Here is a 114,216-nt window from a genome sequence, read left to right on the forward strand (position 1 = left end):
AAACTCCTCAGCGCCGATGGTACTGTGTCTCAAGACCCGGGAGAGTAGGTCATTGCCGGGCCTGCCAAGGACAAACGCCTCTTTACATCTTTTGACAACCACACCGCGGTGTCTTGTGAAAACAAGCGCCGCGGTTTGTGTTTGTCTTCCCTCTTGCCGGTGTGGCCTGCCACACCGGCCCTGAGTGACGCGGGGTGGAGCAGCCCGGTAGCTCGTCAGGCTCATAACCTGAAGGTCACAGGTTCAAATCCTGTCCCCGCAACCAAACACAACAGCCCTCGCCTGGTAACCCCAGCGAGGGCTTCGTCGTATCCGGACCCTGTGAGAAGGCAGAAGAAACCCTCATTCCTCCCGAAACGCCCGCACCGCGTGATCGACCACCGGCTTGGTGAGATAGGACAAAACCGTCCGAGACCCCGTCCGGATCAACCCCTCAACTGGCATCCCTGGGACAAGCCGCAGCGCAATCGCATGCGGCAGGCAATTGGTATTGCAGCTGCTAGAACCAAGATATCAGCCGCGTGCCTTGGCAGAAATGCTGCAGAGTTCTAAAACCGTCATTCCTACTAGCAATCACAAGGGCCAGCGGCATGACTACTGACGGAAATGTTCTCCGTGACTATCTGCGATTGGCGCCTGTCATTCCAGTCGTGACCATTGATGATGCGCGGAACAGCATTGATCTGGCGCAGGCACTGGTGCGTGCGGGGCTGCCCGTGATCGAGGTCACACTCAGGACCCCAGCTGCTCTTGATGCGATTAGTGCGATTGCGAAGGCTGTGCCCGAAGCCGTGGTCGCTGCCGGGACAGTGCTGACGCGCAGCCAAATTCAGGAGGTGAACGACGCGGGAGCAAAGTTTATTGTCACGCCCGGAACATCTCTGAAACTCGCGGAAGCCCTAAGTGAGTCTGCCATCCCCGTTATGCCTGGCTGCGCTACGGTTTCCGAGGCAATGACCCTCGCTGAGCTGGGCTTCAAGTACTTGAAGTTTTTTCCAGCGGCCGTTTCCGGCGGCCCGGCATGGCTGAAATCCGTCTATGGGCCTCTGCCTGATCTGCGCTTCTGTCCGACAGGTGGGATCGATCGAGCAAGTGCAGCTTCTTACCTGTCGCTTCCCAATGTGGTCTGCGTCGGCGGCACCTGGGTGACTCCCTCTGATGCGATCAGGGATGGCGACTTCGCCAGGATCGAGAGGCTCGCAAAGGATGCAGCTTCCTTGCGGAGCTAAACCTGAACCATTCTGCGGCCCCTCCGTTGTGTTCTTGCTTTGGCGTTGAATGGGCAGGAGGTTCGCATGGTCGACTACAAGAAATTGCTGGATGCTTTCGTCGGTACTCTCGGTCGCGCCGATGGGCAGCAGGGCCGACAAAGTTCCCCTGATGCCTTGGACGCGAGAGCGCAACAGGGCGGCTTGGGGCAGCAACTCGAGAAAAGTGTTACGCAGCTTGCCGGTCAGTCTCCCGAGCAGCTTCTGCAGAAGGCGAAGGATCTGGCCACCCAGCACCCCGGTGTGGCTCAGGCCGCCCTCGTCGGCCTTGCAGGCCTTCTGTTCGGTCGGCGCAAGAAGGGAAAGCTCACGGGAAATCTTGTCAAGCTCGGGGGCTTGGCGTTGATCGGTGGTTTGGCATATCGCGCTTATCAGAAGCAGCAAGTCGGTGGAGTTGCCGCGGCCCAGAATGCAGGACAGGGCGCAGCCGAGTTGAGCGCGTCAGATGGCGGCGCTATCGAGCAAGCTGTGCTCAGCCTCCCGGAAGCCTCGCGCTTCCATCCCGTTTCACAGACCGAGGATGATGCGTTGCTCTTCTTGCGCACGATGGTGGCTGCGGCCGCGTCGGACGGCAGGATCGACGAGGCCGAGCGTTCGCGTATTGTCAAAGGCCTCACTGAAGCCGGAATCGACCCCCAGGCAAGCGGATGGCTCGAGCGGGAAATGGCTTCGCCCGCCGACGTCGAGGAGCTGGCCGCCAATGTGAACGATCCTGAGAAGGCGGCTCAGGTTTACGCCGCGGCGCGCATCGCAATCGATCCTGATACGATTCAGGAGCGGGAATTCCTGAATCAGTTAGCTGAGGCGCTCGATCTCGATCAAGCAACGCGGACACAGATCGACGAAACGGCAGGCGGCTTGCTCTGAGCTCAGAAGGGTCCGCGCCCGAGCGGTTTGATGCTCTGGTACTGCACAAGCGTATGCCGACCGCCCCTTTCAGGATAGCGCTTGGCAAGTACGAAACCCAGAGCAGGGGAGTACAGGTCCGTATGCTCGGAGGTCGTCTTGCCTTCCGCATTCATGTACCGGTGGTGAACCGCGAGCACCTCATAGGAGCAGGACCCGATCCCGATCTCTTCCATGCCCATCACCGTAAGTTCGAGGGATACCAGCGCGCCTACCTTGCTCGGAGTAGCCGGTGCATAGGTTACTGCACGGCGGGCCTTCAACGTGAGTGGGAAGACGGTTCTGACATCCGAAACGGGAATGGAGATACTTTGCGTGGTGTCGTCAAAGCGACTGATCGGCAACAGGCCCTTGTAATAGATGACGTCCTGCTTCTTCCCGCTGGGATAGTGGTTCGTTACATGAATGAAGTGATCCGAAGCTGGACGCACGTTTGCCTTTGTGCCTTGACGCTCCAGTATAAAACCTTGCTTGGCCGTTTGGGCATTCGGACATGGATCGGCAAGAGCCGATATCGGGATGCTGAGAGCGGATGCGAGAACGAAGGCTTTGAGCATGATCGGCCAACTGGATTCTTGAACGTTGCAGCGACGATAGCCCGATCTCTTGTCTATAACAATGTTTCAATTTAATTTGTATGATTTATGCGAAAGTCGGCTTGCTTCCATGGCGATTTGGCATTCGATTACTTTCGAAAGATTCCACGAAGAGCGCATCCATCTCGCAAGGTCGGTTGGACGCGCCTTCTGACCTGCACCACATAAGGCGTCAGAGCGCCTGAACATTCAAAAAGGATCCAAGCATGGCTGACAGGCCCCACCGCCGCACCCCCGATCAGCTTCGCTCCCGCCTTTGGTTCGACAACCCGGATAACCCCGGCATGACTGCGCTTTATCTCGAGCGCTATCTGAACTTCGGTCTGACCGGCAAGGAGCTGCAGGGTAAGAAGCCGATTATCGGCATTGCTCAGACAGGATCCGATCTCTCGCCATGCAACAGGCATCACCTTGAGCTGGCTAAGCGCGTGCGGGATGGCATCACGGCGGCAGGCGGCGTCGCCTTCGAGTTTCCGTGCCATCCGATTCAGGAAACAGGTAAGCGCCCGACGGCATGCCTTGACCGCAACCTTGCCTACCTCTCCCTGGTGGAAGTTCTCTATGGCTATCCGCTCGACGGTGTCGTGCTGCTCACCGGCTGTGACAAGACCATGCCCGCTTGCCTAATGGCGGCGGCGACCGTGAACATTCCCGCGATCTCGTTGAATGTCGGCCCCATGCTCAACGGCTGGCACCATGGTGAGCGCACCGGTTCGGGCACTATCGTGTGGAAGGCGCGCGAGCGCCACGCGGCGGGCGATATCGACTATCAGCAGTTCATGGATATTGTCGGCTCCTCCGCTCCCTCCGTGGGCCATTGCAACACCATGGGTACGGCTTCCACCATGAATGCGCTGGCAGAAGCTCTCGGCATGTCACTGCCGGGATCCGCTGCCATTCCCGCGCCGTATCGCGAACGCGGACAGATGGCTTACGAGACGGGCAAGCGCATCGTGGACATGGTGTGGGAGGATTTGAAACCGTCCGACATCATGACGCGCGAGGCATTCGAGAATGTGATCGTTGCGAACGCTGCCATAGGCGGCTCGACCAACGCGCCGATCCACATCAATGCCATTGCAAAGCATATTGGCGTTCCGCTCAGCAACGACGATTGGGAGCGCATCGGCTTCGAGATCCCCCTCCTCGTGAACGTGCAGCCGGCGGGTGAATATCTCGGCGAGGAATACTTCAGAGCAGGTGGCCTGCCTGCAGTGATTGCCGAGCTCATCGGGGCCGGCAAGATTCACGAGGATGCAATTACCTGTACGGGTACGACCATCGGCGAGAACTGCAAGGGCAAGCATACCTGGGATCACGATGTCATCCGCTCCTATGACAATCCGCTGAAGGAGAAGGCGGGCTTCCTGAATCTCAAGGGATCCCTGTTCGATTCCGCGATCATGAAGACGAGCGTGATCAGTCAGGAATTCCAGGAGCGGTATCTCAATAACCCGAACGACCCTAACGCATTCGAAGGGCGCGTCGTGGTGTTCGATGGACCGGAGGATTATCATCACCGCCTCGACGATCCGTCGCTCAACATCGACGAGCATACGATCCTCATTATGCGTGGTGCAGGCCCCATAGGATATCCCGGCGCGGCGGAAGTGGTGAACATGCAGCCCCCAGGCGCGCTCATCAAGCGCGGCGTCCTCTCGCTGCCCTGCATCGGTGACGGGCGTCAGTCCGGCACGTCCGGCACACCGTCCATCCTCAACGCCTCGCCCGAGGCGGCGGCGGGCGGCGGCCTGGCGCTGCTCCAGACAGGCGACCGTGTTCGCATCGATCTCAACAAGCGCACAGCCGACATTCTCGTTTCGAGCGAAGAGCTGGAGAAACGCCGTGCCGATCTCGAAGCGCGTGGCGGCTATGCCTATCCGGCGAGCCAGACGCCGTGGCAGGAGATCCAGCGCTCGATGGTCGATCAGTTGTCCGAAGGCATGACGCTGAAGCCGGCGGTGAAATACCAGAAGGTCGCGCAGACCTACGGGGTGCCACGGGATAACCATTGATGATGACATGACGGATCGGCTGAGAGGCAAAACCGCCCTCGTCACGGCGGCAGGCCAGGGAATTGGACGTGCCATCGCGCAGGCATTTCTGCGCGAAGGAGCACAGGTTTGGGCTACGGACATCGACGAGGCGAAACTTGAAGAACTTGAGGGGGCAACGCAGCGCAAGCTCGATGTCCGCTCAAGTGCTGCCATCGAAGCGCTGGTGAATGAGGCCGGAGCGTTCGACGTACTCGTGAACGCAGTCGGCTTCGTGCATCACGGCACCGTACTCGAATGCTCCGACGAGGACTGGGATCTCTCGTTCGATCTCAACGTGAAATCCATGCACCGCACCATCAAGGCTGTTGTGCCGGGCATGCTCGATATCGGCGGCGGATCGATCATCAACATTTCGTCCGGCGCTTCCTCCGTGCGCGGTCTTCCGAACCGCTATGCTTACGGCGCGTCGAAAGCCGCGGTCATCGGCCTTACCAAGGCAGTGGCCATCGACTTCATCAAGCAGGGTATCCGTGCCAACGCCATCTGCCCAGGCACTGTGCAATCGCCATCGCTCGATGAGCGCATCGGTGCCTTGGCCGCAAGCTCCGGCCAAAGCGTCGAGGCGGTGCGGCAGGCCTTCATCGAGCGGCAACCCATGGGGCGGCTGGGAACGCCGGAGGAGGTGGCGACGCTAGCCGTCTACCTTGCCTCCGATGAGTCGAGCTACACGACAGGCCACATCCACATGGTGGACGGCGGCTTCGCGCTTTAAGCCTTCGTATAAGGCGTCTCCGCTACAGGCGTCAGCGGGCCCTTGCCGTTGAACCATGCAATGAGGTTGTCGGCGACGAGCTGGCCCATGGCGTTGCGCGTATGAACAGAGCCAGAGGCGATGTGGGGCAGAAGCACCACATGCTCCATATCGATCAACTCCTGCGGAACGCGGGGCTCATCGTCATAAACGTCGAGGCCTGCGGTGAGGATGGTGCCGGATTTCAGCGCGTCGATCAGCGCCTGCTCGTCGACCACGCTGCCCCGCGCCACGTTGATGAGAACGCCGGTGGGGCCAAGGGCCTTCAGCACATCCGCATTGATGAGGTGCTTCGTGCCGGCGCCGCCCGGCGTGATGACGATCAGCACGTCACATGCCTCGGCCATGCCGACGAGTGTCGGATGATAGGTGTACGCAACATCCTCCTGCCGCGTGCGTCCATGGTAGGAGATGCTTACGCCGAAGCCTTCGAGGCGTTTCGCGATGGCTTTGCCGATGCGCCCCAGACCGACGATGCCGATCTTGCGCTCGCGTAAGGTCGGCGAGAGAGGGAAGGGGGCTTTCAGCCACTTCCCTTCGCGCAGATAGCGGTCCGCCTGCGGGATCTTGCGCAAGGTGGACAGCAGAAGGCCGAGAGTGAGGTCCGCGACCTCATCGTTGAGCACATCGGGCGTGTTGGTGACGATCACCCCACGCTTGGCGGCCTCCGCCACATCCACATTGTCGTAGCCCACGCCGAAGCTCGAAACGATTTCGAGATTGGGCAGGGACTCGAACAGGCTTGCATCCATGCGGCCGAACAGGGTGCTGGTCGCGACACCGCGAATGCGTGGGCCGACCTCGCGCAGAAAGCTTTCCCGATCCGGATGCTCCCAAAGCCGGTGCAGATTCGAGGCCTTCTCAAGAGCATCGACGACGACAGGCATCATCGGGGCGGTCATGAGGATGTCGGCTTTGCTCATGGTGCTTTCTTCTCTCGTCATCAGATAGGTGTGCAGCGCGATGCGGGGCCTCGGTGAAAAGCTGCATCCACTGCTTTGGCCTGTTGCTGCAGGGCTCTCTTCACATCCTGGGGCAGATCAAGCCAATGACAACCGCGCATCGCAGCCTCCAACCCGTAGAGGGCGTTGAGAGTGACGCGGCGGGGCTGCATGAACTTGAGACGGCGATAGGCCTCTACGGAGCCGATCGCCTCAAGATCCGAGATGGTGCGAATGCCAGCCTCCTCGAGCCAGCCCTGGGTGACAGGGCCTACTCCCGGCAGACTGCTGATCGGCTCGTCGCTCATTGGAAAGGGCTTGGCTCCTGCTGTCTCGTCAGGTCACGATAGAGCAAGTTCGAGCCGGATGCGATGGAGCGCGTGGTGTGAAGCCTAAAGAACTCTGGATGACATTTAGGCGGTTGCCGCGAGCTCAGGCTCTTCGTTGCCCAGATCCTCCAGATCGTCCTCGGCCTCGAAGCCGGTCTGATCGGCGCCGGTGATTCCGGCGAGGTTCTTGGCGGCCTTGCGCAGCAGCTTGCGGAGGCGTTTGCGGTCCTTGTTGTCGAAGCCTGCGAGAAGCTCGGCTTCCACCTCGTCCCAGATGGCATCGATGGCGGCGGCCTTGCGCTTGCCTTCCTTGGTGAGCTTCACGCGAACGACGCGCGCGTCACCCGGCTCCGTGTGGCGCTCGACGAGCTTGAGGGAGGAAAGGCGCGACACTGTCTTGGAGGCTGTGGGCGGGCGCACGCGCAGAATGGCAGCAAGATCGCCCATGGTCATGGGGCCGGAGCTGGCGAGGGCCTGGAGAACCTGCTCCTGCCCCGCGAAGAGGCCGAGCTCGGAGAGCTTGTCGCCTGTGCGGCTGCGGTGGAGGCGCGATGCCTGGACGAGGGCCCAGCCGACGCTTTTGACGCCCGGATGAATGATGTCCTTGTCCATGCGAGATTCCTCTGGTGCTCGTCGTTATATCACCATGAGCAGGAACTCATGACGTTTCGATGACCGATCCGTCTTCCATCAACAGATCTCGCATCATACCTCCCGGGGAAGCGCGCTTTCGTGCCAATGCCGCAGCAGAAAGCGGGTCAGGAGGCTCAAGAAAAGAAATAGTGCTACACCCGTCAGCGCCAAGAGAACGAGGGCCGCGAAAAGGCGGGGGATGTTGAGTCGGTACTGGCTTTCGATGATGCGATAGGCCAATCCCGACCCGGCTCCCGCGGAACCTGCCGCCATTTCGGCCACGACGGCGCCGATGAGAGAGAGCCCGCCTGCGATCCGCAACCCCGCGAGGAAAGCGGGCAGGGCTGCCGGGCGGCGCAGATGCCAGAAGGCCTTCAGGCGGGAGCGAAGGCGGGCCCTCCAATCCTGCCGCGCTGACGCGCCGTAGAGCTGGAACAGCTCCAGCAGGTTCCTGTCCACGGATTGCAGTCCCAGCATCGTGTTCGACAGGATCGGAAAGAAGGCGACGAGCCAAGCGCAGGCCAGCACCGCAACGTCCTGCGGCATGTAGATCAGCAGCAGGGGTGCAATCGCGATCACGGGCGTCACCTGCAGCACGACGGCGAAGGGATAGAGCGAATACTCGACGATGCGCGAAAGGCTCAGCGCCATTGCCAGGGCAACGCCGCCGATCACGGCAAGGACGAGTGCGGCAAGCGTGGTCTCCAGTGTCGTCATGAGAGACGACGAAAGGAGAGGCCAATCGTCTTTCATCGTCGCTGCGATGAGGCTGGGCGCGGGAAGGATATAGGGAGGCACGGCGGCCATGCGCACGTAAAGCTCCCAGAACGCGATCGCTGCGACAAAAACCGTGAGCGGCAGAACGAGCTTCAGCGGATTGCGCGTCATGCCATGCCCCCATCCGCAAGATTGCGCGTGAGGATCTGCGATACCTGCCGGCATAGTTCCGCATAGGGCATGCTCGTCCGGAAATCGCTGCCGCGTTCCTGCACGGGAACTCCCGCAATCTCGGCGATGACGCGGCCCGGGCGCGGCGTCAGAACCGCGATGCGGTTCGAGAGATAGGCGCTCTCGTAAACCGAATGCGTCACGAACACGACGGTGCAGTTCAGCTCGGATTGCAACGTGAGCAAATCGTCGTTCAGCTTGAAGCGCGTGATTTCATCGAGCGCCGCGAAGGGCTCGTCCATCAGAAGAAGGCGCGGTTTCACGCTGAGCGCGCGAGCGATGGACACGCGCATCTTCATGCCGCCGGACAATTCGCGCGGATAGGCTTTGGCGAAATCCTTCAGCCCGACAAGCGCGAGGCTCTCCGCGATGCGCTCTCTCGCCTCCCACCGCGAAACGCCGCGCAGGCGCAGGGGCAGCCACACGTTATCCGCCACATCGGCCCAGGGCATGAGGGTCGGTTCCTGAAACACGAAGCCGATTTCGCTGCGATGATCCGCTTCATTGCAGCCGGGCCAGGAAACGCTCCCCGATGTGGGTTCGGTCAGGCCTGCGATCAGCCGCAGCACCGTCGATTTCCCGCAGCCCGACGGACCGAGGAGGGAAATGAAATCGCCCTCGCGCACATGAAGATCGAAATGCCCAAGGGCCGCCACGCCGTTGGCAAAAACCTTGCTCACATGATCGAGCGAAACGAGCGTGGATGCGGTCATACGATGTTCGGTCTGGATGGGAGCGGGTCTTACTTCTTCAGCTCAAGCCCGACGCCCTTGTTCACGAACCGGAGCGTGTAAGCCTTCGTGTAATCGAGGTCGGCCTTGAAGAGACCGGCTTTGACCATCTTGTCGAAGAAATCCTTCATGCGTTCATCCGACATGGCGCCGATGCCGTGCTTCTGCGCGTCGCCCGAATCGGCGATGCCGTGTTCCTTCATCTTCGCCACGGCGTAGCTGAGGATCTCGTCGGTCATCTCAGGGTTGTCGCGCTTGATGAGCGCGTTGCCCTTCGCATTGTCGCGGTAAAGATAATTGTACCAGCCGATGGTTGAGGCGTCGACGAAGCGCTGCACGAGGTCGGCATCCTTCTCCGCCACGTCGCGCCGTGTCTCCACCGTGGTCGAGTAGGTGCTGAAGCCGTGATCGGCGAGCAGGAAAACGTTGGGTTTGAATCCGGCGGTCTTTTCGATCACCAGCGGGTCGGATGTGACGTAGCCCTGCTGCACGGACCTGCTGTTGGCGATGAAGGGCGCGGGGCTGAAACCGTAGGGCTTCACCTGTTCGTCCCTGAAGCCGAACTCCGCCTTCATCCATTGGAAGAAGGTGGCCGAGCCATCCTTCGAGAGCAGGATGTCGTTCGATTTCTTGAGATCGTCGAAGGTGTCGAGTCCGTTGCCCGGATGGCTCATGAGAACCTGCGGGTCTTTCTGGAAATGGGCCGCGACGACGAGGGTCGGAATGTTCTTCTCCACGGCGGAGAAGGCCTGAATCAGGCTGCCGCCCATGTAGAAGTCGAGTTTGCCGACGCTCATGAGCATGCGGTTGTTGGCGCGCGGGCCGCCCGGAACGATGGTGACCTTCAGGCCGTATTTCTCGTACGTGCCGTCGGCGAGCGCCTGATAATAGCCACCGTGCTCGGCTTGGGCGAGCCAGTTGGTGCCGAAAGTGGCTTCGCGCAAGGCCGGTTGTGCCACGGCCGAGCCGGCCAGAAACATCAGCAGCCCTGCTGCCCAAGCATTCCGCTTCATCGCATTCGCCCTTGCCTCGACACAGCCGATCCGTGCGCATTCAGGGCCCGGTTCTGCGCGGTTCCGACGCGCTTGGCAAGGCCGCTTGCGGTGGGCCAATCCCTGCAAGGGAAATCGGAAAAGAGCGGGCATGAATGTCAAAGAGCAAGCGGAAGTGTCCTCGCGAGCTGTAGCTCCGAGGGTGATGGGACGAGGGAGGGCGCGAGGAGGCGTCCGGCTCGGGTGTCTAGTGTGTGAAGAACCCGACGGCTCCTCGCGCACGGTTTGTTTAGGCGTACACCGCATCTTGCAGCGATGGGCCTCCCATCCAGGCGCTGCGTCAGCACCTGCATAGGACCGCTCCGGCTCCCATCATTCACGACGCCTCGCGAGCGCGCCCCTCCTGGAGCCGGATGCCCACAGCTATAGCTCAGGTTAGGACCAAAGTCAAGAACAAAGTAAGAACATTGCATCCGCTGCTGTGCTTGGGTAAGGCACGGGTTCCCTCCCCCTTGCGGGGAGGGGCAGGGGTGGGGGTCGATTGACCGGGTGAGCGGATGACCCAGCGAGACACAGGAAGACCTCTCCCGGGTGGGAGAGGTCGGAGCGCAGCTCCGGGTGAGGGACTGCCTTCTCCGGACAGGGGGGGGCCCTCACCCCTGCCCCTCTCCCACCCGGGAGAGGGGATCTGCTGTAGGATTGTCGGGCGTTCTGGATGAAGCGCAGCGTTCCGACTTTGCGACCTTTGACCCTCGCCCCCTCACGCTCGGCCTCATCCTGAGGAGGCCTGAAGGGCCGTCTCGAAGGAGGATCCAGAGTGCACTGGACCCTCCTTCGAGACGCAGCTGCGCTGCTCCTCAGGATGAGGACAGAGGGCGTAAAGACGTGGATGATGCGGACAAGCCCGGCTATGACAAGGTAGGGCTGCCAGGCTTCCTGGATCAGCAAAGCGTTCCGACTATCCGACCCCCACCCTCGATCCCTCCCCGCAAGGGGGAGGGAAGCGCGCCTCACTCGTCAAGCGATCCGGGATTCCCCTGGGAGGCGCGATCTCACTCCACGGACCAGGGATAGGTCCAGGTTTCGGTCAGCGCCCGGTTGCCGGCCTTCAGGAAGGCGCGCAGGTCCGTCGACTGGCCCGGCTCCAGCTTCACGTCGATCGCGGCACGGAAGCCCTTGATGTGCTCGTTCGGCATGACGAAGGTGTGAGTGATCTGCCCGGTGGAAGTAGTGGGCACCAGCTGCACCTGATCCGCCACGCTCATGTAATAGGCGAGGTCTCCGCCTGCGAAGTCGATGATGAAGCGGCGATGGGTGCGGTCGCTCGGGCTGTTCGAGCCGCTGGCGCGGGGCGGGGTCTGGAAGGTGTTGACCGCCTTGCCGCCCGGATGCATGGCGCCGATGGCGCCCGCTGCACGCAGGCGATAGGAGAAGCTCACCTCCTGGCCCGGCTCGTAGGGTTTCGCTGGCTGCCAATAGGCCACAATGTTGTCGTGGGTCTCGTCCTGGGTCGGGATCTCCGCAAGCTCCACCCAGCCCTCGCCCCATTCGCCCACCGGCTCCACCCAATAGCCCGGGCGCTGGTGGTAATAGGCCTCGAGGTCCTGGTAGTTCTCGAACACCCGGTCGCGCTGCATCAGTCCGAAGCCGCGCGGGTTGTTGTCGGAGAAGGACGAGATTTTCTTCACGCTCGGATTGCGCAGCGGGCGCCAGATCCATTCGCCCGCGCCCGATTGCATGAGCAGCCCGTCCGAATCGTGGATCTCGAGCCGGTAATCGTCAGTGGGCTTCCGGTCGTTCTCGCCTTCGAAGAACATGGAGGTGAGGGGAGCAAGCCCCACATTCTCAAGCCGCTGGCGCGGGAAGAGCGTTGCCGTCACGTCGAGGGTGGTCTCCTTCGACGGGTAGACCTCGAACCGGTAGGCCCCGGTCACGGAGGGGCTGTCGAGAAGCGCATAGATCGTGGCCCGGTCGCTGTCGGGCTTGGGCATATCGATCCAGAATTCGCGGAAATGCGGAAACTCTTCCTTCTCCCCGCCCTCCACGTTGATCGCAAGGCCGCGCGCCGAGAGGCCGTATTTCTGGTCGCGCCCCAGGAAGCGGAAATAGCTCGCGCCGAGGAATGCGATCAGCTCGTCGAGCACTTTGGGATTGTTGAGCGGGTAATGAAGGCGGAAGCCCGCAAAGCCCAGGTTCACAGGGAGCGGTCGCTCGATCTTGTTGCGTCCGTAGTCGAACAGCTCGCGCTGATAGGGCACCGGGGTCGGCACGCCGTCGCGGATGACGTTGACGGTGACGGGGCGCTGGTAAAGGAAGCCGAGATGGAAAAGCTGCATCCGGAACGGGCCGTTCCCGGCGGCGAGCAGGGCCTTGTCGGGGCGGAAGCGGATGTCGCGGTAATCGTCGAAGCTCAACCGGTTGAGCGGTTCGGGCAGCTGGGCAACATTCCCCTCGAACGGGGCGCCCGACAATTCCCGCGCCCGGCGCACCACATCCTCGAATCGGAACGGGTTCGGAGCCGGCGCGCCGTTCTGCTGAGCTTGCGCGAGAGCCTCCCCGCCCCAGGTGGAGAAAGCGGTCGCGGCGAGCAGGCTTTGCAGGAGGGCACGGCGGGAGAGGTGCGTCATGGCAGGGAGAGGTTCTTTCCTGAGTGCAAGGGGAGGCAGGCTTCGGGAGCTGCCACAATAGGATATGGGTGAGCTTGGGCCGCTTAATAGGGCCTGAATAGAAGCCTCGCCATTCCCTACCCAAAACGAGGGTTAAAAAATTTCGTGCAAGGCCCGAAAAGGTCTTGTGATCCCGGGTGAATGTGATTATCTCCCGCTTGCCCAATTTCGCACGTGCCTGTGGTCGTGTGTCGGTTGGTGGGCATCCGGACAAGAGGCCGGACAGCCGCCCGAGAGCATCCTAGCTCTCGACTACCCCTAACCGGCAGCCGGAGGCGAAAACCGGCGCACCCCGTTCTCAACGGGGGACGCGACTTAAAGCAACGACGAACGGGCTTTTTTGGTCTCGTTGGCCCTCCAAAGGTCGACACCGAAGAGGCTTGTTTATCATTGCCAGGCGTGCGGACGGGAATTCCCCATCCAATCCACGGCAGCATCGTCGGGTGAAGAGCCCATCTGCGCTTGTCGTGTCTCCATCGCACGAAGCGGGATGCATCTTCTCTCGCTGACGCCGGGCGGCAGCTTGTCTGACCGTCCAAACTTCAATCCGGAGGCTGGACAAGACCTCCATTGAACCTGTGGTGGGGAGAGCGCCATGACTGAGCGCATTCGTGAATTCCTGCGTAACCGACGTGAGGACGGCCCGTGCGTCGTCGTCGACCTCGATGTCGTGCGCGACAATTACTCCAAGTTTGCCCGTGCGCTCCCTGACACGCGCGTGTTCTACGCCGTGAAGGCGAACCCCGACCCGATGGTGCTCAAGCTCCTGGCCGAGCTTGGCTCGTGCTTCGACACGGCCTCCGTGGTCGAGATCCAGCTCGCGCTGGATGCCGGCGCAACGCCCGACCGCATCTCCTTCGGCAACACGATCAAGAAGGAGCGCGACATCGCTCGCGCCCTCGAGATGGGTGTGCGTCTCTATGCGGTCGATTGCGAAGCCGAGGTGGAGAAGATCGCCCGCGCTGCCGAGACGGCTGGCGTTGCTGCCTCTGAGGTGAAGGTGTTCTGCCGCATCCTGTGCGACGGCGCCGGCGCCGAGTGGCCGCTCTCCCGCAAGTTCGGCTGCGTGCCGGAGATGGCTGTCGACGTGCTCGAGCACGGCGTTCGCCTCGGCCTGGAAGCCTACGGCGTGTCGTTCCACGTGGGTTCGCAGCAGGGCAACACGGAAGCCTGGGATCAGGCTCTCGGCTCCGCTTCCGCGATCTTCCGCGAGTGCGCGGACCGCGGCATCCACCTGTCGATGGTCAACCTCGGCGGCGGCTTCCCGACGAAGTACCTGAAGACGGTTCCTCAGGTGGAAGCTTACGGCGAGTCGATCTTCCGTGCGCTGTCGAAGCATTTCGGCAACCGCATCCCGGAGACGATCATCGAGCCGGGCCGCGGCATGGTCGGCAACGCGGGCATCATCGAGGCCGAGGTCGTTCTCGTCTCGAAGAAGAGCCGCGATGAGGACGAGGTGCGCTGGGTCTATCTCGACATCGGCAAGTTCGGCGGTCTCGCCGAGACGATGGACGAGTCGATCCGCTATCCGATCCGCAGCGAGCGCGACGACGACCGCAAGGTTCCGTGCGTGCTGGCTGGCCCGACCTGCGACTCCGCCGACGTTCTCTACGAGAAGGAGCCCTACATGCTCCCCGTCTCGCTGGAGATCGGCGACAAGGTGCTGATCGAGGGCACGGGCGCCTACACGACCACCTACTCGGCGGTCGCGTTCAACGGCTTCCCGCCGCTCAAGTCCTACGTGATCTGATCACGTCCCGCCTGCCTCGTTGAATGAGGCAGGCACCAACTCCACCACAGTTGTCCCGGACGGCCGATGAGCGACGATGCTCATCGGTGCGAGGGCTGTCGCTCACCCCACGAGTTTTGGGAGGCCACGGCCATGATCACGATTCGCGAAGAATCCTTCCACGATGTCGAAGCGCGCGAGACGCTGCTCGACACATGCTTCGGGCCTGCCCGGTTCCAGAAGACCTGCGAGCGCCTGCGCGAGGGCCGCAAGGCTGCGGACGGTCTGTCGCTCACTATCGAGCAGAATGGCGAGCTCGTCGGAACCGTGCGCCTGTGGCACGTCTCCGCCGGTCCGAACCGCGCAGCCTTGATGCTCGGCCCGCTCGCCATCGATCCCGCGCTGCAGAGCCTCGGCCTCGGCGGCAAGCTCATGCGCGAGTCGCTGAAGCGCGCGGCCGATCTCGGTCACAAGGCGGTGCTGCTGGTCGGCGATGCGCCGTATTACGAGCGCTTCGGCTTCTCCACCCAGAAGACCGGTTCGCTCTGGCTGCCCGGTCCCTACGAGCGCAACCGCTTCCTCGCGCTCGAAATGGAAGAGGGTTATCTCGATGGTGCGCGCGGTCTCGTATCCGCAACGGGCGCCTTCGAGGACAAGCCCGATCTCACCGCGCTCGTCGCTGCGGCGGCGCAGGGACGGCTGCCCGGCATGCGTCCGGCCGCATAACGCCAAACACCGATCCGGGAGCCGTCAAACGGCTCTCGGGTTGGGCAGCACGAATGTGACGCCTGCCGCCGCAACCAGATAAGCGGCAAAGCCGAGCGCGATCGCGCCAAGGCTTATTCCCGCATCGAACAGCAAACCGATGGCGCCCGGCGTTGCGGCCGAGGCCACCACCATGATCGCTCCGGCCAGAGCGCGTATTTTCCCCAGATGCCGCGTGCCGAACAGCTCCGCCAGCACGGACGCGATGATGACGTTGGTGGCACCCGCGGAGAGACCGATCAGCCCGAAGAAAACGGGCGCCAGAAACGGCCCGTCGAAGCCCGCGAGCATGACGGACGCAACGGTCAGCCCGAGCAGATAGAAATGACTCAGCCGCACCGCGCCGAACCTGTCGACGAGGCTGCCTGTGAGCATCGCAACCGTCACGGAAACGAGAGCGAAGACGGTGATGCTGGTCGCCAGCAGTTCCAGAGGCCAGCCCTGGATGTCGGCAATGAGACGCTGGTGAAAGAAGTAGGCCGTCACGATGGCCGGGTATCCGATCATGGTCGGAACGAGGGCGAGGAAACGCCAGTCGCGCAAGGTCTCGCTCCAACGCGGCCCCGCCTCCGGTTGGCTGGCGTCGTGCGCCGCCCCGTCCGGATCGGGATCCTTCGCAGGCAGGAGAAGGCTCAAGCCCCAGCCGAGGCCCAGGCAGACGAGAATGAAAAGCGCAGCGCTTCGCCATGCTCCCGTCCATCCGAGCATCGCAATGAGCGCGATGACAGTTCCAGGCAGAATGGCTTCGCCGGCTGGAAAGCCGAGGGCGGAAATCCCGGTGGCGCGGCCGCGGATTCCCGCTGGAAGCCTGGCCGTGCTCATGACGCCCGCATGGCTCGACATGCCCTGGCCGAAGAGGCGCAGGGCAAAGAGGCTCAAGCCCAGCATGAGAACGTTCGGCGCAAGCGAAAGACTGAGAGCGGCGAGCGCCAAGCCTGCAAGAGCGATGGTGGCATAGAGGCGGATGTCGATGCGGTCGATGACGCCGCCGACCCAGATCATCAGCAGGCCCGAGCACAGGGTGGCGGTGGAATAGATGAGCCCGAAGGCGCCGTTCGTGAGGCCGAAGGTTTCCCGGATATCCGGCCCCGAGAGCGAGATGAAGAAGGTCTGCCCAAAGGAGGACAGGAAGGTGAGGGCAAAGCCGAGGCCGATCACGCGCCCATGACGCATGAGAAGTTCATGGAATTTCATCGGTCGCAAATCAGGGGTCGAAGGGTTGAAATGGCATCATGAGACTTTGTTCTCCAATGTCGAGGCTTAAACCGCCGGGAGGACTTTCTCTCGCCCCGGATGCTCGCCATCGGCGGCGTATGTGCTTTTGCGCGTGTGTAGGAGATCGCAGGCATTGACCCCGGGGGCTCCTCAATCCTAGATGCGCCCGGAATTGTCCAACCCGGAGACATCTCTGCCAATTGCAGGCTTCCACGAAGGAGAAACATCGATGACCACTTGGCCCATTCATGGCCGCATCACCGGCCCGATCGTCATGATCGGCTTCGGCTCGATTGGCAAAGGCATGCTGCCCCTGATCGAGCGGCATTTCGAATTCGACAAGAACCGCTTCACGGTCATCGATCCGGTCGACACCGACCGCTCCATGCTCGACGTGCGTGGCATCGACCTCGTCACCGAGGCCCTGACGCCCGAGAACTACCGCGAGATTCTCACCCCGCTTCTGACGGAAGGCGGCGGCCAGGGCTTCTGCGTGAACGTGTCGGTGGATACGTCCTCCCGCGCCATCATGGAGCTCTGCCGCGAACTCGGCGCGCTCTATATCGATACCGTGGCTGAGCCGTGGCTCGGCTTCTACTTCGACAAGAACGCCGATCCGGCTGCGCGCACCAACTACATGCTGCGCGAGAACATCCTCGATGCGCGCCGCCAGGCGCCCGGCGGCCCCACTGCCGTGAACTGCTGCGGCGCAAATCCCGGCATGGTGTCCTGGCTCGTGAAGCAGGCGCTGCTCAACGTGGCCAAGGATATCGGCCTCGATGTCGCGGTGCCGAAGACCCGCGAGGAATGGGCGCAGCTCATGCAGCGTGTTGGCGTGAAGGGCATTCACATCGCCGAGCGCGACACGCAGCGCGCCGAAAATCCGAAGCCCATGGGCGTGTTCGTGAACACTTGGTCCGTGGAAGGCTTCGTGTCCGAAGGCCTGCAGCCGTCGGAACTCGGCTGGGGTACGCACGAAAAATGGATGCCTGAGAACGCCCGCACGCACGACAAGGGCTGCGGCGCCGCGATCTATCTGCTCCAGCCCGGCGCCAACACGCGCGTTCGCTCCTGGTGCCCCACGCCCGGCCCGCAATACGGCTTCCTGGTCACGCACAACGAGGCGATCTCGATCGCGGATTACTTCACCGTGCGCGACGGCGACAAGGTCGCCTATCGTCCGACCTGCCACTACGCTTATCATCCGGCGAACGACGCCGTGCTGTCGATGCACGAGATGTTCGGCGCCGCCGGCAAGTTCCAGGGCAAGCAGCACATCCTCACCGAGGACGAGATCGTCGACGGCAAGGACGAGCTCGGCGTGCTGCTCTACGGCCATGCCAAGAACGCTTATTGGTACGGCTCGCAGCTCTCCATCGAGGAGACCCGCAAGCTGGCGCCTTATCAGAACGCCACCGGCCTTCAGGTGACCTCAGCCGTTCTCGCCGGCATGGTGTGGGCGCTGGAGAACCCGAATGCGGGCATCGTGGAAGCCGACGACATCGACTTCCAGCGCTGCCTCGAAGTGCAGATGCCCTATCTCGGTCCGGTGAAGGGCTACTACACGGATTGGACGCCGCTGGACGACCGTCCCGGCTTCTTCCCGGAGGATATCGACACCTCCGATCCGTGGCAGTTCCGGAACATTCTGGTGCGCTGACGCTCTACACATGGCCGGCCTCACAGCCGGCCATGTTCGTTGTATGTTTTGAGACAGCGTGAGGGAGTGATCGACATGCCTCATTTCGAGGAATTCTACGCCGACAAGCTGCGCGGCGGTCTCGGCGTCGTCGATGCGGAGACGGTTCTCGATCTGCGCGGCGCTTCCCGCGAGCAGGCGTCGGTTTCGCTGCAGGACATGCTTGAACGCAGCCGCTTCGCGCAGGCGAAATCGGTCGCCGTGCGTCTCGATCCGCCGCCGGAAGGCGGAGGAGAAACGCTCTTTCAGCCTGTCGGCAAGGCGCTGCTGGAAGCCAAGAAGCGCGGCTGGATCGACCGGCTGCAGACATTGCCCGCGAATGACGGCTTAGGCTTCTACGTGGTGCTCGCCGGAAAGCCGGAGCGCGAGGCTTAGGCCTGAACGACGGATCGTGCGCGAGGCCGCCGTCTCCGGAAGCTGCGCACGAACCCCGCGAGCAGCAGGATACCGCCCCACACGGCAATGAAGCCGATGGCGGTGGAGAGAATGCCTTCTTCCGTCACCGGCACAGCCGGCTCGAAATCGCGATAAGCTGCTTCCATCACGTCCCTGTCACCATCGCGAACCATGAGGGCGATGCGTGAAAAGGGACCTGACTGAAGCATTGCCTCCCGGTGGGCTTGCAGATGGCTGAGCCGCTCTACGTTGCCCTGCATCGCGACGCCCTGCCGGCTCACGAGATCGTCGGGATTTGAGCGCAGCCGCGCGATGGCGCTGCCCTGCGTTTCGCCATTGGCCTGGGCGTCCGCATCGAAGCGGGCAATCACGCGCTGCAATTCGTCGATCGCGCCGCCGAGGCGCTGGCGGTATTGCTGCGAATATTCCGGCCCCTGCGATGCGACGATGCCGCCGAAGAGCCCAAGCCCGAAAGCAACGATGCGAACGATCCGTGGCACGTTCCGACCTCCTTAACGGTCAAGCACCGCGCGGATATCTGGTTCCGTAACTTCATCCAGGGTTTTCGGAACCTTGAGCGCCCGGGTCTTCTGTCCAGGTTCCATGACCAGGATGACCGTCTCGATTCCGGGGCAGCCTGGATCGTTGCAGGCGATCTCGTTCACCGCGAAAGCCGTATCGGGCGAGGCCTGGAGCGCCGCACGCACCATGTCCTTCACCCGCTCGATAGCCTCCCGGTCGGGCTTGGGCAGGCCGAACGTGCCTCTCAGGAAAGCGCCGAACAGGGCCACGGGCGATCTCATGCGGGCAAGGTCAGGATGCCGCCCTGACCGTCCTCGCAGCCGAAGGCGAGGCGCTTACCGCCCTTGTCCCACGCCATGGCCGTGACGCCGCTGCCTTTGACGGCAGGGCGAACGAGAAGCTCCGAGGCGTCGTTGAGGCGGATCATCAGGATGCATCCGTCCTCATAGGCCACCGCCAGCACGGAGGTGTTGGGATGGAACGCCACGCGGCTCACCTTGGCGGGCCGCACGCCGCATTCGCGCGGTGCTTTGCCCATGGGGCCCTCCTTCGATTCGAAGGGCCAGATGATGGCCGCTTCCGCGCCGGAGGTGGCAAGCCATTTGCCGTCATGCGACCACGAGAACGAGCGGGTCTTCGACGGATAGCCGCTCATGCGCATGTGGCCCTTGTCGGGGATCAGGCGCCAGCCGTGGAGCGCGTTCTCCTGCATGGAGGTGACCACGAAGCGCGCATCCGGCGACCAGGTCACGTCGATATGCGAGCCCTTCCAGTCGAGCGCTTCCGGCTTGGCCTCCACGTTCGGAAACCACAGGGTCGCGCCGTTGTAATGCGAGATCGCGAGGCGATAGCCCTTGGGCGCGAAGGCCAAGCCCCGCGCGGTGGAGGGGACTTCCAGGGTTTTCTCGCGGCCCTTGTCGTCGCGCGCGAACACGCGCTTGCCGGCGGCATAGGCGAAGGCCCCGGAAGCGTTGAGCGCCAGGGCGTCGATCCAGGCCCCCTTGGCCTCGGCCAAGGTCTTCGTGGAGCCATCCGGGCCGGTGACAGCCACGCGGCCGTCATCGCCGCCGGTCACGAACCGCTCGCCGTCGCTCGCTCCGACCAGGATGCCTGCGTCGGGATGGGCGTCCACGCGATGGGTCTCGCCGTCCTTCACCAGCACCACGCCGCCGTCGCTCGAGCTGAAGGCGGCGGTGCCCTTCATCCAGCCGATGGCGGTGACATGCGCGCCCGCAGCAACGGGCGTCACGTTCTGGGTCAAGGATGGAGCAGTTCCAGCACTCATTGAAGCAATCCCTTCAGGTGGCCTTCCCATAACATGATTGCAGGGAGGCAAGGCAAGGCAAGGCGCGGTCGAGGACCCCAGCCACGAGGCTACGCCTTTTGCGCCATGGCCGCAGTCAGATGACGGGCGCATGATGAATTTTTGAGGATTAGGAGCCCCGGCATGAAAATTTTGAGCATGATTGCTTTCGCGATGACGGCGCTCGGCTCGATGGGGGCGTGCACTCAGTCCGCGCATGGAGTTCCCGAACAGGAGGACAGGAAGCTTCCAACGCGAGGACTGTCCGGTTGAGGGAACCGGACAGCACGAATGTCGTCATGGAGAAGCGCCGGCGGATGAAGGCGCGTCACGCAGCGCAGGCGAGAAAGCCCTCGCGGATTGCCTTCTCGTTCAGGTCCCGTCCGATGAAGACCACCTTGGAGGTGTGCTTCTCGCCCGGCTTCCACTCGCCCTGCACGTCGCCGTCGAGGATCATGTGCACCCCTTGGAACACGAAGCGCTTCGGCTCGTTCGGGAATGCGACGATGCCCTTGCAGCGCAGGATGTTCGGGCCTTCGACCTGAGTGAGGTTGGAAATCCACGGCATGAACTTCTCCGGGTCCACCTCGCCGTCGATCTTCACGGAAATGGACTGCATCTCCTCGTCGTGATGATGGTGATGGCCCTCTTCCAGGAAGCTGGGTTCGATCTCGATGATGCGGTCGAGATCGAAGGCCTTGCGGTCGAGCACCTCGTTCAGCGGCACCGCTGCGTTCTGCGTGCGATGAATCGTGGCGTAGGGATTGATGGCGCGGATGCGCGCCTCGACCTCGCCGAGCTCCTGCTCGTTCACGAGATCGATCTTGTTGAGAATGATCACGTCGGCGAAGGCGATCTGGTTCTTGGCCTCGGGCGCATCCTTCAGGCGGTCGGAGAGCCACTTGGCGTCGGCCACCGTCACCACGGCGTCGAGGCGCGCGGTGTCGGATACGTCCTGGTCCATGAAGAAGGTCTGGGCGACGGGCGCGGGGTCCGCAAGGCCCGTGGTCTCGACGATGATCGCGTCGAACTTGCCCTTGCGCTTCATCAGGCCGTCGAGAATACGGATCAGGTCGCCGCGCACGGTGCAGCAGATGCACCCGTTGTTCATCTCGAACACTTCCTCGTCGGCGCCGACGACAAGCTCGTTGTCGATGCCGATCTCGCCGAACTCGTTGACGATCACGGCGTATTTCTTGCCGTGCGGTTCGGTGAGGATGCGATTGAGGAGAGTGGTCTTGCCGGCGCCGAGATAGCCTGTGAGGACGGTAACGGGGATCTTGTCGGTCATCGGATGGTCCGCAACTTTCATCCTCCCCTTGAGAGGGAGGATCGGCCGAGAGGCCGAGGTGGGGTGGAAACACCAGCTCGGGTGAGGTCGCGCTGCCACCCCACCCCGAAGCACTTAAGCGCTTCGACCCTCCCCCTCAGGGGGAGGGTAGGAAACGGTCAGCTCGACATGGCCGCGCTGAAGGCCCTTATATTGTGTCTCATCATGTCAATGTAAGTCCCAGCGGGGCCGTTGGGCTCGGAAAGGGCGTCCGAATAGACCTTCTCGCCGACCTTGGCCCCGGTCTCCTTGGCGATGCGCTCCATGAGGCGGGCGTCGGACACGTTCTCCACGAAGACGGCGGAGACCTTCTCGCGTTTGATCTGCTGGATGATCCGGGCCACGTCCTTGGCGGAGGCTTCCGATTCCGTGGAGACGCCCTGCGGGGCGACGAAGTCGATGCCATAAGCATCCTCGAAATAGCGGAAGGCGTCGTGGGAGGTGATGATCCTGCGGCGCTCGGCGGGGATATTGGCCACGAGCCCCTTCATTTCGGCTTCCAGGGCGTCGAGCTTGGCAAGATATGAGGCGGCATTGGCCTCGTAAGTTGCCTTGCCCTCGGCATCCGCCGCGATCAGCGCGTCGCGGATATTGGCCACGTAGATTTTCGCATTGCCGACACTTTGCCAGGCATGCGGATCGACGCCGCCATGGCCGTGATCGTGGCCATGGCCGTGCGCTTCCTCCTTCAAGGTTTTGATGCCCTTGGAGGCTTCGATTTTGGCGGCCTTGGTGTTGGAGGATTTCACGAGACGGTCGATCCAGCCCTCGAACTTCAAGCCATTGGTGAAGACGATCCTGGCTTCCGTCAGGCGGCGGGCATCGGCGGGTGTGGGGGCATAGACATGCGCATCGCCGTTCGGGCCGACGAGGGTGGTCACCTCGATGCGGTCTCCGCCCACATTGCGCACGAGATCGCCGAGGATCGAGAAGGTCGCCACGACCTTGAGCCTCTCGGGGGTCTGGGCCGCGGCCGGCAGGAGCGTCCCCGCGAGCGTAAGCGAGCCCGCAAGCAGAGAGAGCGCGGTTCTTCTCGTCAGCATGATAAGTTCCTTTTTTCAGGCTTCCAGATGCTTGCCCGGCCATGCAAGCCAGAGCACGCCGCCTTCGCGGCCGATCAGCAGGGACGCCACATAGACGGCGCCCGCCGAGAGAATGATCGCGGGACCTGCGGGCAGCTCCACATGGAACGAGAGCAGAAGGCCCGCGATGCCGGAGACGATGCCGATGAGAACGGAGACGATCATCATCATCGTGATGTCGCTGGTCCAGAAGCGCGCGGCGGTGGCGGGCAGCATCATCATGCCCACGGCCAGAAGCGTGCCGAGCGCATGGAAGCCGCCGACGAGGTTCATCACCACGAGGCCGAGGAAGATGAGATGCGTCGGCGTGCCCGCATGGCTGACGGAACGCAGGAAGATCGGGTCCACGCATTCGAGAACGAGCGGCCGGTAGAGCACGGCGAGCGCGAGCACCGTCAGCGTCGAGATGGAGGCGAGCAGCAGCAGCGTGTTGTCGTCGAGGGCCAGCACCGTGCCGAAGAGAACGTGCAGCAGATCGACGTTCGAGCCGCGCAAGGAGACGATGGTGACGCCCAGCGCGAGCGACAGCAGGTAGAAGGCAGCGAGCGATGCATCCTCCTTCAACTGCGTGAAACGCGAGACGAGGCCCGCCGCCATCGCGACGATGACGCCCGCCGCCAATCCGCCGAACGTCATGGCGGGCAGCGACAGGCCTGCGAGCAGGTAGCCCACCGCAGCGCCAGGGAGAATGGCATGCGCCATCGCGTCGCCGGTCAGGCTCATGCGGCGCAGCATCAGGAACACGCCGACGGGACCTCCGCCGAGCGCGATCGCAATCACGCCCACCAGCGCGCGCTGCATGAACTCGAATTCTGAGAAAGGCGTGTAGAGGATGTCGAGCACAGGACGTGTCTTTATGCGGCGCCGCGCTGGCAGACATGCGCATGCGGATCATACGCCTCCACCATGCGACGGGCCTTGAGGAGATTGTCGGGCTTGAGCACATCGGGCGTTTCGCCCCAGGCCACGGGCTCACGGGCGATGAGCAGCGTTTTCGGAAACACGCGCTTCACCATGTCGAGATCGTGCAGCACCGCTACGACGGTGCGGGACTCGTCGTGCCAGCGGCGCACGAGGTCGAGCAGGTCGGCGGTGGTCTTGGCGTCGATGGCGGTGAAGGGCTCGTCGAGCAGGATCACCGGCGCGTTCTGCAGGAGCAGACGCGCGAAGAGCGCGCGCTGCATCTGTCCGCCGGACAGGGTCGAGATGGGGCGGCGTTCGAAGCCGATGAGGCCCACGGCCGAGAGCGCCTCCTCGATCTTCGTGCGGTCCTTCGCCGAGATGCCGCCGAAGAGTCCGGAGCGGGACCAGAGGCCCATGGAAACCAGATCGTAGACCGACAGGGGGAAGGACCGATCAATTTCTGCGGCCTGCGGCAGATAGGCGATCTCGGAGGACGGGCCATCGAGACGAATGCGGCCTTCCAGCGGCTTGAGCGTGCCGACGATCCCCTTGAGCAGGGTCGACTTGCCCGCCCCGTTGGGGCCGACCACGGCGATGAGGCTGCCTGAGGGGATCTCACCCTGGAGGTGATGCACGGCGGGCCTGCGGCCATAGCCGAGGGTCACTTCATCGAAATGGATCGCGGTGGAGGATGTGGCCATGACTTACCCCATGACTCCGAAGACCATCAGCCACAGGGCGGCGAGCAGCACCCCAGAACCGGCCAGGCGCTGCCAGATCGAAAGGCGGAGCAGCGAGAAGGCGGGGGCAGCGGCCAGGACTCGGGGAGCATGAGACCTTGGCTCATGGGCATGGTGCCCATGGTCATGGTGCTCGTGCCCATGATGATGGTGGTGACCGTGGTGGCCGTGGCTGTGCGACATGCCTCACACATAGACCGGAACAGCGACCATTTCCAGGGGCGTATAGTATTTTATACGCCCCTGTTAATATCATAGTTTACAAAGGAAATCCTAGAACGCCGGGTGGTACTGGTAGAGCCAGGTTTCGCTCAACACCTCGTTCTCGTTGCGCAGGTAGCAGCGCATCTCCACCGGCTCGGTGCCGGTGACCGTCAGGTCGAACTGGGTCCGCCAATGGCCGGACACGTTGTTGGGCACGGCCTCGGTGAGGATGTTCGAGAATTCGCCGCGGGAGGCGGAGAGGACGGGCTTGGGGATCACGCCGCTCGGCAGCCTGGTGAGGGGTTCGCCGATGAACTCCACCATGAACTTGCGCACGCCCTTGGGACGGATCGTACCGGCTTGGCCGCCATTGCCGAACCGGGTGGCGACGACGCGGGCGAGCGGGGTCGGGTAGGGCTCTTCCGCCGACCAATACATGCGGTAGCGGAGATTTATAGCCTGCCCAGCGCGGGCGGGCTCGGCGGGCACCCACATGGCCACGATGTTATCGTGGATCTCGTCGTCGGTCGGGATTTCCACCAATTGGATCGCGCCCTTGCCCCAGGTGCCCTGGGGTTCAATCCAGAGCGAGGGGCGGCGGTCGTAATAGACGCCGTCGAGATAGTGGTCGAAGTTCCGGTCTCGCTGGAGCAGGCCGAACCCGCGCGGGTTCTCGTCCGTGAAGGCGGAGGTGATGATGCGCGGCGGATTGTTGAGCGGACGCCAGATGCGCTCGCCGGTGCCTGTCCACATGGCAAGACCGTCGGAATCATGGATCTCGGGACGCCAGTCGACCGCGGTGGTCTTCGCCTTCTCGGAGTACCAGTACATGGAGGTGAGGGGCGCCAGCCCCAGGCGCTGGATGTCGCTGCGGAGATAAAGCGCGCTGTCGATGTCCATGATTACGGCGGCGGCGCGCTTCATCACGAACTTGTAGGCTCCCGCCACGCTCGGCCCGTCGAGGAGCGCATAGACGGTGACCGTATCGGAGCCCGGCTGCGGCGTCTCGAAATAGACATGGGTGAAGTCCGGGAATTCCTCGTTCCTCCCATGCACGGCGACGTCGACGGCAAGGCCGCGTGCCGAGAGGCCGTACTGATAGAGCTCCCCGATGGCGCGGAAATAGGAGGCGCCGAGGAAGGCCACCCAGTCGTTCTTCTTCCAGTCGAGCCTGCCGCTGCGGGGCTCCTGGAACCGGAAACCGGCAAAGCCCGTGTTGTCGGGAAGCTTCCGGGCCGGTGAATCCGCCGGCATGTCGAAATACTCGGTGTCGTAGATGATCTCGCGGGCCTGGCCGTTTTCCACAACATGCATGCGCACAGGCTTCTGGAAGAAGCGGCCCATGTGGAAGAACGTGACCGGGAACTCGCCGGGGCCATTGGCCCAGAGCGCCAGATCGGTCTTGAACCGGATCTTGCCGTGGGCGTCGTAATCGATCTGGTTGAGGATTTCCGGCGAGGGGCTCGGCGGGGCCGTATAGGCCGAGCGCGCCATGGTTTCCGCCTGCTTCTTCAGTTCGTCGAACGAAAACGGGGCCGTTGCTCCCATCTTCAGGCCTTGCTGCGCCAAGGCCTCGCTTGAAAACCCTAGGGCTGCCAGGGTAGCCGTGGCGGTTGCGGTTTGAAGGAACTGACGGCGATTGAGCATGGGCAACAGGAATGTGATCTGTGGAAGGACTGACCCCTACCGACCAAGGTGGCAGGATTAAGTCCCTCTTAGCCTCTTGAGAAAAGTTCGTCAGCAGCCAAAACTAGGGCCACACACAGGCACTGCAACAATAGTGCCGAAATTAAGGGAGTACGTCTATGCATCGATCCATCATGCGCCGCCTCATGGGCGCCGCTACCGCTCTCGCCCTCGCAGGCGCGAGCGTTCCGGCCCAGGCACAGGACTTCATCAACGTCCTGACCGGCGGCACATCCGGCGTCTACTATCCGCTGGGCGTGGCTCTCTCCAAGGTGTTCACGGAAAAGGTCCAGGGCTCCCGCCCCTCGGTCCAGGCCACCAAGGCCTCCGTCGAAAACCTCACCCTGCTGCAGCAGGGCAAGGGCGAGATCGGCTTCACCCTCGGCGACAGCCTGGCCATGGGCTGGGCCGGCGACGAAGAGGCCGGCTTCAAGTCGAAGCTCGACAAGCTGCGCGGCGTGACCGCCATCTACCCCAACTACATCCAGATCGTGGCCACCAAGGAATCCGGCATCAAGTCGCTGGCTGACCTGAAGGGCAAGCGTCTCTCCGTTGGCGCGCCGAAATCCGGTACCGAGCTCAACGCCCGCGCGATCCTGCAGGGCGCAGGCCTGTCCTACAAGGATCTCGGCAAGGTCGAGTATCTGCCCTTCGGCGAGTCCGTCGAGCTCATGAAGAACCGCCAGCTCGATGCCACCCTGCAATCGGCCGGCCTCGGCGTGTCCTCGATCCGCGACCTCGCCACCTCCGTTCCGATCGTCGTGGTGGAGATCCCCACCGATATCGTGACCAAGGTCGGCACGCCCTACATCGCGGCCACGATCCCGGCCGGCACCTATGAGGGCCAGACCGCTCCCGTCCCGACGGCTGCCGTGGTGAACTATCTCGTCACCCATTCCGGCGTGAAGGACGAGACCGTCTATCAGATGACGAAGGCGATCTACGAGAGCCTGCCCGATCTCGCGGCTGCGCATGCCGCCGCGAAGGACATCAAGCTCGAAAGCGCTCTTTCCGGCATGCCGGTGCCGATGCACCCGGGTGCGCAGCGCTATTTCGACGAGAAGGGCGTAAAGAAGGGTTCCTAAACCCTGCTGTTTTTGAGTAATGAAGCCGGAGCAGGTTTGCCTGCTCCGGCTTTTGCATGACTAGAAGAACAATTTTACGGGAAGAGGGCCTCAGATGAGCCACGGCATGAATGCGTCCGAGATCTCAACGCTCGAGCAGCCGTCTACGCCAACCAATCCGGAGCACGGCCTGCCGGAGAATTTCGGCCAGGGGATTCTCGGCAACCTCCTGTTCTGGATTGCTGTATCCTTCTCGACCTTCCAGATTATCACCGCCTTCGGCATTCCTCTCGACCGTCCGATCGTCGGGAATATCTCTGCAATTTATCTGATCGGCGCTGCGCTCGTGGTCTGGGCCGGGTGGCTCGTTTTCCAGCGACTCAAGGGCCGCAGCATTATCAATGGCGCGCTTGCGCTCGCCTCTCTCGCTGTGACATATGCGCTGATCGTGAAGTTTCCCGGCAGCCTGCCAAGCCAGGTGGTGCGCGCGCTGCACGTGGGCTTTCTCTGCCTCGTCGCTGGCGCGATGCTGGCAAATCACAAGGCGGGCAGCACCGCCACGCGGGCACTCGGCTGGATCATCGGCCTCTTCGGCTTCGGCATCGGCCTTTATCACTGGGCGCTTTACGAGGAACTCGTGATCCGCGCCGGTGAGGTGACCCAGGCCGATCTCGTAGTCGGCATCTCGGCTATCGCAATCCTGTTTTATCTGGTGTGGCGCGTGATGGGGCCCGCGCTCCCCATCGTCGCCGGCATCTTTCTCGCCTATTGCCTGTTCGGCAATTACCTGCCCGCTCCCTTCGACCATCGCGGATACTCGCTCGAGCAGGTGATCGAGCACATGTCCTTCGGCACCGAAGGACTCTACGCCACGCCCACCCTCGTCTCCGCCACCTATATCTTCCTCTTCATCCTGTTCGGCGCCTTCCTTGAGCGCGCAGGCATGATCCAGCTCTTCACCGATGTGGCGATGGGGCTGTTCGGCAGTGCCAAGGGAGGACCGGCGAAGGTGTCGGTGTTCTCCTCCGCCCTCATGGGCACGATCTCGGGCTCGGGCGTTGCGAACGTCGTCTCTACGGGCCAGTTCACGATCCCGCTGATGAAGCGCTTCGGATACAAGCCGGAATTCGCAGGCGGCGTCGAGGCGACCGCTTCCATGGGCGGCCAGATCATGCCGCCGGTCATGGGTGCGGTCGCCTTCATCATGGCCGAGACCATCGACGTGCCTTACGTCGAGATCGTGAAGGCTGCGATCATTCCGGCCATTCTCTACTACGCGTCTGCTTTCCTCGCCGTTCATCTCGAAGCAGGCCGTGCAGGCCTGCTCGGGATCGCGAAATCGGAATTGCCGAGTGCGGCGCGGGCGCTGAAGGACAAGTGGTATCTGATCCTGCCGCTCGCGGTTCTCGTCTATCTGCTGTTCTCCGGTTACACGCCGCTCTTTGCAGGCTCCATCGGCTTGGCGCTGACCGTTGTGCTGATCCTTGGAAGCGCTCTTGCCTTTGGCCTCGTGAATGAGACGGTTCGCCTCGTGTTCTGGGTTGGGCTGGGCCTTCTTGCCGCGGCATTCCTGTGGCTCGGCGTCACGCTCGTCCTCGTTCTCGTCGGGATTCTCGTGCTCCTGAACCTGTTCACGCGCGGCGGGCCTGAGACGCTGGAAGCCTGCCGCGATGCGCTCGCCGACGGTGCGCGCCAGGCGCTGCCCGTGGGTCTTGCCTGTGCGGTTGTCGGCATCGTGATCGGCACGATGACGCTCACCGGCATCGGCACGATCTTCGGCAACTGGGTGGTGTCCATCGGGCGCGACTCGCTCATCCTGTCGCTGGTGCTCACCATGGTCGTGAGCCTCATCCTGGGCATGGGCATCCCGACGATCCCGAATTACATCATCACCTCGTCGCTTGCCGCGCCTGCGCTGCTGACCCTGGGCGTGCCGCTCATCGTCTCGCACATGTTCGTGTTCTATTTTGGCATCATGGCGGATCTCACGCCCCCGGTGGCGCTTGCTGCGTTCGCGGCTGCTCCCATTGCTAAGGCGTCCGGTTTCAAAATCGGGTTTCAAGCGCTGCGCATCGCGTTGCCTGGTTTCGTGATCCCCTACATGGCGGTCTACGATCCGGCCCTCATGATGCAGCCGGTGCCGGGCCTGACTGGCGCGGCCTACTGGGCAGACGTCGCCTACATGGTGGTGAAAGCCGGCCTTGCGGTTCTGCTCTGGGGTGCGGCCTCCGTCGGGTATCTCAGCACGAAGATGCCCGTGTGGGAGCGCCTCGCGGCAGCCGTGGCTGCAGCCTTCCTGGTGCTTGCACTTCCGCTCACCGATCAGATCGGCTTCGTCCTCGCCGTGCTGGTGATCGGCGCTCATATCTGGCGCTCGCGCCGGGGGACGCCGGCGGCGGCAGTCCGGCCTTGATCTGCCTCGTCGCAGGCAAGGTCGTCGCGCCTCTCATGGCAGGCGCGATGACCCTGGCCTGGACGCACTCGGTCGAGAAGATCGCGTGGGAGGAGGATTGGCGCGCAACGCCCGCGGGTCTCGAAATCGTCGAGGCGCGGGTGAAGGGATCGGGCGCAGGCATGGAGCCGCCGCCCGACGCGCGGCTCGTCAACGGTGCCTGGGCCTGGAAACCGAAGCTGCCACCTCAGGCGGAGATCGTCATGCGACGCTCAGGGGCGACCGCGGATTGGCGGGTGTGCATAACAGGCGCGTGCCGTCCCATGGAGGCCTATGTGCCGCCGGACGCCGATCCGATCGTCATGAAGGTGTGCGAGGGCCGGTGAACTTATTCGGCCAGGGGCTCGACGGCGATGCAGCGGCGCCAGAGGTTCACGAGGAAGTAGCCGGCCAGAAGGCTGAACAGGCCCATGAGCACGAAGCCCACGATGTTGCCCAGTTCGAACAGGCCCGCGATGGCCCAGCCGGCGGAAATGGCCACGCCGAAGAGTTCCGCGCCCACCAGAATCATGATGCTGATCACAGTAATGACGTTGCGCCAGTTGGTGCTTTTCGCCTGAGCCACGGGTTCGTACTCCTTAATCTGCCGAAGGGACTACCCTAAACGCCCCCTCCGGTGCAAGTTTCCCCTCGCCATTCATTCTGTCGCGTCTGTTCAAAGATCATGCCCGAGACCCCCGTCTTCTCGACTGCCGCCGTCGCGGCCCCCCATATGGCCGCCGCCGAGACCGGCCAGACGATCCTGGCCGCAGGCGGCAATGCCGTGGAGGCCATGGTCGCCATGGCGGCCACCATCGCCGTGGTCTATCCGCACATGAACGGCATCGGCGGCGACGGATTCTGGCTGGTGCGGGAGCCCAAGGGCCGGGTCCACGCCCTCGATGCCTCAGGCCCCTCCGGGGCGCTTGCCACCATCAAGCGCTATCGAAGCAAGGGATATGACAGCATTCCGCCGCGCGGCCCCGATGCGGCGCTGACCGTGGCCGGGGCGGTAAGCGGCTGGGGCCTTGCGCTGGAACTCGCCAAGGCGCTCGGCGGGCAATTGCCCCGCGACATGCTTCTCACCGATGCCATCTGTCTCGCCCGCGAGGGCTACAGGATCGGCGCGGCCGAGGGGCGCAACAAGATGCTGGAGGAAGAGGCTCTCTTCACCGCCCCCGGTTTTGCCGAAACTTTCCTGAAGGACGGCAAGCTGCCGCCCGCAGGCGAGACGCGGCGGGTTCCAAAGCTCGCGGATACGCTAGAGCAATTGGCGCATGCGGGCTTCGCCGATTTCTACCGGGGCGATGTGGGGCGCGAGATCGCAGCGGACCTGGAGCGGATCGGCAGTCCCATCACCCGCAAGGACATCGAGACCTATCAGGCGCGCGTGGTAAAGCCGCTCTCCGTGGAGCTGAAGCACTCCACCGTCTACAACATGCCGCCGCCGAGCCAGGGAATCGCCGCGCTGCTGATGCTCGGCCTGTTCCATCGCCTCGATGTGAAGCACGGCGAAACTCCGGAGCATCACCATGGCTTGATCGAAGCGGGCAAGCGCGCCTTCGCGCTCCGCGACAAGGCCATTGCCGATCCGCGCGACGCGACGCTCGACCCGGCCTCGTTCCTCACGCCTGCGGTGTTCGAGAAGGAAGCGGCGATGATCGCGATGCGCCGCGCGGCACCCTATCCGCCGCCATCGGCGGATGGCGACACGATATGGATGGGCTGCATCGACAAGGATGGATTGGCGGTGTCCTACATCCAGTCCGTCTATTGGGCCTTCGGCTCCGGCTGCGTGCTGCCGGCCACCGGCATCCATTGGCACAACAGAGGCTTGGGCTTCTCGCTCGATCCCAGCAACCCGAGAGCCCTCGAGCCGGGCAAGAAGCCGTTCCACACGCTCAATCCGGGCCTCGCGGTGTTCAACGACGGGCGCGTGCTCTCATACGGCACCATGGGCGGCGAGCCGCAGCCGCAGATCCTGGGGCAGATCTTCACGCGCTATGCGGATTTCGGCATGAGCCTTGCCGATAGCGTGGATGCGCCGCGCTGGATCTTCGGCAAGAGCTGGAATGCACCATCCGCAACGTTGAAAGTGGAGGATCGCTTCGACCCCAGCCTGCTGCGCGCGCTCGCGAGTTGCGGTCATCCGGTCGAAGAACTTGGCAAGCCTTATGCGGATGCCACGGGCCATGCAGGCATGCTGGTGAAGCACCCGCGCAACGGCCGCGTCGAAGCCGTGCACGATCCGCGCTCGGATGGCGGTTCGCTGGGGCTTTAGCTCACGCCCATGTAGCGTCCAGGCCGGTGATTGGTGGCGAGGATCAGGTTGAGCACGGCGGTGCCGACGAGCGAGAGCGCCACCTTCGACGGCTCGATGACGAAGAGCGACGACAGCAGGATCACCGCATCGATGGCGAGCTGCAGGTAGCCTGCGCGGATTCCATAGCGCTCCTGCGCGTAGAGCGCGAGGATGTTCACGCCGCCGAGGCTGGTGCGGTGGCGGAACAGCACGAGCAGGCCAACCCCCATCAGCACGCCGCCCATGATCGCTGCGTAGACGGGGTTGAGGCTGTCGATGCCGATCCAGCCCGGCGTGAGCTGCGAGAGGTAGGACACCAGGAGCACGGCGAGGAAGGTGCGCAAGGTGAGCTTCCAGCCCATGCGCAGAATGGACAGCGCATAGAAGGGCAGGTTGATCGCGAAGAACAGAGGCCCGAACTCGAATTGGGTCGCATATTGCAGCAGGAGCGCCAGCCCCGCCGTGCCCCCGGTCAGCAGCGTCGCCTTCGTGTAGAGCGCCACGCCAAGAGCCACCATCAGGGTGCCGGTGAGCCCTGCCGAAATGTCTTCGTAGAGACGATGTGCGCTCGCCGATGATGTGGTGGACACGCCCTTGCCCTCTGCCTGATGGGCGGAGCTATAGCGAGCAGCTTCCGCAGTCACAACGCATGGAGATGAAGGGCTGCGCGATGAGCTTTGCGCATGACGCAACCCTTGGAGGCCCTAAAGGCCCTGGCTCCAGAGGCCGATGAGCAGGCTTGCGCCCAGAACCAGCACGAAGGCCGCGGCAAGAAGTTCGAGGCCCGCGATGGCGATCGCGCCTATCGCGCCGCGTCCGCCCGCGAGCCGCAAGGCCAGCGTCTTGGCGAAGACCGCCACGGCTGCGATGGCGCTGGTGGTCAACGCCGTGCCGAGCGCCATGGCAAAGGTGGCCGCGATGCCCGCTGCGAACAGTCCTTGAGCCAGGGAGAAGACGAGCACGATGAGCGCCCCCGCGCAGGGGCGGATGCCGGCGGCAATCGCCACGCCCGCCATGTCCCGCCAGCGGGTGAGGCGATTGACCTCCTCGGGCGGCGGCAGATGCACGTGGTCGCAGCTTGCCTCGGGCACCGTGCTCAAGGGGTTCTTCGCGAGCGCCAGCACGCCCAGCACCTTGCCGCTCTTGCGCCAAGTGATCGCGAGACCCAGCAGCGCGACGGCGATGAAGCTCACGAGCTCCACGTTCATGGCGATCTTGTTCATGGTGGAGGCGGTGGCCCGCAGCACGAGGTTGACCGTGCCGACGATAAGAATGGCGACGAGAGCCTGCACGAGCGCGGCGGCGAAGCTCAGGATGAAGCCTTTGCGCAGGGCCTTCTCGTCGGCCAGCAGATAAGCCGAGATCACGCCCTTGCCGTGCCCCGGGCCTGCAGCGTGAAAGACGCCATAGGCAAAGCCGACGAAAAGCAGAGAACCCCAGGCTGCGCCGCTCTCCTTCAGGGCGCGCACGCTCGCCTGAAGGCTGGCATAGAAGCCGGACTGAATGGAAAGAAGCCATGCGCCGAAATCGCCGGACGGCGCGGCCTCGCGGATGCCCATGCCGAAGGGCGAGCGAGGGGCGGGCGCATTGACCGGACCGATCCACAAAGCGAGCAGGCTCATGGCCGCCGCCATCAGCGCGACCGCCAGCACCATCAGGCCAAGCCTCTGCCAGAACCGAGCCTGACCGGAAACAGGAGGGGCAAGGGGAGCGGAGGTCACGGACATGCGATGATCGCCCTGTTTGAATATTCCATGGTGAAGTTCACGCCGGGTGACGCCTGGATGGCGCCTTCATCCTGCAGGATCTGCTGCATGGTCGCATCGAGCGGCTTGGCCTTGGCGACGTTCGTCACGCAGCCCTGCGGCGCATTGGCCAGGGTTACGGCAGCTTTGTCCACGAGGCTGAAATACACAAAAAAAGTGTTGTCATCGATCTCGATGGCCATGGGGCCGGTGACCGGCGCGGGGGCCTTCAGAGGCAGAAGGAACGACATGGCGACCTGCTTGCCGTCCATGACCATCCGCGCCTCGCGAGGATTATCGAAGGCCTGCGGTTTTCCCGACACTTTCAGGGTGGTGAAATACTCGAATTCCTCGAGACCGGCGGCATTCTCGTTCGCCAGTTCCTGAAGCTCCTCGGGCGTCAACTGGCCGTCGTTGTTCCTGTCCAGCCCTTGGGTGACATAGGCCGTGTAGGCCTCGTCGAAGGTCCAGTGATGGCGGATGCCCGTCACCTTGCCGTCCGAGAAGGCGACCTCCGCCCTGGCGGTGATCCACACATGAGGGTGGGCGAGGGCAGGCACGCTGACCCCTGCTAACAGGAAGGTGAGGCAGAGAATGAGACCCAGACGGACGTTCATGCGTTGACTTCTAAAGCGACGCTTCCAGGGATTCTGGAGGCTGAAACCCGACCTAGACGGTTTATGGTTAATGGAGGCGAAACGAAGGCCGAGGGCAAGACCGCTTGATTGACGTGAACGGACAATTATGTCAGCATTACTGACATAAATCATAACAACAAGAACCGGAAAACCGGCGGGCGGGGCTGGAGGGCTCCAAGGAGGAACGGCATGGCCGAAGGTCATGTGGCGCTTCGTAGCGTTACGCTGGACGACAAGTACGATCTCACCAAGGATCACGTTTTCATTACCGGCACGCAGGCTGTGATCCGCATGCTGCTCATGCAGCGCGAGCGGGACCGGCTGGCGGGCCTCAACACGGCCGGCTTCGTCTCCGGCTATCGCGGCTCGCCCATCGGCGGCCTGGACCAGAATCTCTGGCGGGCCCGGAAGTGGCTCGAGCAATCCAACATCGTTTTCCAGCCCGGCCTAAACGAGGAGCTGGCGGCCACCGCCGTCTGGGGCTCCCAGCAGGCCGAGATTCGCGGCGACGGCAAGTATGACGGCGTGTTCGGCCTCTGGTACGGCAAGGGGCCGGGCGTCGACCGCTCCGGCGACGTGTTCCGCCACGCCAACATGGCGGGATCCTCGAAGCATGGCGGCGTGCTCGCGCTCATGGGCGACGACCACACGGCGGAATCCTCCACCGTGGCGCACCAGTCGGAATTTCACTTCGTCGACGTGATGATCCCGATCCTGAACCCCGCGGGCGTTCAGGAAATTCTCGATTACGGGCAATACGGCTACGCCATGAGCCGCTTCTGCGGCACCTGGGTGGCGTTCAAGTGCGTGAAGGACAACATCGAGTCCACCTCTTCCGTCGACGGCTCCCTCGACCGCGTGAAGATCGTCATGCCCGACGATTTCGTCATGCCGCCGGGCGGCCTCAACATCCGCAACCGCGACGGCGTGCTCGATCAGGAAGCGCGCCTTCAGGACTTCAAGCGCGACGCCATGCTGGCATTCGTGCGCGCCAACAACCTCAACCGCATCGTTCTCTCCGGCGGACGCAATCCGAAGATCGGCATCATCACGGTCGGCAAGTCCTATCTCGACGTGCGCCAAGCCATGGACGAGCTCGGCATCGACGAGGTGAAGGCGAATGACATGGGCCTTCGCCTCTATAAGGTCGCATGCCCCTGGCCGCTCTCGCAGCGCGAGCTTCTGGAATTCGCGCAGGGCCTCGACAAGGTCATCGTGGTCGAGGAGAAGCGCTCCCTCATCGAGGTGCAGCTGCGCGAGGAGCTTTACGGCACCGCCAACCAGCCGCTCTGCATCGGCAAGAAGGACGAGGCAGGCAACTGGCTCTTCCCCGTGAAGGGCGCGCTCGATCCCAACGACATCGCCATCGTGCTCGGCGAGCGGCTGCTCGCCTACCACAACAACGACGATCTGCGCGGCCGCGTGGCGCGGCTCCGTCATGCGCAGGAAGTGCTGAAGATCACGGGCGATGTGGCGACCCGCGTGCCGCATTTCTGCTCCGGCTGCCCGCATAACTCGTCCACCAAGGTGCCGGAAGGCATGCGCGCCTATGCGGGCATCGGCTGCCACTACATGGTGCAGTGGATGGACCGCTCCACGGACGGCTTCACGCAGATGGGCGGCGAGGGCGCGAACTGGATCGGCGAGTCGCCGTTCTCCAATCGCGGCCACGTGTTTCAGAATCTCGGCGACGGCACCTACAACCATTCCGGCATCCTGGCGCTTCGCTGGTCGGTGGATACCAAGACCAACGTCACCTACAAGATCCTCTTCAACGACGCCGTTGCCATGACCGGCGGCCAGCCGCACGAGGGCAAGCTCACGGTCGACATGATCGCGCGGCAGGTCCGCGAGGAGGGTGTGGAGCGCATCGCCCTCGTCACCGACGAGCCGCACAAATACCCGAAGTCGATCCGCTGGCCGGAGCGCATGACGATTCATCACCGCGATGAATTGGACGCGGTGCAGCGCGAGCTGGCGCAGATCCCCGGCGTCACGGTGATGATCTACGATCAGACCTGCGCCTCCGAAAAGCGCCGCCGCCGCAAGCGCGGCGAGTTCCCGGATCCGGACAAGCGCGTCATCATCAACGATCTCGTCTGCGAGGCCTGCGGCGATTGCTCCGTGCAGTCGAACTGCGTCGCCGTTCAGCCGGTGCAGACCGAGTTCGGCCGCAAGCGCCAGATCGACCAGTCGAACTGCAACAAGGATTTCTCCTGCGTGAAGGGCTTCTGCCCGTCCTTCGTCACGGTGCATGGCGCCAAGGTGAAGAAGGCGGTGCCGGAGACGGCCTCCACGGACGGCATGACGTTCAAGCCGCTGCCCGATCCGGCGATCCCCGCCATCGACCGCACTTTCAATGTGATCGTGACGGGCGTGGGCGGCACGGGCGTCGTCACCATCGGCGCGATCCTCGGCATGGCGGCCCATCTCGAAGGCAAGGGCATGGGCATGATCGACATGGCCGGCCTCGCGCAGAAGGGCGGTGCGGTCTACAGCCATGTGCGCCTCGCCAACCGTCAGGAAGACATCCACGCCATCCGCGTGAGCGCGGAATCCGCGCATCTCGTGCTCGGCTGCGACCTCGTGGTGACGGGCACCAAGAAGGTGCTGGCTTCCGTGAAGAAGGGCCAGACCGCGCTCGTGGTGAACACGGCGGAGGTCATGCCCGGCGAGTTCACGCGCAATGCCGATTTCTCCCTGCCCACGGAGCGCCTCAAGCGGGCGATCAAGGGTGCTGCTGGCGAGGAAAGCGCCGCCTTCGTCGATGCAACGGCGATCGCGACCGCGCTTCTCGGCAATTCGATCGCGGCCAACATGTTCATGTTGGGCTATGCCTATCAGGCCGGGCAAGTGCCGCTCTCGGGCGCTGCCATCGAGAAGGCCATCGAGCTCAACGGCGAAGCGGTGAAGATGAACCTCTCCGCTTTCGCCTGGGGTCGTCGCGCGGCGGCGGAGCCTGAGCTGGTCGCCCGCATGATGAGCGAGCTGAAGGCGCCGAACGACGAGCTGAAGATCTCCGAGACCCTGGACGAGGTGATCGAACGTCGCGTGCAGTTCCTGACCGCTTACCAGAACAAGCGCTACGGCAAGCGTTACCGCACGCAGGTCGAGCGCGTGCGCGAAGCGGAGGCCAAGGCCGTTCCCGGCTCGACCGCGCTCACCGATGCGGTGGCGCGCTCGCTCTTCAAGCTCATGGCCTACAAGGACGAGTACGAGGTCGCCCGTCTTTACACGGATGGACATTTCGAGCGTCAGGTCGCCTCCGCTTTCGAGGGTGAGAATCTGCGCTACGAGTTCCACCTCGCGCCGCCGATGCTCGCCAAGAAGGATCCCGTCACCGGCGTGCCGAAGAAGATGAGCTTCGGCCCGTGGATGATGAAAGCCTTTCGCGTGCTGGCGAAGTTCAAGGGCTTGCGCGGCACTCCGCTCGACGTGTTCGGCTACACGCATGAGCGCCGCACGGAGCGCGAGCTCATCCGCGAGTTCGAGGGGCGCATCGGCGAGATCGTGGCAAAGCTCAATGCGGACAATCATGCGATTGCGGTTGGCCTCGCCAATATCCCGCAGAAGATCCGCGGCTTCGGGCACATCAAGGAGCGCAACCTGAAAACGGCGAAGGCGGAGGAGGCGGACCTGCTTGCCAAGTTCCGCGCCGAGCCGCAGCAGCCTCTGCCGATTGCGGCCGAATAAGCCGCTTTCTCCCCATTCGTGGAACATCATGCATTCACCCGGCTTGACCATCGAGCCGGGTGAACTGCTTTTGGAGGGCCGTCATGAGCTTGTCTGAGACCCGCGGGCGCTTTCGCTGGGCGGGCTACCTTCTCGGGTTCTCTCTCGGCGGCTTCTTCGACGGGATACTGCTGCACCAGATCCTCCAATGGCACCACCTTCTCAGCGCCTTCGGGGCCGACGACGTGCGGTTCCAGGTGGTCGCCGACGGCTACTTTCACGCTCTGATGTATGCGATCGCCGCAATCGGGCTCTGGATGCTCGTGCGGTCACAAGGTTCGCCCCGCCTGCTTATCGCCTGTCTCCTGATCGGGTTCGGTTCGTGGCATGTGGTCGACGGCGTCCTGTCCCATTGGGTTCTCGGCATCCACCGCATTCGCATGGACAGCGAGAATCCTCTGTTCTGGGATATTCTCTGGTTCGGAGTTTTCGGCCTCGCACCGCTCGCTGCGGGATGGTTGATGAGGCAAGCGGCGAGGCGCGATGGAAAGGTTCGATCCGCTGCGGCGCGAGTGCTGGCGGCGCTGCTGACAATCGGTGCAGGACTCCAGGCCCTGTCGCCTCAGGGCAGCGAGTTCACCACGATCCTTTTCGCGCCCGGAACGGGACAGGAAGCCGTGGTCAGGGCCATTGCCGCGGTGGACGGGGAGCTCTTATGGATCGATCGGACGGGAGAACTCGTGGTGGTTCGCTTGAGCGATCAGGTGTCGGGCCTCCGCCTGTTTCGGGACGGAGCGATTCTCGTGAGCGGCGCGGGCCTGCCGCCCGGCTGCTTCAACTATGTGCGCGTGTGATCATTGCAGGCGGTCATCCCGGACAGACTGATGCTGTCCGGGATGGTTGCTGATGCCGTTCAGGCCTGGCTCACGTCCACGAAGCTCTGGGCCACCTTCGCGACGTTTTCCTCGTTGAGGCCCGCCACGCACATGCGGCCCGATCCTACGAGATAGACGCCGTCGCGCTCGCGCATGGCATCGACCTGCTGCGCGGTGAGGCCCGTATAGCTGAACATGCCGCGCTGGTTGGTGAGGAAGCCCACATCGACTTCGTTCGACAGGCTGCGGATGCGCTCGGCGAGCAGCTTGCGCACGGAATCCATGCGGGTGCGCATCTCGTCGACCTCGCGGGTCCATTGTGCGCGCAGGTCTTCGTTGCCGAGCACGGTCGCGACGAGAAGGCCGCCGGTCATCGGCGGGCTCGAATAGCTGCGGCGCACGGCGAGCTTCAACTGGCCGAGCACCCGCTCGGCCTCGTCCGCATCGCGGCACACGATGCTCAGACCTCCGACGCGTTCGCCGTAGAGCGAGAAGTTCTTGGAGAAGGAATTCGCCACGAGACAGCTCGCGCGCTCCGCATAGCGGCGCACGAACGCGGCATCGGCCTCCAGGCTCTCGCCGAAGCCCTGATAGGCCATGTCGAACACGGCGATGTGGCCCTTGGCGATCATCACGTCCGTCAACGCGGCCTGCTGCTTCTCGTCGAGATCGACGCCGGTCGGGTTGTGACAGACAGGCTGAAGAATGATGATGGAGCCGCTTTCCGCAGCCTCGATCGCCTTCACCATGCCGTCGAAATTCACGGAGCGGTTCTTGGCGTCCCAGTAGGGATAGGTAGCCGTCTTGAAGCCGGCGCGCTGGAACAGGCCGTGATGGTTCTCCCAGGTCGGATCGCTGACGAGAACCGCGCGGCCGGGGGTGTGCTTGGCCAGAAAATCGGCTGCGATGCCCACCGCGCCCGTTCCGCCGATGGTCTGGATCGTGGCGATGCGCTTGGCTTCGCGAGCCGGATGCCTGTCGCCGAAGACCAGCTTCTGCACGCCTTCGCGATAGCCGGGATGACCGTCCATGGGCAGATACGGACGCTCCGCGAAGCCGATGCGCTCGTAAGCCGCGCGCACGGAACCGAGAACCGGGATGCGTCCCTTCTCGTCCGTATAGACGCCGATGCTGAGATTGACCTTCTGGTCACGCGGATCGGCCTTGAAGCTGTCGTTGAGGGACAGGATCGGATCGCCTGCGAAGGCCTCGACTTGTCCGAACAGGGATTGCGTCATTCTGATCTCCAGCGTGTCAGGTCATTTGCCGCGAGAGACCTACCCCCGGGCAGGTTCCTCGGCAAGAACGTTCAGGCGTCGAGCTGCCAATCGATGGGCTCCAGTCCCTTTTCGACGAGCCAGGCATTGGCGCGGCTGAAGGGGCGGGTGCCCTTGAAGTCGTTGAGGCGATTGAGCGGGGACGGGTGCCCAGCCTCGATCACGAGATGCTTCGTCTGGTCCACCAGCGCCGCACGCTTTCGCGCAGGCCCGCCCCAGAGCAGGAAGACGACGGCGGGCTGATGCGCGGAGATCACGGCGATGGCCTGATCCACCAGGTCCGACCAGCCGAACTTCATATGCGCGCCGGATTTTCCCGCCTCGACCGTGAGCGCAGTGTTGATGAGGAGCACGCCCTGCTTCGCCCATTTCGTGAGGTCGCCGGATTTCGGCATCGGCGCGTCGAGATCCGCCGCCATCTCGGCAAGGATCGTACGCAGGGAGGCGGGCAGGCGGCGCGCGCCGCGATAGGAAAAGGCAAGGCCGTGGGAATCGCCCGGGGTCGGATAGGGGTCCTGGCCGAGGACGACCACCTTGACCCTGTCGAGGGGCGTCAGGGTGATGCTCGTGAACACCGCCTCCGGCGGAGGCAGCACATGGCCGCCTGCTGCCACCACCGCATCCACTTTTTCGGCCACCCGGTCGGCGCTGCCGTCCTGGAAGAAGGGGAGCTTGGTCCAGCCGGAGGCATTCTTCTCTTTGCGGAAATCCGCCAGTGCTTTCGTGATGGGGCCGGTCATGAAAAGTGTGCTTGGTAAGGTGATCGCTATTGGGTTTATTGCTCTCGCGAGAGCAGTTTCCGAGATAAATCTATTGTCACGAAGACGCCTGCCAACGCCCCAAGAGTGATGAAGCTATAAATCACGATTGCAGCAAACAAAAAGAAATCTAGTTCAAACGAGAGTACAAAATTTATCGGCAGAATTATCAGAGATAAAAATATAGATATAACGGGAAGCGTTATAAATCCTATGGATAAGCCAATTATCGCTCCAGCAGCGATCATGATTGGCGCCATTGTGATGCAGATTATTGTTCTCCTAAATATCGATGCTCTGCATTTGATGATGGTATCTGCTCTACTGCTCATATGTTTTGCATGCTCGGTCATACTTTAGCTTAGTCTTCAAATAAGTATAACATTATAATGTATTATCGAGAACGGCTTGTGTGACTAAACCTGCCGTCAAAAAGTATCAGCCGGTGCCTCTGGGCTGGGCTGTGTGGACATCGACAGGATGTTACTTCTGTGACACGTTTCTGCCTTAAGACTCCCAGCCAGTGCAATTGGGCGCCGCCCGATATGAGGACCTTTGACGATGTTGACCAGCCGACCCTCCGCTGCCTTGCGCGCCGGTTTTCTTGGATTGTCCTTGCTTCTGTCCGGCACGGCGCTGGCGCAGGAGGCCGTGACCATCCGTTTCGTCCAGACCAACGACATCGACCGCATGTCGCCTGAGAAGGGCCGCGGCGGATTCGCCAAGCTCGCGACCGTCGTCAAGGAGGAGAAGGCGAAGGGCAATGCCTTCTTCGTCCATGCGGGCGACACCATCTCGCCTTCGCTTCTGTCGGGCTTCGACAAGGGCGCGCATGTCATCGACATCCTGAACCGCATGGGCGTCGATGCCATGACGCCGGGCAACCATGAGTTCGATCTCGGCGACGCGGTGTTCCGCGCCCGCATGGCCGATGCCAAGTTCGACGTGCTCACCTCCAACATCGTCGACGGCGACGGCGCTCCCGCCAACACCAAGCCCGAGAAGATCGTGGACGTGCAGGGAGTGAAGGTCGCCTTCTTCGGCCTCACCACGGAGGAGACGCCGATTGCGTCGAGCCCCGGCACCATCAAGTTCTCCTCCACCATCGACACGGCCCGCGCCAAGGCGAAGGACCTGCGCGCGAAGGGCGCCGACATCGTGGTGGCGGTTGCGCATACGCCGCTCGAAGTGGACATGATCATCGCCCGCTCCGCAGGCGTGGATCTGATCATCGGCGGCCACGACGAGCACCTGCTCGCCTTCTACGACGGCAAGGTGGCGCTCACCGAATCCGAGTCGCAGGCCAATTACGTGGTCGTCACGGAACTCTCCGTGACGAAGGCGACCAAGGACGGCAAGACCACGGTGAGCTGGTCGCCGAACTTCCGCATCGTCGACACCGCCTCCGTGAAGCCCGATCCCGACATCGAGGCGGTCGTGAAAGGCTATGAGGACAAGCTCTCCAAGGAGCTCGACGTCGAGATCGGCGTAACGGAAACGCCCCTCGACAGCCGTCGCGCCACCGTGCGCGGAGGCGAGGCCGCCATGGGCAATCTCGTGGCCGATGCCCTGAGGGCGGCGGTCGGCGCCGATGTGGCCGTGACCAATGGCGGCGGCCTGCGCGCCGACAAGGAATATCCGGCAGGCACCAAGCTCACCCGCCGTCACTTCCAGGCCGAAATGCCCTTCGGCAACACCACCGTCCTCATGGAGATCACCGGGGCCAAGCTGAAGGCCGGACTCGAGAATGGCGTGAGCCAGGTGCGCGAGCTCGGCGGCCGCTTCCCGCAGGTCTCCGGGCTCACCTTCGAGGTGGACATGAAGGAGCCCCCGGGCAGCCGGGTCAAGTCTCTGAAGGTCAATGGCCAGGACCTCGATCCCGCCAAGACCTACAAGCTCGCCACCAATGACTTCATGGCGCGCGGCGGCGACGGCTACGGCGCGTTCGCAGGCAACAAGAACCTGATCGATCCGTCAGCCAGCCAGCTCATGGCGAGCCAGGTGATCGACTACGTGACCAAGGCCGGAAAGGTCGCGCCGAAAGTCGAGGGACGCATCGTGATGCGCTGATCTTTTTCATCAGCTCCATACGCGCCGGGGCTCTCGGAGCTCCGGCGTTTCTTTTCATAGGGTAAGGGTTATATACCCCTCCATCTTGCCCCCGCGCTGTGCCATGTTTGCCGCCCTAGGGCGAATCGCAGCACCAACACGACCTGTTTCATTGCAGTTTTCACCTCGACCAGAACATTCACGTCTGTCTAACAAGCGCCGCCGCCAGCGGCTGGCGCGGGGCCGCCTGACCCTGATCATGGGCCTTTTCGGCGTGCTCTTCATCCTCATCACTTTCGGCTATATCGCCTGGGAGCAGCGCAATCGTCTGATCGAGCGCAATCAGCAGGAAATCGCCAGCAACGCCTATTTTCTGGCGGATCACACGGCCCGCCTTTTCAATGTGACAGACCTGATCCTCAAACAGGTTGCGGCTTCGCTCACGACCAGGAACTGGGATGAGATCGAGGCCTCCAGGGAGCAATGGCAAGACCTCGCCAGGATCAAGCAGTCCCTGCCTTATTTCGACAATCTCTGGCTCAACGATCCCACCGGCCGGCTGCGGCTGACGACGTCGGCATTCCCGACACCTCCTTCGAACGTGGCGGACAGGGATGCTTTCAAGGCTCAGGTGAGAGAGGATCGGGGGCTCTTCATCGGAGAGCCGATCGTCGGGCGGGTCACGAACGCGCCGACCTTCATGATCAGCCGCCGCCTCAATGGCCCGAACAACGCTTTCGACGGCATCGTCTCGGCCACGGTGTCCCTGTCTTATTTCGAAAGCTATTGGGGCAAGCTCCGTCTGCCGAAGGGCACCCGGGTCTCGCTGGTGCGCGCTGCGGACGGCAAGCTCATCGCGCAGCTCCCCCCGCCCGTTGCGGGCGTGTCCTTCATTCCCATCGACAAGGCCGCCTTCGATGCGGCGATCGCGACGAATGCCCTGACCGGCATCTATGCTTTCCAGAGCAACGGGCAGGAACGGGACGCGGCTTACTACCGGGTCGGCGACAGGCCGATCTACATCAATATAAGCATCCCTCACGATGCCTATTGGGGCCCTTGGACCGTTCAGATGAGGCTCTACGGGGCTTTCGCCCTGATTGCCCTTCTGGCCCTGACCGCTCTCACATCCCTCGCGGCTCAGCAGTTCCGGGAGCAGGCGGCCAACGAGGCTTTCCTGCAAAAGGAGGTTGCGCTGCGCACCAGCGAGCTCCAGGCGGAAACGGCAGCGCTCGAGGTGCTCAACCGAACGGGCAGGGCGCTTGCGGCAGAGCTCGACGTGGATCGCCTCATCGAGAATGTTGTGGAGGCCGCCGTGCTTCTCACCGGCGCGCAGGCAGGGGCCTATTTCTCGAACCGGGGCGACGCCTCGGACGGCGAGCAGCGCGCGGAAGATTACGGTCTCTACACCTCCGGCGGCTCGCGCACGGCGTTTGCGAAGCTTCCCAGCGACAGGATCTGCAAAGCCGTTTTCGAGCAGGGCAGGGCGGTCCGATTCAACGATATCGCCGAGGACCCCGATTTCGGAGCTTCATCCGACGATGCGCATGCCCATGACCGCGCCAGGGCGCGCAGCGTCATGGCGATTCCGGTTTCCTCGCGCAACGGGCAGATCCAGGGCCTGCTTCTTTTCGCCCATGAGCGCGCAGGCGCGTTCACGGAGCGTGCCGAGCGCCTTGTCACGGGCCTCGCCACGCAGGCAGCCGTCGCTCTCGAGAACGGACGCCTCTACAGCGAAGCGCAGCACGAAATCGAAGAGCGCAAGCAGGCCCAGAACCAGCAATCCTTCCTCATCCGCGAACTGCATCACCGGGTGAAGAACACGCTCGCCACCGTGCAGGCGGTGGTCGGCGCCACGGCGCGTTCCACTTCCAGCATCGATGAGTTCTACAAGGCCTTCGTGGGGCGCATCGTCTCGCTCGCCAACACGCATTCGCTGCTGACCGAAGCCTTGTGGCAGACGGCGCCCTTGCGTGAGATCCTGGAAAAGGAACTCAAGCCCTATAACGATGCGCGCGGGGAGCGGATCACCCTCGAGGGGCCTGCGGTCGAGCTGCCCTCCGAGATCGCGGTTCCCATCGGCATGGCCGTTCATGAGCTGACGACGAATGCCGCCAAATACGGCGCTCTGTCCGTGCGCAACGGCAAGGTTGCCGTGATCTGGAGCGTTCACGGCGAGGGCGATGAGAAAAGGCTCCTCATGACCTGGGAAGAGCGCGGCGGTCCGGCGGTCTCGCAGCCGGAGCGGCAAGGCTTCGGCTCCCGTCTCCTGCACCGCGTCCTGACCACGCAGCTCAATGCCAAGGTTCAGGTCGATTACGATCCGGCCGGCCTGCACGTCGCCATCGACGCACCGCTCAAGCCCACAGCCAACTTGAGCCCGCCGATCTGACGGCCGGGCTTGACCCACGTCAAAGTGAAGCAGGAACACATTGGCGTAACGAACGAAAAGCCACTATTTAGAGCGCGATCAATAAGTGGGCTCCGTGCGGGAGCCTGCTGCCAAGGAAATCCTATCGATGAATGAACGTGTGAGCGTGATCGAGACGAGCCCAGGCGTACGCCCGGTGGACCACCCACCGGCAAGGTCCGGGCGGATCGGCGTGCTTCTGATGAACCTCGGAACGCCGGAGGGCACCTCCTACTGGCCCATGCGCCGGTACCTCAAGGAGTTCCTGTCCGACCGGCGCGTGATCGAGACACCGCGCCTGCTCTGGTGGCCGATCCTCAACCTGATCATTCTCACCAAGCGCCCGGGGCCCAAGGGCCGCGACTACGCGACGATCTGGAATAACGAGCGGGACGAGGGCCCGCTGAAGACCATCACCCGCAATCAGGCGGAGAAGGTGACGGCGCACCTGAAGAGCATCGCAGGTGACAAGATTACCGTCGATTGGGCCATGCGCTACGGCAAGCCGGAGGTGCGCGAGCGCATCCAGGCGCTGCTGGATCAGGGCTGCGACCGCATTCTGCTCGTCCCGCTCTATCCGCAATATGCCGCTGCCACGTCGGCGACGGCCTGCGATCAGGCGTTCCGGGCGCTCATGGACATGCGGTGGCAGCCGACCGTGCGCGTTTCGCCGCCCTATCATGACGATCCGGTCTATATCGAATCCGTCGTGGCTTCGATGAAGCAGGAACTCGCCAAGCTCACCTTCGAGCCGGAAGTGATCCTCGTTTCCTTCCACGGCGTGCCGAAGGAATACCTCCTGAAAGGCGATCCCTATCATTGCCAGTGCGTGAAGACATGGCGCCTGATGCGCGAGGCTTTCGGCTGGCCGGCGGACAAGTTCCGCATGAGCTTCCAGTCGCGTTTCGGCACGGCGGAATGGCTCCAGCCCTATACGGACAAGACCGTCGAGGCCCTGGCGAAAAGCGGCGTGAAGCGCATGGCCATCGTGGCCCCCGGCTTCTCGGCGGATTGCCTCGAAACCCTTGAAGAGCTCGACGGCGAGAACCGCGAGATCTTCATGCACAACGGCGGCGAGCAATTCGCCTATCTGCCCTGCCTCAACGACAGCGACGAGGGCATGCGCGTGATCAACCACATCGTGGAGCGCGAGCTCCAGGGGTGGATTTAAGTTCCGGGTAGATGAACGGAGGCCGCCGCTCTAGGCGGCCTCTTCGCTTTCGGGTAGCTTAGCCTCACGCAACTCCGTTGCCTGGGGAAATAAATGCAGTTTGGTGGTTTTGGCGGTTTCGACATCTTCGTGATCGTTCTCGTGCTCGTGGTCGTGGTGACGATCGCGATGGGTGTGAGAACGGTGCCTCAGGGTTATGCCTATACGGTTGAGCGTTTCGGGCGCTATTCGCGCACGCTGATGCCGGGCCTCGGCCTCATCGTTCCTTACATCGAGCAGATCGGAAAGCGCGTGAATGTCATGGAGCAGGTGCTCGACATTCCGAGCCAGGAAGCCTTCACCCGAGACAATGCGGGCGTCACCATCGATGCGGCGGCGTTCTATCAGGTACTCGACCCGGCCCGCGCCTCCTACGAGGTGTCGGATTTGAGTCAGGCGCTTCTGGTCCTGACCATGACCAACATCCGCACGGTCGTCGGCTCCATGGACCTCGACCAGCTTCTCTCCCATCGCGACGAGATCAACGAGCGCCTGCTGCGGGTCATGGATGCGGCGGCTTCGCCCTGGGGCGCGAAGGTCACCCGCGTCGAGATCAAGGACATCCTCCCGCCGCAGGATCTTGCCGGCGCCATGGCACGTCAGATGAAGGCGGAGCGCGAGAAGCGCGCCGCCGTGCTCGAAGCCGAAGGCATGCGGCAGGCGGAGATCCTGCGCGCCGAAGGCGAGAAGCAGTCGCAGATCCTCTCCGCGGAAGGCCGCAAGGAAGCCGCCTTCCGTGATGCCGAAGCGCGCGAGCGCCTCGCGGAAGCCGAGGCGAAGGCGACATCCATGGTGAGCGATGCGATCACCCGCGGCGATCTCGCCGCCGCCAACTTCATCGTGGCCGAGAAATACATCGATGCCATCCGCTCCCTCGCAACGGCGCCGAACCAGAAAGTGGTGATCGTGCCGATCGAGGCGGCAGGTCTCGCCGGAACGCTCGGCGGCATCGCGGAGCTCACGAAGTCCGTCTTCGGCGGCGACGGTGCTTCTGCTGCCAAGTCTCCGCGCAGCATCCCCGCCGTGACGAAAGGAACAGAGCGCTCATGATCCGCGATGCCTTCGTCAGCCTTGGAGCCTGGAGCTGGATCATCCTCGGCCTTGTGCTGATCGGCATCGAGCTGATGGCGCCGGGCATCTTCTTCCTCTGGCTGGGACTGGCCGCCATTGCGACGGGCCTGCTCGATGCCGCACTCGATCTCTCCTGGCAGGCAGCCTTCATCATCTTCGCGCTGCTCTCCGTGGCGGCCGTGGTCTTGGGAAGGTTCGTCACGCGCTCGAAGGATCAATCCGAAGCGCCCGCCTCGCATCTGAACCAGCGCGGGCAGGCGCTCGTCGGACAGGTGTTCACGCTCGATACGCCCATCAAGGACGGGGAAGGCCGAATCCGGGTCGGCGACAGCTCATGGCGCGTCACGGGCGCCGACCGGTTCAAAGGTGCGAAGGTGCGTATCGTGCGCGTCGAGGGCTCAACCCTGGTGGTGGACGATCCTTGACGGTGAGAGGCAGTAAAGCATGACCTTGAGACTCTACGCGCACCCCTTCTCATCCTATTGCCAGAAGGTTCTGATCGCGCTTTACGAAAATGCTCTTCCGTTCGAATACAGGACGCTTGGCGAAGAGGCCGCGAATGCCGAGTTGGCTTCCCTGTGGCCGATCAAGAAATTTCCGGTTCTGGTCGATGGTGAGCGGACCGTCCTCGAGGCTAGCATCATCATCGAGCATCTCGGGCCTTACCATCCCGGACCTGTAAGACTTGTTCCGGAGGATCCGCGCGGAGCCCTCGATGTGCGGATGATGGACCGCTTCTTCGACAATTACGTCATGACGCCGATGCAGAAGATCGTATCCGACCGCATCCGCTCGGAATTGGTGCGCGACTCCCATGGTGTCGATGAGGCGAGGCGTATGCTTGATACGGCTTATGCATGGCTTGATTATGCAATGGCCGGTCGCGAATGGGCGGCGGGTAATGCTTTCAGCATGGCCGATTGCGCGGCTGCTCCGTCGCTGTTCTACGCGGATTGGGCGCACCCGATCAGTGCGGAGCATGCCAATGTGCATGCTTATCGAAAGCGCTTGCTAGCTCGCCCGTCATTCGCAAGAGCGGTGGACGAGGCGCGGCCTTACCGGCAATTCTTCCCGCTCGGTGCCCCTGACCGCGACTGAGAAACGAAACTTAAGCAGCGCCCGCGCGCAGCAGGTCGAGATAGTGAACGAGACCGACGGGCTTGTTGTTCTCCGCCACGATCAGGGCCGTGATCCGCGCGGTCTCCTCGATTTCGAGCGCGGTTGCCACCAGCGCATCGGGGGCGATCGTGCGTGGCGTGCGCGTCATGATGTCGGTCACCGGCAGGCTGCCGAGATCGGGGCGCAGGTTGCGCCGCAGGTCGCCGTCGGTGACGATGCCGGCCAGCGTGCCATCCGCATTCACTACGATCACCGAGCCGAAGCCCTTGCGGCCGATCTCCTCGATCGCCTCGTCCATGCGCGCATCGATGCCGACGATCGGCAGGCGCTCGTCCTTGTGCATGATGTCGCGCACGAGCTTGAGGCGCGCGCCGAGCTTTCCGCCCGGATGGAAGACGCGGAAGTTCTCCGCCGTGAATCCGCGCTTCTCGAGCAGCGCGATGGCCAGCGCATCGCCCAAAGCGAGCTGAATCGTCGTGGAGGTGGTGGGGGCGAGCCCGTTGGGGCAGGCCTCCTTGGCCTTCGGCAATGTCAGGCAGATGTCGGCGGCGTGTCCCAGGGTTGAGTCCGCATTCGAGGTGAAAGCGATCAAGGGAACCCGGAAGCGGCGGGAATAACCGATGATGTCCGCAAGCTCCGCCGTCTCGCCCGACCATGACAGCGCGATGATCACGTCCTCGGGCTGGACCATGCCGAGATCGCCGTGGCTTGCTTCCGCCGGATGCACGTAGTGGGCGGGGGTGCCGGTCGAGGCCATGGTGGCGACGATCTTGCGGCCGATGTGGCCCGACTTGCCCATGCCGGTGACGATGACGCGCCCCTTGGAGGCGGCAATCGTCTCGACCGCGGCCGTGAAGAGGGGCCCGAGCCCGTTGCCGATGGCATTCATGAGAATGGTCAGGCCCTCGCGCTCGGTTTCGAGCGTGCGCAGGGCTGAGGCGACGGCCTGATCGGGCGAAGCGGATTGTGTCTGTGCAAGTGCCATGGCCGCCCCTTTAGCATATCGGAGCGGCCACGCGGAACCCTGGAGCCCCGGTTACTTTTGGCGCAGGAAGGCTTCCAGCTCCTGGCGGAAGGCCGGGCCGAGGTCCTCGCGCTCCAAGGCATAGGCGACGTTCGCCATGAGGAAGCCGATCTTGGAGCCCGTATCGTAGGTGCGGCCCTGATATCTCATGCCGAAGAAGGGCTGGTCCTTCATCAGACGGATCATGGAGTCGGTCAGCTGTATCTCGTTGCCCGCGCCGCGCTCCTGGTTCGAGAGCAGGTCGAAGACCTGGGGCTGCAGGATGTAGCGGCCGGAGATGATGTAGTTCGAGGGCGCGGTGCCCTTCGGCGGCTTCTCCACCATGCCGGTGATCTCGAAGGTCTGGCCGAATTCCTGACCCACCGAGACGATGCCGTACTGGTGCGTCTGGTCCTCGGGCACCTCCTCCACGGCAATGATGTTGCCGCCGTGCTTCTCGTAGGCCGCGATCATCTGCTCCATGGAGCCGCGGCTGAGCATGTCGGGGAGAATGACCGCGAAGGGCTCATCGCCCACGAGCTCGCGGGCGCACCACACCGCATGACCGAGGCCGAGCGGCTCCTGCTGGCGGGTGAAGCTCGTCTGTCCGGCCTGTGGCTGGTCCTTGGCGAGAAGCTCCAGTTCCTTGGTCTTGCCGCGCGCCTCGAGCGTCTTGTTGAGCTCGTAGGCGATGTCGAAATGGTCCTCGATCACGGCCTTGCCCCGGCCCGTGACGAAGATGAAATGCTCGATGCCGGCGGCCCGGGCCTCATCCACCACATGCTGCACCACGGGCCGGTCCACCACGCACAGCATCTCCTTCGGCACGGCCTTGGTGGCGGGAAGGAAACGGGTGCCGAGGCCGGCAACGGGAAGGACTGCTTTGCGAATGCGCTTCATGGATTAAGCCGTGTTTGAGCAGGAAGAGAGGGGGACAATCTAAGGCAGGACAGGGAAAAGAAAACCGTTCACTGTCAAGCTTGAGCCCCCTATAACGCCGGACGCCCTGCCTTGTTGCACCCGTGTTGCATCTTCCTTGAGGGCCGGGACCTGAATTGAAGCTGAAGCGTTTTGGTTAAGCTGCCGGACGGGCAGGCTAAGGAGCATCGAAGATGGCGGTACTGGTCACGGGCGGCGCGGGTTACATCGGCAGCCACATGGTGCTCGAGCTTCTCGATGCGGGCGAGCAGGTGGTGATCCTCGATAACCTTTCCACCGGTTTCCGCTGGGCCGTCCCCGAGGCCGCTGCCCTCGTCGTGGGCGACGTCGGCGACCAGGACCTCGTGTCCAAGGTCATCGAGGAACACGGCGTCGACAGCATCCTGCACTTCGCGGCCCGGATCGTGGTGCCTGAATCGGTCACCGATCCCCTCGGCTATTATTTCAACAACACGGTGAAGACCCGCGCCCTCATCGAGACCGCCGTGCGGGCCGGCATCAAGAACTTCGTCTTCTCCTCCACCGCCGCCGTCTACGGCAATGCGGACATGCCGCTCTTGTCCGAGGACATGCCCTTGTCCCCGATCAATCCCTACGGGCGCAGCAAGCTCATGAGCGAGTGGATGCTCCAGGATGCCCATGTCGCCCATGGCCTGCGCTACGCGATCCTGCGCTATTTCAATGTGGCGGGGGCGGACCCGAAGGGCCGCTCGGGCCAGTCGACGCCCCAGGCCACCCACCTCATCAAGGTGGCGGCCCAGGCGGCCCTCGGCCAGCGGCCTTATCTCGACGTATTCGGCACGGATTACGAAACCTCCGACGGCACCTGCGTGCGCGACTACATTCAGGTCAATGACCTCGCCCGCGCCCACCTCGTCGCTCTGAGGTCCCTGCGCGAGGGCGGCGACTGCGCCGTCATGAATTGCGGGTACGGCCATGGCGCCTCGGTTCTGGAGGTCGTGGACGTGGTGAAGAAGGTTTCCGGCGTCGATTTCGAGGTACGCCTCAGCCCGCGCCGCCCGGGCGATCCGGCCCAGCTCGTGGCCAAGGTCGACCGCATCCGCAGCCTTGGATGGCAACCGCAGCATGACAATTTGATGGAGATCGTTGATCAGGCCCTGCGATGGGAGCGGACCCTGATGGGGCGGATCGCCGCATAACCCCTACCTATAAGGCTAGGTGTCAACCGGCTGTTAACTCTCTTAGTGTCGCAATGGCAGGGTTGTTTCTGCCCTGTTTCCGTGAGCGACATTCATGCACCTGCCGCTTTCTCCGGTGCGCCGCTTCTGTGGTGCTCTCATCCTCGGTCTGAGCTTCGCCGCCTTCGGCGTTGAAGGCTGGACGCGCCCGGCCCAGGCCCAGGAGGTCTCGGAAGCAGGCTTCCAGCGCTTCGTGCAGGGCCTCTGGCCCCTGGCCAAGGCGCGCGGCGTCTCCCGCGCCACCTTCGAGGATGCCTTCCGCGGCGTTCAGCCCGATCCGAAGATCATCGCGCTCACCAAGAAGCAGTCCGAATTCGTCCGCCCCATCTGGGACTACATCAACGGTGCAATCTCCGCTCAGCGCCTGCAGCGCGGCCGGGAGATGAGCGCCGAGTGGTCCAAGACCCTCACGGCCATCGAAAAGACCTATGGCGTACCGCGCTCGGTGGTGCTCGGCGTCTGGGGCATGGAAACCAATTTCGGCAGCTTCACTGGATCGATCTATGCGGTGAGGGCGCTCGCCACCCTGGCCTATACGGGATATCGCGGCGACTTCTTCAAAGACGAGCTGCTGACCGCGCTTCAGATCCTGGAGCAGGGTCATGTGAGGCGCAACAAGATGCTGGGCTCCTGGGCGGGCGCCATGGGCCAGACCCAGTTCATGCCTTCGAGCTTCGTGAAATACGCCGTCGACGGCAACCGGGATGGGGTGCGGGACATCTGGTCATCGGTGCCGGACGCCATGGCCTCCACGGCCAATTACCTGCGCCAGCATGGATGGGAGCCTGGGCTTCCCTGGGGCTTCGAGGTCAAGCTGCCGCAGGGCTTCGACTTCGGCTATCTGAGCGGCACCTTTCCTCAATGGCAGTACGTGGGCGTGCGTCGCGTCGACGGCAAGGCGATGCCACAGGCGGGTCAGGCCACCCTGTTCCTCCCGGCGGGAGCGAACGGCCCGGCCTTCCTGGTCACCAAGAACTACGACGTGATCAAGGCCTATAACTCCTCGGATGCCTATGCCATGGGCGTGGCCCATCTCGGCGATCGGGTGATGGGCGGGCTGCCGATCCAGGGCGCATGGCCCAAGGACCAGCCGATGATGGCCAAGGATGAGCGGCAGGAATTGCAGCAGCGTCTGGCGCGGCTCGGATTCTATGAGGGTGAGACGGACGGCAAGTTCGGCTCCAAGACCCGTGAGGCCGTGCGGAACTTCCAGCTCCGCCGTGGCTTGATACCCGACGGCTATGCCGATTACGCGGTGTTGCGCGAATTGCGTACAAACCGCTGACAGGTCCGGGTAAGGCTCTATAACATGGGTGGCCCGGAACCCTCGATGGAACCGCCCATGTCTGTGCCGATCATGCCTGTGCTGACGATTCTTCGCCTTCTCGCCCTCGCCCTGCTGCTCGCGTTCGGCAGCGGCGCTCCGGCCGTTGCGCAATATTACTATCCTCAACAGCCGCAGCGAGGCGCTCAGCCCAACCCACGGGCCTATCCGCCCGGTTACTACCCTGGAAAGCTCGTGCAGCCGGCCCAGCCGCAGCAGGGCTTCAGCCTGCGCCGGTTCTTCGGCGCACCCGAGGAACCGCCGCCGCCTGCCCGCAAGCCGGTCGCCAAGCCGCGCAAGGCCCCTGCCGCGCCTGCGCCCGTCGCGCGCTCCGAAAAGCCCAAGGTGAACCCGAACACGCACATCGTCGTCTTCGGCGATTCGCTTGCCGAATTCGCGCGCCAGGGACTCGATGCGGTCTATGCCGAGGATCAGGATGTCGCCGTCGTGAGCAAGATCAGGAACGGCAGCAACGTCGTACGCAGCGATCCGGCGGAATGGCCGAACTTCATCAAATCGACTCTCGATTCCGGCCAGAAGGCGACCGTCGCCGTTGTCATGCTGGGCCTGAGCGACCGCCAGTCTCTGCAGGATGGCGAGGACCGGGTAGAGCTCCGCTCCGATCGCTGGAAGGAGCTCTATACCCAGAGGATCGACGGCATCCTGAATACCTTCAAGGAACGCGGCATACCCGTTGTCTGGATCAGCCTGCCGCCCATGAAGAGCAGCCGGTTGTCCGAGGACCTCCTCGACATGAACAGCGTCTACCAGGAGAGCGTGCTGCGCAATGGCGGCGCCTATGTGGACATCTTCCCCGGCTTCGTCGACGACGAGAACCGCTACACCTCCTTCGGCCCCGACGTGGACGGCGAGCCTGCACGGCTGCGCGCCGAGGACGGCGTGTCCTTCACCAAGGCGGGTGCGCGCAAGATCGCGCATTTCGCGGATGTCGAGATCAAGAAGATCCTCGAAGCGGGGCGCACCGGTACTCCGGTGGCAGCAGTTCCGGCCGATGGACAGCCCGTCGATATCGAGGCGGCCATTCCCGCTCCCCCCGATCCGGCCGTTCCGGTTGCGCTTCCGGCCAAGCCGCTGGTCGGTCCCGTTCTGCCGTTGACACGCCAGGACGTGACGCCCGGCGGCACACTGGTGTCCAGCCCGCCGAAACTCACCGGCGACCATGCCTATACCGTGCAGCGTGCCCTGCGAACCGGCATCGCGCCAGGCGCGCGCCCCGGACGGGCGGACGATTTCCGCTGGCCGCGCAGCTGAAGGACATCGCAAAACGAAAAAGGCGGCCTGATCTGGTGATCGGCCGCCCTTTTCGTTGGTTCGCGCTGGAGGTTTACACCGGCAGCGTGCTTTCGCCCATGAGATACGTGTCGATGGCGCGCGCGGCCTGGCGGCCTTCGCGGATCGCCCACACCACGAGAGACTGGCCGCGGCGCATGTCGCCCGCCACGAAGACCTTGTCGTTGGAGGTCCTGTAGCTCTTGTCGTCGGCCACCACGTTGCCGCGCCGGTCCATGTCGACGCCGGACTGCTCCAGCAGGCCTTCCTTCACCGAGCCTGCGAAGCCGATGGCGATGAAGACGAGATCGGCTTTCAGCACGAATTCGCTGCCCGGAATCGGCTGGCGCTTCTCGTCGACGCGCGCGCATTGCACGCCGGTCGCTTGGCCCTTCTTGCCGACGATGCCAAGTGTTGCCGCCTGGAACTCGCGCTCCGCGCCTTCCGCCTGTGAGGACGAGGTGCGCATCTTCGTCGGCCAATAGGGCCATACGGTCAGCTTGTCCTCACGCTCGGGCGGCTTGGGACGGATGTCGAGCTGCGTGACGGAGAGCGCGCCCTGGCGGAACGCGGTGCCGACGCAGTCTGACGCCGTATCGCCGCCGCCAATGACGACTACGTGCTTGCCGCCCGCGAGGATCGGCTCCATCGTCACCTCTTCGCCGCCGACACGCTGGTTCGACTGGGTGAGATAGGGCATCGCGTAATGCACGCCCTTCAGATCCTGGCCAGGCAGGTTGGGGTTGCGCGGATCTTCCGCGCCGCCTGCGAAGAGCACGGCATCGTACTCGTTGTGGAGCGAGGCGAAGCTGCGGTCCACGCCGATATTGACGCCGCAATGGAAGGTGACGCCTTCGGCTTCCATCTGCTTCACGCGGCGGTCGATGTGGTACTTCTCCATCTTGAAGTCCGGAATGCCGTAGCGCAGCAATCCGCCGGGCTTCGCCTGACGCTCGAACACATGCACGTCGTGGCCCGCGCGGGCGAGCTGCTGCGCGGCGGCGAGACCCGCTGGCCCTGAGCCGATGATGGCGACGCGCTTGCCAGTCGAGAAACCTGCGGGCTCAGGCTTGATGAAGCCCATCTCCCACGCCTTGTCGGCGATGGCCTGCTCGATGGTCTTGATCGTGACCGGCTGGTTTTCGAGGTTCAGGGTGCATGCTTCCTCGCACGGAGCGGGGCAGATGCGGCCGGTGAACTCGGGGAAGTTGTTGGTGGTATGGAGGTTGCGCGCAGCCTCCTCCCAATCGTTCTGCCAGACCAGATCGTTCCAGTCGGGAATCTGGTTGTGCACCGGACAGCCCGTTGGTCCGTGGCAGAAGGGGATGCCGCAATCCATGCAGCGCCCCGCCTGCTTTTTCAGATCGTTGTCGTCGAGCGGCAGCGTGAATTCGCGGAAGTGGCGCACGCGCTCACCGGCGAGCTGATACTTCTGCTCCTGCCGATCGTATTCGAGAAAGCCTGTGACCTTGCCCATCGTTTGCCCCTTAATCCTTATTCCGCCGCCTGCAGGTTCCGGAGACGATCCATCTCCTGGAGCGCGCGGCGATATTCGACTGGCATCACCTTCACGAACTTGGTGCGGAAGGTCGCCCAGTTGTCGAGGATCTCCTTCGCGCGGGCCGAGCCCGTATAGGTGTGGTGATTGGTGATGAGCTGCATCAGGCGCTCCTCATCGGGGCCGGACATGTTGGCCATGATGTCGATGCGGCCCTTGGTCTCCAGATCGCCGCCGTGATGGTGGAGGCGGCGCATGAGATCCTCCTCCTCCTCGACGGGTTCGAGATCGACCATGGAGAGGTTGCAGCGCTTCGAGAACGTGCCATCCTCGTCGAGCACATAGGCGATGCCGCCCGACATGCCCGCCGCGAAGTTGCGGCCGGTCTGACCAAGCACCACCACGAGGCCGCCGGTCATGTATTCGCAGCCGTGATCGCCCGTGCCTTCCACCACCGCGATGGCGCCGGAATTGCGCACGGCGAAACGCTCGCCCGCCACGCCACGGAAATAGGCCTCGCCGGAGATCGCGCCGTACATCACCGTGTTGCCGACGATGATCGAACGCTCGGGCACGGCACGCGTATCCGGCGACGGCTTGATGATGAGCTTGCCGCCGGACAGGCCCTTGCCGACATAGTCGTTGGCCACGCCCTCCAGCTCTACGGTGACGCCGGCTGCGAGCCATGCTCCGAAGCTCTGGCCCGCTGTGCCCTTCAGCTTCACCTTGATCGTGTCGTCGGGCAGGCCTTCATGGCCGTATCGCTTGGCGACTTCGCCGGAGAGCATCGCGCCCGCCGAGCGGTCGGAGCTGCGGATCGTCGCCTCGATGGTGACGGCCTCGCCCTTTTCGAGAGCAGGAGCGGCCTGCGCGATGAGCTCGCGGTCGAGCACTTTCGCGATGGGGTGCTCCTGACGCTCCTGGTGACGGATCGCGACATTCGCAGGCACGTCCGGCTTGTGGAAGAGCTTCGTGAAATCGAGGCCCTTCGCCTTCCAGTGATCGATGGCGGCGTTCTTGTCGAGGAGGTCCGACTGGCCGATCATCTCGTCGATGGTGCGGAAGCCCATCTCCGCCATCATCTCGCGCACTTCCTCGGCGACGAAGAAGAAGTAGTTGATGACGTGCTCGGGCAGGCCCTTGAAGCGCTTGCGCAGAACCGGATCCTGCGTGGCGACGCCGACGGGGCAGGTGTTCAGGTGACACTTGCGCATCATGATGCAGCCCGCCGCGATCAGCGGCGCGGTCGAGAAGCCGAATTCATCGGCGCCGAGCAGCGCGGCGATGACCACGTCGCGGCCGGTGCGAAGGCCACCGTCGGCCTGCAACGCCACGCGGCCGCGCAGGCGGTTGAGCACCAGCGTCTGCTGCGTCTCGGCGAGGCCGATTTCCCACGGCGAGCCCGCATGCTTAAGCGAAGTGAGGGGAGAGGCGCCCGTGCCGCCCTCGAAGCCCGAGATCGTGATGTGATCGGCGCGCGCCTTGGCGACGCCTGCCGCAACGGTGCCGACGCCGACTTCTGCCACGAGCTTCACGGAGACGTCGGCAGAAGGATTCACGTTCTTCAGGTCGAAGATCAGCTGCGCGAGGTCCTCGATCGAATAGATGTCGTGATGCGGGGGCGGGGAGATGAGGCCCACGCCGGGAGTGGAGTGACGCACGCGGGCGATCTTGGCATCGACCTTGTGGCCAGGAAGCTGTCCGCCCTCGCCGGGCTTCGCGCCCTGCGCGACCTTGATCTGCATCATGTCCGCATTGACGAGATATTCCGTCGTCACGCCGAAGCGGCCCGAGGCCACCTGCTTGATGGCGGAACGCTTGGAGCGCCCGTCGGAGAGCGGACGGAAGCGCTCCGGCTCCTCGCCGCCTTCGCCGGTGTTCGACTTGCCGCCGATGGCGTTCATGGCGAGCGCCAGCGTCTCGTGCGCTTCCTTCGAAATCGATCCGTAGGACATGGCGCCCGTGGAGAAGCGCTTCACGATCTCCTGCGCGGATTCGACCTCGCCCAGGGGAACGGGAGTGCGGCCGTTCTCGTCCGCCTTCTTGATGCGGAAGAGGCCGCGGATGGTCTTCAGTTCGCTGTCCTGCTCGTTCACGAGGCGCGCATATTCGCGGTAGCGGTCCTGCGCGTTGAGGCGGACGGCATGCTGGAGGGTTGCCACCGTGTCCGGGTTCCAGGCATGCACCTCGCCGCGCTGGCGATAGGCGTACTCACCGCCCACGTCGAGCGCGTTGCGGTAGATCGGCGCGTCGCCGAAGGCGTCGCGGTGACGGCGGACGTTCTCCTCCGCCACCTCGTCCATGCCGATGCCCTCGATGGAGGTCGCCGTGCCGAAGAAGTCGCGCGCCACGAAGTCGGACTTCAGGCCGACCGCATCGAAGATCTGCGCGCCGCAATAAGATTGATAGGTGGAGATGCCCATCTTGGACATCACCTTGAGCAGGCCCTTGCCGATGGACTTGATGTAGCGCTTCACCGCCTCATCCGCGTCCACCTCCGCAGGCAGCTCGCCGGCTTCGTGCATCGCCTCGATGGTCTCGAAGGCGAGATACGGGTTGATCGCTTCCGCGCCGTAGCCTGCAAGGCAGGCGAAGTGATGGATCTCACGCGGCTCGCCGGATTCGACCACGAGGCCGACCGAGGTGCGCAGGCCCTTGCGGATCAGGTAGTTGTGAACGGCAGCGGTGGCGAGAAGCGCCGGGATCGGAATGCGGTCCGGCCCCACCATGCGGTCGGTGAGAATGATGATGTTGTAGCCGCCGTGAACCGCTGCCTCCGCGCGGTCGCAAAGGCGGTCGAGCGCGCCGTCGAGGGCGGAGGCGCCGAGCTCCGCATCATAGGTGATGTCGAGGGTCTTCGTATCGAAGCGATCCTCGAAATGGCCGATGCAGCGGATCTTCTCCAGATCCTCATTGGTGAGAATAGGCTGGCGCACCTCGAGCCGCTTGCGGCGCGACGTGCCTTCGAGATCGAGAATGTTCGGGCGCGGGCCGATGAACGAGACAAGGCTCATGACGAGCTCTTCGCGGATCGGATCGATCGGCGGGTTCGTCACCTGCGCGAAGTTCTGCTTGAAATAAGTGTAGAGCAGCTTCGGCTTGTCGGAGAGCGCGGAGATCGGCGTGTCCGATCCCATGGAGCCGACGGCCTCCTGGCCGGTGACGGCCATGGGCTGCATGAGCAGCTTGAGGTCCTCGCTGGTGTAGCCGAAGGCCTGCTGGCGATCCAGCAGCGATACGTCCGTGCGCGATTCACGCGCCTGAACGGGCTTCAGGTCCTCGAGCACGATCTGCGTGCGCTTCAGCCATTCCTTGTAGGGATGCGCATTGGAAAGCTGCTGCTTGATCTCGTCGTCGGAGACGATGCGGCCTTCCTCCAGATCGATGAGCAGCATCTTGCCCGGCTGCAGGCGCCACTTCTCGACGATCTTCTCTTCCGGGATCGGTAGAACGCCCATCTCGGAGGCGAGCACCACGAGGCCGTCATCGGTGACGAGATAGCGCGCGGGGCGCAGGCCGTTGCGGTCGAGCGTCGCGCCGATCTGCTTGCCGTCTGTGAAGCACACGGCGGCGGGGCCGTCCCACGGCTCCATGAGCGCGGCATGATATTCGTAGAACGCGCGGCGGTTGTCGTTCATGAGCGGGTTGCCGGCCCAGGCTTCCGGGATCAGCATCATCATGGCGTGCGACAGCGAGTAGCCGCCGCGCACCAGGAATTCGAGCGCATTGTCGAAGCAGGCTGTGTCGGACTGGCCCTCATAGGAGATCGGCCAGAGCTTCGAGATGTCGTTGCCGAAGAGTTCGGAATCGACGGAAGCCTGACGCGCCGCCATCCAGTTCACGTTGCCGCGCAGCGTGTTGATCTCGCCGTTATGCGCGACCATGCGGTAGGGATGCGCGAGCTGCCATGTGGGGAAAGTGTTGGTGGCGAAGCGCTGGTGCACGAGGGCGATGGCGCTCTCGAAACGCGGGTCCTGCAGGTCGAGGTAATAGTCGCGCAGCTGCGTGACCAGAACCATGCCCTTATAGACGATGGTGCGGGAGGAGAGGCTCACCGGGTAATAGCCCGCGGTGCGCTCGTCCTTCATGTCGTAGACGGCGTTGGAGATGACCTTGCGGGCAAGGAACAGGCGACGCTCGAACGTCTCCTGATCGTCCATCCCTGAGGTTTTGGTAAGACTCTTGCCCTTGCCGATGAAGATCTGGCGGTGCAGGGGCTCGGTGGCCTTCACGCTCTCGCCGAGATCGCTCGAGTCGACAGGCACTTCGCGCCATCCGAGAACCTGCAGGCCCTCGTCCGTGATCGCCTTCGTGACGATTTCCTCGACGAGCTTGAAGCCCTCCGGGTTCCTCGGCATGAACAGATGGCCGACGCCGTATTGCCCTTCATCGGGCAGCCAGATGCCGACCTTGGCGCACTCGGCGGCGAAGAACTTGTGCGGAACCTGGACCAGGATGCCGCAACCGTCGCCCATTTTCGGGTCCGCGCCCACCGCGCCGCGATGGTCGAGGTTGTGCAGGATCGACAGGCCCTGCTCGACGATGTCGTGGGACTTGCGGTTCTTCATGTCGGCGATGAAGCCGACACCGCAGGAATCCTGCTCGTTGTTCGGATGATAGAGGCCTTGGGGAGAGGGCAGGCCCGGATCGCGCACGAATTTGGCTTTATCCGCCGTCGTGGCCGTGCGGCTTGGCACTTCGATTTCCAGGCTCTTTGGTGGCACGTTGCTCATGGCAGATCCTTACATCCGAACACGTCTTCAGGTTCTTTGAGGCGGCTTTCGGGCCCGTCGGATGGTTGGATCGTCCGGATGCCCGCCGCTTCTTGCGTCTTGCGAGGCTCGGGTTCCGGAGAGGGAGCCCGCACCTCGCGGGCATCCCAGGCTGGCATTCAGCCCACAGTTGCCCGTCCCGCCCACGTTTTGCGGGCAGGTTTTTCGGTATCTCGCGTCGTTCGCATTTGACGAAGCATCAAGAAAACCTCGGGGCGAAGGGGTGCGGACACCCCAAAAGGGACAGCATCACTGTCCTAATGAAGGCAAGGTGCCAGAGTTCATGGCACCGCACAAGAGGTTTTGGAAAAATTTTAGACAAAAGTTACAACGCGCCGACGTGGAATGTAACAAAAGCAATTTTTGGAAAGCTGAAACGAAAGTCTAAGCCGAAGGGTCAATGATCTTGACATGTCGGCCGCCATGGGGAGGGTGGCCCCTTCAAGGAGAGACCGATGAATTTCGCGAGCGACAACATCGTGGGCGCCAGCCCTCAGGTTCTGCAGGCCCTGTCGGGGGCCAATGCCGGGGCAATGGCAGCCTATGGGGGCGACGAGATCACCAAGCGGGTGAAGGCGCGCTTCAACGAGATCTTCGAGCGGGAGGTTTCGGTGTTCTTCGTGACCACCGGCACGGCCGCCAATGCGTTGGCGCTCTCCGCCGCCGTGCCGCCCTACGGCCTCTGCGTCTGCCATCGCGAGGCGCATGTGATCGACGATGAATGCGGCGCGCCAGAATTCTTCATGCACGGGGCAAAGCTCGCAGGGCTGCCGGGAGTCGGCGCCAAGCTCACCGCCGAGAGCGTCTCGGCTTATCTCAAGGGGCTGCCGAAAGCCGTGAAGCAGATGCCGCCCAAGGCGCTGTCGATCTCGCAGGTTTCGGAATGCGGCCTCGTCTACGGCCTCTCCGAGCTCAAGGCTCTGGGAGAGGTCTGCCGCGGGCATGGCCTCGTCTTCCATATGGATGGCGCGCGCTTTGCCAATGCGCTCGTGTCCCTGGGCTGCACCCCTGCCGAGATGACCTGGAAGCAGGGCGTCGACATCCTGTCCTTCGGCGGCACCAAGAACGGCTGCCTGATGGCCGAAGCCATCGTGGTGTTCAACAAGGATCTGGCCGAGGGGCTGGATTACCGGTCGAAGCGCGCCGGGCAGATCATCTCCAAGGGCCGCCTGATCTCGGCGCAGTTCGAGGGCTATTTCGAGGGCGACCACTGGTACGCCAATGCCCGCCACGCCAACCGGCTGGCGAAGATGCTCTCGGACGGGCTCATCCAGCTTCCCGGCGTGCGTCTTGCCTGGGAGACCCAGGCCAACGAGGTGTTCCCGATCGTTCCGGCCGCCATGGACAAGGCGCTCCGGGATGCGGGCGTGCTCTACCACCCCTGGACGGAACTGAGCCTGCCGGAGGGCGAGAAGGTAGGGCAGGGCGAGGCGCTGATCCGTCTCGTGCTCTCATTCGCGACGCAGGAAGAGGATGTCCGCAGGGTGCTCGACATCGCACGCTCCGCGGGATCCCGACAGGCGGCGGAATAAACCGCCCTTTGCCCTATCCCCGCCGCATTCTCCGGCGATGTGTGACCCCACGAGACCTTACCAACGGGGTTCACCTCCAGCCCCGGCGGGATATCAAGGACCAGGTTTCAAAAACAAGAAAGCGCCCCGGACGAACCGGGGCGCTCTTTTTATTTCAGGGCCGTGCCGCAGGCTTTAGGCAGCCCGCTGGGCCTCGATGGCCTGAGTGCCGTTGGCGGAAATCGGGATGAGCTTCGGCTTCTTGGCCTCGGGGGTCTCGCGGACGAGATCGAGGTGGAGCAGACCGTTCTCGAGGCTGGCACCCGTCACCTGCACGCCGTCGGCCAGCTGGAAGCGCCGGTCGAAGCTGCGGGCCGCAATGCCCTGATGGAGCACTTCAGCCTTGCGCTCGTCATTGGGCTTCTTCTCGCCGCGCACGGAGAGGGTGTTCTCCTTCACCTCGATGGTGAGGTCCTTGTCGGTAAAGCCGGCGACCGCGACCGAGATGCGATAGGCATTCTCGCCGGTGCGCTCAATATTGTAGGGCGGATAGCTCGGGGCCGCGTCGACGCCGACCATCTGGTCGAGCATCGAGAACAGGCGGTCGAAGCCGACCGTGTTGCGGTACAGCGGAGCAAGATCGAACTGACGCATGGCATATTCTCCTTAGAAGCAACATGCAGTTTTCAGAAGGACCCACCTTTCAAAGGCTGGGCCCCTAAAGCGTGACGCCAATTGGCCGCCACAGCTTGGATGTGGGGAGGGACATGTTTGCGTTCAAGAGGCTCGCCCTCGGCGGCAAAAGCGCCCTATATAGAAGGCAGTAGCCCCTCGTGAGATCTGCCGTGGAATTCTTCCCGACCCCCGATAATCCCGTGCCTGGCGAGCCTGTGCTCACCAGCATCACCACCGCTGACGGCATCGCCCTGCGCGTCGCCTACTGGATGCCCGAGACCGACCAGCCGAAGGGCACGGTCTGCGTGCTGCATGGCCGCGCGGAGTTCATCGAGAAGTATTTCGAGACAATCGGCGACCTCCTGAAGCGTGGCTTTGCCGTGGTGACCTTCGACTGGCGCGGGCAGGGGCTCTCGGGACGGCAGGTGAAGAACCCGCGCAAGGGGCATGTCCGCCGCTTCGCCGATTACCGGCATGACCTGGAAGCGGTTCGCGACCAGATCCTGATGCCCCATATGCCGGAGCCGCATTTCGCCCTCGCCCATTCCATGGGTGGAGCGATCGCGCTCAACGCGGCCTATGAGAGCTGGCTGCCTTTCCGCCGTCTCGTCACCACCACTCCGATGATCGCGCTGTCCATCGTCAAGCGTACGGGTGGAGCCGTTTTCCTGGCCCGTCTCCTGAGGTTCCTGGGCCTCGGCAAGATGTTCGTGCCGGGGGGCGGTGAAACATCGATCTCGACCTTGCCGTTCAATGGCAACCGCCTCACGAGCGATCCGGTGCGCTATGCCCGCAACGCGGACGCCGCAACCGCCATCGGGCCGGGCGCCATCGGTGCGCCGACGGTGGCCTGGATGGATGCCGCCTTCCGTTTCATGAAATGCTTCACCGCGCCGAACTATGCGCTGAAGATCCGCCTGCCGACGCTCATCGTGGCAGCGGGCGCCGACCCGGTCTGCGCCACGCCTGCGACGGAACGCTTTGCGGCCCGGCTGAAAGCAGGACACGCCATCGTCATTCCCGGCGCGCGCCACGAGATTCTCATGGAGCGCGACGAGATCCGCGAGCAGTTCTGGGCGGCCTTCGACGCCTTCATCCCGGGAACGCCCGATCCGGTTTTCGAGCGGAAGCCCGATCTCGAGGCGCTCGGCCTATCGGCTGAGAAGCTCGACGGCGGCGGCGTGGACCCGGCGGTCGCCCGCAGCGACGATGCGCCCTCCCTTAGCGGCTGATCCGCCGTCCCAGGTGGTGACGATGCCGCCCGCGCCCTCGATGATCGGGACGAGGGCCGCGATGTCGTAGGGCTTGAGGCCCGATTCCACGACGAGATCGATGTGACCGGCGGCGAGCATGCAATAGGCATAGCAATCGCAGCCGTAGCGGGCGAGGCGGGCCACGCTCTCCACCCGGTCATAGGCGCGCAGATCGTCTCCCGCGAAAAGGCGCGGGCTCGTGGTGGAGATCACCGCATCCTTCAGCGAGGCGCAGCGGCGCGTCATGAGCTTGCGCTCGCCGCCGGGGCCGCGATAGGTGGCGCTGCCGCCGTCGCCGAAGAAGCGCTCGCCGGTGAAGGGCTGGTGCATCATGCCGAAGACCGGGCGGCCCTTGTAGGTGAGGCCGATCAGGGTCCCCCAGGTGGGAAGGCCTGAGATGAAGGCGCGGGTGCCGTCGATGGGGTCGAGCACCCACACGTAATCCGCGTTCTCGTTCTCGGAGCCGAATTCCTCGCCGATGATGCCGTGAGTGGGGAAGCTGCGCTTGATGAGATGACGGATAGCTACCTCGGCGGCGCGGTCGGCCTCGGTCACCGGGTCGAAGGCGCCGCCCCGGGACTTGTCCTCCGTCGCGATGGCCGTGCGGAAGAACGGCAGGATCGCTTGGCCGGACGATGTGGCGAGCTCGTTGACGAAATGCGTGAAGTCGATGAGCCCCATGCGCCCGAAATCCTCTATGTCTGTTATGTCTGTGCCTTGGGCTGCAATGCCCATTGTTCTCTCGCTTTTATCAAGCATGCTACAACCGGCAAGACATTAACAATATATCTCGATTCAGCGGGGCGAGGCTCATGGATTCTGCGGTCAAGACGGCGCCGACCCGTCAGGAAACAGCCGTCTTCCTCATCGCCGCTCTCGCGGCGATCTATGCGATCAGTCAGTTCCTGCGCAATTCGATCGGGGTCATCGCCAACGACCTTGCCCGCGAATTGTCTCTCTCCGCGACCCAGACCGGGCTTTTGTCCAGCGCCTTCTTCTTCGCTTTCGCGGCGGTGCAGATTCCCGTCGGCATCGCCATCGACCGCTATGGCCCCAGAAACACCATGCTGGTGACCGCAGCGCTAACCGTTGTCTCCACGATCCTCTTCGCGCTCGCGCCCTCGGCTTCCGCCTTGATCGCCGCCCGCGCCCTGATGGGGCTCGGCTGCTCCACGTTTCTCATGGCGCCCCTGGTCATCTTCGCGAGGCGCTTCCCGCCTGTGCGGTTCGCGGGCCATGCGAGCATGCATATGGGCCTGGCCAATATCGGCACCCTCTCGGCGACGGCCCCTCTCGCCGTGTCCGCCGCCTATCTGGGCTGGCGTACGTCCTTCCTCGCCGTGGCGGGCCTCACGGCCGTGATCGCGCTCGTCCTTGTCTGGGCCGTGCCGAAGGACGAGCCCAAGACCGAAGGCCGTGAGAATCTGCGCGAAGCCTTCCGGGGCGTCGCGAGGGCGATCAAGGTGCGCTCCTTCTGGCCGGTCTTCTTCGTGCACCTGACCACCTACGGCTGCTTTGCCTCCGTCGTCGGCCTCTGGGGCGGTCCATGGCTGACGGATGTTCACGGTGCGGATCTGGAGAGCAGGGGAAACATTCTGCTGATCGGGGCTGGCTCACAGATCGCCGGGCTGCTCACCTGGGGCGTTCTCGACCGATATTGGGGAAGCTACAAAAGGCTTGTGCTCCTGGCCGGATCGGCCACGGCGCTCCTGCTCATCGGCCTCGTCGTCCTGCCCCTCGGCCTGACCTCGGCAACAATCTGGTTCGGGCTATTCGGGTTCTGCGTCGCTTATACGCCGGTTCTCATGGCTCACGGAAAGACGCTCTTCCCGCCTGAAATCATGGGCAGGGGGATCACGCTCATGAATATCGGCACCATGGGCGGCGCCTTCCTCTCCCAGAGCGTCACGGGCATGTTGATCGACCTCGTAGGCCGCTCGGAGGCCGGAGGCTACTCACCAGAGGGCTACCGGCTCGTCTTCGCGACCCTGGCAGCGTGGCTGTTGCTGAGCCTGTGCTTCTACCTCAGGGCTATCGATTCACATCCAGCCAGATATGCATCAAAGGCATAACAAATCCGGAATTTTCTATTGATTTTTGTGCAGCGCGAAGCCAATATTGCGGTGCGATATGGCGATGGCGTCGCCGCATCGTAGCCCTTCTTGGGCGTTTCCTCCCTAAACTTCGGGCTGCCGGCAACGGTGGCCTTTTTCTTTTTCTGGCGATGGTTCAGGCGGAGCTCACTCCGCCGCGATGCGGCGGGTCGTGAATTCGCCTTCGAGGTCGGCGATAACCTGGATGAAGGCCTGGGTCAGGTCGTCCGCCAGCACCGTAAAGCCCGGCTTCTTCTGCATGCTGCGCTCGTCCATGTAGAGCGCCCGGTTGATCTCCACCTGAAGCGCATGCCGCCCGAGGGCCGGCTCCCCGTAATGCTCGGTGATGAAGCCGCCTGCATAGGGCTTGTTGCGCACCACCGTATAGCCGCGCCCCCGCAGGGCCGCTTCCACGAGGTCGATCAGCAGGCTGTGGCAGGAGGTGCCATAGCGGTCGCCGAGCACGATGTCCGCCTTCGTCCCGTCGTCCCGGCTCACGCTGGAGGAGGGCATGGAATGGCAGTCGATCAGAATGGCCTGGCCGAACATGTCGACCGTGCGCCGCAGGAGCTGGCGCAGGGCCCGGTGATAGGGCTTGTAGAGCCACTCGATGCGGTGGAGCGCCTCGTTCACGGACAGCCGCGAATGGTAGATCTCCTGTCCGTCGGCGACGATGCGCGGAATGGTGCCGAGGCCGCCGGCCACGCGCATGGAGCGGGTATTGGCGAAAGGCGGGAGCCTGCCGTCGAACATGCGGGAATCGAGTTCGTAGGGCTCCCGGTTGAGGTCGAGATAGGCGCGCGGGAACCGGGCCGCCATCAGGGGGGCGCCAAGCTCGTTCACCGAAGTGAAGAGCTCGTCCACGTAGGCATCCTCCGACCGGCGCAGGGCCACGGCGTCGAGACGCGAGGCGGCGAGGAACGAGGCCGGGTACACGGCGCCCGCATGGGGAGCATTGAAGACGAAAGGAATCGTCTGCGCCGGAGGCTCGCTGAGAACAAAGGGAGGATCGAACTCGTCGACGATGGCTGGCCGCATGAAAATAGGTGTTCTGGAAAAGAAACTGACGCTTGCTGCTAGTGTAAGGCAGCGGGGCTGCCTGTCCATGACAATATCGTGGGTGCGCTGCGTCCTTCTTTCACGGGTTATTTACCCTTCCGACGGCATGAAGGTTCTTGAATTCATTCGCCACGATTCGGGGCTTGGCAGCCGATGAAGATTCTTCTCGCTGAAGACGACAATGATATGCGGCGCTTTCTGGTGAAGGCGCTGGAGAACGCAGGCTACGAGGTAGCCCCGTTCGACAACGGCCTTTCCGCCTATAACCGCCTGCGGGAGGAGCCCTTCGAGCTTCTCCTGACGGACATCGTCATGCCGGAAATGGACGGTATCGAGTTGGCCCGCCGGGCCACCGAGCTCGATCCGGACATGAAGGTCATGTTCATCACCGGCTTCGCCGCTGTGGCCCTCAATCCGGATTCTCAGGCTCCGAAGGACGCGAAGGTGCTTTCCAAGCCCTTCCACCTGCGCGATCTGGTGAGCGAGGTCGAGAAAATGATGGCAGCCTAAAAAAGGTTGCCGATCATGACTTGCGCATATGCCCGCTTCTGGGTATATCGCCCCCACAGCCGAAGCGGGACGTCAAACATCACCGTTTCCCGGGCGCGTAGCTCAGCGGGAGAGCACTACGTTGACATCGTAGGGGTCGCTGGTTCGATCCCAGCCGCGCCCACCATTTTCTTTTTCCGGCCTTCCCGAAGGGCCGCAGGAGACCGGATATGAAGATCCGTAACTCGTTGAAGTCGATCCGCGGCCGTCACCGCGACAACCAGCTGGTTCGTCGCAAGGGCCGGGTCTACATCATCAACAAGACCCAGAAGCGCTACAAGGCTCGTCAGGGCTAAGTTCGCTGCGGCAACGCCGCGCACAACTTTATGAATTGACGGCGCATGCCGGGATCCTAGAATCCCGGCATGCGCTTTTTTGCGTTCCTGTTGACCTTAATGTTGAGCTTTGCCGCGCATCCCTTGAATGCGCAGGAGAACGCTCGGCCGAAGGCTCCTCCCAAGGAGCAGCCGCCCGCGCCCAGGCCGGCCACGCTGGATTCGCTGTTCGAGCGCTTGTCCAAGGCAGGGTCCGAGCGGGAGGCGGAGGGCATATCCAAACTGATCGAGCGGCGCTTTTCCCGCTCAGGCTCGGACACGGCAGACCTGCTTCTCAGCCGGGCCGCCGAGGCGTTCCAGGATAAAAACTTCCCGCTCGCCATCGAGCTGCTCGACCGCGTGCTCGCCCTGCAACCGAACTGGGCGGAGGCCTGGTATCGCCGGGCCACGGTGTTCTACCAGATCGACGATCCGGTAGGCGCCATGGCCGATCTCAGCCGGGCTCTGAAGATCGAGCCGCGCCATTTCAACGCGTGGACCGGGCTCGGCCATATCCTCATGGCCTCCGACGACAAGGCCCGCGCCCTCGAAGCCTATCGGCGCGTTCTGAAAATCAACCCGCAGGAATCGAGCGTCCAGACCATCGTGAACCGCTTGCTCCCCGATGTAGACGGGCAGAACCTCTAAAGCCGGCCCCACATCGGTGGGATTGGCGCTCTTCCTGGTTCTCCGCATTTTTTGACGGCGAACCGGCTCCGCTTCACCGAAAAATGCTCTAACCACGGTTCATGATGAATCTCATCCTCGGCCTTCCGGCAGCTTTCATCCTTCTTGCCTTGGCCGGTGCGGTCTTCACCTATGCTCACGGCTGGATCATCGCGCGCCGCTATCCGCCCACGGGCCGTTTCATCGATGTCGACGGCTGCAGGCTGCATTACCGGGATGTCGGGCCTGAAGACACGCCGCGCGGCACCATCGTTCTCCTGCACGGCGCTTCGTCCAATCTCGTGGAATCCATGCTCGGCCTCGGCGCGCAGCTGGCGCGGCGCTATCGGGTCATCGCCTTCGACAGGCCGGGTCATGGCTGGAGCGAGCGCAGGCCGGGCCTTGGCGAGGCCGAGCCCGCACGACAGGCGGCGCTCATGGCAGAGGCATTGCGAAAACTCGATGTCCGCAATGCCGTGGTCGTGGGTCATTCCTGGTCCGGAACCATCGTCCCGCTTTTCGCCCTGGATCATCGGGATGTGACGGGCGCGATTCTCGTTCTTGCGGGGATCACGACGCCATGGCCCGGCGGTTATGTCGGATGGTTCAGGCGCTTCATCTCATCATGGGCGGGCTGGCTCGCCATACGCACGCTGGCGCTGCCGGTAACTCTCGCGCTTCGTCCCTGGATGAAGCGAAAGACCTTCTGGCCGCAACCGGCGCCTAGGGACATCGTGCGAAAGGGTTTCATCCCGCTCGCTTTCAGGCCGCATGCCTATGAAGCCAACATGCATGATTTCGCCGTCATGTACGATGCCGTCGTGAAGCAGAGCGCGCGCTACGGCGAGATCCGTGTGCCGGCTGCGGTTGTGGCGGGAGATCGCGACGAAATCGTCTGGACGGATCTTCACAGCCGCGCCTTCGTGCACGCCGTGCCGGATGCGGATCTGATCATGATGCCGGGCATCGGACACATGCCGCAATATGCGGATGGACAGACGGTTCTTGCTGCAATCGAGGCATTGGCGGAGCGGATCGTCAGTCCGGAATATCCCGCGACGCAAGCCTCATCGTGAGCCAATGCGTTTCTCAGTCATGGCCGGGCTTGTCCCGGCCATTCCAATGATAGGCAGCTCTGCGCTTCACTAAAACGAAATCACCGGCACGAGGCCGGTGATGACGTGAAGAGCGAAAATGCGCTGAGCATCTCATGCCCGAGCGGCGTGCTCCTGATTGACGAAGGCGATGCGCACCATGTTGGTGGCGCCCGGCGTTCCGAAAGGCACGCCCGCGACGATGATGATGCGATCGCCCACATCCGAGAAGCCTTCGCGCAGGGCGAACTTGCAGGCGCGGAAAGCCATGTCGTCGATGTCGCTCGCATCCTTGGTGCGGATCGAGTGAACGCCCCACACCAGCGCGAGACGACGGGCCGTATCCTGGCTCGGCGTGAGCGCGATCACCGTGGAGTTCGGACGCTCGCGGGCGATGCGGAAGGCCGTGGAGCCCGAAAACGTCCAGGCCGCGATGGACTTGAGGTTGAGCGTGTCGGCGATCTGATGAGCGCCCGCCGCGATGGCGTCGGAGCCCGTCGGTTCCGGTTCCGTGTTGAGGGTGCGCATGATCGACCAGTAGTTCTGGTCCTGCTCCACCTCTTCCGCAATGCGGCTCATGGTGGACACGGCGTCGATGGGATACTGGCCCGACGCGCTTTCGGCCGAGAGCATCACCGCATCCGCGCCGTCATAGACGGCGGTCGCCACGTCGGAGACTTCCGCGCGGGTCGGCACCGGCGAGGTGATCATGGATTCGAGCATCTGGGTCGCCACCACCACGGGCTTGCCGAGGCGGCGGGCTGCGCGAACGATGCGCTTCTGGATGCCGGGCACCTTCTCGAGCGGCATTTCCACGCCGAGATCGCCGCGCGCCACCATGACCGCGTCGGAGATCTCCATGATCTCGTCGAGGCGCGTGATGGCCTGCGGCTTCTCGAGCTTCGACATGACGAGGGCACGTCCGCGCGCGACCTTCTTCACTTCGGCCACATCCTCGGGGCGCTGCACGAAGGACAACGCGATCCAGTCGACGCCCGCGTCGAGAGCGGCTTCGAGGTCCGAGCGGTCCTTGTCCGTCATGGCGGCAACGGGGATCGTCGTGTCCGGCAGGCTCACGCCCTTGCGGTTCGAGATCTTGCCCGCGACTTCCACGGTCGTGGCGGCGGAGCCCTGCTTCACGCTTTTCACGCGAAGGCGCAGCTTGCCGTCGTCGATGAGCACCGTGTGACCGGGCTCGAGGGAGGAGAGAATTTCCGGGTGAGGCAGGTGCACGCGATCCTGGCCGCCGAGCGCCGTGTTGGCGTCGAGCGTGAAGGTCTGGCCAGGCTCCAGCATCGTGCTGTCGCCCTCGAACGCACCCACGCGCAGCTTCGGGCCCTGCAGGTCGGCGAGAATGGCGATGGGACGCTTGAACTTCGCTTCGACCGCGCGGATCATGGCCACGCGCTCTTTCAGCTTCTCGCGCGGGAGGTGGCTCATGTTCAGGCGGAACACGTCGGCGCCCGCCTCAAACAGCTTCTCGATCATTTCCTGGGATTCGGAAGCTGGTCCGAGCGTTGCGAGAATTTTTGTGCGCCGTGAGCGTCTCATGGCTGTGTCCCCCCTGGACGGTTCGTGTCTGTCAGCTGGATGGTCCAGCTCTTTTGTTCACCGGTATCGACTTCGAAGAAGCCGCTGCGATCAAAGCCTCGGGCGAGGCAATCTTCCGTGCCGCGGATCGTGAATTCCCGCTCGCGGGTGCACATGAAGGAGCGTCCGCTCCATTCACCGCCCCGGTCGTAATCGATGGCATAGATGTAATAGAAGCGGCCGCCGAGCTGCCCCTGCAGCAGGGTCTCGCAGCCGCGTGCGTTCAGGTTCCACCAGCCTTCCGTGACCCAGCCCTGCGCATCGCGGTAGCCGAGCGCGATGCCGACGCGGCTCGGGGTCATGTTGCACAGACGCAGATCCGCGCGGGCAGGGGAGGCGGCAAGGAAAAAGCCGCCGAACAGCAACGCCACCAGCGCAAGGCTTCGCTGCCGGCAAAGGGCCGATATGGGATTCAGGGCCTTCATGGATGTCGGTTCAGTAACAGGTCAGGAATGAAATCGCACAATGCTTCGAGAACTATGTCGATTCCTTGTCGGTCAGAAGACTGTTTGCATCAAGACCAAAAGGGCGTCGACGAGACATTTAGCCTGCTAAAAATATCTGCCTGTGATCCTAAAAGCCGCCGGCGAGCCGTTTTACTCCTCGTTTGGAGAGGTTCTTTCGGTGTCTTCAGGCCTCGGGCCGCGCCACCCAGATCCCCAACAGGATCAATGCGCCGCCCATGGATTGAATCAGGGTCAGCGGCTCGCCCAGAATCACCCAGCCGAAGACGGCCGCAGCTACGGCCTCGAGAAAGATGACAAGCGAGGAGAAGACTGCCGGCAGGCTTCCCAGGGCGATGGAGAGAAGGCCCTGGCCGCCTGCATGGCTGACATAGGACATGGCAAAGAGCGATGCCGCCCCCTGCCAGGTCTGCGGCATCACGCGGCTTTCGAAGATGAGCGTCACCGCCAGCAGAAGGGCGGCGGTGATGAGGCTGGCCTCGAACGTCACCCGCGCCGCGCCGGCCGTCTGGCGCGCCTTGCTGGCGGTGATGAAGTAGAGGCCGAAGAAGAAGGCCGTGGCGAGACCGTAAAGATCGCCTGCAAGCCGGGCAGGATCGGCCTGCATGCTCTGGCCGATCAGGGCCGCGCCGCCCAGAAGGCAGAGGCCCAGGCCGATGAAGGTGCCGCGCGATACCTTCTGCCTCAACACGAGCCACACCACGAGCACCACGACCAGCGGGGCCATGGTGGCGAAGAATGTGGCATTGGCGACCGTGGTCTTGAGGATGGCGAGGTGCCAGACCAGCAGGTCGCCCGTAAAGACGAGGCCCGCCAGGATGGTGGCCTTTGAAAACGAAACCCGCGGCGAGCCCGCAGGAGCTTTCCTCTCCTCCATCCGCATCCAGGCATAGAGCAGGGGCAGGCACAGGGACACGCGCCAGAACGCGCTGGCGAAAGGCCCGACATCGGCAGGGGCTCCATCCATGCTCGCAGACGCAAAGCGGACGAAGATGGGAGAGATGCCCATGGCGACCGCGCCCAGGCAAAGGGCCGTAAAAGCGGTGGCGAAGCCGGTTTCCGGCTTGGCGGGGGTGGATGCGGAGGACATCTTTTCTTTCGTGGGGATGTTGCGCGGATGGTCGCGTTGTCACGGTTCGGCGCGCAAGGTAAGGATTTTCCTCTACCGATCAATGCTCCTGTTTGTCAGCCTGTCATCATGTCCGCCTCTGCCGCGCTCAAGCGCACCGAGCCCGCCCTTGAGCCCCATCCTGTCGAGATCATCGAAGGCGCGCTCGAATCCGGAATCCTCCTTCTGTGCGACCATGCATCCAATGCGGTTCCGCCTGACCTGGGCGATCTCGGGCTGCCGGAAAGCGAATTCCAGCGCCACATCGCCTACGACATCGGCGCCGCCGCCGTGACCCGCTCGCTCGCCCGGCGCCTGAACGCCCCCGCGATCCTCACGCAATTCTCCCGTCTCATCATCGATCCGAACCGCGGCCGCGACGATCCGACCCTCGTGATGCGCCTCTCCGACGGCGCCGTGGTGCCGGGCAATGCCAGGGTGGACGATGAGGAAGTGCAGCGGCGCATCGAGCGTTTCTACGATCCTTACGACGCTGCGATTTCAGAGGCGATCCAGAAGGCCGTGAGAGCAGGCCATCCGCCGGCCATCGTGACCGTCCACAGCTACACGCCGGTCTGGCGCGGCTGGCCTCGCCCCTGGCATGTGGGCATCCTGTGGGATGCGGACGAGCGCTATGCCAAGCCCCTGCTCGAAGGTCTCATGGCCGAGGAAGGACTCGTGGTGGGCGACAACGAGCCATATGATGGGGCGCTCGCCGGCGACACGATCGACCGCCATGCCACGATCCACGGGCTCGCCAATGCCCTGATCGAGATCCGGCAGGATCTGATCGCTTCGGACGAGGGCGCGGAGGAATGGGCCGGGCGCTTCGCCCGCCTGCTCAAGCCTCTTGCCGCACAGGAAGGCTTACGAAAGCCCACGATCTTCGGCACGCGCACCCGCGAGCGCCTGCGTCGGCACTAAGACAGGAGGGTGATCATGAAGGATATCGATGCCGCGACCCGCACGGAACTGGAGGCGGCGGCTTTCCGCAGGCTTCTGGAGCACCTGCGCGAGCGCACGGATGTGCAGAACATCGACCTGATGAACCTTGCGGGCTTTTGCCGCAACTGCCTGTCGAACTGGCTGAAAGACGCCGCCGACGCCAAAGGCGTGGCGCTCTCCAAGGACGAAAGCCGTGAATACGTCTACGGAATGTCCTACGAGGAATGGAAGGAGCGCCATCAGAAAGAGGCGTCCCCTGCCCAAATGAAGAGCTTTGAGGAATCGAAGCCGGGGCATTAAACCCCCTTCAACCAAATTGTGAGTAACACTGGCGCCAACGCCATCAATCCAAGGGGGCTTCATCATGGATGACGCAGCTTTCAACACCGAATCCGTCGCGGCCGACCAGCTGAAGGCCTTCATCGAGCGCATCGAGCGCCTCGAAGAGGAAAAGGCCGGAATCGCCGGAGACATCAAGGACGTCTATGCCGAGGCCAAGGGCAACGGCTTCGACACCAAGGTCCTTCGCAAGATCGTGTCCCTGCGCAAGCGCGACTATGCCGAGCGCCAGGAGGAGGAGGCGATCCTCGAACTCTACATGCAGGCTCTCGGGATGGTCTAAGGCTTCCCGCCTGTCACGCATGCGCCATGCCATGCGTGACAGGCCTGACGCACTTTTTCCTCCGATGCCGAGATTCCGGAGGATCTGCTTTGGAGGCGCTCTCAAGCAGGAACACGCCAAGCAAGCCTCATGCAAGCTAATCGCGCTCTTCTTGCGTAAGCGCAAGTAAACGGCCTTTCATTGAGCCGGTACGACGGCGCCAATCCGGCGGCTCTCTTCTGCGTTGCTGCAAGCGAAACTGCTCTTCCTGCAAATAGCCAAGTTGATGTTGCTTTAAGGTCGCTATGCTGACAGCGATGCGGCGAGTCTTTACATATTTTCCTCAAATAGAGTTGACTGCCTTACGTAGAGGATATTCAATTCTTGAAAGAAATAGTGATAAATCCGAAGTCGCGGATGCGGGCTATTTATTTATAACATTGCGTCGTATTCTGCGAGGGGGCCTTTCTCGTGATCTCGGGACAATCATCGTCCGGAGCCGCTGCTAACCGCATCAGATCTCTTTACGATCCACTCGCGACACTGCTCGACTCCCTCAACGTCGCAATCTGCATCTTCGACTTGGATGACCGTGCGGCCCTATGGAACAACACTTTCCTTCGCTTCTTTCCGGAACATGCGGGGAATGTCCAAGTGGGGGAGCATTATCGCGATAACCTGAAGCGGTTTTACGAGCTCCGGCTGGATCAGCGCGAGATTCAGTTCATCGACGAATACATCGAGCGCAGTCTCGCGCGCCATCGCTCGGATCATCCGCCTTACGTGTTCAAGCATCGCGAGCGATGGGTTCGCGTCGCCGTGCAGAACCTCGAGGGCTTGGGGAAGGTGAGGGCCTGGACGGAAGTCGCGATGCCCCAGCAGCAGAACCGCAACTTCTTCCTCCCAAGCAGCGCACCGCTGGAAGTCGTGCATCTGACGTCGATGGCAAACATGCCGGATCCGATCGTCGTGCTCGATCTCAACAACATCATCGTCTCATACAATGACCTGTTCCGACAGCTTTACGAGGTACCGCCGGATCGGGACATTTCCGGAATGACTATCGAGAAGCTCGTACAGGACCTGTGGTGCCACCACCCGGAAGAAGGCGGCGGCGAGCATTACGAGAGAACGATCCGCCCCCTCCTGCGCGACGAAAACCGCCTTGCGGGAGTTGCATACGAGCTTCCGTTGCCGAGGAACCGCTGGGTTCGCGTCGTGGAGCAGCGAAACCGCGAAGGTTTGAGAACCTGCGTACATTTCGACATCACACGCTACAATCGCGAGCGGCAGGAACTGCAGCGCGCCGAGAGCGAGGCGCGTGCGCAGGAGGCGCGCTTCCGGGCCGTGATCGAGCGTTCGCCGATCGGCATGAGCATCGCCTCCGACGACGGCACGATCCTGGAGGCCAATGAGGCCTATGGATGGTTCCTTGGATACTCGCCAGAGGAGTTGATCGGCACAAAGCTGTGGGACTTCATGGATCCGGTCGAGCAGGAAACCGCGCGTGTGGTCATGGCCGATCTCGTCTCCGGGCAAATCCCGTCCCTGGAGCGCGAGGCCCGTTTCGTGCATCGCGACGGCTCCTTGCGATGGGCTCTCCAGTCCGCGGTTCATCTCACCGGCGGCGCCACGAACGGCGAAATCATCAGCCAGATTCAGGATGTGACGGCCCGCAGGCACGCCGAGAGCGAGCGCGATGCGCTGCTGACCGATCTCGCTCATCGCGCTGCCCATGACGGGCTGACAGGATTGCCGAACAGGGCCGCGTTCGAGGAATGCCTGATCACCGCCCTGAGAACAGCAAGGCTGGGCCAGCGGGCGCATGCGCTGTGCTTTCTCGACCTCGACGGCTTCAAGCGCGTGAACGATGCCGCCGGGCACGTGGCCGGCGACCAGATTCTGCGGATGGTGGCGGAAACCCTGAAGCAGCACATTCGTCCGGCGGATTTTCTGGCCCGGCTCGGGGGTGATGAGTTCGGTCTCATCATTCAGGATTGCGACCTCGAAACGACCATGGCCTGTGCATCGTCTCTCATCAAGGCTGTCTCGACGAAGAACTTTTCATGGGACGATCAGAGCTTCACCCTGGGCCTCAGCGTCGGCATCACCACAGTCGCCGACCGGGATCTTTCCGTAGAAAAATTGATGCGACGCGCGGACGAGGCTTGCTACAGGGCCAAGCGGGCGGGTCGAAACATCGCGGTGGTCGCATGATCGAACCACCTGCAGCTTGCATAGTCGAAACCGCGCAGCATCAGCGGCATTTCACGCCTTCCTTCATTGCGAAATCAATCGTCGCCCCAAGCGGCGACAGGTATTTTCCCGAGCGGCCTTGCCATGTCCAAGAATGCAACTGATCGCCGTTCAGATCCGTTGGAGCAGAACGGGCGCTTTGGCGCGCCTTCTCATGAAGGCGATCTGCTTCGCATCAGCATCGATGCCATGCCGCACATGGTCTGGTCGGCGCTTCCGGATGGCTACAACGATTACCACAATCGGCGCTGGCATGAATTCACTGGCATTGCCGTAGGGCTGGGCAAGGGCGAGGAATGGATCAATCTTGTTCACCCGGAGGACCGGGAACCTGTTCTCGCGGTTTGGAAGAGTGCGCTTGAGACAGGACAGGATTGCGACGTAGAGCACCGTCTTCTGCATCACTCCGGCGAATATCGATGGGTGCGTGGCCGCGCGAGCCCGTTCTATAACTCGGAAGGCCGGATTGAGCGGTGGATCGGAACCTACACCGATATTCATGACTGGAAGAAAACCGAACAGGATCTGATCGAAAGCGAAGAACGCTATCGCGCGCTTGTCGGCGCCATGACGGAGATGGTCTGGCGCGCCGCTCCCGACGGGGCGATCCTGCGGGGCTGGGGCTGGCAGGAGTTCAGCGGGCAGATGCCCGAGGAATACGGAGGGCATGGATGGCTCGACGCCGTCCATCCGGAGGACCGCGACGCTCTCCTGCAAGTCTGGTCCGAGGCTGTAGCGACCGCTCGGTCGGTCGAGGCCGAGTTCCGGGTGCTTCATAAGAACGGCGAGCATCGCTGGGTGCTCTCAAGGGCCGTGCCGCTGACCAATCCCGATGGGTCGGTTCGCGAGTGGGTGGGGACCCTCACAGACACCCATGATCGACGGCAGGCTCAGGATGCGCTGAAGACCAGCGAGGAGCGATTGCGGCTTGCCATGCAGGCAGGCCGCATGATTGCGTGGGAGCACGATCTCCGCGCCGATTACGTTACCCGATCCGAGAATGCGTTCGAGTTGCTTGGAGCCACATCGGGCCCTCTGTCGGAATTCCTCGAGCGAGTGCCGCCGGAGGATCGGGTTGCACGTAGTCATTTCATCGACCGGGTCCGCGCGACAGGCTGCGATACGATGGAATTCCGGTATCATTTGCCAAACGGAAAGATGCTTTGGCTGGCCTCGCGAGGCGAGAGGGCCGGGCCAGACCGGGTGGTCGGCGTCACCTTCGACATCACGGATCGCAAGGCGGCGGAGGAAGAGGTTTGGCGTGCCGCGAACCATGATGCGCTGACAGGGCTGCCGAACCGCGTTCTCTTTCAGCGCTGCCTCGAACAGTCTCTTATTACGGCAAGGCAAAATGGCGGCAGCGTCAGTCTGATGATGATCGACCTCGACGATTTCAAGGATGTCAACGACACCCTCGGTCACGATGCAGGCGACACGCTGCTGAAGGAGACGGCGGCGCGGCTGTCCGCGATGATGCGTGAACAGGATACTGTCGCCCGACTCGGTGGAGACGAGTTCGCCGTTCTGATGGTCGAGCCATCGCAGTCCGGGTGGGCGGCGCTCCTTGGCGAGAGCATCATCAAAAGGCTGCGCCAGCCATTCATGTATGCCGGCAGAACTCTCATGAGCCGGGCGAGCATCGGCGTGGCGTCATTCCCGGATCATGACGCTGAGCCTGCAGAACTGTTGAAGGATGCCGATATCGCGCTCTATCGCGCAAAGGCGGAAGGGCGCGGCCGGGTCGTCACCTATTCTCCCGAGATGCGGCTGCTCACCGAACAGCGCCTCGCCTTGGGACGCGATGTGCGGGAGGCGATCTCGCGCAATGAGTTCATTCCGTACTATCAGCCGAAGGTCTGCCTTGAGAGCGGTCGGGTGGTCGGATTGGAGGCGCTTGCGCGATGGCAGCACCCGGATAGAGGAATTCTCACGCCTGCCGCATTCGGAGCCGTCTTTGACGATCCCGAACTGGCGCCTTTGATCGGCAAAAGGCTCATCGGCAAGATCGCATCCGACATGCGCCGCTGGCTGGACAGCGGGTACGAGTTCGGCCGCGTTGCGTTCAATCTCTCATCCATGGAGTTCAATCAGCCCAACCTTGCAGAGGATGTGCTGCGCATTCTCAACCTCGTGAAGGTCCCGGTGAAACATCTCGAGATCGAGGTGACGGAAAAGGTGCTGCTCGATGCGCAGTCCGGCATGGTGGCCGAGACCCTGGAGAAATTCCACTGGCATGGTGTCCAGATTGCCCTGGACGATTTCGGAACGGGCTATGCCTCGCTGACCCACCTCAAGCGGTTCCCCGTCGATCACATCAAGATCGATCACAGCTTCATCGCCGATCTGGAGCAGGATGAGGATGACGCCGCCATCGTCGCGGCCGTCATCAGCCTGGGCCACAGTCTCGGCCTGCACGTCACGGCTGAAGGCGTCGAAACGGAAGGGCAGGTGCAAAGGTTGCGGCAAATGAAGTGCCACAGCGCGCAAGGATACTTTTATGCAAAGCCCATGAGCGCAGCCGATATCACGGCACAGCTCGAGGCTTGGCCTGCAAGCTCGCATGCGGAACGGTGAAACTCGGTGCTGCGACAAGCGCCCTGAATAAAGTTGCACTGCTTGCGCTTTCGAGTGATCCCTCTTTCTCGGCCTTGACTGTACGGACAGCCGCGTGTTTCGTTTCGTATTCGTTTGGCGCGTGAAGCGGTACAGAAGCGAAATCCGAGGTGATGGATCAGACGCTCACTCCCCGTCAGCAGGAAATCGTCGATATCGCCCGTCTCCATGGACGGGTGAATGTGGATGACTTGGCCGTTCGGCTCGATGTCACGCAGCAGACCATCCGCAAGGATCTGAACGAACTCTGCGAGTTGCGGCTGATGACAAGGGTGCATGGTGGCGCCATCATCGCATCCGGCATCGAGAATGTAGCCTACGAGGCGCGCCGCCTCATCGCGCAGGCCGAGAAGCAGGCCATCGGCGCCGCGACCGCCCAGCTCATTCCCAACAACAGTTCCCTGTTCATCAATATCGGCACCACCACCGAGGAGGTGGCGCGAGCATTGCAAGACCACGAAGGGCTGCTGGTGATTACCAACAACCTCAATGTCGCCAATCTCCTCTATCGTCGTCCCAAGATCGAGGTGATCGTGACAGGGGGGCCGGTGCGGCGGTCGGATGGGGCTGTGATCGGCGCGTCGGCGGTCGACATCGTACGCCAGTTCAAGGTCGATTATGCGGTGATCGGCACGTCGGCCATCGACGAGGATGGCTCGCTTCTCGATTTCGATGTCCGCGAGGTGCGGGTCTCCCGCGCCATCATCGACAATGCCCGGAAGGTCATCCTCGTGGCCGACCATCTCAAGGCCGAGCGTTCTGCCCCGGTGCGGATCGGGCACCTCCGGGAGGTCGACATCTTCGTCACGGACAGCCTTGTCTCGCCCCAGCTGCAGGAGGCCTGCGATGCAGCCCAGGTGCAGGTGGTGGAAGTGGGAAGCTTTGGTGAGTAGGAACCGGAAACTGCCGCTTTCCGACGGCCTGCGCTGTACTTTCCGAGGCAGAGACCTAAACCTAATGAGAGGCACTTGCTTTCGTTTTACAGTCTGAGTAGCCTCAAACGAATATAAAAACGAAAATACAGCCCGGGGCACGGGAGAACGCCAAGTGGACTCGCTCGAAGGAGCGACGTTCGACGTCGCGATCGTCGGTGGTGGGGTAAATGGCTGCGGTATCGCACGGGATGCGACCGGCCGCGGCGCTTCCGTGATCCTTTTCGAGCAGAACGATCTTGCCAGCGGCACTTCCTCCTCCTCGACCAAGCTCATTCATGGCGGCTTGCGCTATCTGGAGCATTATGAATTCCGGCTCGTCCGGGAAGCGCTCATGGAGCGTGAGGTGCTCTGGCGGATTGCGCCTCACATCGTCTGGCCGCTTCGTTTCGTGCTGCCCCATCACCGAGGCCTGAGGCCGCAATGGCTGTTGCGCCTGGGCCTGGCGCTCTACGACCATATCGGCGGACGAAAGCTCCTGCCACCGACCCGTACGCTCGACCTGAGGACTGACCCCGCAGGCGCTCCCCTGAAGCCGGATCTGACAAAAGGCTTCGAATATTCCGATTGCTGGGTGGAGGATTCCCGTCTCGTCGCCCTGAATGCCCGTGACGCGGCGGAGCGGGGCGCGCAGATTCGGACGCGAACCCGTGTGACGAAGGCCGAACGCGCGGGCCCGTATTGGGTCGTCACCTCCGAAGACACACAAACCGGGCACCAGGAGCGCATCCGCGCGAAGGTGCTGATCAATGCGGCGGGGCCCTGGGTAGAAAAGGTTCTGAACGGTGTCGCAAGGTCCAACAGCCGTGCCTCGGTGCGGCTCGTTCAGGGCAGTCATATCGTCGTGAAGAAGGTCTTCCATCACGACCGCGCCTATATCTTCCAGAACGCAGACAACCGCATCATCTTCGCGATCCCGTATCAGGACGATTTCACCCTGATCGGAACGACCGACAGGGATTACGATGGCGATCCGGCGCACGTGACGGCCAGCGAGGAGGAGATCCTCTATCTCTGCGCGGCCGCGGGCGAATACTTCAAGGAACCCATCCGCCGGGAGGATGTGGTCTGGACCTATTCGGGCGTGCGCCCGCTCTACAATGACGGGGCGTCGAAAGCGCAGGAGGCGACCCGCGACTACGTGCTGATGCTCGATGCTTCCGAGGGCCAGCCGCCTATGCTGTCGATTTTCGGCGGCAAGATCACCACCTATCGCCGTCTTGCGGAAGCGGCTCTCGACAAGCTGAAGGATCATCTTCCAGCTGCGAGAAAACCTGCCTGGACAGGATCGGCAGCCTTGCCCGGCGGCGATTTTCCGCAGGCGGGCTACGAGACCTTGGTCAACGAGCTTTGCGCCGAATACCCTTTCATGGAACGCGCGCTCATGGCGCGGCTTGCGCGCGCCTACGGCACGCGTGTGCGGGATCTGATGGGGCAGGCGCGCTCCATGCGCGATCTCGGTCAAAACTTCGGTGCCGGCCTCACGGAACGCGAGGTTCTCTATCTTATGAGCCGCGAATGGGCGCTCTCCGCCGACGATGTGCTTTGGCGGCGCAGCAAGCTCGGATTGAGGCTCACGAGCGCCCAGGCCGAAGCGCTCGATGTCTTCATGCATAACGCCGCCACTTCATCGAGTGCGGCTTGAAGGGATTGTCGATGACGCTTGTTCTCGAGGGAGTGTCGAAGAAGGTCGGGGCATCGGTCCATATCGACGATGTCTCCCTGACGCTGGCGCGAGGCTCCCTCAATGTTCTGCTGGGCTCGACGCTTTCGGGAAAGACGTCCCTCATGCGGCTCATGGCGGGTCTGGATGTCCCATCGAGCGGGCGCGTTCTCGTCGATGGAACGGATGTCACCGGCTGGCCCGTGCAGAAGCGCAGCGTCGCCATGGTTTATCAGCAATTCATCAATTATCCTTCGCTGAACGTGTATGAAAACATCGCTTCGCCTTTGCGCGTTGCAGGCCTTTCTGCCAGCGAGATCGAGACCCGCGTCCGCGATGCCGCAAAGCTGCTCAAGCTCGAGCCCTATCTCGACCGCAAGCCCCTGAACCTCTCCGGCGGCCAGCAGCAGCGCACGGCGATTGCTCGCGCGCTCGTGAAGCGTGCCGACCTCGTTCTGCTCGACGAGCCGCTCGCCAACCTGGATTACAAGCTGCGCGAGGAGTTGCGCGAGGAGTTGCCCCGGGTCTTCGCAGCCTCCGGCGCCATCTTCGTCTATGCGACGACGGAGCCGTCCGAAGCCCTGCTTCTGGGCGGCAGCACGGCCACCCTGTTCCAAGGGCGCGTGACGCAGTTCGGGCCGACGCCGCAGGTATATCGCGCGCCTCACAACCTCGTCACGGCGCGGGTGTTCTCCGATCCGCCTCTCAATACGCTGACGATCCGCAAGTCGGGCAACGCGGCGACCTTGAGCACGGGCGGTCAGGTGCGCGCGACCGATGCGCTCGCCATGGTTCCCGATGGAGATTACACCCTGGGCTTTCGCGCTCATCACCTGAACCTCGACTCTCAAGGCTTGGACGAGATCGCCATTCCCGCAGCGGTCTCCGTATCGGAGATTACGGGCTCCGAGAGCTACATTCATCTCGATGCGGGAGAGCATCGGTTCGTGTCGCTCATGCCGGGCGTGCGACGGCTGGAGCCGGGCTCCCATGTGACCGCTTATCTGGACCCGCGCCATCTCTTCCTGTTCGACGCGACGGGCCGCCTGGCCGCGGCCAGCACCGCGCAGAAAGCCGCGTGAGGAGAGAGCCATGGCCCGCATCACCCTCGATCATCTCGCCCACGCCTACAGGCCGGACCCTCAAGGCCCGCAGGATTACGCGTTGAAGGAGATCAACCATGTGTGGAGCCAGGGCGGCGCCTATGCGCTGCTGGGGCCATCCGGTTGCGGCAAGACCACGCTTCTCAACATCATTTCAGGACTTGTGCGTCCCACACGCGGGCGCATCCTGTTCGACGACCGCGATGTGACCGACCTGCCGACGGAGGCGCGCAACATCGCGCAGGTGTTCCAGTTCCCCGTCGTCTACGACACGATGACCGTGCGGGAGAACCTCGCATTTCCTCTCAAGAACCGGCACGTTCCAAGAGACAAGACTGCTCAGCGCGTGGAGGAAATTGCACGCCTGCTCGATCTGACCTCCGTGCTCGGCCGCAAGGCCAGCAATCTGACCGCCGACATGAAGCAGAAGATTTCCCTGGGGCGCGGCCTCGTGAGGTCGGATGTGGCGGCGATCCTCTTCGACGAGCCGCTCACCGTGATCGATCCGCATCTCAAGTGGCAGTTGCGCTCGACATTGAAGGAGATCCACCGGGCGCTCGACATCACCATGATCTACGTCACCCACGATCAGACCGAGGCGCTCACCTTCGCCGACAAGGTCGTGGTCATGCATGACGGCGCGGTGGTGCAGACCGGCACGCCCGATGAGTTATTCGAGCGTCCCGCTCACACCTTCGTGGGCCACTTCATCGGCTCGCCCGGCATGAACATTCTGCCCTGCCAAGTCGAGGGCGCCACCGCTTTCCTAGGAGGCGAGGCCGTTTCGCTGCAACGGCACTACCGGACCCTGAACCATTCCGAGCGGCTGGAGCTCGGCATCAGGCCCGAATTCGTGCAGCTACAGCCGAAGGGTTCGGGCCTGCCCGTGCGCGTCAGGCGCATCGACGACATCGGCCGCGCGCGGATCGCCCGCGTGGAGATGAATGGGCGCATGATGGCGGCGAGCGTTCCGGAGAATCTCTCCGTCAGCGGGGACGAGGCTTCGCTCCATCTCGATGCGCGCCACATCCACATCTATGCCGACGGGCATCTGGTCTCCGGCGAGCCGATGGGAGGGCAGACGGCATGACGAAGACCGTCAACAACAAGGCCTGGTTCCTGGTCCTGCCCGTCTTCCTCATCGTGGCGTTCTCGGCGGTGCTGCCGCTGATGACCGTGGTGAATTATTCCGTCCAGGACACGTTCGGCAACAACCAGTTCTTCTGGAACGGCGTCGGCTGGTTCCAGGAGCTGCTCGACCCCACGACCGATCTCGGCGGGCGCTTCTTCGATTCTCTGTGGCGCACGCTTCTGTTCTCCGCCATCATCCTCATGATCGAGGTGCCGCTCGGAATCCTGGTGGCGCTGTCGATGCCGCGCGAGGGCTGGACCGTGGCGCTCAGCCTTGTGCTGATGGCGTTGCCGCTGCTGATTCCGTGGAACGTGGTCGGCACGATCTGGCAGGTTTTCGCGCGTGGCGACATCGGCCTGCTCGGCTGGGTCGTGAACCATCTCGGGATCGACTACAACTATACCGGCGACCCGCTCGATGCCTGGATCACCATCGTCGTCATGGATGTCTGGCACTGGACGAGCCTCGTCGCGCTGCTGTGCTATGCGGGCCTGAAGTCCATTCCCGATGCCTATTATCAGGCGGCGCGTATCGACGGCGCCTCGCGCTGGGCCGTGTTTCGCACGATCCAGCTGCCGAAGATGCGCCGCGTGCTGCTGATTGCCGTGCTCCTGCGCTTCATGGATTCGTTCATGATCTATACGGAGCCTTTCGTGCTCACCGGCGGCGGGCCGGGCAATGCCACGACGTTCCTGTCCATCGATCTGGTGAAGCTAGCCCTTGGGCAGTTCGATCTCGGCAAGGCGGCCGCCATGTCGCTGGTCTATAACCTGATCATCCTCGCCATCTGCTGGGTCTTCTACACCATCATGACCAATGTGGACGCGCAGAAAGAGAGGGTCGAGGCATGAGTGACTCCGTCGCCCTCAAGACATCCGGCATCAAGGCCGCCGCAGCCCCCGCTGCCGCCAACAAGGCTCTTGCGGGACCGCGCGTGAACGGGCGCGTGGTGGTGATGACCCTCTATCTCCTGTTCCTGATGCTGCCGATCTACTGGCTCGTGAACATGAGCCTCAAGACGAATACCGAGATCACCTCCGGCCTGACCCTCTGGCCGCAGAACCTCACCTTCGACAACTACATCACGATCTTCACGGACCGGAGCTGGTATTCCGGCTACATCAATTCGCTCACTTACGTGCTCATCAACACGGTGCTGTCAATCTCCTTCGCCCTGCCTGCGGCCTATGCGTTCTCGCGCTACCGCTTCCTCGGCGACAAGCATCTGTTCTTCTGGCTGCTCACCAACCGCATGGCGCCGCCTGCGGTCTTCGCGCTGCCTTTCTTCAATCTCTATTCGGCCATCGGCCTGTTCGACACGCCCTGGGCGGTGGCGCTGGCGCATTGCCTGTTCAACGTGCCGCTCGCCGTGTGGATTCTCGAAGGCTTCATGTCCGGCGTGCCGCGCGAGATCGACGAAACCGCGGCCATCGACGGTTATTCCTTCCCGCGCTTCTTCGTGAAGATCTTCATGCCGCTGATTGCCTCCGGCATCGGCGTCGCGGCGTTCTTCTGCTTCATGTTCTCGTGGGTGGAACTGCTGCTCGCGCGCACGCTCACCACGGTGAACGCGAAGCCGATCGCCGCCACCATGACGCGCACCGTATCGGCCTCCGGCATGGATTGGGGGCTGCTCGCGGCGGCGGGCGTGCTCACCATCATCCCCGGTGCGCTCGTGATCTGGTTCGTCCGCAACTACATCGCCAAGGGCTTTGCCCTGGGCCGGGTCTGAGGAGGTTCTCGATGTTCGATCTCGCCTGGATGGCCTGGACCTGGCAGACCGGTCTCTTCTTCGCCGGCATCGCGAGCCTGCTCATCGTGATGACGCTGCTTGCGATCTACAGCCCCGAGACGGAGCGCGTCGGAATCCTGCGCATTCCGACCACACGCGGCGACCGCCTTTTTATTTCTCTCTTGGGCTCCGCCTTCATCCACCTCGCGTGGCTGGGGCTTGTGGGGCTCGATCTGTGGTGGGCATCGGGCCTGTCGCTCCTTTACGCCGCGCTGGTGTTCCGCACGGTGTGAGGGAAGGCAGGTTCCAACAATTCCTTCGGATCGCCCAAGCCGAAGGAGACAACGGCGAGAAAGCCGGACAGGGCACCATTTGGGAGGAACGAATGCAACTTACCCAATCTCACCGGCGCCTGAAACTCTTCGTTTCGACAAGCGTCATCGCCATGATGCTTGGCAGCAGCGCCGCATTTGCCGGCATGGAAGAAGCGCGCCGCTGGGTCGATTCCGAATTCCAGCCCTCCACGCTCTCGAAGGACGAGCAGTTGAAGGAGATGGAATGGTTCGTCAATGCGGCGAAGCCTTTCGTCGGCATGGAGATCAACGTGGTCTCCGAGACGATCACGACCCATGAATACGAGGCCAAGACGCTGGCCAAGGCCTTCTCGGAAATCACCGGCATCAAGCTCACCCACGACCTCATTCAGGAAGGCGACGTGGTGGAGAAGATCCAGACGCAGATGCAGTCCGGACGCAATGTCTACGATGCTTGGGTCAACGATTCCGATCTCATCGGCACGCATTTCCGCTACAAGCAGGCGATTGCGCTCGACGATTGGATGGCGGGCGAAGGCAAGGACGTGACCTCGCCGACGCTGGACATCAACGACTTCATCGGAAAGTCTTTCACCACCGCGCCCGACGGCAAGATGTACCAGCTGCCGGATCAGCAATTCGCGAACGTGTACTGGTTCCGCTACGACTGGTTCCAGCGCCCGGACCTGAAGGAGAAGTTCAAGGCCAAGTACGGCTACGATCTCGGCGTGCCGGTGAACTGGTCGGCCTACGAGGACATCGCCGAGTTCTTCACCAACGACGTGAAGGAGATCGACGGCGTCAAGGTCTATGGCCACATGGATTACGGCAAGAAGGACCCGTCGCTCGGCTGGCGCTTCACCGATGCCTGGCTCTCCATGGCCGGCAACGGCGACAAGGGCATCCCGAACGGCCTGCCCGTGGACGAATGGGGCATCCGCATGGAGGGCTGCCGCCCGGTCGGCTCCTCTGTCGATCGCGGCGGCGACACCAACGGCGCTGCCGCCGTTTACGCAATCACGAAGTATCTCGACTGGATGAAGAAATATGCACCGCCCCAGGCGAGCGGCATGAACTTCTCCGAGTCAGGCCCCGTTCCCGCGCAAGGCAACGTGGCCCAGCAGATCTTCTGGTACACCGCGTTCACGGCCGACATGGTGAAGCCGGGGCTCCCTGTGGTGAATCAGGACGAAACGCCCAAGTGGCGCATGGCTCCCTCGCCGCATGGTTCCTACTGGAAGGAGGGCATGAAGCTCGGCTACCAGGATGCGGGCTCCTGGACGCTTCTCAAGTCCACGCCCGTAGAGCGCCGCAAGGCAGCCTGGCTCTATGCGCAGTTCGTAACCTCGAAGACGGTCTCGTTGAAGAAGAGCCATGTGGGCCTCACCTTCATCCGTGAAAGCGACATCTGGCATCAGTCGATGACGGATCGCGCACCGAAGCTCGGAGGCCTCGTCGAGTTCTATCGCTCGCCGGCGCGCGTGCAATGGACGCCGACGGGCAACAACATCCCCGACTACCCCAAGCTCGCGCAGCTCTGGTGGCAGAACATCGGCGATGCAGCTTCCGGCGCGAAGACCCCGCAACAGGCGATGGACGCGCTCGCCGCGGCACAGGACGAAGTGCTCGGACGTCTCGAGCGCGCCAACGTGCAGGGCGAATGCGGACCGAAGCTGAATCCCAAGACCTCTGCCGAGGATTGGATCAAGAAGGCCGCAGCCTCCGGCAACATCGCGCCTCAGCCGAAGCTGGAGAACGAGAAGCCGAAGGGTGAGACGGTGGATTACGACACGCTCATCAAGAGCTGGCCCGCGTCTCCGCCCAAGCGCAGCTGAATGAAAAAGGCCCTGCCCTCACGAGGGCGGGGCCTCCTTGAAGTTTGATCTTGTGGGGATTGGTCACGTCGCGAGGAAGACGGCAACGGCAATCATGCCGATCGCAGCCGACAGGCCGACCCAGTCCATCATGCGTGCCAGATCGTCATTCGCGGGCGATTGCCGACGAGCATCCAGAGATCTGTCCCCATCTTCGTCGTTCATGGCCTGCTCCACGCATTCCGCGCGAAGACTAAGGTTGCGATCTCCGTAAGGCGAATGCCCTTAAGCAGCCCATCCGAAGGGGTGCGCGACGCGGGCTGGCCCGGAGGAGGTAATGCGGGCTCACAAATTCTGCAGCAGGAGGTTGTGCAGGGCAGCGGCGGTGTCCGGCGGAAGCGGCGTGGAGCGGCGGGTCTGTCGGTCCACCATGACGATGGTAGCCTCCGTCGTCGCCACTAGGCGTCCATCGTTGAACATGCCTTGAGCGAGTGCGAAGGAGCTTCGCCCCACCTTCAATACGCCGGTGCCGATATGGACCGCACCGGGCCAGAAGACTTCCGCCCGGAAGTCGATCACAAGCCGTGCGATCACGAAGCTCGTGCCCTCGGGCGCCAAAGGTCGCTCGGGATCGTACATGAAGGCCACCCGGCCGATCTCCGAATAGGTGGCGAACACCGCGTTGTTGACATGGCCCTGCCGGTCGAGATCCGCGTAGCGGATTTCGGCTGAGGTCCTGTGCGGGTAGGCGTCTAACGGGCGTTGAGCATTCATGTCGATCATCGTGACGTCCTTGGCAAACGCGGCCATGAAACAGGAATAAGGGCGACGGCAAAAGATCCCTTCGCGGAAATCCAGCCTTGTCGCCGCCTCCGGCACCCTCTTATACCGGGAACGTCGAAAATCGAGCTGCCGGGAGGAAGGCATGAAGCGCGCACGCAACGAAGTGACGGAACCACAGGATGCCGAAGCACGCCGGAAGATCGCTCCGGTGATCTGCTATCCCGTCGACACCCTCCCGCGTCCGGATCTCTCCGCCTATCAGGCGGTGCGCGACGGCTGGGAGAAGGTGGATGAGGTGATCGTGCCGCCGCGCGAGGCGCGCACCTTCTCGGTGCCTGCCGGTTCCTTCTTTCGGATTGTCAGCATCGAAGGGCCGCAGGTCGGCGATTTGAATCTCTGGGCCGCGGATGACCTCAACGAGCGTTTCTTCTCAGGCAAGACCCGTGCGTTGCACGGCACGCATCTCTCCACCGGCGATCAGCTCTGGTCGTGCCTGCCATATCTTCGTCCCATGGCGACGATCACGCACGACACCTTGGATTGGTACGGCTTCGATGAATTCGGCGGCTCCGTGCACGATGTGATCGGCACGCGCTGCGATCCCTACACGCACAAGCTCCTCTCGGGTCACGAATATCACCATTGCTGCCATTCCAACCTCACCCGCGCGCTCGCCGATCATGTCGGGCGCCCGCGCGAGGCAGTGGAGCCTGCCGTGCATGATGTGCTCAACGTTTTCATGTGCACGGGCTTCACGCGCGATACGGGTCAGTACTTCATGAAGGCGAGCCCGGTGCGTCCGGGCGATTATCTGGAGTTCTTCGCGGAGATCGATCTCGTCGGCGCGCTGTCAGCGTGCCCTGGGGGCGATTGCAGCTCGGAGCATTCGAGCGATGTGGCCGTGTGCCATCCGCTGCTCGTGGAAGTCTATAAGCCGAAGGCCGCGCCCAAAGGGTGGAGCCCGGCTCCGCGGAGCAGCTACAGCCGCAAGCACGGAGACTGAAACGAAAAGGGCCCCGAGAGGGGCCCTTCTTTTTATCGCACCACCGGCAGCGGCTTCACCGCCGGTCCTGTGAACTTGTTCGTCGCCAGATCGCCCACGGGTTTGTTGGAGAAGCCCATATGGACGCTGGGCTCGGAGGACATCAGGGCGCTCAACGCAGAGACGGGTTTCTGCGGCGTCTTCGCCGGAGGAGCCTTGGGCTCGGGAGCTGCAACTACCTTGGCCTTCGTCTCCTTGGGCAGGCTCCTCGGCGTCGAGCCCGTGACCGGAATGTCGATGGCGCTTGCGGCAGCCACGACGATGGCACGGTCGGGACGGGGCGGGGGCAGGGGAACGGCGCTTGCCACCGTCACTTCCGTCGCGCCGCGCAACTCGCTCAGGACCGGAATCGGATTGGTTGCGGCGAGAGAGCCGGGACGCGCGGGCGGCAGCGGAGCATAGGCGAGCGCGGTGGTCTCCGGCTCGTCCTCCGCATCCGGACGACGCGGCGGCATCGGCGCGAAGGCCATGCCCTTGGCGATCGACATGCTGCCCTGTCCTTCCGGTCCCTGCTGCCAGGCAAGCGTCGGGCCGCTGGGCGAGTTGACCGTGCTCGGCGCGCCATTGATCCGGGTCGGCGGCAGAGGAGCGGCTGCAGGGGGTGAGATATCCTCACGCAAGGCGGGAGCCATGGCGGCCACAACGGTCGGCGAGGGAGGCTCAGGCCGCGCCTGAGCCACGGCCACGGGAGCCTGACGGGCCACCGGTGCGTTCCTGCGCTCGTATTGCTGCAGGGCAGCCAGAGGCGTGGAATTGGAATCGTCCGCGTAGTTGTTGCGCGAAGCCATGATCGTCTGGCTCGGACGCGACGCCATGCGGATTTCCTCCGCATCCTCCTCCTCGTCCTCCAAGCCGAACAGGCTTGCCCAGAAGCTCTTGCGGCGCGGCTGCTGAGCGGCAATCGCTTCTTCCGCATCCGCATAGGCCGAATAGCCTGCCACCGTGCCGCCCTTGGCGAGCACTTCGGCGCGAGCGACATCGTAGCCGGGCAGGGGCCGGCCGTCGGCGGGGATGTGAACCGTCTTGCCGTCGGGGAAAAGATTGGCGAGCTGGTCGCGCGTCATGCGCGGCCAGGCGCGCACGCTGCCGACGTCGAGATGGACGAAGGGCGTATAGGCGTTGGGATAATAGCCGACGCCGCCGTTCTGCAGCTTCATGCCGACGGCGCGAAGACGCGAGGCGGACACGTCCGGCAGGTAGAAGTCCAGAGCCTTGCCCAGCATGTGCTGGCTGTGCTTGGCGACCGCGCTGGAGCGGCGGCGCAGCATGGAGTTGGTCTTCGGCGAACGGTAGGCGGAGTTCACGTGTACGGGCGCGCTGGAGCCGACCTCGCGATAAACCTCCCACACCGTATCGAACAGGCGCGGATCCATGCGGGTCGATTCGGCTCGCCGCCAATCGCGCAGAAACCAGTTGAGCTGCTGCAGAGCGCCCGAATCGTACTGGCCGTTGCGCCGGAAGGTAACGGTGAGCGTTTCCTTGGTGTTGTTGTGATAGAAGGTCAACGTGCGCGTATCGCCGTTGGCAATGGCATCCTGCGTGCCGCGAACGCCGCCGAGCATGACGGCCAGAATAGCCGCAAGACCAATACCGGCGCGACGCACCAAGCCGTCCGAACGCAATACTCTCACTGTGATACTCGTTTTACTCGCTGCACCCGGGGGCGTGCAGTAATCACTTATAGTGAAAGGATCTTTGCTGAAGACGGTTACCTTCAGGTTAAGTGGACAACAAAAAAGCGGCCTGAAAAGGCCGCTTTATAAGGGATTTGGAGAAAAATTATCGCCCGAGGCCGAGAGCCGTGCGGACCTTCTGGTCCAGCCCGTAGAGATCGGGGAATGACTTGAGAGACCCCTTCTCGTCGACCGACAACGTGAAATAGGCCAGATGGACCGGCAGCGGTTTGGGCAGATGGACCGTCCGCTCGCCCTTGCCGATGAGGCTGCGCAGCCTCTTCTCGTTCCACTTGCTGTCCTCGCCCATGATCACTTCCGCGAGTTCGAAAGGCTTGTCCACGCGCACGCAGCCATGGCTGAAGGCGCGCTTGGCCGCCGAGAAGAGTTTGCGGTTGGGGGTGTCGTGCAAATACACCGCGTGATGGTTGGGGAACATGAACTTCACGAAGCCCAGCGCGTTGCGCTCGCCGGGGGGCTGCTGCACCGAGATGCTGTTGCCCCTCCGGATGATCTTGTAGCCCTTCTTCGCGGCGTAGTCCGGGTCGTTCGCCAGCGCAGGCAGAATCTCCTTCTTCATGATCGAAGGAGGAATCGTCCAGGACGGATTGACCACGAGATACTTCATGTCCTCGGAGAAGATCGGCGTCTGCGATTGCTCCTTGCCGACGATCACCCGCGTCTCGTGCGCGACCTTGCCGCCATCCAGCAGTTGCAGGCGGAATTCCGGCACGTTCACCATGATGTGGCGTTCGCCCAGATCCTCGGGCAGCCAGCGCCAGCGCTCCATGTTGGCGATCAGCTCCGCCTCGCGCTGAGCCAGCGACGGGCCTGAAAGGGCGGCCACTGTCTGCGCGGTGAGAACGCCGTTGGTGGGCAGGCCTTTCTCCTTCTGGAAGGCCGCCACCGCAGAGGCGAGGCGCTCGTCGTAGACCGAGTGATCCTCGTCCTTGAGGTTGAAGCGCGCGCGGATCAGCGGCACGCGCGGATCCTTCATGCCCACGCGCAGCGTCGGACCCTTGGGAACCCGCACACTCGGCTGCGAGGGATGCTTGGCGCGCAACTCCGCAAGGCGCTCCTTCAGGGCGCGGTAGCCCGCATGCGGCGGGTTGTAGGAGGCGAGCGCCGCATTCGCGTCCTTCGCGAAGGCGACCTTCTTGAGAACCTCGCCGGCTTCGGGAATTGCCAATGTCGGCGTTGCCAACGCCGACAGGCGCGAGGGCTCGATGCGTCCGCCCCGCGCATCGCGGGCATAGCGGATCACCGAGGCCGAGAGCTTCAGATCCGCTTCGGCCCATTGCGCGGGAGACGCTTCCTTGCGCGGCTTCAGGTCGGGCAGGGGATAATCTGTGGGGTCGAGGCCATCCTCGTCCGCAGCCTTCAGCCGCGCAGCGGCGGCCATCGCCGCAGGCCTGAAGGCGCCATCCTCCACCCATGCCAGCGGCTTCTCGGCCTGCGCATAAAAGGCGGTCAGGGCCTCACGCTCCTTGCGGGAGAGGCGAAGGCTCCGCACGACCGTATCATCCGCAAGCAGGCCCTCGATGCTCATGCGCAGCACGTCCTGCTGCATCAGCGCCGTCACGGGCGCTGCGTCGGGCAATGGGATCTCGATTTTCGGTTCCGGCTTTGCATCGGCGCTTTCGATGACGACCGGCGCGGGCTCGGGCAGGGGAATGCTCGGGAGCGCGATCTCGGCCTGCGTCGGCGCGGCTTGGACCGCCATATCGTGGAACGAGGGTTCGGCAGGGCTTTGCGCAGGAATGGACGTCGAGGCGTCCGGAGAATTGCTCGTGCTGGTCTGCGCCACTGCCGAAAGGGATACGAACGAAACCGATCCGATCAGCCCCAGCCACAATGCTGTCTTGCGCAAATCACGCATGGCCCATCTCCCTTATCGCAATGCTGCCGGAGGACGTTGCATCCTCCGCGTTCAAATGATTTCGTCAGTGTGCGGGCACACGTCTGCTACGCTTAACGCACGAAGGCGTCATGCGGCTGCATCGTTTAAGCCAAGTTCTTTCAATTTTCGGTAAAGGGTCGAGCGGCCGATCCCGAGATGGCGCGAGATGGCGGACATATGTCCTTGATAATGAACGAGGGCAAAGCGAATCGCGCGCTCTTCCAGTTCCGCCAGCGTCAGCATGTCTCCACTCTCGCGGATGAGCGACAATGCGTGCGGATCGGGTGCGGGGGCAGGTTCATGCCTGCGAATGGGCGCAAACGCCCAGGCCGCCGGGACCGGCGGAACGTCGATGCGGAAGCCGTCTACATGGGCCGCAATCTGGGGGAACTCGGATGGCGTCAGAAAAGCTCCATCCGCCAGAATCACGGCGCGATAGATCGCATTCTCAAGTTGCCGGAGATTGCCCGGCCAGTCATAGCGGGCCAGCAGCGACAGGGCATCGGCGGACAAGCCGCGGATCTTCTTCCCTTCGTCGTTCGCAAAGCGCGCGGTGAAGGCCTGCGCCCACTCGGTGATGACCCGCTCCTGCGCTCTCAACGGGCGAAGCGCGATCGGCATGGCCTGGAGACGGTAGTAGAGCTCTTCCCTGAACCGCCCCTCGCGCACCCTGTCGGACAGGTCGTATCCGGCGCTTGCGATGAGCCTGATGTCGGGGCGTCGGCTCGAGCGACCGCCTGTCTCCAGCCGGAACAGCCCATCCGTCAGGAGCTCTTGCGCCTCGCCGTTCAGATGCTCCACGCCCTCGATATAAAGCGTGCCGCCCTGGGCTTCCCTCATGCTGCGGAGGAGGGAGGAGGACTGCGTCTCGGCACCGGGAGGGATTTCTTCCGCCTGGAAACCGATGAAGGGACGAGCTTTTCTCTCGCCGGATTCATGGATCGCCCGGGCCATCCCCTTGGCGCCGCTGCCGGCCTCCGTCTCGATGAGCACAGGCAGACCGGAGCGGGCCGCACGGTCGGCGAGCCGCGCGATCCTTTGCCTTTCCGTGCCTGCCGCGAAGTCAGCCGTGCCCTGGCGGAGGGCTCGGATGTCGTCTGCGAAAAACCGGTGAAGGGGCATGAAACGGAAGATTATCGGGGAATCGGCTCCCATGATGCTGAGGGACAAGGGTAAACCGGGCCTTAATGCCTCGCTGCTTTTTGAAGGGACCCATCCCCTCCCGCCCGGGTTGATCCCAGGCCTCAGGCAGCCAATATGTGGTTCGTCCTGTTTCAACTTCTGCTTCGAGCAATGCCCCAGAAAGCCTCTCCCGTGCATCAGACATCCTCAACCGCCGCCGCTCAGGTCGATCTAGGATCCCTTCCCGAGTGGAACCTGTCCCATCTTTATCCGGGCATGGACAGCGAGGCGTTCAGGAGCGATGTCGCCAAGGCCGAGGCCGAGTGCAAGGCGTTCGCGGAAGCCTATCGGGGCAAGCTCGATGGAATCGTGCGCGGCGAGAACGCTCCTCAGGCCCTCACCGACGTGATCAAGCGCTATGAGGCGCTGGAGGATTTGCTCGGGCGCATCATGTCCTATGCGGGGCTCGTCTATTCCGGCGACACCACCGATCCGGTGCGCGCGAAGTTCTACGGCGACACGCAGGAGCGGCTGACGGCGGCTTCCACCGAGCTTCTGTTCTTCGGACTCGAACTCAACCGCATCGAGGACGAGGTTCTCGACAAGGCGATGGCGCAGGCTCCGCTCTCCCATTACAAGCCCTGGGTCGAGGATCTGCGCAAGGACAAGCCCTACCAACTCGATGACAAGATCGAGCAGCTCTTCCATGAGAAATCCGTGACCGGGCGCTCCGCCTGGAATCGCCTGTTTGACGAGACCATCGCTTCCCTCCGCTTTACCGTGCGCGGCGAGGAACTGCCCATCGAGCCCACTCTCAACAAGCTGCAGGACATAGACGAAACCGTCCGCAAGGACGCGTCGGACGCGCTCGCCAAGACCTTCAAGGCTCACTTGCGCACCTTCACGCTGATCACGAACACGCTCGCCAAGGACAAGGAAATCTCCGACCGCTGGCGTGGCTTCGGGGATGTGGCGGATTCCCGCCACCTCGCCAACCGCGTCGAGCGCGAGGTGGTGGATGCGCTGGTCGCCGCCGTGCGTGAGGCTTATCCCCGCCTGTCGCACCGTTATTACGGGCTCAAGGCCAAGTGGTTCGGCAAGGACAAGCTCGACCATTGGGACCGCAACGCGCCGCTCCCGAAGGTGGAGCAGCGCACCATTCCCTGGAACGATGCGCGCGATACGGTGCTCTCCGCCTATGCGGCCTTCTCTCCGCGCATGGCTGACATCGCTCGCCGCTTCTTCGACGAGGGCTGGATCGATGCCCCCACCCGTCCCGGCAAGGCGCCCGGCGCCTTCGCGCATCCAACCGTGCCGTCGGCGCATCCGTATGTGCTGCTCAATTACCAAGGCAAGCCGCGCGATGTGATGACGCTCGCGCATGAATTGGGCCATGGGGTCCATCAGGTTCTCGCAGCCCCCAACGGCGCGCTCATGGCGCCGACGCCCCTGACACTGGCCGAGACCGCTAGCGTGTTCGGCGAGATGCTCACCTTCCGCCGCCTGCTCGACCAGACCACGGACCCTGTGCAGCGCAAGGCGATGCTGGCGGCCAAAGTCGAGGATATGATCAACACGGTGGTGCGCCAGATCGCGTTCTACTCGTTCGAGCGCAAAGTCCATCTGGAGCGCCGCAACGGCGAGCTCACCTCGGACAAACTCTGCGAACTCTGGATGTCCGTGCAGGATGAGAGCCTCGGCCCGGCAATCCGCCTCGGCCCCGGCTATGAGACCTTCTGGACCTACATCCCGCACTTCATCCATTCGCCGTTCTACGTCTATGCCTATGCCTTCGGCGATTGCCTCGTGAACTCGCTCTACGGCATCTACGAGCGCTCGAACGAAGGCTTTGTGGACCGCTATTTCGCGCTGCTCTCGGCGGGCGGCTCAAAGCCTTACGGGGAGCTGCTCGCTCCCTTCGGTCTCGATGCCCGCGATCCATCCTTCTGGCAGATCGGCCTCTCGATGATCGAGCGGCTGATCGGCGAGCTGGAGGCGATGGAGAAAGCGGCCTGATCCTTGCCCTGGCGCAAGGAGCCGAGGCGCTTCTTCTGAGAGGAGCGTCTCGGGACATCACCGGAAAGAAAGCAGTTCATGGCTGATCGCGACAACGAAGCAAACCGCTTCTCCGCCCGCGCCGCGCGCTATGCCCGCGTAGGGGCGAACATGGGCGGAGTTGCCGCGCGCATGGCAGGCTCTCGCCTCTTCGGCGGGGATGCGCGCGATGCCTCCAACGCGGCTGCCCTCGCGCAGGCGCTCGGCGGCCTGAAAGGCCCGATCATGAAGGTGGCGCAGCTGCTCGCCACCATCCCCGATCTCATCCCGCCGGAATACGCAGCCGAATTGCAGAAGCTGCAGAGCGAGGCGCCGCCCATGGGCGCGGCGTTCGTGAAACGGCGCATGCAGGCGGAGCTGGGGCCGCAATGGCAGAGCCGGTTCGGCTCCTTCGATCTCAACCCGTCCGCCGCCGCATCGTTAGGGCAGGTGCATCAAGCCTCCACGAAGGACGGTGAGAAACTCGCGTGCAAGCTGCAATATCCCGACATGCAATCCGCTGTCGAAGCGGATTTGAAGCAGCTCGAATTCGTGTTCGCCCTGCATCGGCGCATGGACCCCGCCATCGACACCCGCGAGATCGCGAAGGAGATCGGCGAGCGCGTGCGCGAGGAACTGGATTACGAGCGCGAGGCGAAGCACGCATCGCTTTACGCCGACGCGCTCTCCGACATCGACGATGTGCGCGTGCCGCGCGTTCACCCGGAGCTGTCCACCAAGCGGTTGCTCTCGCTGCAATGGCTCGAAGGCGAGAAGATCCTGCAATTCGTGGAAAGCCCGGTCGAGATCCGCAATCGCCTCGCGATCGCCATGTTCAAGGCCTGGTGGCATCCCTTCAGCCATGCGGCTGTCATCCACGGCGATCCTCATCTCGGGAATTACACCGTCTTCTCCGATGGCGGAGAGGCGAGGGGCATCAACCTTCTCGATTACGGCTGCGTCCGCATCTTCCCTCCGCGCTTCGTAGGCGGCGTGGTCGACCTTTATCGCGGGCTCCAGACGGATGATCGCGCCCGCATCGTCCACGCTTACGAGACCTGGGGTTTCAAGAGCCTGTCCAACGAGCTGATCGACATCCTCAACATCTGGGCGCGGTTCATCTACGCGCCGCTCCTCGACGACCGGGTGCGCACGGTGGCGGATGGCGTCAAGCCCGGCGAATACGGCCGCCGTCAGGCTTTCGAAGTGCATAAGGCGCTCAAGGAGAAGGGGCCGGTCACCGTCCCGCGCGAGTTCGTGTTCATGGACCGCGCGGCAGTGGGCCTCGGCGCCGTGTTTCTGCATCTTCGGGCCGAACTGAACTATCACCGGCTCTTCGAGACGGAGATCGAGCGGTTCTCGCTCGAAGGTCTGGCCCAGCGCCAGGCGGAGGTGCTGCGAGCTTCCGGTTTACCGATTCCTATGTAATGAGGTTGCATCTTTGCCGGGAAAGCCTTACAGGGCTTACCGAACGTAAGGGGCAGCCATGAAGATCGTATTCGTTCACCAGAACTTTCCGGGGCAGTTTCTGCGCCTGTCTCAGACCTTTGTCGCCGAAGGGCACGAGGTGGTGGCGCTGGGCATGGTCAAGCAATGCCCCATCCCCGGCGTGAAATATTATTCCTACGACGCTGTTCCGGGCCCCGACGATCCGAAGTTCGACAACCGGTATTCACCGGTCGTTCCCCGCCTGCGCCGCGCCTATGGCGTCGCCCACAAGGCGCGGGAACTGGCCAACCAGGGCTTCGAGCCCGACCTCGTGGTGGTCAATACCGGCTGGGGCGAGAACCTGTTCCTCAAGGATGTCTGGCCCAAGGCCAAGCATGTGGCCTATTTCGAATATTATTATGCCGCCAAGGGACAGGATCTCGATTTCGACCCCGAGTTCCCGGTCACCAACGAGGAGGTGATCTGGCGGCTTCGCCTCAAGAATTCCATGCAACTCGGCGCGCTCGACGCTGCCGATGTGGCCGTGGCTCCCACGCGTTATCAGCGCGACACGTTCCCCACCTACCTGCACGACCGGGTTGCCATCATCCATGACGGCATCGACACGAAGCGTCTGGTGCCGAACCCTAACGGGGGGATCCAGATCGGCAAGGACGGCCCCAAGCTGACCCGCCAGAAGCCGGTGGTGACCTATGTCACCCGCAATATCGAGCCGATGCGCGGGGCCCATATCGTCTTCAAGAGCCTGCCCTACCTCCTAGACATCGATCCGGAGCTTCAGGTCGTCATCATCGGCGGCAAGGGCAACAGCTATTCGGGCGGCGCCCCCGGAGGAAAATCCTGGTACGACCATTTCGTGTCCAAGATCGACCGGCCGGTGGACTGGTCCCGGGTCCATCTCGTCGGAAACCTGCCTTACGACCAGTTCGTGAGGGTGCTTCAGGTCTCCTCGGCCCATATCTACATGACCTATCCCTTCGTCCTGTCCTGGTCCTCCATCGAATCCATGGCGCTGGAATGCCGGATGGTGGCCTCGGATACGGCCCCGGTTCGGGAAATCATCACCGATGGGGTCAACGGCCGCCTTTTCCCCTTCTTCGACCACAAGGCGCTGGCCGAGCGGGTGCGAGAGACCTTGGCGGAAAAGGAGAAATCCGCCGATATGGCCAGGGAGGCCCGTCGGATCGCCGTTGAGCGCTACGATTATGAAACCGTCTGCCTGCCGCAGTGGAAAGAATTTCTTGGAATAAAATAACCGGATCGGGAGTTTAAAAGTTTCTCTGGAGGAGCTTCCAAAGATTGCGGCTCCTCACTGCATGCGTTAAACGCAGCAGTTAACAACCGATATCAATAGGGCGTTGAATCATGGCCGATACAAAACATGCGCCGCATGGGGGTTACAGTCCGGATATGGATGGCCCTGCTCATGAGGTGACCTACAACGGCTTCGTGCGGTTCGCCGAGATCGCCACGGCCGTCATCATCTGTCACGTGCTGGCTCTGGCCGTCGGGGGCATCAAGCATGCCTGGCTGACGGCAATCTTCGGGGTCATCCTCTCACTCGCTGCCGGTGCCATCGGGGCCATCGCTCCCTCCATCGGGGTCCGCGCCCCGGCTGCGGTGGGCGTGCTCCTGCTGTTGGCACTCTTCTTCTACTGAGAAATATAAGGCCCTGTTTTCCAGGGCCTTTTCTTTGTCTCAACCGATCGCAGGGGGCAATCATGCGAATCGCCGTTCTTTCCGAAACCGAGGGAGCGGAGACCCGCGTCGCCGCTACGCCTGAAACGGTCAAAAAGTACAAAACCCTCGGCGCCGATGTGGCCGTTCAGGCCGGGGCTGGCGCCAAGGCCGGCATCACGGATGCCGAGTTCGAAGCGGCGGGCGCCGCCATCGCGTCCTCCCGCGAGGAGGCCTTGAAGGATGCCGACGTCGTCCTCAAAGTCCGCCGCCCGGCCGAGGGCGAGCTTTCCGGCGTGAAGCCCGGCGCGCTCGTGATCGCCATCATGGACCCCTACGGCCAGGACGCGGCGCTGAAAGCCCTTGCCGATGCCAAGGTCGCGGCCTTCTCCATGGAACTGATGCCCCGCATCACCCGCGCCCAGGTGATGGACGTTCTCTCCTCCCAGGCCAACCTTGCCGGATACCGCGCCGTGATCGACGCGACCGCCGAATATGGCCGCGCCATGCCGATGATGATGACGGCGGCAGGCACCGTGCCCGCGGCCCGCGTCTTCGTCATGGGCGCAGGCGTCGCCGGCCTCCAGGCCGTCGCCACCGCCCGCCGCCTCGGCGCGGTCGTGACCGCCACCGACGTGCGCCCCGCCGCCAAGGAACAGGTGGAGAGCCTGGGCGCCAAGTTCATCGCGGTGGAGGACGAGGAGTTCAAGCAGGCCGAGACCGCCGGCGGCTACGCCAAGGAGATGTCGGCGGAGTACCGCGCCAAGCAGGCGGAGCTCGTGGCCTCCCACATCGCCAAGCAGGACATCGTCATCACCACGGCGCTCATCCCCGGCCGTCCGGCTCCGAAGCTTGTGACCAAGGCCATGGTGGAATCCATGAAGCCCGGCTCCGTGATCGTCGATCTCGCGGTCGAGCGCGGCGGCAATTGCGAAGTCTCCAAGCCCGGCAAGATCGCAACGCATAACGGCGTGAAGATCGTCGGCCATCTCAACGTGCCAGGCCGTCTCGCCGCCACCGCCTCCAGCCTTTACGCGAAGAACCTCTACGCCTTCGTCGAGACGCTGGTCGACAAGGAGAGCAAGACGCTTTCCGTGAAGTGGGACGACGAGCTCGTGAAGGCCACTTGCCTCACCCGTGACGGTGCGGTGGTTCATCCTGCCTTCCAGCCCGCAGCTTAAATCCTAGGGGGGAAACATCATGGCGACACTCACGCCCGATCAGGCCGTCGAGCAGGCCCGCGCAGCGGCCGAGACGGCCCAGCGCGCCGCCGAGCAGGCTCAAATCCTTGCCGATCAGGTGGCAGCCGCCGCAGGCGCGGCCGTCTCCACGGTCACGCATGGCGCGGTGGACCCCACCGTGTTCCGCCTTGCCATCTTCGTGCTGGCGATCTTCGTCGGCTATTACGTGGTCTGGCAGGTGACGCCCGCCCTGCACACGCCGCTCATGTCGGTGACCAACGCGATCTCCTCGGTGATCGTGGTCGGCGCGCTGCTGGCGGTGGGCGTGCCGCTGACGGTGGAAGGAACGGGTTTGGCCCGTGCCTTCGGCTTCATCGCTCTCGTGCTTGCCAGCATCAACATCTTCGGCGGCTTTCTCGTGACCGAGCGCATGCTCGCCATGTACAAGAAGAAGGGGTGAGGCGATGTCGGCGAACGTCTCGAACGTCCTCTACCTGATCTCCGGCGTCCTGTTCATTCTGGCGCTGCGCGGTCTGTCCCACCCCACAACTTCGCGGAAGGGCAATCTCTACGGCATGGGGGGCATGGCGCTCGCCATCCTGACCACGCTCGCCTTCACGCGCCCTGACGGGCTGGGCGGCTGGGGCCTCGTGATCCTGGGCCTCGCCATCGGCGGCGCTTTGGGCGCCATCATCGCCCGGCGCGTGCCCATGACTGCGATGCCGCAGCTGGTGGCCGCCTTTCACTCGGGCGTCGGCCTCGCGGCCGTCTTCGTCGCGGCCGCCGCGCTCTATGCGCCGCAATCCATCGGCATCGGCTCTGTGGGCGCGATTCACGGCGGCTCGCTGTTCGAGATGGGCCTCGGCGTCGCCATCGGCGCCATCACCTTCACCGGTTCCGTCATCGCGTTCCTGAAGCTCGACGGGCGCATGTCCGGCAAGCCGATCCTGCTGCCGGGCCGTCATCTCATCAATATCGGCCTGGGGCTCGCCCTGCTGGTGCTGCTCGTCATCTTCATCCGCACCGAGAGCCACACCGTGTTCTGGCTCATCGTGCTGGTGAGCTTCGTGCTCGGCGTCACGCTCATCATTCCCATCGGCGGCGCGGACATGCCTGTCGTGGTGTCGATGCTCAATTCCTATTCGGGCTGGGCGGCGGCGGGCATCGGCTTCACCCTCGGCAACCTCGCGCTCATCATCACGGGCGCGCTGGTGGGCTCGTCGGGTGCGATCCTGTCCTACATCATGTGCAAGGGCATGAACCGCTCCTTCATCTCGGTCATCCTCGGAGGCTTCGGCGGCGAGACGTCGGCTGCCGCAGGCGGCGCCGTGGAAACGCGTCCCGTCAAGCAGGGCTCGGCGGACGATGCTGCCTTCATCATGAAGAACGCGTCGAAGGTCATCATCGTGCCGGGCTACGGCATGGCGGTGGCGCAGGCGCAGCACGCGCTTCGCGAAATGGCGGACGAGCTGAAGGCCGAAGGCGTGGAAGTGAAATACGCCATTCACCCGGTGGCGGGCCGCATGCCCGGCCACATGAACGTGCTGCTGGCAGAAGCCAACGTGCCCTATGACGAGGTGTTCGAGCTCGAGGACATCAACGGCGAGTTCGCGCAGGCGGACGTCGCCTTCGTGATCGGCGCCAACGACGTCACGAACCCGGCGGCGAAGACCGATCCGGCTTCGCCGATCTTCGGCATGCCGATCCTCGACGTGGAGCGCGCCAAGACCGTCCTCTTCATCAAGCGCGGCATGGGCTCGGGTTACGCGGGCGTGGAGAACGAGCTGTTCTTCCGCGACAACACCATGATGCTCTTCGGCGACGCCAAAAAGGTGGTGGACGAGATCTTGAAGAATCTCTGACCCGAAGCCTCATCGGATTGCAGAATGCCCGGCGTGATGCCGGGCATTTTCGTTTCAGCCGTCATGCCCGGGCTTGTCCTGAGCATCCGCGTCTTGAGCCGCTTGAGGGCGTACATGGCCTTAACAGGTGACGCCGTGACGGAGAGAGCATGACGAAGCATGTGAAAGCTGGTTTAAGGAAAACCCTCTTCAGCTGCCTTCAGGTTTCGCCATGTCTCCCGTCGTCCTCCGCACCGCACTGCCTCAAGACCGCGACACGGTCGTCGAGCTGATCCACCAGCTCAACGTGTTCGAGGCCGATCTCGTAGGCGACCGCAGGCGCGATCATGGCGGGGCCAACGCCTATTACGATGAGCTCATGATCCGGCTTTCCCGGCGCAATGGGCGGATCGTTCTGGCGGAGGCGAATAGGATCGTCGTGGGAGCCATGGGCTTCTCCCTCGATCAGGATGCGGCCTATGTGGAGAGCGAGTTCCGCAGCCACGGCACGGTAACGGACCTGATCGTCCATGAGGAATGGCGAGGGAAGGGCATCGGCCAGATGCTGCTGAAGGAGGCCGAGCGACTCACCAAAGAGGCGGGCCTCAAACGCCTCATGATCGGCGCTCTCATTGCGAATGAGCGCGCCGAGCGCACCTACCGCCAGTTCGGTTTCGAACCTTACGTGGCGTTCCTGAAGAAGGAGCTTTGAGAACAATTCTCCAATTGCTGAGGAGATCGAGTGAAACTATGTTTCTGGAGTTGATGCAAAGGTGCTCCCGTGTTCCCGCTCTCCCCACGTTTCCTGCTGGTTTGTCTCCTCGCGACCTATGCTTTGCCGGGACAGGCGGTTGCTGAACCGAACTCCTATGAGCCAAGACGATACATCACGGAAAAGCGGATCAAGGAGGTGCATGACGCCTTCGCAATACTTCTGCGGCCAGAGCCGTCGCCGATTTCTCTCCAAGATGCACGGCACATTGTTACCTTCGGAACCCTCTCCGGGCTTGCGGCGCGATGCGGCCTGCCTTGGCAGGATCAGATCTTCCTCCCCATGATGTCCTATTACAGGCACACCCGAAAATTCAGCGAGTCGCAGATGAAATTCGTGGGCCTCATGCATGGCTTCCAACAAGGAACTGTGCAGAAAGAAGTGCCGGAGAACTCGTGCTCAGCGCATGTCAGGGATTCGATCGCGCGAAGCATGAAGGTTCAAAAGAGGTTGTAGAAGCAGAGCTTGGGCCAGCGCTCTGCCCAATCCTTGCGGCCCACGCGCTCACGATAGATATGCATCTTGTGCGCGAAAGCAGGTGTCGGTCTCACGATGAGATTAACGAGATCCTCGATGCCGTGGGGTGCGATCACCTCGACTTGTCCCCGCACGGTTCTTGCCGCGATGGCTGTTGCGGTTTCCGGCCAATGGGCGATGGCATCGAACGTGCTTTGGTAAGGCGCATCCCCATTGCCCTGGGACATGCGAGCTTGGTTGCGCACCTGCCAGGGTATGTCCGGAGCTAGAATGCGAAGGTGATCTTCGAGCGCTTGGTCCCTTGGCTCGCCTGCATCGACATAGTCGAGAAAGACCACATCCACATCGTTGAGATGCGAGACATCCGCCTCGCGTCCGTGAAGTTCATCCCAGACAGCATTGCGGATGAACCCTGCGCCGATCCACGCATCGGGCAGGGCGAGACTCTCCACATGCAAAAGAAGCGCATGCAGGTTTGCATGCGCTTCGAGAAGTCGTGCGATGTCGTTGAGATCCCGCAAAGGGGAGGCGGCAAGGTTCATGCCGCATCCATCCTTTAACCGCGGAACAGGCTCGCCACGCCGCCTTGGAGGCGTGAGCTGCCCTGGCGCGCCACCGAGTTGGTGCTGTCGAGGGCGAGCGCGCGGGAGTAGCTTTCGATCGCCTGCTGCTTGTCGCCCTTGCGCTCGAGCGCCACGCCGCGCCAAGCCCAGGAATTGGCGTCCTTGTTGTCGACATTGAGCGCCGCGTTGAAGTCCTCGACGGCCTTGTCGAACTGGTTCGTCGCCACGTAGCTCTGGCCGCGGGCCGCATAGGGGGCTCCCACGAAGGGGTTGCGGTCGATGGTGGCGTCGAAGTCCAGGATCGCCTGCTGGTGCATGCCCTGGCGCTGATAGAGCAGGCCGCGCGAATGGAGGGCCTCGGCCGATTCGGGCAGGAGGCGGGTCGCCATGTTCAGGTCGTTCAGGGCTTCCTGAAAATTATTCTGAGCGCGCAGCAGGTTGGCGCGGCCGATATAGGCCGGGCCGTAATTCGGATCCGCCTGGATGGCGCGGGAGAAGTCCGCGAGCGCCTGGTCGTTCCGGTTCGTCTGGCGCAGCGCCAGAGCCCGGTTCGTATAGGCGGGCGCATAATTGGGGTCGATCTGGACCGCCTTCGAGAAATCCGAGATCGCGTCGCTGTAGCGGCCCACGCGGGCGTAAGCCGCACCGCGGGTGTTATAGGCGCTCGGGTCGTTCGGGTTGCGCTGGATCACATCGGACAGGGACGCGATGTTCACCTGGCTCGTGCCCTGTGTGTCCTCTTCCACCACGGCGATGCGTTGCGAGGGAGCGCCTCCGCCCACCGTGCTGCAGGCGGCAAGGCTCATGGCGGTCAGGGCAAGGCTCAGGGGCGCGAAACGGCGAATCGATGGGGCGAGCACCTTCGTCTCCAACTTCTGTACTCAACAATGTGAGGGCGATTTAGCGGATGAAACCTTAACATCCGTGAAACACGGCAACAGCAAGGCGATGGAAGGACAATATTCCACGCAAGGTGACTTGGGTCAAAAGGTCGCTCAACAGGTCCAGACATGCAAACAGCGCCTCTGCTCACGCAGAAGGCGCTGTTCCACAATCGATGGGCTAGCCCAAAGGGCCGGCGTATCGGTCTTAGCGGGCCGTGGGGCGCGGCTTCGAAGGCAGAAGGCCTTCGCGCTGCATGCGCTTACGGATGAGCTTGCGGGCGCGGCGGACGGCTTCGGCCTTCTCGCGGGCCTTCTTCTCAGACGGCTTCTCGTAGTGGCCGCGGAGTTTCATCTCGCGGAAGATGCCCTCACGCTGCATCTTTTTCTTGAGAGCGCGGAGCGCCTGATCGACGTTGTTATCCCGGACAAGAACCTGCACGCGAATTCCTCGTGTTTTGAACCGTTTCGATTGTGTAAAAGAAAACGAGGCGCGTCACGCGCACCCCAATCTGGCTGGCGTCGATATCAGAAGAAGCCTTGCCTGTCCAGGGTTCCTTCCGACAAAAGCATCGAACACAGCGCCGAGCCAGGATAACAACGCCCCAGGTTGGAAAAGGTTCAGCCCTTCTCGGGAAAAACCCGGGTCACATGCCCCATCTTGCGACCTGCCCTGGCCTCGGCCTTGCCGTAGAGGTGCAGGTGGGCGCCGGGCTCCGCCAGGATCTGCTCCCATTCGTCCGCATCATGGCCGATGAGGTTCGTCATCTCCACCCGGCCCAGACGGGCGGTAGACCCCAAGGGCCAGCCGCAGACGGCGCGGATATGCTGCTCGAATTGCGAGGTGGTGGCCCCGCCGAGGGTCCAATGGCCGGAATTATGCACCCGGGGCGCAATCTCGTTCACCACCAGGCGCTCGCTGCCGTTCTCCGTCACCAGGAACAGCTCGACGGCCAGCACGCCCACGTAATCGAGGGCGTCGGCGATGGCCTTCGCAATCCGCATGGCCTCGGTCTCGGTCGCCCCTGAGACCCCTGCCGGAATACGCGTCGTGTCGAGGATGTGGTGCTTGTGCTCGTTGGCGCAGAGATCGTAGGCCGCAAACGCCCCGGAGGCGGTCCGGGCGGCCACGACGGAGACTTCCCGCTCGAAGGGCACGAAGCCTTCGAGGATGGCAGGCGCGCGGCCCAGTTCGGCCCAGGCTTCGGATGGATCGGTTTCGGGCCGGATCATCACCTGGCCCTTGCCGTCATAGCCGAAGCGGCGCGTTTTGAGCACGGCGGGGCGGCCGAGCTTCTCGACGGCCTCGGCGAGTTCCGCCTCGTTGGTGAAGCTCGCGAAAGGCGCCACCGCGATGCCGAGGCCGGAGATGAAGGTCTTCTCCAGAAAGCGGTCCTGCGAGACGGCAAGCGCCTGGGCGTTCGGCGCGAGCAGCGTATGGGCGCTCAAGGTCGCCGCGGTCTCGCTGGGCACGTTCTCGAATTCATAGGTCACCACGTCCACGGCCTTGGCGAAGCGCACGAGAGCAGCCTCGTCCTCGTAGGCGGCAATGGTGACGTCGGCCGCCACGTCGAAGGCGGGGCTGTTCTCTTCGGGAGCGTAGATATGCGCCTTGAGGCCGAGCTGGGCTGCGGCCATGGCCATCATGCGGCCAAGCTGGCCGCCGCCAAGAATTCCAATGGTGCAGCCGGGGCGGATCATGATTTTTAGCCTTCGTCGGAGGGGCGCTCAGCCACGCTGTCGCTCTGGCGCTTGCGCCAGGCGTCGAGCCGTTCAGCCAGAGCAGGATCTTGCAGGGCGAGCACGGCGGCGGAGAGAAGCGCCGCGTTCACGGCGCCGGCCCGGCCGATGGCAAGCGTACCTACGGGAATGCCCGCAGGCATCTGCACGATGGAGAGCAGGCTGTCCTGGCCGGACAGGGCCTTCGATTCCACCGGCACGCCGAAGACGGGGAGGGGGGTCATGGAGGCGGCCATGCCGGGAAGGTGGGCCGCGCCGCCCGCGCCCGCGATGATCACCTGAAAGCCTTCCGCCTTGGCGCCCTTGGCGAAGGCCACGAGACGGTCCGGCGTGCGGTGGGCGGAAACGATGCGGGCGTCGTAGGCGATGCCGAGGGCATCCAGGGTTTCGGCCGCATGGCGCATGGTCGCCCAGTCCGATTGACTGCCCATGATGATGGCAACGGGGGCTTGCGCCATGACATGCTCCGGCTTTCAGCGCCTAAGGGAGAGCCGGACATAGCGAAGGCGCTCAACTCAGGCAAGCATCCGGTGAGGAAAGCCAGGGCTTTTGGACGAAGACTTGGCCTCTCAGGCGATGATATCGGGGGTGAGCTGGTCTTCCAGCCGGATGATCTGGTCCTTCAGGGCGAGCTTGCGCTTTTTCAGGCGCTGGAGCTGGAGCTGGTCCCCGGCGATCATGCTCTCGAGGGCGTCGATGGCCATGTCGAGGTCGCGGTGCTCCTGCTTGAGGCGCGCCAATTCAGTTTCCAGTTCAGCCTGCTCGGTCATGAAAAATCGATCCAGATATCCGTGCTTTAGGAGAGCCCGGCAAGAGCGCGGGATTATGCGCGCAACCCCCCTCCAGGGCAAGACGAGGGCCGCATCTTCATCTCGCGATTTTGTGGGTTTTTGCCTTCGACTCGCCACACTATGTCTGGCAAACTATCTCCTGTCAGTAATCAGACAGGAGGAACTGACATGCCGCTGCAGAACCATCTGATGGAACTCGAACGGAAGCATCGGGCTCTCGAGCGCGAGATCCAGGATGCCCTCAACAGGCCATCCATGGACGACACCAGGCTCGCAGAGCTGAAGCGGAAAAAACTCCAGCTGAAAGATGAGATTACCCGGCTGAGAAGCTCAGATACGGCGGTGCATTAAAGGCCATCTCCCCCTTATCCCCACACAAAGCCGTCGCCTCCTTTCAAGGAGCGGCGGCTTTTCCTTGAGGAAGGCTCAGACGAGCGCAGACGCGCCGTCATAGACGAGCTTTCCGCCGACCAGCACCAGCAGCACATAGACGGCTGTATAGAAGCTCTGGCCCGACACGCGCCGCACCAGCAGCACGCCTGCCCAGGTGGAGGCGATGGCGACCGGAAAGAGCGCGGTCGCCGTGCCGAGGTTCTCGGCCGTGAACTGGCCAAGCGCCACATAGGGCGGCACCTTGATCCAGTTGATGATCCCGAACACGATGGCGCCCGTGCCGACGAAGACATCCCGCGGCAGTTTCTGCGGCATCACATAGATCTGGAAGGGCGGTCCGCCCGCGTGGGCGATCATGCTGGTAAAGCCCGTCACCCAGCCCCAGAAGAGCCCGCGCGACGTGTCCGCCGAGGCTGCCTCCGGCGGCGTGGCGCTGCGCTCCACCGCCATCCGGCGAATGGCGAAGCCGATGGAGATCACGCCCACGGCGAGCTTGATCGCCGCATCGGACACCTGCGCCGCCAGCAGGTACCCCATGAGGATGCCAAGCGTCGCGCCCGCCACCAAGAGCGCCACGTTGCGCTTGTCCCAGGTGTGCCGGTAGGCCCAGACGGACACCACGTCCTGCACGATGAGAATCGGCAGCGTGATCGCCGCCGCCTGCACCGGTGAGACCACCAGCGCCATCAGGGGCAGGGAGAGAAGCCCAAGCCCCGAGAAGCCGCCTTTGGCCAAGCCCATGAGCGTCACGGCCGGGATGGCGGCGGCATAGAAGAGCGGGTCGGTGATCATCGGAAACCTTGAGAACTCGCCGAAAGTCGACTGGCCGAAAGTCTCCGCTGACCATGGCCCCGTTGCCTGCTACCACAACGGCAAACGCAAGTCTCATGCGGTGACAGCAAGGGGGAAACGCCATGTCATCAACCCAAAGCCGCTATCATGAGGTTTACGCCCGCTGGAAATCGGATCCGGTAGGGTTCTGGCGCGAGGCCGCGCGCGAGATCGACTGGATCAAGCCCGCCGGGACGGTCTTCAATCCGCAATCGGGCGCCTATGGACGCTGGTTCGAGGGCGCGGAGTGCAACACGTGCTACAATGCGGTCGACCGTCACGCCGCGACGCGGGGCGATCAGGCGGCGATCGTCTACGACAGCCCTGTCACTCAGTCGAAGCGCAGCATCACTTATGCCGAATTGCAGGACGAAGTGGCGACGCTTGCCGCCGTGCTGCAGGACATGGGTGTTACGAAAGGCGACCGCGTCATCATCTACATGCCGATGATCCCGGAGGCCGCATTCGCGATGCTGGCCTGCGCGCGCATCGGTGCAATCCATTCCGTGGTGTTCGGCGGCTTCGCGGCGAAGGAACTCGCAACGCGCATCGACGACGCGAAGCCGAAGATCATTCTCTCCGCCTCATGCGGCATCGAAGGCGCGAAGGTGGTGCCTTACAAGCCGCTGCTCGACGAGGCGATTCAGCTTGCGTCGACAAAACCGGATGCATGCCTGATCTATCAGCGTCCGCAGCTCGAATGCTCGCGCATCGAGGGCCGCGATCTCGACTGGGCGAAGGAAACCGCTAGGGCGAAAGCCGCGGGCGAGAAAGCGGAGTGCGTGCCCGTTGCCGCAACCGATCCGCTCTACGTGCTCTACACCTCCGGCACCACCGGCAAGCCGAAGGGCGTGGTGCGCGACAACGGCGGCCACATGGTCGCGCTCAAATGGAGCATGAGCAACTTCTTCGGCGTGAAGCCCGGCGAAGTGTTCTGGGCCGCATCCGATGTGGGCTGGGTCGTCGGCCATTCCTACATCGTCTATGCGCCTCTGCTGCATGGCTGCACCGCCATTCTCTATGAGGGCAAGCCTGTGGGCACGCCGGATGCAGGCGCCTATTGGCGCGTGATTTCCGATCATGGCGCCGTGACGCTGTTCACAGCGCCGACGGCCTTCCGGGCGATCAAGAAAGAGGATTCGAAAGCCGAGCTTCTCGGGAAATACGACATCTCCTCGCTTCGCGCCCTGTTCCTCGCAGGCGAGCGCGCCGATCCCGATACGGTCAAATGGGCCGAGGACATTCTGCGCGTGCCGGTGATCGACCATTGGTGGCAGACGGAAACCGGCTGGCCGGTGGTCGGCAACCCGCTGGGCCTCGGTGCGCTGCCGGTCAAGCACGGGTCCCCCACGGTGCCGCTGCCGGGCTACACCGTCGAAGTGCTGGATGAAGGCGGCAAGCCGGTTCCGCCAGGCGCCATGGGCAGCATCGTGATCAAGCTGCCGCTGCCTCCCGGCGCGCTGCCGACGCTCTGGCAGGCGGACGAGCGCTTCAAGGAATCCTATCTCTCCGCCTATCCCGGCTATTACAACACGTCGGACGCGGGTTACATCGACGAGGACGGCTATGTCTGGGTCATGGGCCGCACGGACGACATCATCAACGTGGCGGGCCATCGCCTCTCCACGGGCGGCATGGAGGAGGTCCTGGCCTCTCATCCGGCGGTTGCCGAATGCGCGGTGATCGGCGTGAAGGATGCGCTGAAGGGCGAGGTGCCCTGCGGCTTCGTGGTGCTGAAATCCAGCGCGCAGCAATCGGCTGCCGAGATCGAAAAAGAGCTCGTCGGACTCGTGCGCGAAAAGATCGGCCCCGTCGCCGCCTTCAAGCTCGCCATCACCGTGCCGCGCCTGCCGAAAACGCGCTCCGGCAAGATCCTGCGCGGCACCATGAAGAAGATCGCCGACGGCGATCAATGGAGCATGCCGGCGACAATCGACGACCCGCTGATCCTGGACGAGATCGGTGATGTACTGAAGAGCAGGGGCGTGGTGGGATAGGCTCGATGCTGCTCTCTATCTTAAGGCCTCTCTTGGCTCGCTCTAAGTCAAGAGATCAAAGCTCGCGGCAGGATGGCACCCCTGTGTCCCGTCTCCGCTTCGAGAAACTCAATAAAGATTGGAACGCGGAGCCGAATGCACCTGACCCGCAGATCTCGATTTCAGGGTCCGATGTCCTGCTCACGTTCTTTCTCAATCATCAGCTATTCAAGCAGTTTGATGAGGAAGAAATCGGGATTATCCGATTCACTAATTGCACCAGCTATCGGCTCGGTGGAACAAACGACGAAGGCTGGTATCGAGGGCAGTGCCGCTATAGCAAGATCGCGCCAGAGTGGGGTGAGTTTTACGAGATCCATGGCGATGACCCATTTCGGGATAGTCCAACTGACTGGGTCCAGATCTCATCGGAGAAGAGCGCCTCAAGGCATTTTCTTTTTTATCTCCGCGACCATACTTGTGAAGCGATCGCGGATGGTTGTGTCCTTGAAGACGACCCGCGCAACGCTTTGCTGAGAGTGGCAGGTTTACGTCTTCGCCAGGACAGAACCGGATAAACAAAAAGGCCCGGATCGCTCCGGGCCTTTTGTCTTACTCTTCCTCGTCGTCGGAGCGCCGCAGCTGCTTGAGCTTGGCGAAGACCGAATTGACGTCGATGCTTTCTTCCTGCGGCTTCGGGCGGCTCATGTCGGCGAAGGGCTCGTCGTGAGCGGGCTCGGCGGTGGAGATTTCGGCCGGCATCAGGGTGCCGCCCTGATCCTGCGGCTCCACGTGCGGACGGTCCTTGGCGGCGCGCTGCACTTCGAAGTCCAGGTCGATCTGGGAGCAGAGGCCAAGCGTCACCGGGTCCATGGGCGAGAGGCTCGCGGAGTTCCAGTGGGTGCGGTCGCGGACCTGCTGGATCGTGGTCTTGGTGGTGCCCACGAGGCGCATGATCTGCGCGTCCTTGAGCTCCGGGTGGTTGCGGACGAGCCAGAGGATCGCGTTGGGACGGTCGTGGCGGCGCGACACGGGGGTGTAGCGCGGACCCTTCTTGACCCGCTTCTGCTCAGGCAGCTTCACGCGCGATTCGGCGAGGCGCAGGCGGTGGCTGGAGTTCTCCTGGGCCTTCTCGATCTCCTCGCGGGTCAGCTGGCCCGTGGTGATCGGGTCGAGGCCCTTGATGCCTGCCGCGACTTCGCCGTCCGCGATGCCCTTCACCTCGAGCGGGTGGAGCTTGCAGAAATCGGCGATCTGGTCGAACGACAGGGATGTATTCTCGACGAGCCAAACGGCTGTCGCCTTCGGCATCAACGGTCCCTGGGACATGGGGCGAACCTCCTTGGAGCCGGGCACCGGACATCGGCGCCGCACGGCAAAACTCTCTTGCGCTCCGAACCGGCCCGGACCGGAGCATCTCGTCTCACGTTGTGAGGGAAACGGGATGATTATAGGGAGCGCGGGGCGATGTTGCAAACTTTTACGCATCGGTTTCGCAAGGGAAGGGCAAGCCCGACGCTCTTGGACCCCCCGAAAAGCACCGCCCTCATCCTGAGGAGGATTGCGTCAGCAATCCGTCTCGAAGAAGGTTCCAATGCTCTCTGGAGCCTCCTTCGAGACGCCGCTTCGCGGCTCCTCAGGATGAGGGCGGAGAATGGTTTGCAAGGGTCCTCTAGAGCAGCAGAACGATCTTCCCGATATGCTCGCCCCCATCCATGCGGGCATGGGCCTTGGCGACGTCTTCGAGCGCAAAGGTTGAGTCCATCACGGGTTTGCAGCGCCCCTCGGCCAGCAGAGGCAGCACCTGGGTTTCGAGGCCCTGGGCGATGGCGGCCTTCTCGGCGACGGAGCGGGAGCGCAGGGTCGAGCCCGTATGGGTCAGGCGTTTGAGCATGAGGCGGCGGAAGTCCAGCTCGACCTTCGACCCTTTCAGGAAGGCGATCTGGACGATGCGCCCGTCCTGAGCCGCGGCCTCGTGATTGCGGGGGATGTAGTCGCCGCCCACCATGTCGAGGATCACGTCCGCGCCCCGACCGTCCGTGAATTCCTTCACCGCCGCGACGAAATCCTCCGAGCGGTAATTGACCGCCACATCCGCTCCGATCCGCAGGCAGGCCTCGCACTTCTCGGCGCTGCCCGCCGTGGCAACGACCTTGGCGCCGAAAGCCTTGGCGAGCTGGATCGCCGTGGTGCCGATGCCCGATGATCCGCCATGGACCAGCAGGGTTTCGCCGGATTTGAGGCCGCCGCGCTCGAACACGTTGGTCCAGACGGTGAAGTAGGTCTCAGGGATCGCACCGGCTTCCTCGAAGGACATATCGTCGGGGATGGGCAGCGCGTTGCTTTCATGGACCACGACATAGTCGGCATAAGCGCCGCCGGCGACCAGGGCCATGACCCGGGCGCCTGCCGGAAAGCGGTTGGCGTTCGGGTCCGAGCCCACCACCTCGCCCGCGAGCTCGAGGCCGAGGATGTCCGATGCGCCGGGAGGAGGGGGGTAGCCGCCCTGGCGCTGAATCACGTCCGGGCGGTTGACGCCCGCGGCCTTGACCCGCACGAGGATCTCGCCCT

At 63.1% G+C, this 114,216-nt stretch carries 102 protein-coding genes, 2 tRNA genes and 1 pseudogene (1 of these 105 only partly in view); 57 read left to right on the plus strand and 48 right to left on the minus strand.

Annotated features, from left to right (window positions below; translation table 11 throughout):
• Positions 1-188 precede the first annotated feature (188 nt).
• The 3 genes from BLP10_RS17135 to BLP10_RS17145 all read left to right on the plus strand — a co-directional run bounded on the left by BLP10_RS17135 (position 189) and on the right by BLP10_RS17145 (position 2,135).
• Positions 189-265: transfer RNA gene (locus BLP10_RS17135), tRNA-Met, on the plus strand.
• A gap of 325 nt (positions 266-590) precedes the next feature.
• Positions 591-1,229: a bifunctional 4-hydroxy-2-oxoglutarate aldolase/2-dehydro-3-deoxy-phosphogluconate aldolase gene (gene eda / locus BLP10_RS17140; protein ID WP_091137308.1), complete on the plus strand. Its 639-nt coding sequence runs from the start codon at positions 591-593 to the stop codon at positions 1,227-1,229.
• Positions 1,230-1,295: 66 nt separating this feature from the next.
• On the plus strand, positions 1,296-2,135 hold the full coding sequence (locus tag BLP10_RS17145; protein WP_091137311.1) for a tellurite resistance TerB family protein: 840 nt from the start codon (positions 1,296-1,298) through the stop codon (positions 2,133-2,135).
• A 2-nt stretch (positions 2,136-2,137) separates the two neighbouring features.
• Here BLP10_RS17145 and BLP10_RS17150 read toward each other — a convergent pair whose 3' ends face one another.
• Positions 2,138-2,605, minus strand: a complete 468-nt coding sequence (locus BLP10_RS17150; RefSeq protein WP_139165531.1) for a hypothetical protein — start codon at positions 2,603-2,605, stop codon at positions 2,138-2,140.
• Positions 2,606-2,976: 371 nt separating this feature from the next.
• Here BLP10_RS17150 and BLP10_RS17155 point away from each other — a divergent pair, with 371 nt between their 5' ends.
• Positions 2,977-4,785 carry an IlvD/Edd family dehydratase gene (locus tag BLP10_RS17155; RefSeq protein WP_091137318.1) on the plus strand — a complete coding sequence of 603 codons (1,809 nt, stop codon included), beginning with the start codon at positions 2,977-2,979 and terminating at the stop codon, positions 4,783-4,785.
• A 7-nt stretch (positions 4,786-4,792) separates the two neighbouring features.
• Positions 4,793-5,539 carry an SDR family oxidoreductase gene (locus BLP10_RS17160; protein WP_091137321.1) on the plus strand — a complete coding sequence of 249 codons (747 nt, stop codon included), beginning with the start codon at positions 4,793-4,795 and terminating at the stop codon, positions 5,537-5,539.
• Here BLP10_RS17160 and BLP10_RS17165 read toward each other — a convergent pair.
• The 7 genes from BLP10_RS17165 to BLP10_RS17195 all read right to left on the minus strand — a co-directional run bounded on the left by BLP10_RS17165 (position 5,536) and on the right by BLP10_RS17195 (position 12,779).
• Complete coding sequence (locus tag BLP10_RS17165; protein ID WP_091137617.1) at positions 5,536-6,501, minus strand: 2-hydroxyacid dehydrogenase; 966 nt, start codon at positions 6,499-6,501, stop codon at positions 5,536-5,538. The two genes, BLP10_RS17160 and BLP10_RS17165, sit on opposite strands and share 4 nt — an antisense overlap.
• 20 nt (positions 6,502-6,521) lie before the next feature.
• The gene (locus BLP10_RS17170) at positions 6,522-6,827 is read right to left on the minus strand and encodes a TfoX/Sxy family protein (protein ID WP_091137324.1); all 306 of its coding nucleotides are present in this window, start codon (positions 6,825-6,827) and stop codon (positions 6,522-6,524) included.
• A 105-nt stretch (positions 6,828-6,932) separates the two neighbouring features.
• Entirely contained in the window at positions 6,933-7,460 is a 528-nt protein-coding gene (locus tag BLP10_RS17175) for a MarR family winged helix-turn-helix transcriptional regulator (protein ID WP_091137327.1), read from the minus strand.
• Between the two features lie 93 nt (positions 7,461-7,553).
• Entirely contained in the window at positions 7,554-8,369 is an 816-nt protein-coding gene (locus BLP10_RS17180) for an ABC transporter permease (RefSeq protein ID WP_091137330.1), read from the minus strand.
• Complete coding sequence (locus tag BLP10_RS17185) at positions 8,366-9,142, minus strand: ABC transporter ATP-binding protein (RefSeq protein ID WP_091137333.1); 777 nt, start codon at positions 9,140-9,142, stop codon at positions 8,366-8,368. The genes BLP10_RS17180 and BLP10_RS17185 overlap by 4 nt, the downstream gene beginning before the upstream one ends.
• Before the next feature lie 29 nt (positions 9,143-9,171).
• Complete coding sequence (locus BLP10_RS17190) at positions 9,172-10,173, minus strand: ABC transporter substrate-binding protein (RefSeq protein ID WP_091137336.1); 1,002 nt, start codon at positions 10,171-10,173, stop codon at positions 9,172-9,174.
• Between the two features lie 1,031 nt (positions 10,174-11,204).
• A complete protein-coding gene (locus BLP10_RS17195) occupies positions 11,205-12,779 on the minus strand; it encodes an OpgD/OpgG family glucan biosynthesis protein (protein ID WP_091137338.1) in 1,575 nt (524 codons plus the stop codon).
• A gap of 634 nt (positions 12,780-13,413) precedes the next feature.
• On the opposite strand from BLP10_RS17195, the gene BLP10_RS17200 reads away from it, so the two are divergent.
• Both BLP10_RS17200 and BLP10_RS17205 read left to right on the plus strand, forming a co-directional pair.
• On the plus strand, positions 13,414-14,568 hold the full coding sequence (locus BLP10_RS17200) for a type III PLP-dependent enzyme (RefSeq protein ID WP_091137341.1): 1,155 nt from the start codon (positions 13,414-13,416) through the stop codon (positions 14,566-14,568).
• A gap of 132 nt (positions 14,569-14,700) precedes the next feature.
• The gene (locus tag BLP10_RS17205; RefSeq protein WP_091137343.1) at positions 14,701-15,273 is read left to right on the plus strand and encodes a GNAT family N-acetyltransferase; all 573 of its coding nucleotides are present in this window, start codon (positions 14,701-14,703) and stop codon (positions 15,271-15,273) included.
• A gap of 24 nt (positions 15,274-15,297) precedes the next feature.
• On the opposite strand, the gene BLP10_RS17210 is transcribed toward BLP10_RS17205, so the two are convergent.
• Positions 15,298-16,506, minus strand: a complete 1,209-nt coding sequence (locus BLP10_RS17210; protein WP_091137346.1) for an MFS transporter — start codon at positions 16,504-16,506, stop codon at positions 15,298-15,300.
• A 250-nt stretch (positions 16,507-16,756) separates the two neighbouring features.
• Here BLP10_RS17210 and BLP10_RS17215 point away from each other — a divergent pair, with 250 nt between their 5' ends.
• Positions 16,757-18,187, plus strand: a complete 1,431-nt coding sequence (locus tag BLP10_RS17215; protein ID WP_091137349.1) for a homospermidine synthase — start codon at positions 16,757-16,759, stop codon at positions 18,185-18,187.
• A gap of 75 nt (positions 18,188-18,262) precedes the next feature.
• The gene (locus BLP10_RS17220; protein ID WP_091137352.1) at positions 18,263-18,601 is read left to right on the plus strand and encodes a hypothetical protein; all 339 of its coding nucleotides are present in this window, start codon (positions 18,263-18,265) and stop codon (positions 18,599-18,601) included.
• Here the strand turns inward: BLP10_RS17220 and BLP10_RS17225 are convergent.
• The 9 genes from BLP10_RS17225 to BLP10_RS17265 form a co-directional block, all read right to left on the minus strand.
• Positions 18,598-19,122: a DUF2937 family protein gene (locus tag BLP10_RS17225; protein WP_091137355.1), complete on the minus strand. Its 525-nt coding sequence runs from the start codon at positions 19,120-19,122 to the stop codon at positions 18,598-18,600. The genes BLP10_RS17220 and BLP10_RS17225 overlap by 4 nt on opposite strands.
• Before the next feature lie 12 nt (positions 19,123-19,134).
• The gene (locus BLP10_RS17230; protein ID WP_175493952.1) at positions 19,135-19,413 is read right to left on the minus strand and encodes a hypothetical protein; all 279 of its coding nucleotides are present in this window, start codon (positions 19,411-19,413) and stop codon (positions 19,135-19,137) included.
• 8 nt (positions 19,414-19,421) lie between these two features.
• Positions 19,422-20,429 carry a WD40 repeat domain-containing protein gene (locus BLP10_RS17235; RefSeq protein ID WP_091137361.1) on the minus strand — a complete coding sequence of 336 codons (1,008 nt, stop codon included), beginning with the start codon at positions 20,427-20,429 and terminating at the stop codon, positions 19,422-19,424.
• Between the two features lie 346 nt (positions 20,430-20,775).
• Positions 20,776-21,738: a CobW family GTP-binding protein gene (locus BLP10_RS17240; protein WP_091137620.1), complete on the minus strand. Its 963-nt coding sequence runs from the start codon at positions 21,736-21,738 to the stop codon at positions 20,776-20,778.
• Positions 21,739-21,896: 158 nt separating this feature from the next.
• Positions 21,897-22,820, minus strand: coding sequence for a metal ABC transporter substrate-binding protein (locus BLP10_RS17245; RefSeq protein WP_091137363.1), 924 nt, complete (start codon positions 22,818-22,820; stop codon positions 21,897-21,899).
• A 15-nt stretch (positions 22,821-22,835) separates the two neighbouring features.
• Positions 22,836-23,660 carry a metal ABC transporter permease gene (locus BLP10_RS17250; RefSeq protein WP_091137622.1) on the minus strand — a complete coding sequence of 275 codons (825 nt, stop codon included), beginning with the start codon at positions 23,658-23,660 and terminating at the stop codon, positions 22,836-22,838.
• 53 nt (positions 23,661-23,713) lie between these two features.
• Positions 23,714-24,463 (minus strand): zinc ABC transporter ATP-binding protein AztA, encoded by a 750-nt coding sequence (gene aztA / locus BLP10_RS17255; protein WP_091137365.1) that lies wholly within the window; start codon positions 24,461-24,463, stop codon positions 23,714-23,716.
• 3 nt (positions 24,464-24,466) lie between these two features.
• A complete protein-coding gene (locus BLP10_RS17260; RefSeq protein WP_091137367.1) occupies positions 24,467-24,685 on the minus strand; it encodes a hypothetical protein in 219 nt (72 codons plus the stop codon).
• A gap of 90 nt (positions 24,686-24,775) precedes the next feature.
• On the minus strand, positions 24,776-26,353 hold the full coding sequence (locus BLP10_RS17265) for an OpgD/OpgG family glucan biosynthesis protein (RefSeq protein WP_091137370.1): 1,578 nt from the start codon (positions 26,351-26,353) through the stop codon (positions 24,776-24,778).
• Positions 26,354-26,511: 158 nt separating this feature from the next.
• Between BLP10_RS17265 and BLP10_RS17270 the strand changes: the two genes are divergently transcribed.
• The 3 genes from BLP10_RS17270 (at position 26,512) to BLP10_RS17280 (ending at position 30,234) form a co-directional block, all read left to right on the plus strand.
• On the plus strand, positions 26,512-27,477 hold the full coding sequence (locus BLP10_RS17270; protein WP_091137373.1) for a TAXI family TRAP transporter solute-binding subunit: 966 nt from the start codon (positions 26,512-26,514) through the stop codon (positions 27,475-27,477).
• Positions 27,478-27,571: 94 nt separating this feature from the next.
• Positions 27,572-29,869, plus strand: coding sequence for a TRAP transporter permease (locus BLP10_RS17275; protein ID WP_091137376.1), 2,298 nt, complete (start codon positions 27,572-27,574; stop codon positions 29,867-29,869).
• Positions 29,866-30,234 (plus strand): DUF1850 domain-containing protein, encoded by a 369-nt coding sequence (locus BLP10_RS17280; protein ID WP_091137379.1) that lies wholly within the window; start codon positions 29,866-29,868, stop codon positions 30,232-30,234. The genes BLP10_RS17275 and BLP10_RS17280 overlap by 4 nt, the downstream gene beginning before the upstream one ends.
• Positions 30,235-30,236: 2 nt before the next feature.
• On the opposite strand, the gene BLP10_RS17285 is transcribed toward BLP10_RS17280, so the two are convergent.
• On the minus strand, positions 30,237-30,473 hold the full coding sequence (locus BLP10_RS17285) for a hypothetical protein (RefSeq protein WP_425286967.1): 237 nt from the start codon (positions 30,471-30,473) through the stop codon (positions 30,237-30,239).
• Positions 30,474-30,572: 99 nt separating this feature from the next.
• On the opposite strand from BLP10_RS17285, the gene BLP10_RS17290 reads away from it, so the two are divergent.
• Positions 30,573-32,168: a gamma-glutamyltransferase family protein gene (locus BLP10_RS17290; RefSeq protein ID WP_091137383.1), complete on the plus strand. Its 1,596-nt coding sequence runs from the start codon at positions 30,573-30,575 to the stop codon at positions 32,166-32,168.
• Here BLP10_RS17290 and BLP10_RS17295 read toward each other — a convergent pair.
• From BLP10_RS17295 to BLP10_RS17305, 3 genes are all read right to left on the minus strand, one after another.
• Positions 32,165-32,779, minus strand: coding sequence for a YitT family protein (locus tag BLP10_RS17295; RefSeq protein WP_244510637.1), 615 nt, complete (start codon positions 32,777-32,779; stop codon positions 32,165-32,167). The two genes, BLP10_RS17290 and BLP10_RS17295, sit on opposite strands and share 4 nt — an antisense overlap.
• A gap of 114 nt (positions 32,780-32,893) precedes the next feature.
• Positions 32,894-33,916: a nickel/cobalt transporter gene (locus tag BLP10_RS17300; RefSeq protein ID WP_091137386.1), complete on the minus strand. Its 1,023-nt coding sequence runs from the start codon at positions 33,914-33,916 to the stop codon at positions 32,894-32,896.
• Positions 33,907-34,551 (minus strand): DUF1007 family protein, encoded by a 645-nt coding sequence (locus BLP10_RS17305; RefSeq protein WP_091137389.1) that lies wholly within the window; start codon positions 34,549-34,551, stop codon positions 33,907-33,909. The genes BLP10_RS17300 and BLP10_RS17305 overlap by 10 nt, the downstream gene beginning before the upstream one ends.
• Positions 34,552-34,761: 210 nt before the next feature.
• Between BLP10_RS17305 and BLP10_RS17310 the strand changes: the two genes are divergently transcribed.
• Positions 34,762-38,265, plus strand: a complete 3,504-nt coding sequence (locus BLP10_RS17310) for an indolepyruvate ferredoxin oxidoreductase family protein (RefSeq protein WP_091137392.1) — start codon at positions 34,762-34,764, stop codon at positions 38,263-38,265.
• Between the two features lie 83 nt (positions 38,266-38,348).
• Entirely contained in the window at positions 38,349-39,098 is a 750-nt protein-coding gene (locus BLP10_RS17315) for a DUF2243 domain-containing protein (RefSeq protein ID WP_091137395.1), read from the plus strand.
• Between the two features lie 59 nt (positions 39,099-39,157).
• On the opposite strand, the gene BLP10_RS17320 is transcribed toward BLP10_RS17315, so the two are convergent.
• Positions 39,158-40,357, minus strand: coding sequence for an amino acid aminotransferase (locus tag BLP10_RS17320; RefSeq protein WP_244510638.1), 1,200 nt, complete (start codon positions 40,355-40,357; stop codon positions 39,158-39,160).
• A gap of 71 nt (positions 40,358-40,428) precedes the next feature.
• Positions 40,429-41,136 (minus strand): uracil-DNA glycosylase, encoded by a 708-nt coding sequence (gene ung, locus BLP10_RS17325; protein ID WP_091137397.1) that lies wholly within the window; start codon positions 41,134-41,136, stop codon positions 40,429-40,431.
• 579 nt (positions 41,137-41,715) lie between these two features.
• Between ung and BLP10_RS17335 the strand changes: the two genes are divergently transcribed.
• The 6 genes from BLP10_RS17335 to BLP10_RS17360 all read left to right on the plus strand — a co-directional run bounded on the left by BLP10_RS17335 (position 41,716) and on the right by BLP10_RS17360 (position 48,992).
• Positions 41,716-43,224: a bifunctional metallophosphatase/5'-nucleotidase gene (locus BLP10_RS17335; protein WP_244510640.1), complete on the plus strand. Its 1,509-nt coding sequence runs from the start codon at positions 41,716-41,718 to the stop codon at positions 43,222-43,224.
• A 238-nt stretch (positions 43,225-43,462) separates the two neighbouring features.
• Positions 43,463-45,595, plus strand: coding sequence for an HWE histidine kinase domain-containing protein (locus tag BLP10_RS17340; RefSeq protein ID WP_175493953.1), 2,133 nt, complete (start codon positions 43,463-43,465; stop codon positions 45,593-45,595).
• Between the two features lie 127 nt (positions 45,596-45,722).
• Positions 45,723-46,784 (plus strand): ferrochelatase, encoded by a 1,062-nt coding sequence (gene hemH, locus BLP10_RS17345; protein WP_091137633.1) that lies wholly within the window; start codon positions 45,723-45,725, stop codon positions 46,782-46,784.
• 93 nt (positions 46,785-46,877) lie between these two features.
• Positions 46,878-47,873, plus strand: a complete 996-nt coding sequence (locus BLP10_RS17350) for an SPFH domain-containing protein (protein ID WP_091137406.1) — start codon at positions 46,878-46,880, stop codon at positions 47,871-47,873.
• Positions 47,870-48,319: an NfeD family protein gene (locus tag BLP10_RS17355; protein ID WP_091137408.1), complete on the plus strand. Its 450-nt coding sequence runs from the start codon at positions 47,870-47,872 to the stop codon at positions 48,317-48,319. Before BLP10_RS17350 ends, BLP10_RS17355 begins: the two co-directional genes overlap by 4 nt.
• A gap of 19 nt (positions 48,320-48,338) precedes the next feature.
• Positions 48,339-48,992, plus strand: a complete 654-nt coding sequence (locus BLP10_RS17360; RefSeq protein WP_091137410.1) for a glutathione S-transferase family protein — start codon at positions 48,339-48,341, stop codon at positions 48,990-48,992.
• 10 nt (positions 48,993-49,002) lie between these two features.
• Here BLP10_RS17360 and BLP10_RS17365 read toward each other — a convergent pair whose 3' ends face one another.
• Both BLP10_RS17365 and BLP10_RS17370 read right to left on the minus strand, forming a co-directional pair.
• A complete protein-coding gene (locus BLP10_RS17365; RefSeq protein ID WP_091137414.1) occupies positions 49,003-49,998 on the minus strand; it encodes a KpsF/GutQ family sugar-phosphate isomerase in 996 nt (331 codons plus the stop codon).
• A 51-nt stretch (positions 49,999-50,049) separates the two neighbouring features.
• On the minus strand, positions 50,050-50,916 hold the full coding sequence (locus tag BLP10_RS17370) for a UTP--glucose-1-phosphate uridylyltransferase (RefSeq protein WP_091137417.1): 867 nt from the start codon (positions 50,914-50,916) through the stop codon (positions 50,050-50,052).
• Positions 50,917-51,128: 212 nt separating this feature from the next.
• Here BLP10_RS17370 and galE point away from each other — a divergent pair, with 212 nt between their 5' ends.
• The 3 genes from galE (at position 51,129) to BLP10_RS17385 (ending at position 54,750) form a co-directional block, all read left to right on the plus strand.
• Positions 51,129-52,115 carry a UDP-glucose 4-epimerase GalE gene (gene galE, locus BLP10_RS17375; protein ID WP_091137420.1) on the plus strand — a complete coding sequence of 329 codons (987 nt, stop codon included), beginning with the start codon at positions 51,129-51,131 and terminating at the stop codon, positions 52,113-52,115.
• Positions 52,116-52,209: 94 nt separating this feature from the next.
• A complete protein-coding gene (locus tag BLP10_RS17380) occupies positions 52,210-53,439 on the plus strand; it encodes a lytic murein transglycosylase (protein WP_091137423.1) in 1,230 nt (409 codons plus the stop codon).
• A gap of 57 nt (positions 53,440-53,496) precedes the next feature.
• On the plus strand, positions 53,497-54,750 hold the full coding sequence (locus BLP10_RS17385) for an SGNH/GDSL hydrolase family protein (RefSeq protein ID WP_244510642.1): 1,254 nt from the start codon (positions 53,497-53,499) through the stop codon (positions 54,748-54,750).
• A gap of 73 nt (positions 54,751-54,823) precedes the next feature.
• Here the strand turns inward: BLP10_RS17385 and BLP10_RS17390 are convergent, their stop codons facing one another.
• The gene (locus BLP10_RS17390) at positions 54,824-56,245 is read right to left on the minus strand and encodes a glutamate synthase subunit beta (protein WP_091137425.1); all 1,422 of its coding nucleotides are present in this window, start codon (positions 56,243-56,245) and stop codon (positions 54,824-54,826) included.
• 17 nt (positions 56,246-56,262) lie between these two features.
• The gene (gene gltB / locus BLP10_RS17395; RefSeq protein ID WP_091137427.1) at positions 56,263-60,999 is read right to left on the minus strand and encodes a glutamate synthase large subunit; all 4,737 of its coding nucleotides are present in this window, start codon (positions 60,997-60,999) and stop codon (positions 56,263-56,265) included.
• 494 nt (positions 61,000-61,493) lie between these two features.
• Here gltB and BLP10_RS17400 point away from each other — a divergent pair, with 494 nt between their 5' ends.
• Positions 61,494-62,570 carry a threonine aldolase family protein gene (locus BLP10_RS17400; RefSeq protein WP_091137429.1) on the plus strand — a complete coding sequence of 359 codons (1,077 nt, stop codon included), beginning with the start codon at positions 61,494-61,496 and terminating at the stop codon, positions 62,568-62,570.
• 174 nt (positions 62,571-62,744) lie between these two features.
• Here BLP10_RS17400 and BLP10_RS17405 read toward each other — a convergent pair whose 3' ends face one another.
• Positions 62,745-63,203 carry an Hsp20 family protein gene (locus BLP10_RS17405; protein ID WP_091137432.1) on the minus strand — a complete coding sequence of 153 codons (459 nt, stop codon included), beginning with the start codon at positions 63,201-63,203 and terminating at the stop codon, positions 62,745-62,747.
• 191 nt (positions 63,204-63,394) lie between these two features.
• Here BLP10_RS17405 and BLP10_RS17410 point away from each other — a divergent pair, with 191 nt between their 5' ends.
• Complete coding sequence (locus tag BLP10_RS17410; RefSeq protein WP_091137435.1) at positions 63,395-64,456, plus strand: alpha/beta fold hydrolase; 1,062 nt, start codon at positions 63,395-63,397, stop codon at positions 64,454-64,456.
• Here BLP10_RS17410 and hisN read toward each other — a convergent pair.
• Positions 64,376-65,158, minus strand: coding sequence for a histidinol-phosphatase (hisN, locus tag BLP10_RS17415; RefSeq protein ID WP_091137639.1), 783 nt, complete (start codon positions 65,156-65,158; stop codon positions 64,376-64,378). The genes BLP10_RS17410 and hisN overlap by 81 nt on opposite strands.
• A gap of 131 nt (positions 65,159-65,289) precedes the next feature.
• Here hisN and BLP10_RS17420 point away from each other — a divergent pair, with 131 nt between their 5' ends.
• Positions 65,290-66,549, plus strand: a complete 1,260-nt coding sequence (locus tag BLP10_RS17420) for an MFS transporter (RefSeq protein ID WP_091137438.1) — start codon at positions 65,290-65,292, stop codon at positions 66,547-66,549.
• Between the two features lie 168 nt (positions 66,550-66,717).
• Here the strand turns inward: BLP10_RS17420 and BLP10_RS17425 are convergent, their stop codons facing one another.
• The gene (locus BLP10_RS17425; RefSeq protein WP_091137440.1) at positions 66,718-67,608 is read right to left on the minus strand and encodes an N-formylglutamate amidohydrolase; all 891 of its coding nucleotides are present in this window, start codon (positions 67,606-67,608) and stop codon (positions 66,718-66,720) included.
• Between the two features lie 174 nt (positions 67,609-67,782).
• Between BLP10_RS17425 and cpdR the strand changes: the two genes are divergently transcribed.
• The 5 genes from cpdR (at position 67,783) to BLP10_RS17450 (ending at position 70,234) form a co-directional block, all read left to right on the plus strand.
• On the plus strand, positions 67,783-68,139 hold the full coding sequence (gene cpdR / locus BLP10_RS17430; protein WP_091137443.1) for a cell cycle two-component system response regulator CpdR: 357 nt from the start codon (positions 67,783-67,785) through the stop codon (positions 68,137-68,139).
• A gap of 91 nt (positions 68,140-68,230) precedes the next feature.
• Positions 68,231-68,305: transfer RNA gene (locus BLP10_RS17435), tRNA-Val, on the plus strand.
• Between the two features lie 43 nt (positions 68,306-68,348).
• A complete protein-coding gene (gene ykgO / locus BLP10_RS17440; RefSeq protein WP_009763379.1) occupies positions 68,349-68,474 on the plus strand; it encodes a type B 50S ribosomal protein L36 in 126 nt (41 codons plus the stop codon).
• Between the two features lie 69 nt (positions 68,475-68,543).
• Positions 68,544-69,140, plus strand: coding sequence for a tetratricopeptide repeat protein (locus BLP10_RS17445; protein ID WP_091137445.1), 597 nt, complete (start codon positions 68,544-68,546; stop codon positions 69,138-69,140).
• A 101-nt stretch (positions 69,141-69,241) separates the two neighbouring features.
• Complete coding sequence (locus BLP10_RS17450; protein WP_091137447.1) at positions 69,242-70,234, plus strand: alpha/beta fold hydrolase; 993 nt, start codon at positions 69,242-69,244, stop codon at positions 70,232-70,234.
• 132 nt (positions 70,235-70,366) lie between these two features.
• Here the strand turns inward: BLP10_RS17450 and pyk are convergent, their stop codons facing one another.
• The 3 genes from pyk to BLP10_RS17465 form a co-directional block, all read right to left on the minus strand.
• Positions 70,367-71,803: a pyruvate kinase gene (gene pyk / locus BLP10_RS17455; protein ID WP_091137449.1), complete on the minus strand. Its 1,437-nt coding sequence runs from the start codon at positions 71,801-71,803 to the stop codon at positions 70,367-70,369.
• Positions 71,800-72,267, minus strand: a complete 468-nt coding sequence (locus BLP10_RS17460) for a DUF1036 domain-containing protein (RefSeq protein ID WP_091137451.1) — start codon at positions 72,265-72,267, stop codon at positions 71,800-71,802. Before BLP10_RS17460 ends, pyk begins: the two co-directional genes overlap by 4 nt.
• Positions 72,268-72,472: 205 nt before the next feature.
• Positions 72,473-73,396 carry a DMT family transporter gene (locus tag BLP10_RS17465; RefSeq protein WP_091137453.1) on the minus strand — a complete coding sequence of 308 codons (924 nt, stop codon included), beginning with the start codon at positions 73,394-73,396 and terminating at the stop codon, positions 72,473-72,475.
• A 108-nt stretch (positions 73,397-73,504) separates the two neighbouring features.
• Between BLP10_RS17465 and BLP10_RS17470 the strand changes: the two genes are divergently transcribed.
• The 13 genes and pseudogenes from BLP10_RS17470 to BLP10_RS17530 all read left to right on the plus strand — a co-directional run bounded on the left by BLP10_RS17470 (position 73,505) and on the right by BLP10_RS17530 (position 88,540).
• Entirely contained in the window at positions 73,505-74,338 is an 834-nt protein-coding gene (locus BLP10_RS17470; protein WP_091137641.1) for an N-formylglutamate amidohydrolase, read from the plus strand.
• A 15-nt stretch (positions 74,339-74,353) separates the two neighbouring features.
• Positions 74,354-74,659, plus strand: coding sequence for a DUF1244 domain-containing protein (locus tag BLP10_RS17475; protein WP_091137458.1), 306 nt, complete (start codon positions 74,354-74,356; stop codon positions 74,657-74,659).
• A gap of 64 nt (positions 74,660-74,723) precedes the next feature.
• Positions 74,724-74,981: a DUF2312 domain-containing protein gene (locus BLP10_RS17480; RefSeq protein ID WP_091137461.1), complete on the plus strand. Its 258-nt coding sequence runs from the start codon at positions 74,724-74,726 to the stop codon at positions 74,979-74,981.
• A 450-nt stretch (positions 74,982-75,431) separates the two neighbouring features.
• Positions 75,432-77,177, plus strand: a complete 1,746-nt coding sequence (locus BLP10_RS17485) for a diguanylate cyclase (protein ID WP_091137464.1) — start codon at positions 75,432-75,434, stop codon at positions 77,175-77,177.
• Between the two features lie 123 nt (positions 77,178-77,300).
• Entirely contained in the window at positions 77,301-79,790 is a 2,490-nt protein-coding gene (locus tag BLP10_RS17490) for a sensor domain-containing protein (RefSeq protein WP_091137465.1), read from the plus strand.
• A gap of 152 nt (positions 79,791-79,942) precedes the next feature.
• Positions 79,943-80,722 carry a DeoR/GlpR family DNA-binding transcription regulator gene (locus BLP10_RS17495; protein ID WP_091137467.1) on the plus strand — a complete coding sequence of 260 codons (780 nt, stop codon included), beginning with the start codon at positions 79,943-79,945 and terminating at the stop codon, positions 80,720-80,722.
• Positions 80,723-80,876: 154 nt separating this feature from the next.
• The gene (gene glpD / locus BLP10_RS17500) at positions 80,877-82,406 is read left to right on the plus strand and encodes a glycerol-3-phosphate dehydrogenase (protein ID WP_091137469.1); all 1,530 of its coding nucleotides are present in this window, start codon (positions 80,877-80,879) and stop codon (positions 82,404-82,406) included.
• Positions 82,407-82,417: 11 nt separating this feature from the next.
• Positions 82,418-83,506: an ABC transporter ATP-binding protein gene (locus BLP10_RS17505; RefSeq protein ID WP_091137472.1), complete on the plus strand. Its 1,089-nt coding sequence runs from the start codon at positions 82,418-82,420 to the stop codon at positions 83,504-83,506.
• A gap of 10 nt (positions 83,507-83,516) precedes the next feature.
• Positions 83,517-84,617: an ABC transporter ATP-binding protein gene (locus BLP10_RS17510; RefSeq protein WP_091137474.1), complete on the plus strand. Its 1,101-nt coding sequence runs from the start codon at positions 83,517-83,519 to the stop codon at positions 84,615-84,617.
• Complete coding sequence (locus BLP10_RS17515) at positions 84,614-85,510, plus strand: carbohydrate ABC transporter permease (RefSeq protein ID WP_091137476.1); 897 nt, start codon at positions 84,614-84,616, stop codon at positions 85,508-85,510. The genes BLP10_RS17510 and BLP10_RS17515 overlap by 4 nt, the downstream gene beginning before the upstream one ends.
• A gap of 98 nt (positions 85,511-85,608) precedes the next feature.
• A pseudogene (locus tag BLP10_RS17520) lies at positions 85,609-86,391 on the plus strand (carbohydrate ABC transporter permease); the annotation flags it as partial.
• A gap of 11 nt (positions 86,392-86,402) precedes the next feature.
• Complete coding sequence (locus BLP10_RS17525) at positions 86,403-86,684, plus strand: DUF2160 domain-containing protein (protein WP_091137480.1); 282 nt, start codon at positions 86,403-86,405, stop codon at positions 86,682-86,684.
• 152 nt (positions 86,685-86,836) lie between these two features.
• Positions 86,837-88,540, plus strand: a complete 1,704-nt coding sequence (locus BLP10_RS17530; protein WP_425286968.1) for an ABC transporter substrate-binding protein — start codon at positions 86,837-86,839, stop codon at positions 88,538-88,540.
• Positions 88,541-88,603: 63 nt separating this feature from the next.
• On the opposite strand, the gene BLP10_RS23235 is transcribed toward BLP10_RS17530, so the two are convergent.
• Together BLP10_RS23235 and BLP10_RS17535 are read right to left on the minus strand one after the other, a co-directional pair.
• Positions 88,604-88,744: a hypothetical protein gene (locus BLP10_RS23235; RefSeq protein ID WP_175493954.1), complete on the minus strand. Its 141-nt coding sequence runs from the start codon at positions 88,742-88,744 to the stop codon at positions 88,604-88,606.
• Positions 88,745-88,864: 120 nt separating this feature from the next.
• Positions 88,865-89,302 (minus strand): acyl-CoA thioesterase, encoded by a 438-nt coding sequence (locus BLP10_RS17535; RefSeq protein WP_244510644.1) that lies wholly within the window; start codon positions 89,300-89,302, stop codon positions 88,865-88,867.
• A 142-nt stretch (positions 89,303-89,444) separates the two neighbouring features.
• Between BLP10_RS17535 and BLP10_RS17540 the strand changes: the two genes are divergently transcribed.
• Entirely contained in the window at positions 89,445-90,305 is an 861-nt protein-coding gene (locus BLP10_RS17540; RefSeq protein ID WP_175493955.1) for an urea carboxylase-associated family protein, read from the plus strand.
• 32 nt (positions 90,306-90,337) lie between these two features.
• On the opposite strand, the gene BLP10_RS17545 is transcribed toward BLP10_RS17540, so the two are convergent.
• The 3 genes from BLP10_RS17545 to BLP10_RS22935 all read right to left on the minus strand — a co-directional run bounded on the left by BLP10_RS17545 (position 90,338) and on the right by BLP10_RS22935 (position 95,039).
• Entirely contained in the window at positions 90,338-91,975 is a 1,638-nt protein-coding gene (locus BLP10_RS17545; protein ID WP_244510646.1) for a peptidoglycan L,D-endopeptidase MepK, read from the minus strand.
• 148 nt (positions 91,976-92,123) lie between these two features.
• A complete protein-coding gene (locus tag BLP10_RS17550; protein ID WP_091137484.1) occupies positions 92,124-93,896 on the minus strand; it encodes a L,D-transpeptidase family protein in 1,773 nt (590 codons plus the stop codon).
• A 108-nt stretch (positions 93,897-94,004) separates the two neighbouring features.
• Positions 94,005-95,039, minus strand: a complete 1,035-nt coding sequence (locus tag BLP10_RS22935) for a sigma-54-dependent transcriptional regulator (protein WP_175493956.1) — start codon at positions 95,037-95,039, stop codon at positions 94,005-94,007.
• Positions 95,040-95,210: 171 nt separating this feature from the next.
• On the opposite strand from BLP10_RS22935, the gene BLP10_RS17560 reads away from it, so the two are divergent.
• The 8 genes from BLP10_RS17560 to BLP10_RS17595 all read left to right on the plus strand — a co-directional run bounded on the left by BLP10_RS17560 (position 95,211) and on the right by BLP10_RS17595 (position 103,933).
• Complete coding sequence (locus tag BLP10_RS17560) at positions 95,211-97,055, plus strand: M3 family oligoendopeptidase (protein ID WP_091137652.1); 1,845 nt, start codon at positions 95,211-95,213, stop codon at positions 97,053-97,055.
• Positions 97,056-97,133: 78 nt separating this feature from the next.
• Positions 97,134-98,501 carry an ABC1 kinase family protein gene (locus BLP10_RS17565; protein ID WP_091137486.1) on the plus strand — a complete coding sequence of 456 codons (1,368 nt, stop codon included), beginning with the start codon at positions 97,134-97,136 and terminating at the stop codon, positions 98,499-98,501.
• 58 nt (positions 98,502-98,559) lie between these two features.
• On the plus strand, positions 98,560-99,777 hold the full coding sequence (locus tag BLP10_RS17570) for a glycosyltransferase (protein ID WP_091137488.1): 1,218 nt from the start codon (positions 98,560-98,562) through the stop codon (positions 99,775-99,777).
• Positions 99,778-99,887: 110 nt separating this feature from the next.
• Positions 99,888-100,181, plus strand: coding sequence for an aa3-type cytochrome c oxidase subunit IV (locus tag BLP10_RS17575; protein ID WP_091137491.1), 294 nt, complete (start codon positions 99,888-99,890; stop codon positions 100,179-100,181).
• A 62-nt stretch (positions 100,182-100,243) separates the two neighbouring features.
• Complete coding sequence (locus tag BLP10_RS17580; protein ID WP_091137494.1) at positions 100,244-101,380, plus strand: Re/Si-specific NAD(P)(+) transhydrogenase subunit alpha; 1,137 nt, start codon at positions 100,244-100,246, stop codon at positions 101,378-101,380.
• Between the two features lie 19 nt (positions 101,381-101,399).
• The gene (locus tag BLP10_RS17585; protein ID WP_091137497.1) at positions 101,400-101,840 is read left to right on the plus strand and encodes a proton-translocating transhydrogenase family protein; all 441 of its coding nucleotides are present in this window, start codon (positions 101,400-101,402) and stop codon (positions 101,838-101,840) included.
• A gap of 4 nt (positions 101,841-101,844) precedes the next feature.
• Positions 101,845-103,242, plus strand: coding sequence for an NAD(P)(+) transhydrogenase (Re/Si-specific) subunit beta (locus BLP10_RS17590; RefSeq protein ID WP_091137499.1), 1,398 nt, complete (start codon positions 101,845-101,847; stop codon positions 103,240-103,242).
• Between the two features lie 211 nt (positions 103,243-103,453).
• Entirely contained in the window at positions 103,454-103,933 is a 480-nt protein-coding gene (locus BLP10_RS17595) for a GNAT family N-acetyltransferase (protein WP_091137503.1), read from the plus strand.
• 500 nt (positions 103,934-104,433) lie between these two features.
• Here BLP10_RS17595 and BLP10_RS17605 read toward each other — a convergent pair whose 3' ends face one another.
• From BLP10_RS17605 to BLP10_RS17630, 6 genes are all read right to left on the minus strand, one after another.
• Positions 104,434-105,012, minus strand: a complete 579-nt coding sequence (locus BLP10_RS17605; protein WP_091137509.1) for a nucleotidyltransferase family protein — start codon at positions 105,010-105,012, stop codon at positions 104,434-104,436.
• A 14-nt stretch (positions 105,013-105,026) separates the two neighbouring features.
• Complete coding sequence (locus tag BLP10_RS17610; protein WP_091137656.1) at positions 105,027-105,839, minus strand: tetratricopeptide repeat protein; 813 nt, start codon at positions 105,837-105,839, stop codon at positions 105,027-105,029.
• 283 nt (positions 105,840-106,122) lie between these two features.
• The gene (rpsU, locus tag BLP10_RS17615; protein WP_091137512.1) at positions 106,123-106,356 is read right to left on the minus strand and encodes a 30S ribosomal protein S21; all 234 of its coding nucleotides are present in this window, start codon (positions 106,354-106,356) and stop codon (positions 106,123-106,125) included.
• 179 nt (positions 106,357-106,535) lie between these two features.
• Positions 106,536-107,615 (minus strand): 5-(carboxyamino)imidazole ribonucleotide synthase, encoded by a 1,080-nt coding sequence (locus tag BLP10_RS17620; protein ID WP_091137514.1) that lies wholly within the window; start codon positions 107,613-107,615, stop codon positions 106,536-106,538.
• A gap of 5 nt (positions 107,616-107,620) precedes the next feature.
• Positions 107,621-108,112: a 5-(carboxyamino)imidazole ribonucleotide mutase gene (gene purE, locus BLP10_RS17625; protein ID WP_091137519.1), complete on the minus strand. Its 492-nt coding sequence runs from the start codon at positions 108,110-108,112 to the stop codon at positions 107,621-107,623.
• 111 nt (positions 108,113-108,223) lie between these two features.
• Positions 108,224-108,424: a YdcH family protein gene (locus tag BLP10_RS17630; RefSeq protein ID WP_091137521.1), complete on the minus strand. Its 201-nt coding sequence runs from the start codon at positions 108,422-108,424 to the stop codon at positions 108,224-108,226.
• Positions 108,425-108,613: 189 nt separating this feature from the next.
• On the opposite strand from BLP10_RS17630, the gene BLP10_RS17635 reads away from it, so the two are divergent.
• Positions 108,614-108,796: a YdcH family protein gene (locus BLP10_RS17635; RefSeq protein WP_091137524.1), complete on the plus strand. Its 183-nt coding sequence runs from the start codon at positions 108,614-108,616 to the stop codon at positions 108,794-108,796.
• 75 nt (positions 108,797-108,871) lie between these two features.
• Here the strand turns inward: BLP10_RS17635 and BLP10_RS17640 are convergent, their stop codons facing one another.
• Positions 108,872-109,630: a sulfite exporter TauE/SafE family protein gene (locus BLP10_RS17640; RefSeq protein WP_091137526.1), complete on the minus strand. Its 759-nt coding sequence runs from the start codon at positions 109,628-109,630 to the stop codon at positions 108,872-108,874.
• A 122-nt stretch (positions 109,631-109,752) separates the two neighbouring features.
• On the opposite strand from BLP10_RS17640, the gene BLP10_RS17645 reads away from it, so the two are divergent.
• Complete coding sequence (locus BLP10_RS17645; RefSeq protein WP_091137528.1) at positions 109,753-111,666, plus strand: propionyl-CoA synthetase; 1,914 nt, start codon at positions 109,753-109,755, stop codon at positions 111,664-111,666.
• A gap of 83 nt (positions 111,667-111,749) precedes the next feature.
• Positions 111,750-112,223: a hypothetical protein gene (locus BLP10_RS17650; RefSeq protein WP_139165533.1), complete on the plus strand. Its 474-nt coding sequence runs from the start codon at positions 111,750-111,752 to the stop codon at positions 112,221-112,223.
• A 34-nt stretch (positions 112,224-112,257) separates the two neighbouring features.
• Here the strand turns inward: BLP10_RS17650 and BLP10_RS17655 are convergent, their stop codons facing one another.
• A complete protein-coding gene (locus tag BLP10_RS17655; RefSeq protein WP_091137658.1) occupies positions 112,258-112,974 on the minus strand; it encodes a DUF1013 domain-containing protein in 717 nt (238 codons plus the stop codon).
• A gap of 343 nt (positions 112,975-113,317) precedes the next feature.
• Positions 113,318-114,216, minus strand: partial view of an NAD(P)H-quinone oxidoreductase gene (locus BLP10_RS17660; RefSeq protein ID WP_425286969.1) — the 3' portion only. 103 nt of this gene lie beyond the right edge of the window; 899 of the gene's 1,002 nt are visible here — the last part of the coding sequence; the start codon falls outside the window, past its right edge; the stop codon is at positions 113,318-113,320.

The organism is Microvirga guangxiensis (assembly GCF_900102135.1).
In the GTDB taxonomy this organism is placed as follows: Bacteria; Pseudomonadota; Alphaproteobacteria; order Rhizobiales; family Beijerinckiaceae; genus Microvirga; species Microvirga guangxiensis.

Coding starts and splice junctions, on each gene's coding strand:
- BLP10_RS17515 (WP_091137476.1), top strand. CDS start 84,614: ATGACGAAGACCGTCAACAACAAGGCCTGGTTCCTGGTCCTGCCCGTC.
- BLP10_RS17315 (WP_091137395.1), top strand. CDS start 38,349: ATGAGCTTGTCTGAGACCCGCGGGCGCTTTCGCTGGGCGGGCTACCTT.
- BLP10_RS17540 (WP_175493955.1), top strand. CDS start 89,445: ATGAAGCGCGCACGCAACGAAGTGACGGAACCACAGGATGCCGAAGCA.
- BLP10_RS17655 (WP_091137658.1), bottom strand. CDS start 112,974: ATGTCCCAGGGACCGTTGATGCCGAAGGCGACAGCCGTTTGGCTCGTC.
- BLP10_RS17510 (WP_091137474.1), top strand. CDS start 83,517: ATGGCCCGCATCACCCTCGATCATCTCGCCCACGCCTACAGGCCGGAC.
- BLP10_RS17160 (WP_091137321.1), top strand. CDS start 4,793: ATGACGGATCGGCTGAGAGGCAAAACCGCCCTCGTCACGGCGGCAGGC.
- gltB (WP_091137427.1), bottom strand. CDS start 60,999: ATGAGCAACGTGCCACCAAAGAGCCTGGAAATCGAAGTGCCAAGCCGC.
- BLP10_RS17580 (WP_091137494.1), top strand. CDS start 100,244: ATGCGAATCGCCGTTCTTTCCGAAACCGAGGGAGCGGAGACCCGCGTC.
- BLP10_RS17180 (WP_091137330.1), bottom strand. CDS start 8,369: ATGACGCGCAATCCGCTGAAGCTCGTTCTGCCGCTCACGGTTTTTGTC.
- BLP10_RS17630 (WP_091137521.1), bottom strand. CDS start 108,424: ATGACCGAGCAGGCTGAACTGGAAACTGAATTGGCGCGCCTCAAGCAG.
- BLP10_RS17215 (WP_091137349.1), top strand. CDS start 16,757: ATGACCACTTGGCCCATTCATGGCCGCATCACCGGCCCGATCGTCATG.
- BLP10_RS17595 (WP_091137503.1), top strand. CDS start 103,454: ATGTCTCCCGTCGTCCTCCGCACCGCACTGCCTCAAGACCGCGACACG.
- BLP10_RS17270 (WP_091137373.1), top strand. CDS start 26,512: ATGCATCGATCCATCATGCGCCGCCTCATGGGCGCCGCTACCGCTCTC.
- BLP10_RS17245 (WP_091137363.1), bottom strand. CDS start 22,820: ATGCTGACGAGAAGAACCGCGCTCTCTCTGCTTGCGGGCTCGCTTACG.
- BLP10_RS17550 (WP_091137484.1), bottom strand. CDS start 93,896: ATGCGTGATTTGCGCAAGACAGCATTGTGGCTGGGGCTGATCGGATCG.
- BLP10_RS17185 (WP_091137333.1), bottom strand. CDS start 9,142: ATGACCGCATCCACGCTCGTTTCGCTCGATCATGTGAGCAAGGTTTTT.
- cpdR (WP_091137443.1), top strand. CDS start 67,783: ATGAAGATTCTTCTCGCTGAAGACGACAATGATATGCGGCGCTTTCTG.
- BLP10_RS17495 (WP_091137467.1), top strand. CDS start 79,943: ATGGATCAGACGCTCACTCCCCGTCAGCAGGAAATCGTCGATATCGCC.
- BLP10_RS17145 (WP_091137311.1), top strand. CDS start 1,296: ATGGTCGACTACAAGAAATTGCTGGATGCTTTCGTCGGTACTCTCGGT.
- BLP10_RS17260 (WP_091137367.1), bottom strand. CDS start 24,685: ATGTCGCACAGCCACGGCCACCACGGTCACCACCATCATCATGGGCAC.
- BLP10_RS17235 (WP_091137361.1), bottom strand. CDS start 20,429: ATGAGTGCTGGAACTGCTCCATCCTTGACCCAGAACGTGACGCCCGTT.
- BLP10_RS17620 (WP_091137514.1), bottom strand. CDS start 107,615: ATGATCCGCCCCGGCTGCACCATTGGAATTCTTGGCGGCGGCCAGCTT.
- BLP10_RS17175 (WP_091137327.1), bottom strand. CDS start 7,460: ATGGACAAGGACATCATTCATCCGGGCGTCAAAAGCGTCGGCTGGGCC.
- BLP10_RS17505 (WP_091137472.1), top strand. CDS start 82,418: ATGACGCTTGTTCTCGAGGGAGTGTCGAAGAAGGTCGGGGCATCGGTC.
- BLP10_RS17450 (WP_091137447.1), top strand. CDS start 69,242: ATGATGAATCTCATCCTCGGCCTTCCGGCAGCTTTCATCCTTCTTGCC.
- BLP10_RS17470 (WP_091137641.1), top strand. CDS start 73,505: ATGTCCGCCTCTGCCGCGCTCAAGCGCACCGAGCCCGCCCTTGAGCCC.
- BLP10_RS17240 (WP_091137620.1), bottom strand. CDS start 21,738: ATGACCGACAAGATCCCCGTTACCGTCCTCACAGGCTATCTCGGCGCC.
- BLP10_RS17590 (WP_091137499.1), top strand. CDS start 101,845: ATGTCGGCGAACGTCTCGAACGTCCTCTACCTGATCTCCGGCGTCCTG.
- BLP10_RS17340 (WP_175493953.1), top strand. CDS start 43,463: ATGGGCCTTTTCGGCGTGCTCTTCATCCTCATCACTTTCGGCTATATC.
- BLP10_RS17635 (WP_091137524.1), top strand. CDS start 108,614: ATGCCGCTGCAGAACCATCTGATGGAACTCGAACGGAAGCATCGGGCT.
- ung (WP_091137397.1), bottom strand. CDS start 41,136: ATGACCGGCCCCATCACGAAAGCACTGGCGGATTTCCGCAAAGAGAAG.
- BLP10_RS17640 (WP_091137526.1), bottom strand. CDS start 109,630: ATGATCACCGACCCGCTCTTCTATGCCGCCGCCATCCCGGCCGTGACG.
- BLP10_RS17560 (WP_091137652.1), top strand. CDS start 95,211: ATGCCCCAGAAAGCCTCTCCCGTGCATCAGACATCCTCAACCGCCGCC.
- BLP10_RS17605 (WP_091137509.1), bottom strand. CDS start 105,012: ATGAACCTTGCCGCCTCCCCTTTGCGGGATCTCAACGACATCGCACGA.
- BLP10_RS17310 (WP_091137392.1), top strand. CDS start 34,762: ATGGCCGAAGGTCATGTGGCGCTTCGTAGCGTTACGCTGGACGACAAG.
- BLP10_RS17190 (WP_091137336.1), bottom strand. CDS start 10,173: ATGAAGCGGAATGCTTGGGCAGCAGGGCTGCTGATGTTTCTGGCCGGC.
- BLP10_RS17290 (WP_091137383.1), top strand. CDS start 30,573: ATGCCCGAGACCCCCGTCTTCTCGACTGCCGCCGTCGCGGCCCCCCAT.
- BLP10_RS17645 (WP_091137528.1), top strand. CDS start 109,753: ATGTCATCAACCCAAAGCCGCTATCATGAGGTTTACGCCCGCTGGAAA.
- purE (WP_091137519.1), bottom strand. CDS start 108,112: ATGGCGCAAGCCCCCGTTGCCATCATCATGGGCAGTCAATCGGACTGG.
- ykgO (WP_009763379.1), top strand. CDS start 68,349: ATGAAGATCCGTAACTCGTTGAAGTCGATCCGCGGCCGTCACCGCGAC.
- BLP10_RS17585 (WP_091137497.1), top strand. CDS start 101,400: ATGGCGACACTCACGCCCGATCAGGCCGTCGAGCAGGCCCGCGCAGCG.
- BLP10_RS17490 (WP_091137465.1), top strand. CDS start 77,301: ATGTCCAAGAATGCAACTGATCGCCGTTCAGATCCGTTGGAGCAGAAC.
- BLP10_RS17350 (WP_091137406.1), top strand. CDS start 46,878: ATGCAGTTTGGTGGTTTTGGCGGTTTCGACATCTTCGTGATCGTTCTC.
- BLP10_RS17300 (WP_091137386.1), bottom strand. CDS start 33,916: ATGTCCGTGACCTCCGCTCCCCTTGCCCCTCCTGTTTCCGGTCAGGCT.
- BLP10_RS17400 (WP_091137429.1), top strand. CDS start 61,494: ATGAATTTCGCGAGCGACAACATCGTGGGCGCCAGCCCTCAGGTTCTG.
- BLP10_RS17425 (WP_091137440.1), bottom strand. CDS start 67,608: ATGCGGCCAGCCATCGTCGACGAGTTCGATCCTCCCTTTGTTCTCAGC.
- BLP10_RS17165 (WP_091137617.1), bottom strand. CDS start 6,501: ATGAGCAAAGCCGACATCCTCATGACCGCCCCGATGATGCCTGTCGTC.
- BLP10_RS17265 (WP_091137370.1), bottom strand. CDS start 26,353: ATGCTCAATCGCCGTCAGTTCCTTCAAACCGCAACCGCCACGGCTACC.
- BLP10_RS17525 (WP_091137480.1), top strand. CDS start 86,403: ATGTTCGATCTCGCCTGGATGGCCTGGACCTGGCAGACCGGTCTCTTC.
- BLP10_RS17210 (WP_091137346.1), bottom strand. CDS start 16,506: ATGAAATTCCATGAACTTCTCATGCGTCATGGGCGCGTGATCGGCCTC.
- eda (WP_091137308.1), top strand. CDS start 591: ATGACTACTGACGGAAATGTTCTCCGTGACTATCTGCGATTGGCGCCT.
- BLP10_RS17405 (WP_091137432.1), bottom strand. CDS start 63,203: ATGCGTCAGTTCGATCTTGCTCCGCTGTACCGCAACACGGTCGGCTTC.
- BLP10_RS17445 (WP_091137445.1), top strand. CDS start 68,544: ATGCGCTTTTTTGCGTTCCTGTTGACCTTAATGTTGAGCTTTGCCGCG.
- hemH (WP_091137633.1), top strand. CDS start 45,723: ATGAATGAACGTGTGAGCGTGATCGAGACGAGCCCAGGCGTACGCCCG.
- BLP10_RS17205 (WP_091137343.1), top strand. CDS start 14,701: ATGATCACGATTCGCGAAGAATCCTTCCACGATGTCGAAGCGCGCGAG.
- BLP10_RS17385 (WP_244510642.1), top strand. CDS start 53,497: ATGTCTGTGCCGATCATGCCTGTGCTGACGATTCTTCGCCTTCTCGCC.
- BLP10_RS17390 (WP_091137425.1), bottom strand. CDS start 56,245: ATGGGCAAGGTCACAGGCTTTCTCGAATACGATCGGCAGGAGCAGAAG.
- BLP10_RS17475 (WP_091137458.1), top strand. CDS start 74,354: ATGAAGGATATCGATGCCGCGACCCGCACGGAACTGGAGGCGGCGGCT.
- BLP10_RS17275 (WP_091137376.1), top strand. CDS start 27,572: ATGAGCCACGGCATGAATGCGTCCGAGATCTCAACGCTCGAGCAGCCG.
- BLP10_RS23235 (WP_175493954.1), bottom strand. CDS start 88,744: ATGAACGACGAAGATGGGGACAGATCTCTGGATGCTCGTCGGCAATCG.
- hisN (WP_091137639.1), bottom strand. CDS start 65,158: ATGGGGCTCATCGACTTCACGCATTTCGTCAACGAGCTCGCCACATCG.
- BLP10_RS17305 (WP_091137389.1), bottom strand. CDS start 34,551: ATGAACGTCCGTCTGGGTCTCATTCTCTGCCTCACCTTCCTGTTAGCA.
- pyk (WP_091137449.1), bottom strand. CDS start 71,803: ATGAGACGCTCACGGCGCACAAAAATTCTCGCAACGCTCGGACCAGCT.
- aztA (WP_091137365.1), bottom strand. CDS start 24,463: ATGGCCACATCCTCCACCGCGATCCATTTCGATGAAGTGACCCTCGGC.
- BLP10_RS17320 (WP_244510638.1), bottom strand. CDS start 40,357: ATGACGCAATCCCTGTTCGGACAAGTCGAGGCCTTCGCAGGCGATCCG.
- BLP10_RS17370 (WP_091137417.1), bottom strand. CDS start 50,916: ATGAAGCGCATTCGCAAAGCAGTCCTTCCCGTTGCCGGCCTCGGCACC.
- BLP10_RS17155 (WP_091137318.1), top strand. CDS start 2,977: ATGGCTGACAGGCCCCACCGCCGCACCCCCGATCAGCTTCGCTCCCGC.
- BLP10_RS17360 (WP_091137410.1), top strand. CDS start 48,339: ATGACCTTGAGACTCTACGCGCACCCCTTCTCATCCTATTGCCAGAAG.
- galE (WP_091137420.1), top strand. CDS start 51,129: ATGGCGGTACTGGTCACGGGCGGCGCGGGTTACATCGGCAGCCACATG.
- BLP10_RS17565 (WP_091137486.1), top strand. CDS start 97,134: ATGGCTGATCGCGACAACGAAGCAAACCGCTTCTCCGCCCGCGCCGCG.
- BLP10_RS17380 (WP_091137423.1), top strand. CDS start 52,210: ATGCACCTGCCGCTTTCTCCGGTGCGCCGCTTCTGTGGTGCTCTCATC.
- BLP10_RS17420 (WP_091137438.1), top strand. CDS start 65,290: ATGGATTCTGCGGTCAAGACGGCGCCGACCCGTCAGGAAACAGCCGTC.
- BLP10_RS17465 (WP_091137453.1), bottom strand. CDS start 73,396: ATGTCCTCCGCATCCACCCCCGCCAAGCCGGAAACCGGCTTCGCCACC.
- BLP10_RS17335 (WP_244510640.1), top strand. CDS start 41,716: ATGTTGACCAGCCGACCCTCCGCTGCCTTGCGCGCCGGTTTTCTTGGA.
- BLP10_RS17530 (WP_425286968.1), top strand. CDS start 86,837: ATGATGCTTGGCAGCAGCGCCGCATTTGCCGGCATGGAAGAAGCGCGC.
- BLP10_RS17480 (WP_091137461.1), top strand. CDS start 74,724: ATGGATGACGCAGCTTTCAACACCGAATCCGTCGCGGCCGACCAGCTG.
- BLP10_RS17355 (WP_091137408.1), top strand. CDS start 47,870: ATGATCCGCGATGCCTTCGTCAGCCTTGGAGCCTGGAGCTGGATCATC.
- BLP10_RS17365 (WP_091137414.1), bottom strand. CDS start 49,998: ATGGCACTTGCACAGACACAATCCGCTTCGCCCGATCAGGCCGTCGCC.
- BLP10_RS17460 (WP_091137451.1), bottom strand. CDS start 72,267: ATGAAGGCCCTGAATCCCATATCGGCCCTTTGCCGGCAGCGAAGCCTT.
- BLP10_RS17610 (WP_091137656.1), bottom strand. CDS start 105,839: ATGAGCCTTGCCGCCTGCAGCACGGTGGGCGGAGGCGCTCCCTCGCAA.
- BLP10_RS22935 (WP_175493956.1), bottom strand. CDS start 95,039: ATGCCCCTTCACCGGTTTTTCGCAGACGACATCCGAGCCCTCCGCCAG.
- BLP10_RS17570 (WP_091137488.1), top strand. CDS start 98,560: ATGAAGATCGTATTCGTTCACCAGAACTTTCCGGGGCAGTTTCTGCGC.
- BLP10_RS17250 (WP_091137622.1), bottom strand. CDS start 23,660: ATGCAGCGCGCGCTGGTGGGCGTGATTGCGATCGCGCTCGGCGGAGGT.
- BLP10_RS17195 (WP_091137338.1), bottom strand. CDS start 12,779: ATGACGCACCTCTCCCGCCGTGCCCTCCTGCAAAGCCTGCTCGCCGCG.
- BLP10_RS17535 (WP_244510644.1), bottom strand. CDS start 89,302: ATGATCGACATGAATGCTCAACGCCCGTTAGACGCCTACCCGCACAGG.
- BLP10_RS17170 (WP_091137324.1), bottom strand. CDS start 6,827: ATGAGCGACGAGCCGATCAGCAGTCTGCCGGGAGTAGGCCCTGTCACC.
- BLP10_RS17220 (WP_091137352.1), top strand. CDS start 18,263: ATGCCTCATTTCGAGGAATTCTACGCCGACAAGCTGCGCGGCGGTCTC.
- BLP10_RS17200 (WP_091137341.1), top strand. CDS start 13,414: ATGACTGAGCGCATTCGTGAATTCCTGCGTAACCGACGTGAGGACGGC.
- BLP10_RS17575 (WP_091137491.1), top strand. CDS start 99,888: ATGGCCGATACAAAACATGCGCCGCATGGGGGTTACAGTCCGGATATG.